This window comes from Burkholderia sp. AW33-5 (assembly GCF_053427615.1).
On sequence record NZ_JBSAXA010000010.1, the window covers coordinates 55,626 to 167,750 of the forward strand.

Annotated in this window: 108 protein-coding genes, 2 tRNA genes and 1 pseudogene (2 of these 111 running past the window's edge); 52 read left to right on the top strand and 59 right to left on the bottom strand. The window is 67.7% G+C overall.

The annotated features are described in order from the left end of the window. Positions 1-436, bottom strand: partial view of a complex I NDUFA9 subunit family protein gene (locus tag ACV22V_RS17645; protein ID WP_448014860.1) — the 5' end (the start) only. The gene continues 524 nt to the left of window position 1, outside the view; 436 of the gene's 960 nt are visible here — the first part of the coding sequence; the start codon lies at positions 434-436; its stop codon lies beyond the left edge, outside the window. 157 nt (positions 437-593) lie between these two features. Then, positions 594-2,546, bottom strand: coding sequence for a lytic transglycosylase domain-containing protein (locus ACV22V_RS17650; protein ID WP_059535065.1), 1,953 nt, complete (start codon positions 2,544-2,546; stop codon positions 594-596). Positions 2,547-2,554: 8 nt separating this feature from the next. On the opposite strand from ACV22V_RS17650, the gene ACV22V_RS17655 reads away from it, so the two are divergent. Continuing rightward, positions 2,555-3,163: a 5-formyltetrahydrofolate cyclo-ligase gene (locus ACV22V_RS17655; protein WP_448014862.1), complete on the top strand. Its 609-nt coding sequence runs from the start codon at positions 2,555-2,557 to the stop codon at positions 3,161-3,163. A 68-nt stretch (positions 3,164-3,231) separates the two neighbouring features. Here the strand turns inward: ACV22V_RS17655 and ACV22V_RS17660 are convergent, their stop codons facing one another. Next, the gene (locus tag ACV22V_RS17660; protein WP_059535061.1) at positions 3,232-3,744 is read right to left on the bottom strand and encodes a winged helix DNA-binding protein; all 513 of its coding nucleotides are present in this window, start codon (positions 3,742-3,744) and stop codon (positions 3,232-3,234) included. Between the two features lie 148 nt (positions 3,745-3,892). Between ACV22V_RS17660 and pxpB the strand changes: the two genes are divergently transcribed. From pxpB to pxpA, 3 genes are read left to right on the top strand one after another with little or no spacing between them, the layout of a single operon-like run. Further along, entirely contained in the window at positions 3,893-4,549 is a 657-nt protein-coding gene (gene pxpB, locus ACV22V_RS17665) for a 5-oxoprolinase subunit PxpB (protein ID WP_448014863.1), read from the top strand. Next, a complete protein-coding gene (locus tag ACV22V_RS17670; protein ID WP_059691956.1) occupies positions 4,546-5,613 on the top strand; it encodes a 5-oxoprolinase subunit C family protein in 1,068 nt (355 codons plus the stop codon). Before pxpB ends, ACV22V_RS17670 begins: the two co-directional genes overlap by 4 nt. Before the next feature lie 55 nt (positions 5,614-5,668). Beyond that, a complete protein-coding gene (pxpA, locus tag ACV22V_RS17675) occupies positions 5,669-6,433 on the top strand; it encodes a 5-oxoprolinase subunit PxpA (protein ID WP_059535055.1) in 765 nt (254 codons plus the stop codon). A 558-nt stretch (positions 6,434-6,991) separates the two neighbouring features. Here pxpA and ACV22V_RS17680 read toward each other — a convergent pair. From ACV22V_RS17680 to ACV22V_RS17725, 10 genes are all read right to left on the bottom strand, one after another. Beyond that, on the bottom strand, positions 6,992-8,137 hold the full coding sequence (locus ACV22V_RS17680; protein ID WP_448014866.1) for a TraB/GumN family protein: 1,146 nt from the start codon (positions 8,135-8,137) through the stop codon (positions 6,992-6,994). After that, the gene (locus ACV22V_RS17685) at positions 8,130-9,146 is read right to left on the bottom strand and encodes a peptide ABC transporter ATP-binding protein (RefSeq protein ID WP_059691954.1); all 1,017 of its coding nucleotides are present in this window, start codon (positions 9,144-9,146) and stop codon (positions 8,130-8,132) included. The genes ACV22V_RS17680 and ACV22V_RS17685 overlap by 8 nt, the downstream gene beginning before the upstream one ends. After that, positions 9,143-10,141, bottom strand: coding sequence for an ABC transporter ATP-binding protein (locus ACV22V_RS17690; protein ID WP_059691953.1), 999 nt, complete (start codon positions 10,139-10,141; stop codon positions 9,143-9,145). The genes ACV22V_RS17685 and ACV22V_RS17690 overlap by 4 nt, the downstream gene beginning before the upstream one ends. 1 nt (position 10,142) lies before the next feature. Next, positions 10,143-11,060 (bottom strand): ABC transporter permease subunit, encoded by a 918-nt coding sequence (locus tag ACV22V_RS17695; protein WP_059535048.1) that lies wholly within the window; start codon positions 11,058-11,060, stop codon positions 10,143-10,145. A 4-nt stretch (positions 11,061-11,064) separates the two neighbouring features. Continuing rightward, positions 11,065-12,075: an ABC transporter permease subunit gene (locus tag ACV22V_RS17700; RefSeq protein ID WP_059691952.1), complete on the bottom strand. Its 1,011-nt coding sequence runs from the start codon at positions 12,073-12,075 to the stop codon at positions 11,065-11,067. Positions 12,076-12,193: 118 nt separating this feature from the next. Then, a complete protein-coding gene (locus ACV22V_RS17705) occupies positions 12,194-13,822 on the bottom strand; it encodes an ABC transporter substrate-binding protein (RefSeq protein ID WP_059535044.1) in 1,629 nt (542 codons plus the stop codon). 312 nt (positions 13,823-14,134) lie between these two features. Beyond that, positions 14,135-15,442, bottom strand: coding sequence for an MFS transporter (locus ACV22V_RS17710; RefSeq protein WP_059535043.1), 1,308 nt, complete (start codon positions 15,440-15,442; stop codon positions 14,135-14,137). A 188-nt stretch (positions 15,443-15,630) separates the two neighbouring features. Further along, entirely contained in the window at positions 15,631-15,942 is a 312-nt protein-coding gene (locus ACV22V_RS17715; RefSeq protein ID WP_059535040.1) for a high-potential iron-sulfur protein, read from the bottom strand. 150 nt (positions 15,943-16,092) lie between these two features. Next, positions 16,093-17,202: an NAD(P)/FAD-dependent oxidoreductase gene (locus ACV22V_RS17720; protein ID WP_059691950.1), complete on the bottom strand. Its 1,110-nt coding sequence runs from the start codon at positions 17,200-17,202 to the stop codon at positions 16,093-16,095. A 153-nt stretch (positions 17,203-17,355) separates the two neighbouring features. Next, a complete protein-coding gene (locus tag ACV22V_RS17725) occupies positions 17,356-18,336 on the bottom strand; it encodes an AAA family ATPase (RefSeq protein ID WP_448014868.1) in 981 nt (326 codons plus the stop codon). A gap of 225 nt (positions 18,337-18,561) precedes the next feature. On the opposite strand from ACV22V_RS17725, the pseudogene ACV22V_RS17730 reads away from it, so the two are divergent. The 8 genes and pseudogenes from ACV22V_RS17730 to ACV22V_RS17765 all read left to right on the top strand — a co-directional run bounded on the left by ACV22V_RS17730 (position 18,562) and on the right by ACV22V_RS17765 (position 26,582). Continuing rightward, positions 18,562-19,274, top strand: a pseudogene (locus tag ACV22V_RS17730) (nitroreductase). 146 nt (positions 19,275-19,420) lie between these two features. Next, the gene (locus ACV22V_RS17735) at positions 19,421-19,909 is read left to right on the top strand and encodes a hypothetical protein (protein WP_059691948.1); all 489 of its coding nucleotides are present in this window, start codon (positions 19,421-19,423) and stop codon (positions 19,907-19,909) included. 5 nt (positions 19,910-19,914) lie between these two features. Next, positions 19,915-20,730: an endonuclease/exonuclease/phosphatase family protein gene (locus ACV22V_RS17740; protein ID WP_059448471.1), complete on the top strand. Its 816-nt coding sequence runs from the start codon at positions 19,915-19,917 to the stop codon at positions 20,728-20,730. A gap of 274 nt (positions 20,731-21,004) precedes the next feature. Next, positions 21,005-21,775 (top strand): ferredoxin--NADP reductase, encoded by a 771-nt coding sequence (locus tag ACV22V_RS17745; RefSeq protein ID WP_059535031.1) that lies wholly within the window; start codon positions 21,005-21,007, stop codon positions 21,773-21,775. A 415-nt stretch (positions 21,776-22,190) separates the two neighbouring features. After that, positions 22,191-23,006, top strand: a complete 816-nt coding sequence (gene rqpS, locus ACV22V_RS17750) for a quorum system sensor histidine kinase RqpS (RefSeq protein WP_448014870.1) — start codon at positions 22,191-22,193, stop codon at positions 23,004-23,006. 7 nt (positions 23,007-23,013) lie between these two features. Further along, complete coding sequence (gene rqpR, locus ACV22V_RS17755; protein ID WP_448014872.1) at positions 23,014-23,670, top strand: response regulator transcription factor RqpR; 657 nt, start codon at positions 23,014-23,016, stop codon at positions 23,668-23,670. Positions 23,671-23,868: 198 nt separating this feature from the next. Further along, complete coding sequence (locus tag ACV22V_RS17760; protein WP_059535024.1) at positions 23,869-25,275, top strand: amino acid permease; 1,407 nt, start codon at positions 23,869-23,871, stop codon at positions 25,273-25,275. A 281-nt stretch (positions 25,276-25,556) separates the two neighbouring features. After that, on the top strand, positions 25,557-26,582 hold the full coding sequence (locus tag ACV22V_RS17765; protein WP_059607548.1) for an XdhC family protein: 1,026 nt from the start codon (positions 25,557-25,559) through the stop codon (positions 26,580-26,582). An 81-nt stretch (positions 26,583-26,663) separates the two neighbouring features. Here ACV22V_RS17765 and ACV22V_RS17770 read toward each other — a convergent pair whose 3' ends face one another. The 6 genes from ACV22V_RS17770 to fliE form a co-directional block, all read right to left on the bottom strand. Then, complete coding sequence (locus tag ACV22V_RS17770; RefSeq protein ID WP_059819928.1) at positions 26,664-27,398, bottom strand: PepSY-associated TM helix domain-containing protein; 735 nt, start codon at positions 27,396-27,398, stop codon at positions 26,664-26,666. A gap of 266 nt (positions 27,399-27,664) precedes the next feature. Next, a complete protein-coding gene (locus ACV22V_RS17775) occupies positions 27,665-27,985 on the bottom strand; it encodes an EscU/YscU/HrcU family type III secretion system export apparatus switch protein (protein WP_059535017.1) in 321 nt (106 codons plus the stop codon). Beyond that, a complete protein-coding gene (gene fliK / locus ACV22V_RS17780; protein WP_448014874.1) occupies positions 27,982-29,328 on the bottom strand; it encodes a flagellar hook-length control protein FliK in 1,347 nt (448 codons plus the stop codon). The genes ACV22V_RS17775 and fliK overlap by 4 nt, the downstream gene beginning before the upstream one ends. Positions 29,329-29,403: 75 nt before the next feature. Next, positions 29,404-29,736: a flagellar protein FliT gene (locus ACV22V_RS17785; RefSeq protein WP_059535015.1), complete on the bottom strand. Its 333-nt coding sequence runs from the start codon at positions 29,734-29,736 to the stop codon at positions 29,404-29,406. Next, on the bottom strand, positions 29,733-30,167 hold the full coding sequence (gene fliS, locus ACV22V_RS17790; RefSeq protein ID WP_059535013.1) for a flagellar export chaperone FliS: 435 nt from the start codon (positions 30,165-30,167) through the stop codon (positions 29,733-29,735). Before fliS ends, ACV22V_RS17785 begins: the two co-directional genes overlap by 4 nt. A gap of 175 nt (positions 30,168-30,342) precedes the next feature. Then, a complete protein-coding gene (fliE, locus tag ACV22V_RS17795) occupies positions 30,343-30,687 on the bottom strand; it encodes a flagellar hook-basal body complex protein FliE (protein ID WP_059448462.1) in 345 nt (114 codons plus the stop codon). Between the two features lie 250 nt (positions 30,688-30,937). Between fliE and fliF the strand changes: the two genes are divergently transcribed. Genes fliF through ACV22V_RS17825 form a run of 6 tightly spaced genes read left to right on the top strand, consistent with a single transcriptional unit; the run spans position 30,938 to position 37,760 of the window. Next, positions 30,938-32,701: a flagellar basal-body MS-ring/collar protein FliF gene (gene fliF, locus ACV22V_RS17800; protein ID WP_059819932.1), complete on the top strand. Its 1,764-nt coding sequence runs from the start codon at positions 30,938-30,940 to the stop codon at positions 32,699-32,701. Continuing rightward, on the top strand, positions 32,691-33,686 hold the full coding sequence (gene fliG / locus ACV22V_RS17805) for a flagellar motor switch protein FliG (RefSeq protein ID WP_059535009.1): 996 nt from the start codon (positions 32,691-32,693) through the stop codon (positions 33,684-33,686). Before fliF ends, fliG begins: the two co-directional genes overlap by 11 nt. Next, a complete protein-coding gene (gene fliH / locus ACV22V_RS17810) occupies positions 33,679-34,362 on the top strand; it encodes a flagellar assembly protein FliH (RefSeq protein ID WP_059703157.1) in 684 nt (227 codons plus the stop codon). Before fliG ends, fliH begins: the two co-directional genes overlap by 8 nt. After that, on the top strand, positions 34,356-35,897 hold the full coding sequence (gene fliI / locus ACV22V_RS17815; RefSeq protein WP_059535005.1) for a flagellar protein export ATPase FliI: 1,542 nt from the start codon (positions 34,356-34,358) through the stop codon (positions 35,895-35,897). Before fliH ends, fliI begins: the two co-directional genes overlap by 7 nt. 5 nt (positions 35,898-35,902) lie before the next feature. Beyond that, complete coding sequence (gene fliJ, locus ACV22V_RS17820; protein WP_059535003.1) at positions 35,903-36,361, top strand: flagellar export protein FliJ; 459 nt, start codon at positions 35,903-35,905, stop codon at positions 36,359-36,361. A 31-nt stretch (positions 36,362-36,392) separates the two neighbouring features. Continuing rightward, a complete protein-coding gene (locus ACV22V_RS17825) occupies positions 36,393-37,760 on the top strand; it encodes a flagellar hook-length control protein FliK (RefSeq protein ID WP_448014878.1) in 1,368 nt (455 codons plus the stop codon). A gap of 33 nt (positions 37,761-37,793) precedes the next feature. Here ACV22V_RS17825 and ACV22V_RS17830 read toward each other — a convergent pair whose 3' ends face one another. Then, on the bottom strand, positions 37,794-39,437 hold the full coding sequence (locus ACV22V_RS17830; RefSeq protein WP_448014880.1) for a GMC family oxidoreductase: 1,644 nt from the start codon (positions 39,435-39,437) through the stop codon (positions 37,794-37,796). Between the two features lie 720 nt (positions 39,438-40,157). Between ACV22V_RS17830 and ACV22V_RS17835 the strand changes: the two genes are divergently transcribed. Further along, a complete protein-coding gene (locus ACV22V_RS17835) occupies positions 40,158-41,600 on the top strand; it encodes a coniferyl aldehyde dehydrogenase (RefSeq protein WP_059534997.1) in 1,443 nt (480 codons plus the stop codon). Positions 41,601-41,672: 72 nt separating this feature from the next. On the opposite strand, the gene ACV22V_RS17840 is transcribed toward ACV22V_RS17835, so the two are convergent. Together ACV22V_RS17840 and ACV22V_RS17845 are read right to left on the bottom strand one after the other, a co-directional pair. Beyond that, the gene (locus ACV22V_RS17840) at positions 41,673-42,695 is read right to left on the bottom strand and encodes a serine/threonine protein kinase (RefSeq protein ID WP_374109555.1); all 1,023 of its coding nucleotides are present in this window, start codon (positions 42,693-42,695) and stop codon (positions 41,673-41,675) included. 58 nt (positions 42,696-42,753) lie between these two features. Further along, on the bottom strand, positions 42,754-42,966 hold the full coding sequence (locus ACV22V_RS17845) for a hypothetical protein (RefSeq protein WP_011886311.1): 213 nt from the start codon (positions 42,964-42,966) through the stop codon (positions 42,754-42,756). Between the two features lie 619 nt (positions 42,967-43,585). Here ACV22V_RS17845 and ACV22V_RS17850 point away from each other — a divergent pair. Both ACV22V_RS17850 and ACV22V_RS17855 read left to right on the top strand, forming a co-directional pair. Then, entirely contained in the window at positions 43,586-44,467 is an 882-nt protein-coding gene (locus tag ACV22V_RS17850) for a DMT family transporter (RefSeq protein ID WP_059691978.1), read from the top strand. A 302-nt stretch (positions 44,468-44,769) separates the two neighbouring features. Then, entirely contained in the window at positions 44,770-44,955 is a 186-nt protein-coding gene (locus ACV22V_RS17855; protein WP_014895742.1) for a hypothetical protein, read from the top strand. Between the two features lie 119 nt (positions 44,956-45,074). On the opposite strand, the gene mgrA is transcribed toward ACV22V_RS17855, so the two are convergent. Beyond that, positions 45,075-46,118, bottom strand: coding sequence for an L-glyceraldehyde 3-phosphate reductase (gene mgrA / locus ACV22V_RS17860; RefSeq protein WP_059691935.1), 1,044 nt, complete (start codon positions 46,116-46,118; stop codon positions 45,075-45,077). Positions 46,119-46,302: 184 nt separating this feature from the next. Here mgrA and ACV22V_RS17865 point away from each other — a divergent pair, with 184 nt between their 5' ends. Continuing rightward, entirely contained in the window at positions 46,303-46,509 is a 207-nt protein-coding gene (locus ACV22V_RS17865; RefSeq protein WP_059534988.1) for a DUF3185 family protein, read from the top strand. Positions 46,510-46,666: 157 nt separating this feature from the next. Here the strand turns inward: ACV22V_RS17865 and ACV22V_RS17870 are convergent, their stop codons facing one another. Continuing rightward, positions 46,667-47,440 (bottom strand): phytanoyl-CoA dioxygenase family protein, encoded by a 774-nt coding sequence (locus ACV22V_RS17870; protein WP_448014884.1) that lies wholly within the window; start codon positions 47,438-47,440, stop codon positions 46,667-46,669. A 353-nt stretch (positions 47,441-47,793) separates the two neighbouring features. On the opposite strand from ACV22V_RS17870, the gene ACV22V_RS17875 reads away from it, so the two are divergent. Next, positions 47,794-48,135 carry a hypothetical protein gene (locus ACV22V_RS17875; protein WP_059534984.1) on the top strand — a complete coding sequence of 114 codons (342 nt, stop codon included), beginning with the start codon at positions 47,794-47,796 and terminating at the stop codon, positions 48,133-48,135. Positions 48,136-48,253: 118 nt separating this feature from the next. Here the strand turns inward: ACV22V_RS17875 and metK are convergent, their stop codons facing one another. Beyond that, on the bottom strand, positions 48,254-49,441 hold the full coding sequence (gene metK, locus ACV22V_RS17880; protein ID WP_043184698.1) for a methionine adenosyltransferase: 1,188 nt from the start codon (positions 49,439-49,441) through the stop codon (positions 48,254-48,256). A 265-nt stretch (positions 49,442-49,706) separates the two neighbouring features. Between metK and lpxL the strand changes: the two genes are divergently transcribed. From lpxL to hslU, 9 genes are all read left to right on the top strand, one after another. Continuing rightward, on the top strand, positions 49,707-50,591 hold the full coding sequence (gene lpxL, locus ACV22V_RS17885) for a lauroyl acyltransferase LpxL (protein ID WP_059534982.1): 885 nt from the start codon (positions 49,707-49,709) through the stop codon (positions 50,589-50,591). 283 nt (positions 50,592-50,874) lie between these two features. Next, a complete protein-coding gene (dapF, locus tag ACV22V_RS17890) occupies positions 50,875-51,744 on the top strand; it encodes a diaminopimelate epimerase (RefSeq protein ID WP_059691933.1) in 870 nt (289 codons plus the stop codon). Positions 51,745-51,780: 36 nt separating this feature from the next. Continuing rightward, the gene (locus tag ACV22V_RS17895) at positions 51,781-52,506 is read left to right on the top strand and encodes a DUF484 family protein (protein WP_059534978.1); all 726 of its coding nucleotides are present in this window, start codon (positions 51,781-51,783) and stop codon (positions 52,504-52,506) included. A gap of 10 nt (positions 52,507-52,516) precedes the next feature. Continuing rightward, entirely contained in the window at positions 52,517-53,437 is a 921-nt protein-coding gene (gene xerC / locus ACV22V_RS17900; RefSeq protein WP_059534976.1) for a tyrosine recombinase XerC, read from the top strand. A 77-nt stretch (positions 53,438-53,514) separates the two neighbouring features. Further along, positions 53,515-54,729: a class I SAM-dependent rRNA methyltransferase gene (locus tag ACV22V_RS17905; RefSeq protein WP_448014888.1), complete on the top strand. Its 1,215-nt coding sequence runs from the start codon at positions 53,515-53,517 to the stop codon at positions 54,727-54,729. A 198-nt stretch (positions 54,730-54,927) separates the two neighbouring features. Beyond that, positions 54,928-56,001: a CobW family GTP-binding protein gene (locus ACV22V_RS17910; protein ID WP_059691931.1), complete on the top strand. Its 1,074-nt coding sequence runs from the start codon at positions 54,928-54,930 to the stop codon at positions 55,999-56,001. Positions 56,002-56,496: 495 nt separating this feature from the next. Next, positions 56,497-56,913, top strand: a complete 417-nt coding sequence (dksA, locus tag ACV22V_RS17915) for an RNA polymerase-binding protein DksA (protein ID WP_006477498.1) — start codon at positions 56,497-56,499, stop codon at positions 56,911-56,913. A 237-nt stretch (positions 56,914-57,150) separates the two neighbouring features. After that, on the top strand, positions 57,151-57,687 hold the full coding sequence (gene hslV, locus ACV22V_RS17920) for an ATP-dependent protease subunit HslV (RefSeq protein ID WP_006760749.1): 537 nt from the start codon (positions 57,151-57,153) through the stop codon (positions 57,685-57,687). Between the two features lie 10 nt (positions 57,688-57,697). After that, positions 57,698-59,041, top strand: coding sequence for an ATP-dependent protease ATPase subunit HslU (gene hslU, locus ACV22V_RS17925; RefSeq protein ID WP_059703136.1), 1,344 nt, complete (start codon positions 57,698-57,700; stop codon positions 59,039-59,041). Positions 59,042-59,125: 84 nt separating this feature from the next. Here the strand turns inward: hslU and ACV22V_RS17930 are convergent, their stop codons facing one another. From ACV22V_RS17930 to ACV22V_RS17940, 3 genes are all read right to left on the bottom strand, one after another. Next, positions 59,126-59,668, bottom strand: coding sequence for a response regulator transcription factor (locus tag ACV22V_RS17930; protein ID WP_044847841.1), 543 nt, complete (start codon positions 59,666-59,668; stop codon positions 59,126-59,128). A 13-nt stretch (positions 59,669-59,681) separates the two neighbouring features. After that, the gene (locus tag ACV22V_RS17935; protein WP_059703134.1) at positions 59,682-61,088 is read right to left on the bottom strand and encodes an ATP-binding protein; all 1,407 of its coding nucleotides are present in this window, start codon (positions 61,086-61,088) and stop codon (positions 59,682-59,684) included. Positions 61,089-61,200: 112 nt separating this feature from the next. Beyond that, entirely contained in the window at positions 61,201-61,425 is a 225-nt protein-coding gene (locus ACV22V_RS17940; protein WP_059691929.1) for a cysteine-rich CWC family protein, read from the bottom strand. Between the two features lie 295 nt (positions 61,426-61,720). On the opposite strand from ACV22V_RS17940, the gene argB reads away from it, so the two are divergent. The 7 genes from argB to ACV22V_RS17975 all read left to right on the top strand — a co-directional run bounded on the left by argB (position 61,721) and on the right by ACV22V_RS17975 (position 68,592). Continuing rightward, positions 61,721-62,620, top strand: coding sequence for an acetylglutamate kinase (gene argB, locus ACV22V_RS17945; RefSeq protein ID WP_059534964.1), 900 nt, complete (start codon positions 61,721-61,723; stop codon positions 62,618-62,620). After that, entirely contained in the window at positions 62,617-63,408 is a 792-nt protein-coding gene (locus ACV22V_RS17950; protein WP_448014889.1) for a pyrimidine 5'-nucleotidase, read from the top strand. Before argB ends, ACV22V_RS17950 begins: the two co-directional genes overlap by 4 nt. After that, the gene (slmA, locus tag ACV22V_RS17955) at positions 63,375-64,037 is read left to right on the top strand and encodes a nucleoid occlusion factor SlmA (RefSeq protein WP_059534962.1); all 663 of its coding nucleotides are present in this window, start codon (positions 63,375-63,377) and stop codon (positions 64,035-64,037) included. Before ACV22V_RS17950 ends, slmA begins: the two co-directional genes overlap by 34 nt. 254 nt (positions 64,038-64,291) lie before the next feature. After that, complete coding sequence (gene metX, locus ACV22V_RS17960) at positions 64,292-65,437, top strand: homoserine O-succinyltransferase MetX (protein WP_059534960.1); 1,146 nt, start codon at positions 64,292-64,294, stop codon at positions 65,435-65,437. After that, on the top strand, positions 65,434-66,042 hold the full coding sequence (gene metW, locus ACV22V_RS17965; RefSeq protein WP_044847830.1) for a methionine biosynthesis protein MetW: 609 nt from the start codon (positions 65,434-65,436) through the stop codon (positions 66,040-66,042). The genes metX and metW overlap by 4 nt, the downstream gene beginning before the upstream one ends. Positions 66,043-66,158: 116 nt before the next feature. Beyond that, a complete protein-coding gene (locus ACV22V_RS17970; protein WP_059691928.1) occupies positions 66,159-67,580 on the top strand; it encodes an AmpG family muropeptide MFS transporter in 1,422 nt (473 codons plus the stop codon). Continuing rightward, a complete protein-coding gene (locus ACV22V_RS17975) occupies positions 67,570-68,592 on the top strand; it encodes a M48 family metallopeptidase (protein WP_448014892.1) in 1,023 nt (340 codons plus the stop codon). Before ACV22V_RS17970 ends, ACV22V_RS17975 begins: the two co-directional genes overlap by 11 nt. A 54-nt stretch (positions 68,593-68,646) precedes the next feature. Here the strand turns inward: ACV22V_RS17975 and ACV22V_RS17980 are convergent, their stop codons facing one another. Then, entirely contained in the window at positions 68,647-69,591 is a 945-nt protein-coding gene (locus ACV22V_RS17980) for an AraC family transcriptional regulator (protein WP_059691977.1), read from the bottom strand. 227 nt (positions 69,592-69,818) lie between these two features. On the opposite strand from ACV22V_RS17980, the gene ACV22V_RS17985 reads away from it, so the two are divergent. Next, positions 69,819-70,871: an NAD(P)-dependent alcohol dehydrogenase gene (locus ACV22V_RS17985; RefSeq protein ID WP_448014893.1), complete on the top strand. Its 1,053-nt coding sequence runs from the start codon at positions 69,819-69,821 to the stop codon at positions 70,869-70,871. Positions 70,872-70,956: 85 nt separating this feature from the next. On the opposite strand, the gene ACV22V_RS17990 is transcribed toward ACV22V_RS17985, so the two are convergent. From ACV22V_RS17990 to gatC, 9 genes are all read right to left on the bottom strand, one after another. Next, positions 70,957-71,679 (bottom strand): hypothetical protein, encoded by a 723-nt coding sequence (locus ACV22V_RS17990; RefSeq protein WP_448014895.1) that lies wholly within the window; start codon positions 71,677-71,679, stop codon positions 70,957-70,959. Continuing rightward, a complete protein-coding gene (locus ACV22V_RS17995) occupies positions 71,676-72,290 on the bottom strand; it encodes a hypothetical protein (RefSeq protein WP_448014897.1) in 615 nt (204 codons plus the stop codon). The genes ACV22V_RS17990 and ACV22V_RS17995 overlap by 4 nt, the downstream gene beginning before the upstream one ends. Next, positions 72,287-72,859: a PAAR domain-containing protein gene (locus ACV22V_RS18000; RefSeq protein WP_448014898.1), complete on the bottom strand. Its 573-nt coding sequence runs from the start codon at positions 72,857-72,859 to the stop codon at positions 72,287-72,289. The genes ACV22V_RS17995 and ACV22V_RS18000 overlap by 4 nt, the downstream gene beginning before the upstream one ends. Continuing rightward, positions 72,828-73,214 carry a PAAR domain-containing protein gene (locus ACV22V_RS18005; RefSeq protein ID WP_223962835.1) on the bottom strand — a complete coding sequence of 129 codons (387 nt, stop codon included), beginning with the start codon at positions 73,212-73,214 and terminating at the stop codon, positions 72,828-72,830. Before ACV22V_RS18005 ends, ACV22V_RS18000 begins: the two co-directional genes overlap by 32 nt. Before the next feature lie 342 nt (positions 73,215-73,556). Next, the gene (locus ACV22V_RS18010; RefSeq protein WP_059534945.1) at positions 73,557-74,330 is read right to left on the bottom strand and encodes an exodeoxyribonuclease III; all 774 of its coding nucleotides are present in this window, start codon (positions 74,328-74,330) and stop codon (positions 73,557-73,559) included. A 49-nt stretch (positions 74,331-74,379) separates the two neighbouring features. Then, positions 74,380-75,219: a polyphosphate kinase 2 family protein gene (locus ACV22V_RS18015; protein ID WP_059534943.1), complete on the bottom strand. Its 840-nt coding sequence runs from the start codon at positions 75,217-75,219 to the stop codon at positions 74,380-74,382. Between the two features lie 126 nt (positions 75,220-75,345). Then, complete coding sequence (gene gatB / locus ACV22V_RS18020; protein ID WP_059534941.1) at positions 75,346-76,818, bottom strand: Asp-tRNA(Asn)/Glu-tRNA(Gln) amidotransferase subunit GatB; 1,473 nt, start codon at positions 76,816-76,818, stop codon at positions 75,346-75,348. 4 nt (positions 76,819-76,822) lie between these two features. Beyond that, a complete protein-coding gene (gene gatA, locus ACV22V_RS18025; RefSeq protein ID WP_059691924.1) occupies positions 76,823-78,313 on the bottom strand; it encodes an Asp-tRNA(Asn)/Glu-tRNA(Gln) amidotransferase subunit GatA in 1,491 nt (496 codons plus the stop codon). Positions 78,314-78,379: 66 nt separating this feature from the next. Next, positions 78,380-78,679: an Asp-tRNA(Asn)/Glu-tRNA(Gln) amidotransferase subunit GatC gene (gene gatC, locus ACV22V_RS18030; RefSeq protein ID WP_006407213.1), complete on the bottom strand. Its 300-nt coding sequence runs from the start codon at positions 78,677-78,679 to the stop codon at positions 78,380-78,382. Between the two features lie 367 nt (positions 78,680-79,046). On the opposite strand from gatC, the gene ACV22V_RS18035 reads away from it, so the two are divergent. From ACV22V_RS18035 to rodA, 5 genes are all read left to right on the top strand, one after another. Beyond that, entirely contained in the window at positions 79,047-80,090 is a 1,044-nt protein-coding gene (locus ACV22V_RS18035) for a rod shape-determining protein (protein ID WP_004189550.1), read from the top strand. A 127-nt stretch (positions 80,091-80,217) separates the two neighbouring features. Beyond that, on the top strand, positions 80,218-81,285 hold the full coding sequence (gene mreC, locus ACV22V_RS18040; protein ID WP_448014900.1) for a rod shape-determining protein MreC: 1,068 nt from the start codon (positions 80,218-80,220) through the stop codon (positions 81,283-81,285). Further along, entirely contained in the window at positions 81,282-81,794 is a 513-nt protein-coding gene (gene mreD, locus ACV22V_RS18045; RefSeq protein WP_009687274.1) for a rod shape-determining protein MreD, read from the top strand. Before mreC ends, mreD begins: the two co-directional genes overlap by 4 nt. A 109-nt stretch (positions 81,795-81,903) precedes the next feature. Further along, positions 81,904-84,189: a penicillin-binding protein 2 gene (gene mrdA, locus ACV22V_RS18050; protein WP_448014901.1), complete on the top strand. Its 2,286-nt coding sequence runs from the start codon at positions 81,904-81,906 to the stop codon at positions 84,187-84,189. A gap of 11 nt (positions 84,190-84,200) precedes the next feature. After that, entirely contained in the window at positions 84,201-85,349 is a 1,149-nt protein-coding gene (gene rodA / locus ACV22V_RS18055; RefSeq protein WP_059819957.1) for a rod shape-determining protein RodA, read from the top strand. A 108-nt stretch (positions 85,350-85,457) separates the two neighbouring features. Here the strand turns inward: rodA and ACV22V_RS18060 are convergent, their stop codons facing one another. The 14 genes from ACV22V_RS18060 to def form a co-directional block, all read right to left on the bottom strand. Continuing rightward, positions 85,458-86,234, bottom strand: a complete 777-nt coding sequence (locus tag ACV22V_RS18060; protein ID WP_448014903.1) for a tetratricopeptide repeat protein — start codon at positions 86,232-86,234, stop codon at positions 85,458-85,460. Continuing rightward, a complete protein-coding gene (locus tag ACV22V_RS18065; RefSeq protein WP_448014905.1) occupies positions 86,231-87,016 on the bottom strand; it encodes an HpcH/HpaI aldolase family protein in 786 nt (261 codons plus the stop codon). Before ACV22V_RS18065 ends, ACV22V_RS18060 begins: the two co-directional genes overlap by 4 nt. A gap of 277 nt (positions 87,017-87,293) precedes the next feature. Continuing rightward, entirely contained in the window at positions 87,294-87,746 is a 453-nt protein-coding gene (gene queD, locus ACV22V_RS18070; protein WP_044847357.1) for a 6-carboxytetrahydropterin synthase QueD, read from the bottom strand. Positions 87,747-87,764: 18 nt separating this feature from the next. After that, a complete protein-coding gene (queE, locus tag ACV22V_RS18075) occupies positions 87,765-88,397 on the bottom strand; it encodes a 7-carboxy-7-deazaguanine synthase (protein ID WP_059468636.1) in 633 nt (210 codons plus the stop codon). 75 nt (positions 88,398-88,472) lie between these two features. After that, the gene (gene queC, locus ACV22V_RS18080) at positions 88,473-89,207 is read right to left on the bottom strand and encodes a 7-cyano-7-deazaguanine synthase QueC (protein WP_059534927.1); all 735 of its coding nucleotides are present in this window, start codon (positions 89,205-89,207) and stop codon (positions 88,473-88,475) included. Between the two features lie 350 nt (positions 89,208-89,557). Continuing rightward, positions 89,558-89,633, bottom strand: a tRNA-Phe gene (locus tag ACV22V_RS18085). Between the two features lie 61 nt (positions 89,634-89,694). After that, entirely contained in the window at positions 89,695-90,396 is a 702-nt protein-coding gene (esaR, locus tag ACV22V_RS18090; RefSeq protein ID WP_059534925.1) for a response regulator transcription factor EsaR, read from the bottom strand. Further along, positions 90,397-92,811 carry a sensor histidine kinase EsaS gene (gene esaS, locus ACV22V_RS18095; RefSeq protein WP_448014907.1) on the bottom strand — a complete coding sequence of 805 codons (2,415 nt, stop codon included), beginning with the start codon at positions 92,809-92,811 and terminating at the stop codon, positions 90,397-90,399. Then, positions 92,801-93,391 carry a DUF4390 domain-containing protein gene (locus ACV22V_RS18100; protein ID WP_448014909.1) on the bottom strand — a complete coding sequence of 197 codons (591 nt, stop codon included), beginning with the start codon at positions 93,389-93,391 and terminating at the stop codon, positions 92,801-92,803. The genes esaS and ACV22V_RS18100 overlap by 11 nt, the downstream gene beginning before the upstream one ends. After that, positions 93,388-94,776, bottom strand: a complete 1,389-nt coding sequence (gene rsmB, locus ACV22V_RS18105; protein ID WP_448014911.1) for a 16S rRNA (cytosine(967)-C(5))-methyltransferase RsmB — start codon at positions 94,774-94,776, stop codon at positions 93,388-93,390. The genes ACV22V_RS18100 and rsmB overlap by 4 nt, the downstream gene beginning before the upstream one ends. A gap of 175 nt (positions 94,777-94,951) precedes the next feature. Beyond that, complete coding sequence (gene htpX, locus ACV22V_RS18110; protein ID WP_006485774.1) at positions 94,952-95,809, bottom strand: zinc metalloprotease HtpX; 858 nt, start codon at positions 95,807-95,809, stop codon at positions 94,952-94,954. A gap of 100 nt (positions 95,810-95,909) precedes the next feature. Then, positions 95,910-96,551: a LysE family translocator gene (locus tag ACV22V_RS18115; RefSeq protein WP_448014913.1), complete on the bottom strand. Its 642-nt coding sequence runs from the start codon at positions 96,549-96,551 to the stop codon at positions 95,910-95,912. Between the two features lie 110 nt (positions 96,552-96,661). Continuing rightward, positions 96,662-97,657 (bottom strand): methionyl-tRNA formyltransferase, encoded by a 996-nt coding sequence (gene fmt, locus ACV22V_RS18120; RefSeq protein WP_448014914.1) that lies wholly within the window; start codon positions 97,655-97,657, stop codon positions 96,662-96,664. Positions 97,658-97,691: 34 nt separating this feature from the next. Then, positions 97,692-98,195: a peptide deformylase gene (gene def, locus ACV22V_RS18125; protein ID WP_059607517.1), complete on the bottom strand. Its 504-nt coding sequence runs from the start codon at positions 98,193-98,195 to the stop codon at positions 97,692-97,694. 184 nt (positions 98,196-98,379) lie between these two features. Between def and dprA the strand changes: the two genes are divergently transcribed. The 3 genes from dprA (at position 98,380) to ACV22V_RS18140 (ending at position 102,908) form a co-directional block, all read left to right on the top strand. Further along, on the top strand, positions 98,380-99,699 hold the full coding sequence (dprA, locus tag ACV22V_RS18130) for a DNA-processing protein DprA (RefSeq protein WP_448014916.1): 1,320 nt from the start codon (positions 98,380-98,382) through the stop codon (positions 99,697-99,699). Between the two features lie 37 nt (positions 99,700-99,736). After that, the gene (locus ACV22V_RS18135) at positions 99,737-100,117 is read left to right on the top strand and encodes a thioredoxin family protein (RefSeq protein ID WP_448014918.1); all 381 of its coding nucleotides are present in this window, start codon (positions 99,737-99,739) and stop codon (positions 100,115-100,117) included. A 193-nt stretch (positions 100,118-100,310) separates the two neighbouring features. After that, on the top strand, positions 100,311-102,908 hold the full coding sequence (locus tag ACV22V_RS18140) for a DNA topoisomerase III (RefSeq protein ID WP_059691915.1): 2,598 nt from the start codon (positions 100,311-100,313) through the stop codon (positions 102,906-102,908). A gap of 142 nt (positions 102,909-103,050) precedes the next feature. Here ACV22V_RS18140 and ACV22V_RS18145 read toward each other — a convergent pair whose 3' ends face one another. Beyond that, positions 103,051-104,100: a LysR family transcriptional regulator gene (locus ACV22V_RS18145; protein WP_059534907.1), complete on the bottom strand. Its 1,050-nt coding sequence runs from the start codon at positions 104,098-104,100 to the stop codon at positions 103,051-103,053. 426 nt (positions 104,101-104,526) lie between these two features. Between ACV22V_RS18145 and ACV22V_RS18150 the strand changes: the two genes are divergently transcribed. Beyond that, entirely contained in the window at positions 104,527-105,540 is a 1,014-nt protein-coding gene (locus ACV22V_RS18150; protein ID WP_057924643.1) for a D-2-hydroxyacid dehydrogenase family protein, read from the top strand. A gap of 49 nt (positions 105,541-105,589) precedes the next feature. Here ACV22V_RS18150 and ACV22V_RS18155 read toward each other — a convergent pair whose 3' ends face one another. Further along, entirely contained in the window at positions 105,590-106,456 is an 867-nt protein-coding gene (locus ACV22V_RS18155; RefSeq protein ID WP_448014920.1) for a patatin-like phospholipase family protein, read from the bottom strand. Between the two features lie 8 nt (positions 106,457-106,464). After that, entirely contained in the window at positions 106,465-106,869 is a 405-nt protein-coding gene (locus ACV22V_RS18160; RefSeq protein WP_059534903.1) for a PaaI family thioesterase, read from the bottom strand. Positions 106,870-107,060: 191 nt separating this feature from the next. Between ACV22V_RS18160 and ACV22V_RS18165 the strand changes: the two genes are divergently transcribed. Together ACV22V_RS18165 and ACV22V_RS18170 are read left to right on the top strand one after the other, a co-directional pair. Beyond that, positions 107,061-107,136, top strand: a tRNA-Lys gene (locus ACV22V_RS18165). 201 nt (positions 107,137-107,337) lie between these two features. Beyond that, positions 107,338-108,387 (top strand): DUF3592 domain-containing protein, encoded by a 1,050-nt coding sequence (locus ACV22V_RS18170; RefSeq protein ID WP_448014922.1) that lies wholly within the window; start codon positions 107,338-107,340, stop codon positions 108,385-108,387. A gap of 42 nt (positions 108,388-108,429) precedes the next feature. Here ACV22V_RS18170 and ACV22V_RS18175 read toward each other — a convergent pair whose 3' ends face one another. Then, complete coding sequence (locus tag ACV22V_RS18175) at positions 108,430-109,044, bottom strand: CGNR zinc finger domain-containing protein (protein ID WP_448014923.1); 615 nt, start codon at positions 109,042-109,044, stop codon at positions 108,430-108,432. A gap of 81 nt (positions 109,045-109,125) precedes the next feature. On the opposite strand from ACV22V_RS18175, the gene ACV22V_RS18180 reads away from it, so the two are divergent. Continuing rightward, positions 109,126-109,941: an alpha/beta fold hydrolase gene (locus ACV22V_RS18180; RefSeq protein ID WP_059691911.1), complete on the top strand. Its 816-nt coding sequence runs from the start codon at positions 109,126-109,128 to the stop codon at positions 109,939-109,941. Between the two features lie 29 nt (positions 109,942-109,970). Here the strand turns inward: ACV22V_RS18180 and ACV22V_RS18185 are convergent, their stop codons facing one another. The 3 genes in view from ACV22V_RS18185 to ACV22V_RS18195 are tightly spaced (at most 14 nt apart) and all read right to left on the bottom strand, a layout consistent with a single transcriptional unit that may run on beyond the window. Beyond that, entirely contained in the window at positions 109,971-110,729 is a 759-nt protein-coding gene (locus tag ACV22V_RS18185; RefSeq protein WP_448014925.1) for an amino acid ABC transporter ATP-binding protein, read from the bottom strand. Further along, a complete protein-coding gene (locus tag ACV22V_RS18190; RefSeq protein ID WP_059534893.1) occupies positions 110,726-111,406 on the bottom strand; it encodes an amino acid ABC transporter permease in 681 nt (226 codons plus the stop codon). The genes ACV22V_RS18185 and ACV22V_RS18190 overlap by 4 nt, the downstream gene beginning before the upstream one ends. 14 nt (positions 111,407-111,420) lie before the next feature. Further along, positions 111,421-112,125: the 3' portion of an amino acid ABC transporter substrate-binding protein gene (locus tag ACV22V_RS18195; protein ID WP_059819971.1), read on the bottom strand. The gene runs 78 nt beyond the window's last position; only the last 705 of its 783 coding nucleotides appear in the window; its start codon lies beyond the right edge, outside the window; its stop codon occupies positions 111,421-111,423.

Here is a 112,125-nt window from a genome sequence, read left to right on the forward strand (position 1 = left end):
TCGCCGCGACCGCATGCAGCGCGGCCTCGCCGTCGCCCTTCGAGCGCTGGTACATGCTCGGGCCGTGCGAATCGGCGCCGAGCGCGCTCATGTGCAGCACGCGCCTCACGCCGACTTCGACGCACGCGGCGGCCAGCGCGGCCGGCAGCGCGACGTGCGCGCGCTCGAACCCGGGCCCGTACGGCGTGCCGCGGCCGCCGTGCAGCACGCCGACGAGGTTGACGGCCGCATGCGCGCCGGCGACGAACCGCGCCAGCGTGCGCGGATCGAACGTGTCGAGCTCGACGATCTCGACCGGCAGCATCTGCAGGTGGCGTGCATGGTCGCGCCGCCGCGTGCCGATCCGTACCTGCTTGCCGGCGTCGATCAGCGCATTGACGAGCCGGCTGCCGATGAAGCCGGTGCCGCCCAGCAGCGCGACGGTCTGGCGATCCATGTTCGAGACCTCCAAGGAGCTGTTCACGCCAATAACGGGCTTGCACTGGCGGCCAGCCCCACAAATGACTTTTCCAGTCAGGGGAACAAGCCCGGTATCAGCGTGAACAGCCCCTTGCATACTGCCGCGTCTCGCGCGGCAGTATGAAGATTGCGGATCAGGGCGAGATCATGCCCAGGCGTTTCTTCAACGACTGCGGTTTGCCCTCGAAGAGCGCCGCGTAGTAGACGGTATTCGACAGCACGTTCTTCACGTAGTCGCGCGTCTCGTTGAACGGAATCGTCTCCGCGAAGATCGCGCCTTCGACCGGCTGCGTCAACACCTGGCGCCACTGGCGCGGCCGGCCCGGGCCCGCGTTGTAGCCGGCCGTCGCCAGCACCGGCGAGCTGTCGAAGTTGTTGTAGATGTCCGACAGGTACCAGGTGCCGAGCTGGATGTTCGTATTGATGTCGTGCATCTGCGCACGCGTGATCGTGCCCATCCCGAGCTTCTTCGCGACGAGCTGCGCGGTGGCCGGCATCAGCTGCATCAGCCCGCCCGCGCCGACCGACGAACGCGCGTTCGTGATGAAGCGCGATTCCTGGCGGATCAGCCCGTACGCCCATTCGATGTCGAGGCCGGTCGACTGCGCGTAGCGCTCGACGATGTCGCGATACGGCGACGGGTAGCGCAGCGTGAAGTCGTGCTCGGCCTTCGTGCGGTCGGCCGTATTGACCGTGCGGTCGAGCAGGTCGATACGCTTGCCGTATTCGGCGGCCGCGAGCAGTTGGCGATCGGTCATCCCGCGCAGCGGCCAGTTCCATTCGCGGTTGCCTTCGAGGCGCAGGTTCAGCCCATAGAAGCGTTGCGCGAGCGCGAATCCGGGGATCTTGCTCATCGCGTCGACGTCGGCGTCGCTCACCTTCGTGCGCGGCGGGACCGACGTGCGCTGGCCGAGCTCCTCGCCGGCGAGCTGCCCGTAGAAGTTGAACTGGCCCGCGACCTGCTCGAATTCCTGGTTCGCCTGCAGCGTGTCGCCGCTCTGCTTGAGCGCGCGTGCATGCCAGTAGATCCACGCCGGATCGCTGCGCAGCGACGGCGGCATCTGTTCGATCGACCAGCGCACCATCGGCCAGTTGCCGACGAGCAACGCGGCGCGCGTGCGCCATTCGTAACCCGGGTTCGACAGCGGCGCGTTCGCGGATTTCGCATACCAGACCGACGCGAGCGCCGAGCGCTTGATCGCCCCCTGGTAGCCGATCGCGCCCCATGCGATCGCCTGCTCCTGCTTCGTCAGCGAGCCGGCGATGGACGTCAGCATTCCCGCCGCGGCGTCCGGGTCGTTGCGCGCCATGCGGCCGAGCGCGATCAGCGCGAGCTGGTGCGATGCCGCGTCGGGGCCGACGCCGCGCGCGAGGTACAGCGGCGGCGCGCTGGTCGCCTGATCGAAGCCGACCGGCCGCGCGCCGAGCGCGTCGACGATCTTCCCGCCGAGCGTCGTGTAGTTCTGCTCGTACGCGAGGCGTGCCTGCTGCCACACGTCGTCGCTCGTGAACTGCTGGTTGACGGTGAGCGCCGTAATCAGGTCGACACAGGCGTCGCCGTAGTATTTCGGCTCGACGAGCAGCGCGCGCGCCGCCTCGGCGACGTTCTCGCCGCGCGCCGCGCGCGATTCGAGCGCGTAGCACTTGACCTGCGTGTCGTCGTCGAGCACGAAGCGCTTGTACTGCTCGTCGAAGCTGCGCCAGTCGTGGCGCGCGCCGAGCACGAGCAGGTAGTCGTTGCGCAGGCGGTCGGCGATCGCCTGGCCGTCGTAGCGCTGCAGGAACGACTGCACGGGGGCGTCGGGTGCGTCGACACGTGCGCGGCCCGTCGAATCGAACAGCTGCGGCTTGATCTGGAAATACTCGACGTAGGACGGGACCGGATAGTTCGGAATCATCGCCGCGAGCTGCGCGGCCTTCGCGGCGTCGTTGCGGCGCGCGGCTTCGCGCAGCTGCACGAAGATCTGGTCGTCCCCGGCGAGCGTGTCGTCGTTCGGTGCGGCGCACGCGGCCGTGCCCGCGACGAGCGCGGCGGCAGAAAGCGCGAGCGCGACCGCGCGATATACTCGGAAAAGGCTGTTCGACATCGTTTTGAATGGAGCACGAAGTGAGCGAAAGCATAGCATGCAACCCTGTGCCGAACCCGAAGGTTGCACTGCGCAAAACGCTGTCCGGCGCGCGTCGCGACGCCGCGTCGCAGCCCGCCGCGAACGCCGCGCTCGACGCGCGGCTGCGCCTGTTGCTCGAGCGGCTCGCGCCGCGCACGGTCGGCTTCTACTGGCCGCTGCCGGGCGAATTCGACGCACGCGACGCGGTGCTCGCGTGGTCCGCGGCAGGCCCGGGTCGCCGCGCCGCGCTGCCGGTGATCGGCGAGAAGCACACGCCGCTCGCGTTCCATGCGTGGGATGCGCACACGCCGATGCGCGAAGGGCATCACCGGATTCCGGAGCCGGCGTCGGGGGTCGTCGTCGTGCCCGATCTGTTGCTGATTCCGTGTGTGGGATTCGATCTGCAGCGCTACCGGCTCGGCTATGGCGGCGGCTATTACGACCGCACGCTCGCGGTGTGGTCGGGCGACACGCTGCCGGTGACGGTCGGCATCGCGTATGAAGCGTGCCGCGTGGACGCGCTGCCGGCCGAAGCGCACGATCTCGCGATGCGCTGGATCGTGACCGACGGCGCGCTGTACCCGGCCGCCGGATGACGGGGCGCGCGACGCGAAGTCTGCGGCATGCCGCGCGTCACCGCGTCGACCGTCCCGTCCGCAATCGTTTACAGCGACGCCGCCGCGCGCGCGGCCGTGTCGTAGAGGCCCGATGCGTGGCGCAGCAGCTGCGCCGCGTCGCCGATCTGCTCGTTGGTGAGGCCGCTGTCCTTCAGCGTCTCGATCAGGCAATGCTCGCGCACCTCCCGATACTTCATGCACAGCTCGCGGCCCGCGTCGGTCGCGAAGAAGAACACTTCCTTGCCGCTCTTCTCGCTCTTCACATAGCCGCGCGCGATCAGTTTTTTCAGCGCATAGGTCGCGACGTGCGTATCCTCGATATTGAGCACGAAGCAGATGTCGGCGAGCTTCTTCTTGCGTTCGCGATGGCTGACGTGATGCAGCAGCGACACCTCGACCGCCGTCATGTCCTTCGCGCCCGCGGCCGACATGCAGCGCACCATCCAGCGATTGAACGCATTGCCGGCCATGATGAGCCCGTATTCGAGTTCCGACAGCTCCGCGCTCGAATCGGAAACGAGGTGTTCGGATGACACGATCTTGGTCGCAGGACGCTTCATGGAAAGGCGGCGCAAGCCGGATGACAGGGTGTGCCGAGTGTACGCCAGAAGCCCGGACATACGGGCTAGGCGAAAACGCTTATTGGGAAGTTGTCGATATTTTATTGACAATGTGCGCTAACATTGCCGTCCAAACCGTGCCAGTCCGATGACGCAACCCCGCATTTATCCGCTCGGCGACGCCGCCCTCGTCTGCGAGGTGCCGCCGCCCGCCACGCTCGATTGCCAGCGCCGCGTCTGGGCCGTCGCCGAGGTCGCGCGCGCGTGGCCCGACGTGATCGACGTCGTGCCGGGCATGAACAACCTGACGATCGTGTTCGACGCGCTCGCCGCGACGGCCGAGTCGCTCACGCCCGCGCTGCGCGACGCGTGGGAAACCGCCGACGTCGAGCATGTGGACGGCCGGGAAATCGACATCCCGGTCGAATACGGCGGTGCGGCCGGCCCCGACCTGACCGCCGTCGCCGCACACACCGGGCTGCCGGCCGACGAAGTCGTCGCGCGTCATGCGGCCGGCGAATACGTCGTGTTCTTCGTCGGCTTCCAGCCGGGCTTCGCCTATCTCGGCGGCCTCGATGCGTCGCTGCACACGCCGCGCCGCGCGGCGCCGCGCCTGGAAGTGCCGGCCGGCTCGGTCGGCATCGGCGGGGCGCAGACGGGCATCTACCCGGCCACGTCGCCCGGCGGCTGGCAGCTGATCGGCCGCACGTCGCACGTGCTGTTCGACCCGGCGCGGCCGCAGCCGGCGCTGCTGCTGCCCGGCGACCGCGTGCGCTTCACCATTGCCGGAGTCGACGCGACATGACCCAGAATACCGCACCGGGCACGATCGAGGTGGTCCGCGCCGGTCCGTTGTCGACCGTGCAGGATCTCGGCCGCCGCGGCATGCGCCATCTCGGCGTCGCGCAGGGCGGCGCGCTCGACGGCCTCGCGCTCGAAGTCGGCAACCGGCTGGTCGGCAATCGCCCCGACGCGGCGGCCGTCGAAATCACGATCGGCCCGGCCGCGTTCCGCTTCACGCGCGCGACGCGCATCGCGATCACCGGCACCGAATTCGGTGCGACGCTCGACGGCAAGCCCGTGTATTCCTGGTGGAGCCTGCCGGTCGACGCCGGGCAAACGCTCGTGCTGCCGGCCGCGAAACGCGGGATGCGCGGCTATCTGTGCATCGCCGGCGGCATCGACGTGCTGCCGATGCTCGGCTCGCGCAGCACCGATCTCGCATCGCGCTTCGGCGGCCTCGGCGGCCGCGCGCTGCGCGACGGCGATCGGCTTCCGGTCGGTGTGCCGCCGGCCGGCGCCGGCTGCCTCGCGGCCGATGCGCCCGAATTCGGCGTGAAAGCGCCCGCGTGGTGCGCGTTCGTGCGCGTCGACGAACCGCCGCGCCGCCACCGGCCCGCGCATGCGCCGTGGGCGATGCCCGTGCGCGTGCTGCCGGGCCCCGACTACGCGTCGTTCGCGGCCGATTCGCAGCAGGCGTTCTGGGACGAGGAATGGCTCGTCACCGCGAACAGCAACCGGATGGGCTATCGGCTCGCCGGCGCCGAGCTGGTGCGCGAGCGGCCGGTCGAGCTGCTGTCGCACGCGGTGCTGCCCGGCACGATCCAGGTGCCGCCGAACGGCCAGCCGATCGTGCTGATGCACGACGCGCAAACCACCGGCGGCTATCCGAAGATCGGCACGGTGATCCGCGCGGATCTCTGGAAACTCGCACAGGCGCGGCTCAACCTGCCGATCCGCTTCGTGCGCACGACACCCGACGCCGCGCGCGCCGCGCTGACCGCGGAACGTGCCTATCTGCGTCAGATCGACGTCGCGATCGAGATGCGCGAGGAGACCCGCCGCCGCGCGCAATCGCGCGCGGCGTGACAATGGCGGAAGCAGGACGAAGGACGCGCCACGCCATCAGTGGACGAGGAACATCATGGAAATCGATCTGAATGCCGATCTCGGCGAAGGATGCGGATCGGACGAGGCGCTGCTCGACCTCGTCACGTCGGCGAACATCGCGTGCGGCTGGCATGCAGGCGGCGCCAATGCGATGCGCGACTGCGTGCGCTGGGCCGTGCAGAAAGGCGTGTCGATCGGCGCGCACCCGAGCTTTCACGACCCGGAGAATTTCGGCCGCAAGGAAATGCAGCTGCCGGCCGGCGACATCTATGCCGGCGTGCTGTACCAGCTCGGCGCGCTGTCGGCGATCGCGCAGGCCGAGGGCGGCCGCATCGCGCACGTGAAGCCGCACGGCGCGCTGTACAACCAGGCCGCGCGCGACCCGATGATCGCCGACGCGGTGGTGTCCGCGATCCACGACTTCGATCCGTCGCTGGCGGTGTTCGGGCTCGCGAACAGCGTGTTCGTCGCGGCCGCGCGCCACGCGGGGCTCGCCGCGGTGGAGGAAGTGTTCGCCGATCGCGGCTACCGCGCGGACGGCTCGCTCGTGCCGCGCAGCCAGCCCGGCGCGCTGATCGATGACGAGGACGCGGTGCTCGCCCGCACGCTCGACATGGTGCGCGATCGGCGGGTGCAGTCGGTGAGCGGCGAGTGGGTGCCGCTCAATGCGCAGACGGTCTGCCTGCACGGCGACGGCCCGCATGCGCTCGCGTTCGCGAAGCGGATCCGCGCGGCGCTCGAAGCGGCCGGCATCGATGTCGTCGCCCCGGGCGCGCTGGAAGCCGACGAAGGCGCCTGACCGGCGCGCAAGCCGCGCCGCCGCCCGACGAAAACCGCCGCACCAAAGAAAAAAAGCGCCCTCGTGGCGCTTTTCTGTTGGCGCAATCGCCGCGGACTTCGCCGTCTGTCGACTCGCCCCCCGAAACCGTCTGTCGACGGTGACCGGAATAATGCTCCGGATTAAAAAACGTCCGCCGCCGCCCGATTGCTGCTTCCCCCGGTCGGACGACGGAACGTCGCTTATCCGCAAGTCTGTCGCATGCATTTGTTGTCCCGACGATGTTGGCCCCGCCGTGCATGCAGACACTCCGCGGCCGGCACGATCATCACGTGCCGGCTACGCTAACCCCGCGCTTTGTTTTCTGCTACCCCGTAGAACTTTTTCTATTCTTTTCAATTTTTCAACTTGTGGGATGAAGAATAGAGATCGGCAGAACCGGATGTCAATCGTTTTAAACGCTATTTCCTGAGGATTCGAGGGTTTTCCTTATCGAATCGCGCGGCCGCACAGGCGCCTCGCCGCGCGTGCGTATCGTCGATCAAACAGGGGAGGATCGGTGCGCGGCGCCCCGCGCGATCAGTTCGCGTCGACCTGATACCCTTGCTGGCGCAACAATTCGAGCACGCCGCGCGGGCCGCCCAGATGCAGCGCGCCGATGGCGACGAATACCGGCCGGTTCGGCGCGGCGATTGCCGTCATCCGTGCAACGAAGCGCCGGTTGCGTTCGTACAGGATCTTGTTGTCGATCGACGCCGACAGCGCCTTCGAACGGGCCAGCCGCTCGCTCTTCGCGACCGCCCACGCCGAGATCGCATCGGCGTCGCCGATTTGCCACAGCCGGTGCAGCGCCTTGATGTCGTCGGCGTTCTGCGCCGGCGTCTGCACCATGTCCTGCGCGAGCATCTCGCGCTGCTCCGCGAGCGTCAGCCCGGTGAATGCGCGCATCTGCTCGGCGAGCGTCTCGAGCCCGATCACGCGGCCGCCCTTCTTCTTCAGGAATACGTTCTGAAGTTGCGCCTCGGTGCCGTATTCCGTCTGCAGGCCGGCCGCCAGCGAGTCATAGGTTTCGACGACCAGCGCCGCGAGCCACGGCCGCATCCGGCGAATCTCCGCGAGCGCGGCCGGATTGCCGCGCAGGCGCCCCGCGAGGCGCTGCCACAGCGGCTCGGGCAACAGGCGCTGCAGGCACGGGGAGCGGCACACGCCGTACTTCGACACGTCGTCCTGCGATTCGAGCAGATCGTCCGGCGACAGCTCGAGCGCGAGCGTCGGCGACGCCGCGAGCGCCCCGAGGATGCGCGGCCGGAACGGCTGAGCGGGCGGATAGTCGGACGGGTCGCCCGTGTGCAGCGTGCCGAGCACGTACAGCGTGAGCTTGCCCCGGGTGGCGACATAGAACGGCATGCGTGCGGGCTGCACGCGCACCGTGCCGCGCGCGACCGTGCCGTTCGACACGGACGGCGCGTGGAAGCCCGGCAGGCTCATGCCGGGCGGCGGAACCTGCGACGTATGGATCGGCGAACTGGCCGGCGCGCGCCCTTCGGCGCGCGCCGACTCGACGGGAACGACGAGGCTGGCCGCCACGCACGCGCCGGCCAGCGCCGCGCCCGTGACCGTGCGCACGCTCCAGCGCCGTGCGTTGCGGCACGCGCGCATCACGCGCGCGCTGCCGGCCCCCGAACGGCGCACGCCGGACGCGCGCGCCGCCAAACCATCAGGCATTCGCCTCCCCCACCTCCTCGGCGCGATGGCAGGCCACGCGGCGTCCGTCGACGTCGCGCAGCTGCGGTTCCTCGACACGGCAACGCTCGACCGCGTACGGGCAGCGCTGGTGAAACGCGCAGCCCGACGGCGGATTGAGCGGCGACGGCAGCTCGCCCTGCAGCTTGATCTGCACGCGGCGGTCTTCCTCGAAGATCGCCGGCGTCGCCGACATCAGCGCGCGCGTGTACGGATGGCGCGGCCGCGCGTAGATCGTCGCCTTGTCGCCGAGCTCGGCGACGCTGCCGAAGTACATCACCATCACGTCGTCGGCGACGTGCTCGACCACCGACAGGTTGTGCGAGATGAAGACGTAGCTCGTCTTGAACTGCTCCTGCAGATCCATGAACAGGTTCAGGATCTGCGCCTGGATCGACACGTCGAGCGCGGACACCGGCTCGTCGGCGACGACGATCCGCGGATCGAGGATCATCGCGCGCGCGATCGCGACCCGCTGGCGCTGGCCGCCCGAGAACATGTGCGGATAGCGCTTCGCGTGCTCGGGCCGCAGGCCGACCGTGCGCATGATCTGCGCGATGCGCGCCGCGCGCTCGGCGGCCGTCAGGTTCGCATTGATCTCGAGCGGTTCGGAGAGCGTCTGCTCGACCGTCTTGCGCGGGTTCAGCGACGCGAACGGATTCTGGAACACCATCTGCACGCGGCGGCGCAGGTCGGCGACCGTCTCGCGGCTCGCGCCGGCCACGTCCTTGCCGTCGATCGTCAGATGGCCCGAGGTGGGCGTCTCGATCATCGTGAGCTGGCGCGCGAGCGTCGATTTCCCGCAGCCCGATTCGCCGACGACGGCGAGCGTCTTGCCGCGCCTGAGCGTGAACGACACGCCGTTCAGCGCCTTCACCGTGCCTTGCCCGAACATCCCGCGCTTGACCGTGTAGTGCTTCGCGAGCTGGTCGGCGACCAGCACCGCTTCTTCGTCGTGCGGCACGCGAGGCGTTTCTTGGACAGCATTCATCGTGCGCCTCCCGTGAGGTCGAGGTTGGAAACATTGAGCGGCTTGATGCAGCGCGCACGCATCGCATCGTTGGCCGGCACCAGCGTATCGAGCGCCGGACGCGCCTTGCGGCAATCGTCGACGACGTACTTGCAGCGCGGCGCGAACAGGCACCCGGACGGGCGATCATCGCGGCCGGGCACCATGCCCGGCAATGCGGCAAGGCGACGCGCCCCCTGATTGTGCTCGGGAATCGCCGCGAGCAGCGCTTCGGTGTACGGATGATGCGGCGCACGGAAGATGTCCGGCACGCGATTGGTCTCGATGACCTCGCCCGCATACATCACCGCGACGCGCTGCGCGACTTCCGACACCACGGCCAGGTCGTGCGAGATCAGCACGAGCGCCATCCCGCGCTCCTTCTGCAGCTTCACGAGCAGATCCATGATCTGCGCCTGGATCGTCACGTCGAGCGCGGTGGTCGGCTCGTCGGCGATCAGCAGCTTCGGGTTGCACGCGACCGCCATCGCGATCATCACGCGCTGGTTCATCCCGCCCGACATCTGGTGCGGGAACGCCGCGATGCGGTTCTTCGCGTCGGGAATGCCGACCTGGTCGAGCAGTTCGAGCGCGCGCCGGTGCAGCGCGTCGCCGCGCAGGCCTTCGTGCAGCTTCAGCACCTCCTTGATCTGGTAGCCGACCGTGTAGCTCGGATTCAGGCTCGTCAGCGCGTCCTGGAACACCATCGCGATGTCCTTGCCGACGATCTTGCGGCGCGCCTTCGGCGACGCCTTCAGCAGGTCCACGCCGTTGAACGTGACCTCGTCGGCCGTCACCTTGCCGGGCGCGTCGATCAGGCCCATCAGCGCCATCATCGTCACGCTCTTGCCCGAGCCCGATTCGCCGACGACGCCCACCACCTCGCCCGGCGCGATCGACAGGTTGATCCGGTCGACAGCGGGCAGGCCGTTGAAGTTCACCGCGAGATTGCGGATGGTCAGAAGATTCTGGGTCATGTCAGGCCATCCGCTTCAGTTTGGGATCGAGCGCGTCGCGCAGCCCGTCGCCGAGCAGGTTGATCGCGAGCACCGAAATCAGGATCGACAGGCCGGGCATCGTCACGATCCACCATGCGTTGTCGATGTAGTCGCGCGCGGACGCGAGCATCGCGCCCCATTCCGCGGTCGGCGGCTGCACGCCGAGGCCGAGGAAGCCGAGCGCGGCCGCGTCGAGGATGGCCGACGAAAAGCCGAGCGTCGCCTGCACGATCAGCGGCGCCGTGCAGTTCGGCAGCACCTGGGAGAACATCAGGCGCAGCGTGCCGGCACCGGCCACGCGCGACGCCGTCACGTACTCCTTCTGCAGTTCGCCGAGCGCCGACGCACGCGTGAGACGCACGTAGGCCGGCAGCGCGACGATCGCGATCGCGAACATCGTGTTGGTGAGGCCCGGGCCGATGATCGCGACGACCGCGACCGCGAGCAGCAGCGACGGCAGCGCGAGCAGCACGTCCATGATGCGCATCACCGGCGTGTCGGCCCATTTCTGGAAGAACGCGGCGACCAGCCCGAGCACGATGCCCGGGATCAGCGCGAGCACGACCGATACGAAGCCGATCCAGAACGACATGCGCGCGCCGAACATCAGGCGCGAAAGGATGTCGCGGCCCGCTTCGTCGGTGCCGAGGATGAATTGCCAGTTGCCGCCGGCGAGCCATGCGGGCGGGATCTTCACGTAGTCGCGGTATTGCTCGACCGGGCTGTGCGGCGCGATCAGCGGCGCGAGGAGCGCGACCAGGATCAGCATCAGCACGACGATGCCTGCGCCGACGGCGCCGCGGTTGCGCGAGAAGTTGGCCCAGAACTCGCGCAGCGCGAGCGCACGGCCGCCGGCCGGCGCGGATTCGCTCGGCAGGGTGTTTTGCAGATTGCTCATGGAATTACCTCGTGTGGCGGATGCGCGGATTCAGCACGCCGTACAGCAGGTCGACGACCAGGTTCACGACGATCACGAGCGTCGCGATCAGCAGGATGCCGCCCTGGACGACCGGATAGTCGCGGCGGCCGATCGCATCGATCAGCCACTTGCCGACACCGGGCCACGAAAAGAGCGTCTCGGTCAGCACGGCGCCGGCCAGCAGCGTGCCGATCTGCAGGCCGATCACCGTGACGACGGGGATCAGCGCATTGCGCAGCGCATGCACGACGACCACGCGCGCGGGCGACAGCCCCTTCGCACGGGCGGTGCGGATGTAGTCCTCGCGCAGCACTTCGAGCATCGACGAGCGCGTCATCCGCGCGATCACCGCGAGCGGGATCGTGCCGAGCACGATCGCGGGCAGGATCAGGTGGCTGACCGCCGACTTGAACGAGCCTTCGTCCGGCGCGAGCAGCGCGTCGATCAGCATGAAGCCGGTCGGATGCGGGAAGTCGTATTCGACCGCGATGCGCCCGGACACGGGCGTCCAGCCGAGGTACGACGAAAACACCATGATGAGGATCAGCCCCCACCAGAAGATCGGCATCGAGTAGCCGGTGAGCGCGGTGCCCATCACGCCGTGATCGACGACCGAGCCGCGCCGCAGCGCGGCGATCACGCCGGCCGGCAGCCCGACGGCGAGCGCGAACACGAGCGCGCACAGCGACAGCTCGACGGTCGCCGGGAAGCGCGCGAAGAATTCGCCCGCGACGCTGGTGTTGGTGATGATCGACGTGCCGAGGTCGCCATGCAGCGCCCGGCCGATGTAGTGGACGTACTGCAGGGGCAGCGGCTGGTCGAGCCCGAGGCGTTTCATTGCCTCCGCATGCATCGCGGGATCGACGCCGCGCTCGCCCATCATCACTTCGATGGGGTCGCCCGGTATCAGGTGAATCAGCGCAAACGCCAGGATGGTGATGCCGATGAAGGTCGGGATCACCATCCCCACGCGGCGCAACACGAATGTGAACATGATGCGTCTCGTATTTTCTTGTGGGAAATGTGCGACCGGCGACGAGGGGCTTTTGGCCCCTCGCCGCCGGATGATTTCAAGCCGGTCTTCTCAATGACGACAGCTTAGGCCAGGTCGGTTACTTCACGCTGACACCGTCGAAACGCGCATAGCCGAGCGGCTCGATGCGCATGTCGACCACGTTCTTGCGCACCGGCTGGTAGACCGTCGAGTTCGCGATCGGCGAGAACGGCAGCTGCTGCGCGAAGATCTGCTGGGCCTGCATGTAGATCTTCGTGCGCGCGTCCTGGCCGGTCGTCGTGCGACCCTTCTGGATCAGCTCGTCGAACGGCTTGTAGCACCAGTGCGAGAAGTTGTTGCCCTTGATCGCCTCGCAGCCGAGCAGCGTGCCGAGCCAGTTGTCGGGGTCGCCGTTGTCGCCCGTCCAGCCGATCAGCATCGTGTCCTGCTCGCCCGTGTGCGCGCGCTTGATGTACTCGCCCCACTCGTACGTGACGATCTTCGCCTTCACGCCGATCTTCGCCCAGTCGGCCTGGATCATCTCGGCCATCAGGCGGGCGTTCGGGTTGTACGCGCGCTGCACCGGCATCGCCCACAGCGTGATGTCGAAACCGTTCGGATAGCCGGCCTTCGCGAGCAGCGCCTTCGCCTTCGCGGTGTCGTTCGGCGCCATCTTCAGGTTCTTGTCGTACGACCATTGGGTCGGCGGCATCGGTGCGCTGGCGGCCTGGCCCGCACCCTGATAGACGGATTCGAGGATCGCCTTCTTGTTGATCGCCATGTCGAGCGCCTGACGCACTTCGAGCTTGTCGACCGGCTTGTGCTCGACGTTGTACGCGAGGTAGCCGAGGTTGAAGCCCGGCTGCGACGGCATGTCGATGCCCGAGTCGGCCTTCAGCGTCGCGATGTCGGCCGGACGCGGATAGCTCATCACCTGGCATTCGTTGCGCTTGATCTTCTGCACGCGCACGCCCGGGTCGGGCGTGATCGAGAAGATCAGCTTCGACAGCTTCACGGCGCCCTTCTTCCAGTAATCAGGATTCCCGTCGAAACGGATCGTCGCGTCCTTCGTGTAGCTGCGGAAGATGAACGGGCCCGTGCCGACCGGCTTCTGGTTGATGTCGGCGGCCTTGCCTGCCTTCATCAGCTGATCGCCGTATTCGGCCGACAGGATCGACGCGAATTCCATCGCCATGTTCTGGATGAACGGCGCGTTCGGCTCGGCCAACGTGAACTTTACGGTGTACGGATCGACCTTCTCGACCTTCGTGATCAGCTTGTCGAGGCCCATGTCGGTGAAGTACGGGAACGACACCGGGTAGGCCTTGCGGAACGCCTGGTTCGGATCGAGCATGCGCTCGAACGAGAACACGACGTCGTCCGCGTTGAATTCACGCGTCGGCTTGAAGAAGTCGGTCGTGTGGAACTTCACGCCATGGCGCAGGTGGAACGTGTACACCTTGCCGTCGGACGAGACGTCCCACTTCTCGGCGAGGCCCGGCTCGACCTTGGTGCCGCCGCGCTCGAATTCGACGAGGCGGTTGTAGACGGTGAACGTGGCGGCGGTGAAATCGACGCCGGTCGTGAATTGCGCGGAATCGAAACCCGCCGGGCTGCCTTCTGAGCAGTAGACGAGCGTTTTGTTCGGGATCTGTGCGAATGCAGAACCCGCGACGCCGAGCGATGCCGCTGCCACGCCTGCAATGGCGGTAACACGCAGGGTGTGCAACAGACGGTTGTATTCCATGTTTCCTCCAGGTCTCCAGATCGGAACCGGTCCCCCCTGGGGCCGGGTACGCGGATATTACTTGAGCTAGCGATTTTGCAACAAGCTGGAGAAAAAACTCTTCTAGACGCATTTGCGCGGGTTTTTGCGGATGTCTCGCGCACGCAAAAAGTGCGTCTGCGCGCGCGAACGGCGAATTCGTTCATCCCGCGCGTGTTTCCTTCGACAACTAAACAATTCGTACGCGGGCGCGAACGATCGCCGCGCCGATTTCGGGGCCAGGGCCCGCATCGTTGCGGATTTCGAAATGATGGTCGCGCTGCAATGCGGCCGTCAGGCCGGCGCGTCGAGATCCGCGCTGCGCGCGGGCACGAACGCGACCGCGACGATCGACAGCGCGAGCCCCGCCATCACGTAATAGGTCGGCGCGAGCGGCGTGCCCGTCACCTTGATCAGCCACGTGACGATGAACTGCCCGAAACCGCCGAACAGCATCACCGCGACGTTGTATGCGATCGACAGCCCCGTCGAGCGCACGTTGGCCGGGAACAGTTCGGCGATCATCGCGCCGAACGGCCCGTAGTAGCCGGCGAGCGTCACCGACAGCACGGCCTGCACCGCGATCAGCCGTCCGATGCTCGGCGCCGCGTCGAGCCACGCGAACAACGGATACATCAACGCGAGCGTCAGCACGAGCGACCACAGCGACAGCCCCTTGCGGCCGATGCGATCCGACCACGCGCCCGCGACCGGCGACAGCACCATCAACAGCAGGTTGCCGACGATCACCGCATAGAACGATTCCGCATACGGCAGCTTCAGCTGCTTCACCGCGAAGGTCGGCAGATAGCTGATCAGCACGTAGATCGTCACCGTCAGCGCGATCACCGAGCCGAGCCCGCACAGCACCTCGCGCGGATGGCGCGTGAACACTTCGCCGAGCGTCGCGCGGCGGGCGCTTTGCTGCGCGTGCAGGAATGCTTCGGAATCCGCGAGATGACGGCGGATGTAGAAGCCGATCGGGCCGATCATGAGCCCGAGGATGAACGGCACGCGCCAGCCCCAGCTGCGCAGCGCGTCGTGCGACAGCCCGCGCGTGACGGCCGCGCCGACGAGCGCGCCGATCAGCAGCGCGGCCGCCTGGCTCGCCATCTGCCAGCTGCCGTAGAAACCGCGTTTCGAGAACGGCGCGGCTTCGATCAGGAGCGCGGTCGCGCTGCCGAATTCGCCGCCCGCCGAGAAACCCTGCAGCAGGCGGCCGAGCACGATCAGGATCGGGCCGCCGATGCCGATCGCCGCATAGGGCGGTGCGATCGCGAGCAGGAAGATGCCGGCCGTCATCAGCAGGATCACGAGCGACAACGCGGCCTTGCGGCCCGCGCGGTCGGCGTACAGGCCGAACACGATGCCGCCGATCGGACGCATGAAGAACGCGACGCCGAACGTCGCGGTGGTCAGCAGCAGCGACGAGTATTCGCTGGTCGTCGGAAAGAACAGTTCGGCGATCACGACGGTCATGAAGCCGAACACCGTGAAGTCGTACCACTCGAGCGCGTTGCCGATCACGGCCGCCGCGACGGCCCGCCGGTTCAGCGCACGCTCGGGCCGGATCGTTTTCGTTGAATTCGCAATCGTCGCCATGCGTGCCTCGTCCTCGTGAATTCGCCATCGGGTGGCGCGGCGCACGGGGGGCCGCGGCGCGCTGGTTTGCAGCGAGTGTAGAAAGCGACGGAACCGTTTTCAAGCATAAAAAACGCCCGCCATCGTCCGATGGCGGGCGTTTTGCGGTTTTCGCCACATTGCGGCATCGCACGATGCCGCCGCGGACGTCAGCCCATCTTCGTGAATGCGCTGCACCAGCCCTTCGCCGATACCTGCTTGCCGGGGAATGCGCCGCACGGGCCCGAGGCCGAGCCCTTCTTGCCCTGATACAGCATGCAGGCCGCGCAATCCTGGCCTGCTGCGTATTTCGGATACTTCGTCTTGTCGACCTTCGTGGCATCGGCCTTGTAGCCGAGCGCCACCGCGGCCGGATCCGTTTCCGACAGCATCGGCGCGTCGGCCAGCGCTTCGCGCGACAGCGCCAGCGCGGACACGGCACCAATGCTCGTAATCAGGAAACTCCGACGGGATGTTTTCATGGGGGACTCGCTCCAACGTTATCGGTTTGAAAGCCGTTCTGGCGACGGCCGTTCGACAGAATAACGCTCAAGCGAATGAATGTGCGCGCCGAAATGCCGGAAATAAGGGATTTCACACGGCCGGCCCCGCACGAATGCGGGCCGCGTGCGTCACGCATGTGACGTCATGTCGCCGACGCGCTGCGCGAGCGCGAGCGACGCGGTCAGCCCCGGCGACTCGATGCCGAACAGGTTCACGAGCCCGCGCACGCCGTGCTGCGCCGCACCCTGCACGATGAAGTCGGCCGGCGGCTCGCCGGGCCCCGCGAGCTTCGGCCGGATTCCCGCGTAGGCCGGCTGCAGTGCGTCGTCGGGTAGCCCCGGCCAGTATGTGCGGATCGACGCGTAGAACGCCGGTGCGCGCGCGGGATCGACTTCGTAGCGCAATGCATCGACCCACTCGACGTCCGGGCCGAAACGCGCCTGTCCGGCCAGGTCGAGCGTCAGGTGCACGCCGAGCCCTGCGCGGTCGGGCATCGGATAGACGAGGTGCGAGAACGGCGCGCGCCCGGACAGGCTGAAGTAGTTGCCGCGCGCGAGATAGAGCGGCGGCACCCAGCGCGGATCGAGCCCGCGCGTGCGGCGCGCGAGCGCCTGCGCGCCGAGGCCCGCGCTGTTGATCACGCACGCGGCCTCGATTTCGGTCGGCGCGTCGCCGCCGGTACGCACCACGAAGCGGCCGCCGCGCAGCACGTCGATCGACTCGACCGGGGATTTCAGCGCGCACATCGCGCCGTCGCGCTCGGCGTCACCGAGCAGCGCGAGCATCAGCTGGTGACTGTCGACGATACCGGTGCTCGGCGAGAACAGCGCTTCCGCGCATTCGAGCGCGGGCTCGAGCGTCTGCGCCTCGGCACGCGTGAGCGGCATCAGGTCGAGCACGCCGTTTTCCGCCGCGCGCGCGGCGATCGCCTTCAACTGCTTCACCTGCGCGGCGCTCGTCGCGACGAGCAGCTTACCCACGCGCCGGTGCGGCACGTGGCGGGTCTCGCAGAACTCGTACAACAAGTCGCGCCCGTGCACGCACGACATCGCCTTGAGCGAACCGCGCGGGTAGTAAAGCCCCGCGTGAATCACCTCGCTGTTGCGCGAGCTCGTGCCCGTGCCGATCGCGTCGGCCGCCTCGAGCACGACGGTTTCGCGCCCGCGCGCGGCCAGTTCCCGCGCAATCGCAAGACCGACGACACCCGCGCCGATCACCACACAATCCATCTGCTCCATGACGTTTCGCGTCGCTTGCGCATCAAGGGGAGAGAAGAGAATTGTACGTCCCGGTTCGCACGCTTGCCGGACGCGTCCGTATCGGCCCGTACGCGTCGCGCGGCGAGGCTCGGCGCGACGCGTGCAGGTCGCGGCGAAGCGCGCGCCGCCGGCTCAGAATCCGATCGGCCGGCGCCTCGCCGCGCCCTCGTCGGCGCGGATGTCGGACGGTGCGATCACGTCGCGGCCGTCGAGCCGCGCGGCGCCGAACGCATGCAGCAGCGCACGGCGCATCGTGCGCGGCGGCGTCGCGGCCAGCACGTCGAGCGCGTCGTCGTCGAGCGTGTCGGGGAAGCGCCGCCCCCACGCGTGCGACGTGCGGATCTCGTCGTAGATCGTCTGCGCGATCCGGCGCGCGCCGGCCGCGTCCGGCGGCGCGATCTCGTACACGTTCATCCGGTTCAGCAGCGGCTCCGGAATCGCCTGCGCATCGTTCGCGGTCGCGACCCAGATCACGTTGCCCGCATCGATCGGCACTTCGGCGAATTCGTCGACGAACGCGCGCGCGGTATCGTGTTCGAGCAACGCGTACAGCGCGCCGAGCGGATCGTATTGCGCGTCGCTGCCGGCCTTGTCGATCTCGTCGACCGCGATCACCGGGTTCGCATAGCTGCCGTTGACGAGCGCATCGAACACCTTGCCGGGCTTCGCGTTCTTCCATTGCGACGACGCGCCCGACAGGATCCAGCCGGCCGTCAGCGAACTCATCGGCACGTAGTGATACGCGGTGCCGAGCAGATGCGCGAGCGCCTTCGCGAAATGCGTCTTGCCGATGCCGGGCGGCCCGAGCAGCAGGATCGGCATCAGTTCGAGCCGGTCGTCCGTCTCGAGGCACAGCGCGACCTGCTTGCGCACGTCGTCGAGCGGCTCGGTGAAATTGGGCAGCGCGTCGCCGAGTTCGTCGAACGACGGCATCCGGTTCGGCTTCACGCAAAAGCGCAGATTGCCGGTCTTGAGCATCCGCTCGTAGGTGGCGCGCAGTGCGTCGCTCGCGCTCTCGTTCAGGTCGTTCAACGCGGTCTCGACCTGCTCGAGGTCGTACACCGTGCTGAAGGACGCCACCGCCAGTTCCTGTTTCACCATCGCCGTCGTCATACCAACCTCGCTACCGCTACCGTCACATGACCATCAGACCCTTACGATTTCAGTGTAGCGATCCCGCATCGGCGTGCAAGCAAGCAGCCGCCCCGGTCTGCTGCTAACACCGCGCGCGCTGCAGCGCAGCGCCGCGCGGCGTATGATCGAACGTTCACCGGCCGCCGCGCCGGCCTCGCCACGGCGCCCGCGCGGCGCCGTGCGCTTCGTCTCGAAGGGTTGCCGATGTCCATCCCCGCTGCCGTCCCGCGCGTCGACGCCGATGCGATCCACGCCGTCGACGCCGCGCTCAAGTCGCGCCGCGCGATTCGCGCGTTCCTGCCGACGCCCGTGCCGCGCGACACGCTCGAGGCGATCCTCGAAGCCGCGAGCCGTCGGGCACCAACATCCAGCCTTGGCGCGTGTACGTCGCGACCGGCGCGACCCGCGACGCACTCTCCGCGGCCCTCACCGCCGCGTACGACGATCCGGCGCGCGACGAGAAATACGTCGCCGAATACGACTACTATCCGCGCGAATGGGTGTCGCCGTATATCGACCGGCGCCGCAAGGTCGGCTGGGACCTGTATGGTCTGTTGAACATCGGCCGCGACGAAAAGGCCCGCATGCACGCGCAGCACGCGCGCAACTTCCGCTTCTTCGATGCGCCGGTCGCGCTGTTCTTCACGCTCGACCGCGTGATGACGCACGGTGCATGGCTCGACTGCGGCATGTTCCTGCAGGGCGTGATGACGGCCGCGCGCGCACGCGGCCTCGACACCTGCCCGCAGGCCGCGTTCGTGCCGTTCCACCGGATCGTCGCCGAGCACCTCGGCGTGCCGGCCAACGAGCAGCTCGTCTGCGGGATGTCGCTCGGCCATGCCGACCCGGACGCGATCGAGAACCGCCTCGTCACCGAGCGCGCGAGCGTCGCCGAATTCGCGCGCTTTTTTGCTTGAAAACGCGTGACGCGTACCTACCTTTTGATCAGGACCGGATCGTGCTGCGAACCTGCGGCGATGCGTCCTGTCACACCACCGTCCAAATCGATCGGGCGTAAGATGTGCGTCCGTTCCCCGCTACCCCGCGTTTCCGGAGAAGTTTCATGCTGAAACACGGCCTGGCCGTCCTGCTCGCGAGCGCCGCGCTCGCGGCCCATGCGCAGAGCCCCGCCCCAGCCGTCGTCGCGTGGGAGATCCAGGTGGTGCGCGACGGTCAGACGATCGACACGTTCCAGCAACGCACCACCGTGGGTCAATCCCGTACCGACACCCATCGCTATCCGTCCGCCGTGCCCGTCGGCTGCGGCAATGCCGCGCGCGTCGTGCCGACCGAGCGCTCGCGCTCTGTGACGGTCGCGCCGCTCGCCGTCGATGACGCCGCGCACACGGTATCGCTCGCGCTCGACGTGCAGGAAACCCTCGACGACGAAAACGCGACGCGCAGCGATCCGTGCCTGCCCGCGTCGCCGCGGCAGATCGTCGCGAGCCATCCGGGGCTGTCGGTCGGCGGCGATGCGTGGACCGACTGGACGCTCGTCGAGCAGCGCCCGCATCTCGTCTACCGCGTGCGCGCGCACGTCGCGAAGGACTGAGCGCCATGTCCGCCGACGCCCTGTCCTTGCCGTTCGCCGAACCGCACGCCGCGCCCGACGAAATCACCGCGGTCAGCTGGAACCTGCACAAGGGCCGCTCGCCGCTCGGCTTCACCGCATGGAACGCGATGCGCAACTGGATGCAGTCGACGCACGCCGACGTGTATTTCCTGCAGGAGGCGATGGCGCGCCGCATGCCGCGCCCGATGCTCGCCCCCGGCTTCGGCGCGCCGATGGACGACGCGGTCGACGACGTGTGGCATTGCCAGGCCACCGAGATCGCGCAGGCGCTCGACTGGCAGATCGCGCTCGGACCGAACGTGTTCAAGCCGTCGTGGCGGCACGGCAACGCGATCCTGTCGCCGCATCCGCTCGACCTCGGCGGCCGCTGGGACATCTCCGCGCACCGCTTCGAGCGGCGCGGGCTGCTGGTCGCGCGCGCGACGCTCGCGGGCGCACGGCCCGTCACGCTGCTGTGCGCGCACCTCGCGCTCACGCGCGCGGCGCGGCTGCGCCAGATGCACTGGATCGCGCACTGGATCGTGCGCAACGCGGGCGACGACCCGCTCGTGCTCGCCGGCGACTTCAACGACTGGCGCAACGATTCGGTCGCGCTGTTCGGCGAGATCGGGCTGTCCGAGGTCGCGACGCTGCTCGGCCAGTCGGGCCGCACGTTCCCCGCGTTCTCCCCGGCGCTCGCGCTCGACAAGATGTTCGTGCGCGGGCTGACGCCGCTCGAATGGCAGGCGCCGTCCGGCGAAACCGCGTGGCTGTCGGATCACCTGCCGTATATCGCGCGGCTGCGCCTCGATCCGCAGTGATGCGGTGGCGCGGCGCGCCATGCGCGAAGCTCGCGGCCGGTCGCTGAAAGCCGGTTGCAAGATTTCGTTGCGCCAAATCCGCGCAGCCGCGCGGGTCAAGCCCGCATCTGCCCCAAGCAGGGTAAAATAACGAGTTCCTCAATCGTCTGTCATCGAGAAGGCGCGTGTCCGACGCGCCGGCCGGCCGATCCGCGATCGGGCCGACGCACTCGGTTTTTTTGCCCGTTTTTGGGCCCGTTACACGCGTCCGCTACGCGCGTCCGTTTTCAAAGCCATGAGCAAATACGACACCGCCACCGTCCAATCCGTCCATCACTGGACCGACACGCTTTTCAGCTTCACCTGCACCCGTGAGCCGAGCCTGCGCTTCAACAACGGCGAATTCACGATGGTCGGCCTCGAGGTCGACGGCAAGCCGCTCGCGCGTGCCTACTCGATCGTCAGCCCGAACTACGAAGAGCACCTCGAATTCTTCAGCATCAAGGTCCAGAACGGCCCGCTGACGTCGCGCCTGCAGCACCTGAAGGTGGGCGACTCGGTGCTGATCGGCAAGAAGCCGACCGGCACGCTCGTCGCCGACAACCTGCTGCCCGGCAAGACGCTGTGGATGCTGTCGACCGGCACGGGCCTCGCACCATTCATGTCGATCATCCGCGACCCGGACATCTACGAACGCTTCGACAAGGTCATCCTGACGCACACCTGCCGCCTGAAGGGCGAGCTGGCGTACATGGACTACATCAAGCACGACCTGCCGGGCCACGAGTATCTCGGCGACATCATCAAGGAAAAGCTCGTCTACTACCCGACGGTCACGCGCGAGGCGTTCGACAACGAGGGCCGGATCACCGACCTGATCGCGACGGGCAAGCTGTTCACGGACCTCGGCGTGCCGGCGTTCTCGCCGGAAAACGACCGCGTGATGCTGTGCGGCAGCACCGCGATGCTGAAGGACACGACGGACCTGCTGAAGCAGGCCGGCCTGGTCGAAGGCAAGAACAGCGCGCCGGGTCACTATGTGATCGAACGCGCATTCGTGGACTGATCGAACCCCGAATTTGTGCCACATCAAGAACCGGAGCAAAAGCTCCGGTTTTTTTTCGTCCCTACTTGGCGAATTCGTAACAAGCCACGATCATTTCATGTCAAATCGTTACATTTGGATACGGGCGATCCGTGTGCTTTCGCGTCAGTGTTTTTCCTACAACAGCTTCACTCGGATTATTCACATTTACCCTTAAATGTCCGCCCAGCATGACGTTTTCCAAATTTTTGAGATATTATTCGCCCCGCGTGGTCGCCGATCGGGCGACCATTGGAGGGTCGGACTCAAGCGTTACAAGATGTAACTTTTGTTACCTCGGCACGGGGCGATCCTCTGGCGGCGGCCGTCATCGAAACGGCAGCCGATCCACGCAGCCAGCCGGTGTCTGAACCGCTTTCTGACAGCAGGGAGAGTCATGGATACGTCGCTCAACGCGCCCACGGGCGCTCATGCCCCGTTCCCGTCGCAGCCGCTCGTGCACGGCTGCGACGCGGCCGCGCCCGTGGCCGAAGCCCTGCCCCAACGCGACACGTCCGCCGCACGGATCGCGGCGCTGTCCCTCCAGTTGATGGTTGCCGACGAGGCGGCCCGCCGCCATCTCGCCGGCGAACTGCATGACGGACTCGGCGCCGAACTCACCGCCGCACGTTTCGCGCTCGCAAACGTTCAAACGTGGCTGCCGGCCAATGCGCCGGACGGCTGCCTGCGCGCGCTCGAGCTGGCGCAGCAGGCGCTCGACTCCGCCACCGACGCCAACCGCCGGCTGATCGACGAGCGCGACACGCCGGCACTCGACGGCGGCGTCGTCGGCGCCCTGTCGGCGTGGGTCGACAGCCACACGGCCCGCACCGGCCTGCGCACGAGCTTCGTCTGCGCGGCCGACGCACGGCTCACGCAACTCGGCGGCGCCGGCGCGCTCGCGATCTTCCGCGTCGCGCAGGAAGCGCTGTCGAACGTCGCGAAGCATGCGCGCGCGACGTCCGTCGACGTGCGGATCGACACCGACGACTCGCATATGTCCCTGATCGTCACCGACGATGGGACCGGTTTCGCGCGTAGCCGGCGCACCGGCTACGGCCTCGCCGGGATGCGCGCACGCTGCGAGGCGTTCGGCGGCAGCTTCGACGCGAGCGCACCGGAAGCGGGCCACGGCACGCGCGTCACCGCGCGCTTCGCGTGGGACTCGCTGTTCGCGGCGCCGGCGGCCGCGCGCCGCGCGTCGCTTTCGTGAGGCCGTCATGAGCCTGAACATCCTGCTCGTCGACGATCACGCGATCGTCCGTCAAGGGATCTGCCACCTGCTGATCGACCGCGGCATCGCGCGTAACGTGACCGAGGCCGAGACCGGCAGCGATGCGGTGGCGGCCGTCGACCGCGACGCCTTCGACGTGATCCTGCTCGACATCTCGTTGCCGGACACGAATGGCATCGAGGTGCTCAAGCGCATCAAGCGCAAGCTGCCGGGCGCGCCGGTGCTGATGTTCTCGATGTACCGCGAGGACCAGTACGCGGTGCGCGCGCTGAAGGCCGGCGCGGCCGGCTACCTGTCGAAGACGGTGAATGCCGCGCAGATGATCGGCGCGATCCAGCAGGTCGCGGCCGGCCGCAAGTACGTGAGCCCGGCGATGGCCGAGGCGCTCGCCGAATACGTGTCGTTCGAGAACGAACCGCTGCCGCACGAGAAGCTGTCCGACCGCGAATACCAGACGCTCTGCATGCTCGCATCGGGCAAGCGCCTCACCGACATCGCGAACACGCTGTCGCTGTCGGTGAAGACGGTCAGCGTGTACCGGTCGCGGCTGCTCGAGAAGATGCGGCTGTCGAACAATGCGGAACTGACGTTCTACGTGATGAGCAACCGGCTCGTCGACATGGCGCCCGCGTCGGGCGCCTGATTCTTCGTCCTCGCCGCACCCGGCCGGCTCCACGCCGGCCCCGGCGCGCCGCACGCCGCGCACAAGCAATTGTTTTATCGGACGATTCCCGGGCGCACCGCTGCGCCGCAGCGGGTCTTCCACGCCAAATCGGCTAAAATTACGGGTTTTCACTCACTCGGCGCCGCCGCGCTCGCGCGCGCTGGAAACTCATCCGCAATGTCCTTCTTCCGCAAGAAAAACGTCGATCGCATGATCGCCGGCGCGCACGGCGCCGGGCTCAAGAAAGCGCTCGGCGCCATCGACCTCACCTTCCTCGGCATCGGCGCGATCATCGGCACCGGCATCTTCGTGCTGACCGGCACGGGCGCCGTACAGGCCGGCCCCGCGCTGATGCTGTCGTTCGTGATCGCCGCGATCGCGTGCGGCCTCGCGGCGCTGTCGTACGCCGAATTCGCGTCGACGATTCCGGTCGCGGGCTCGATCTACACGTACTCGTACGCGACGCTCGGCGAGCTCGTCGCGTGGATCATCGGCTGGGACCTGATGCTCGAATACGGCCTCGCGGCGTCGGCCGTGTCGGTCGGCTGGTCGGGCTACCTGCAATCGCTGCTGCAGGGCTTCGGGCTCACGCTGCCGACCGTGCTGACGGCCGCGCCCGGCGCGATCCCGGGCGTCGTCACGTGGTTCAACCTGCCGGCGTTCCTCGTGATGCTGGTGATCACGACGCTGCTGTCGATCGGCATCCGCGAGTCGACCCGCATCAACAACGTCATGGTGTTCATCAAGGTGTCGGTCGTGCTGCTCGTGATCGCGGTCGGCATCTTCCACGTCACGCCCGCGAACTGGAAGCCGTTCATGCCGCACGGCTGGAACGGCGTGTTCGGCGCGGCGGCCGTGATGTTCTTCGCGTTCATCGGCTTCGACGCCGTATCGTCGGCGGCCGAGGAAGTGAAGAATCCGAAACGCGACCTGCCGATCGGCATCATCGCGTCGCTCGCGGTGTGCGCGGTGCTGTACGTGACGGTCGCGGCGGTCGCGACCGGCATCGTGCCGTCGGCGCAGTACGCGAACGTGTCGCATCCGATCTCGTATGCGCTGCAGATCGCCGGCGAGAAGTGGGTCGCGGGCTTCATCGATCTCGGCGCGGTGCTCGGCATGCTGACCGTGATCCTCGTGATGAGCTACGGCCAGACGCGGATCATCTTCGCGATGTCGCGCGACGGCCTGCTGCCGGCGGCGCTGTCGCGCGTGCATCCGCGCTACGCGACGCCGTTCCTGACGACCTGGCTCGTCGGCCTGTTCTTCGGGCTGATCGCCGCGCTCGTGCCGCTCAACGTGCTCGCCGAGCTGATCAACATCGGCACGCTCGCCGCGTTCTCGATGGTGTCGATCGCGGTGCTGGTGCTGCGCCGCACGCACCCGGAACTGCCGCGCGCGTTCCGCTGCCCGGGCGTGCCGGTGGTGCCGATCCTCGCGGTCGGCGCGTGCCTGTTCCTGATGCTGAACCTGCAGCCCGTCACGTGGGCCGCGTTCGGCATCTGGCTCGTGATCGGCCTCGTGATCTACTTCCTGTATTCGCGGCATCACTCGAAGCTCGCGCACGGTCAGCACGACGCGCATTGACCGCCGTCGCTGCGCGCGCGCCGCGCGCAGCGGCACGACGCCACGCCGGGCCGTCACCGGCCCCGTGCGCGCCCCCTCCCCGCCCGAACCGGCCCGGCCATCGGCGCCGCCGCGCCCCGCACACGCGCGATCGCTGCCCGATCGTCGCGATTTCTTGCCCGATCGTCCGGATTTGCCCACACGAATTGCACGCTGCCAGCACGCGCGCGCCGAGCGGTTCATAATCCGGCCATCGAACGACGGCCCGGCCCGGCGGGCCGTCCGGCAACAGGAACAGGATGATGGAAAGCGTCGATCTCGATGTACTGAAATCCAGCGCGCGCTGGCTCGACGAAGGGCGCCGCGTGCTGCTCGTCACGGTCGTGAAGACGTGGGGCTCGTCGCCCCGCCCCGAAGGCGCGATGCTCGCAGTGCGCGAGGACGGCCTCGTGGTCGGCTCCGTGTCCGGCGGCTGCATCGAGGACGACCTGATCGCCCGCGTGCACGCAAGCGGCATCGCGGCCGATGCACGCCCGGAAGCCGTCAAGTACGGCGTGACGGCCGAGGAAGCGCACCGCTTCGGGCTGCCCTGCGGCGGCACGATCCAGCTCGTGCTGGAGCCGCTCACGCCCGACAGCGGGATCGCCGCGCTGTGCGCGGAAGTCGAGGCCGGTCGCCTCGTCACGCGCACGATGACGCTCGCGACCGGCCGCGCGTCGCTGTCGCCCGCGCAGGCGACCGACGGGCTCGCGTTCGACGGCGACCGGCTCGTGACGATCCACGGGCCGCGCTACCGGATGCTCGTGATCGGCGCGGGACAGTTGTCGCGCTATCTGTGCCAGATCGCGGTCGGGCTCGATTACCAGGTGACGGTCTGCGATCCGCGCGAGGAGTACACGGATGCGTGGGACGTGACGGGCACGCGCGTCGTGCACACGATGCCCGACGACACGGTGCTCGACATGAAGCTCGACGCGCGTTCGGCCGTGATCGCGCTCACGCATGACCCGAAGCTCGACGATCTCGCGCTGATGGAGGCGCTGAAGACGCCCGCGTTCTACGTGGGCGCGCTCGGCTCGCGACGCAACAACGCGGCCCGGCGCGAGCGGCTGCTCGAATTCGACCTGAGCGAGGCGGAACTGGCGCGGCTGCACGGGCCGGCCGGCATCTACATCGGCAGCCGCACGCCGCCGGAAATCGCGATCTCGATCCTCGCCGAGATCACGGCCGCGAAGAACAACGTGTCGCTGCCGACGATCCTGCAGGTCGAGGGCGCGAAGGCCGCCCGCGAGATCGCGGCAAACAGCGGCGCGACCTGCGGCCTCTGAGGCCGGTCGCCCGCGCGGCGCATGGCCGCGCCGGCGGGCCGTCGTGCGCCGGCGGGAAACCGGCGCGCGTCGAGGGTGACGTCAGGCGAGACCCGCGGCGAGCGCCGCGGCGACGGAGCCGACCACCAGCACGACGCCGACCGTGCGGCGCTTGTTCAGCTCCGTCCACAGCAGCACGCCCGTCAGCGACAACAGGATCAGCGAACCCGCGATCGTGTCCATCAGCAGCACCCAGCCGAGATTCATGCCGACGCCGCGATGCAGGTTGTTCAGCGTCGTCAGGAACGTATTGCCGGTGCGCTTCACCGATACGTAGCCGTTGCCGACCCAATATTCGGCCTGCAGGTTCTGGTGCGGACCGAACAGGCCCATCTGCCAGTGCTCCGGCTGCATCACGCGCTTGTCGCCCCAGGCGACCGGCTGCGCGGGCTCCGTGCGTACGCGGCCCGGCCGGCCGTCGAAGCGCAGTTCGTGCTGCAGCCACTTCGTCATCGCGGCCGGCGACTTCGGCGCCGGGTCCGGCAATGCGATCTGCATCTGCTCGACCTGCGGCTCGCCGGTCGGGATCTTCAGCGGCGGCGCACGGTGGTTGAGCAGCACGCCCGTCACGCCGAACAGCAGCCCGAGCACCGCGCCCCAGAGCCCGACCCAGCCATGCACCTTGCGCAGCCATTTGATGAAGGTCGCGCGCCGCGAGCGCTGGCGGCGCGCCGCCAGTTCGGCGTCGCTCAGGGGCCGTGCGGCCGGATGCAGCACGGTGACGCCCGCGATGGGCCTGCCCGCCTGCGGCGGGGCGATCGTTTCGGGCGCGTTCACGCGAGAGTGTCCATTCGTTCAAAGCAACGGGCGGCGCACGGAAAACATGCGCCGCCCGGATAACATGAAAATGAGAATGGATATCATTACACAAATGATGCGACCGCTCAATCCGCCGGCGCACGTCGGGCCGACAAGCAAATCCGACGATAACCGACGAAGCGCGCAGATTGCACGCCGATCCATGTCGATAGAAGAGAAATGCCGGTGAAATGATCGCGAAAGTCCGGGACAGCATTTCGCAAGAAAAACGGCCCGGCGAACGCTCAGCGGCGCAGCGGCGGTAGCGGAAAATGCGGCGCGGCGTCGCCCGGCCCGGGCTCGGTCCGATCGAGCGCGTACAGCCATGCCAGCAGATCGGCGACGGCCTGGTAAAGCTGCGGCGGAATCCGGTCGTCGAGATCGACCTGCATCAGCAGCGACACCATCTCCGGCGCGGTATGCACGTACAGCCCGGCATCCCGCGCACGGGCGACGATCATCTCGGCGAGCAGGCCGTACCCCTTCGCGACCACACGCGGCGCGGTATCGCCTCCCTTCGGATCGTAGACGAGCGCGGCCGCGCGTTTGCGGGACGTCATGCTCATCGCGGCACCTCGTCGTCGGCGCCCGGCGTGCCGCCGGCCGCGCTGCGCGCATATGCGGCGGCGGCGGCCTGCGCGACGAGCGGGTCGAAGCCGTCCGGTTCGTCGCCGACCGCGCGAATCGACAGTCCGCCGAGCTGCAGCCCCGATCCCTCGAACCGCTGCCGCAGCGCGGCCTCGTTCCGCGTGAGCCGGTCGGCGCCGGCCGAATTCGCGCGCAGTCGCGCGACGAGCTGCGCGCCGTTCAGCACCAGCTCCGCGTCGACCGTGCCGAGCGACGGCAACGTGAGCGTCAGCCGCGTGCGCCATGCGATACCGTCGCCGGCGTCGTCGCCGCCGCGCGACGCGTGGCCGCCCGGATCGTCGGGCTCGATCGTCCAGTCGAGCCGCGCGCCGGGCCATGCCTCGCCTGCCCAGCGGAATTGATCGGTCGCGAGCGCATCGAGCTGCTGCCGGACGATCGGCACGGCGGCAGGATGCACGGGAGCCGGCGTCTGCGTCTGCGGATCGGCCGACGCGGCGGCCAGTTCGGCGCGCGCGGGCGTCCAGCGCGTGTCGGGGCGATCGCCGAGCGGGTCGGTCGTCGCGGCCGCGGCCGACGCCGCACCTTGCCGAGCGGCGGCAGCCGCGTTCTGTGCAAGCTCGCGCGGCACCGCACCGCCCGACGCGGGCTGCGTGGCCGTTCGCGCTGGCGTCGGCAGCGGCAGCCGCTGCGCGAGCAGTTCGTCGAGCACGTCGGGCGCGTCGTGCTGCGCGGCATCCGGGGCTGGCTGCACCGGCGCGGTCGTGAGCCGCGCCTGCGGTTCGCGCATCAGCGCGGCGAGCGGGCGCTGGCCGGCCAGCCACTGCGCGAGATGGGATTCGTAAAAGAGGCCGCTTTCGCTGACGGCCTGCGCGAGCGCCGCACGCAGCGCCGCGACGGGCGGCGCGGCCGCCGCATCGCGCGCGGCCGCGACGTCGGACGCGGGCGTTGCGGTGGAAGGCGCGGCGGCGGACGCAGCCGGACCGGCGGTCGGCTGCCCGTCCGGCGGCACGGACGCCGCCGTGCTCAGCAACACGGCGGGATCGGCCAGCAGCGGCGTGCGCCCGGCGATCACGGGCGTCGCGACGCCGCCCGAGCGCGAAATCGCGTCGAGCACGAGCGCGACATCGGACAACGCGGTCTGCGCGGATGCCGGCGGCGGCGCCGGCGGGGCCACGGTCGAAGACGGCGACGACGCGCCGGCGCCCGGCGTGCCGACCTGCGCGGTCGCGCCGCCGCCGGCGGGCGCGATCACGGGGCCGGTCAGCAGGCTGTCGAGGCGACTCGCCAGCAGGGCGGCCGCAACGGAGTCGATACCGGTCATGATCGGAGCCTGCTCACCTCAGCGACATCGTTGCGAAGCCGGGCATGCGGCAACCGCCGCCCCGGCAAACGGGCACTACCCGCGAGCGCGGTAGAGATCGGTCAATACCTGGGTCGAGCGCCGCGCCTCGAACAGCGCGGACAGCCGTGCGACGTCCGGGCTGGCGAGGTCGCGGATCGCGGCGTCGTCGGCGAGGATCCGGCGAATCAGCTCGAGCTTGCGGCCGAGGTCCGCCTGGTCGAGCGCGACGCCCGGATGGGCCTCCTTCAGCCCGTCGACGAGACGCAGGAATTCGGCCTGCAACTCCGGCAGCGCGCTCCAGTCCGCGCCGCGCGCCGCGGACAGCATGCGGCCCGACACGGCCGCCAGCGCCTCGTAGCGAGCGAAGTATTCGGCCTTGAGATTCATCGTGCCGCGCCCGCCGCCTGTTGCGCGGCCATGCGCGCGACTTCCGGAGCGATGCCCGTCCACGCTTCCTCGAGCGTCGCGAGCAACCCGTCGACCTCGACCAGCATCGCGTCGCTGGCATGCATGTTGGCTTCCAGCAGGCGCCGGCCGATATACGTATACAGCGCGTCGAGGCGCCCGGCGATCTGGCCGCCCGCGTCGCGGTTCAGCGACGCCTGCAGGCCGCTCTCGACGATCCCGATCGCCTTGCCGATCGCTTCGCCGCGCGCGGGCACGTTGCCCTGCTGCAGGTGCATGCGCGCGAGCGCGATGGCCTGGCGCGCGCCCTGGTACAGCATCGCGATCAGCCGGTGCGGGGAGGCGCCCATCACCCCCGTCTCGACGCCGACACGCGCGTATGCACTGGCTCCAGCGTGTCCTGGGGAAAACATGCGCTTCTCCTTGTGATGCGTTGGCTATGCGGTGGCCGCCGCCGTGCAATGCATGACGCGGCCTTGTTCCAGAGTTATCGGAAGGGAATTGAAAAGCTTTAGGCGCACGGCCCGCCGCCGGTCGGCCGCCCGCGGATGCCCGTCGGCGGCTGGCCGTCCCCGGTTGCCGGTCGCGTCACACGGACATCTGCATGATGTCGTTGTACGCGCTCACGAGCTTGTTGCGGACCTGAAGCCCGAACTGGAAACCGATGTTGGCCTTCTGCATGTCGACCATCACGTCGTTCAGCGACACGTTCGCCGCGCCGACCTCGAACGCCTGCGCCTCGCCGAGCGCGTGCTTCTGGTCGCCGCTGATCTTGTCGAGCGACGCCTTCATCGCGCTCGCGAACGTGCCGGCCGTCGCCGCGCCCGAACCGGCGAGCGCCGCCGTCGGGCTCGCGACGCCGCCGCTCGCCTGCGCGGCCATCGCCTGCATCTGTTGCAACACCGAACCGATTCCGCTGACGTTGGCAGCCATGCTGTCCCCAGACATATGAGAGAAGAGACCCGGACGCACCGGGCGGTCCGGCGGCGCCGCACGATGCGCACCATGCCGGATCGCGAAAAAGGATAGCAGCGCGGCGCGCGCCAAAGCCGCGAAAGTACGGGGGAAACCCCGCTCTTTTCGGTCGATCGGAGTCGGGCTTCGGTCCCGATAATCGCATCGTGTCATTGTCCGTCCGCTCGTCCGAGCGGCTCAGTCGTCCCGCTCCGGAGAAATTCCACGCATGGATTCGCAGGCCAACTCGCTGATCAACCCCGACGCCCGCACGGGCCTCGCCAGCCCGGTGCCAGGCGCCACCGCGGCCGCCGCGTTGCCGGGAGCAGGCGGCGCCGGCGCGGACTTCGGGTTCGGCGGCTTCGCGGAACGCATCCCCGGCATCACGCGGATGAAGGGCAACCCGAAACTGCCGTTCGTGATCGCCGTCGCGCTCGCCATCGCCGCGATCACCGCGCTCGTGCTGTGGAGCCGCACGCCCGACTATCGCGTGCTGTACAGCAACCTGTCGGACCGCGACGGCGGCGCGATCATCACCGCGCTCCAGCAGGCAAACGTTCCCTACAAGTTCGCCGACGCCGGCGGCGCGATCCTCGTGCCGTCGAACCAGGTGCACGAAACGCGCCTGAAGCTCGCCGCGATGGGCCTGCCCAAGGGCGGCTCGGTCGGCTTCGAGCTGATGGACAACCAGAAATTCGGCATCAGCCAGTTCGCCGAGCAGGTGAACTACCAGCGCGCGCTCGAAGGCGAGCTGCAACGCACGATCGAGTCGATCAACGCCGTGAAGACGGCGCGCGTGCATCTGGCGATCCCGAAGCCGTCGGTGTTCGTGCGCGACAAGGAAGCGCCGAGCGCGTCGGTGTTCGTCGATCTCTACCCGGGCCGCGTGCTCGACGAGGGCCAGGTGCAGGCGATCACGCGGATGGTGTCGTCCGGCGTGCCCGACATGCCGGCCAAAAACGTGACGATCGTCGACCAGGACGGCAACCTGCTGACCCAGACCGCGTCGGCCACCGGCCTCGACGCGAGCCAGCTCAAGTACGTGCAGCAGGTCGAGCACAACACGCAGAAGCGCATCGACGCGATCCTCGCGCCGATCTTCGGCACCGGCAACGCGCGCTCGCAAGTCAGCGCGGACATCGATTTCTCGAAGCTCGAGCAGACCTCGGAAAGCTACGGCCCGAACGGCTCGCCGCAGCAGACCGCGATCCGCAGCCAGCAGACCAGCAGCGCGACCGAACTCGCGCAGGGCGGCGCATCGGGCGTGCCGGGCGCGCTGTCGAACACGCCGCCGCAGCCGGCCTCCGCGCCGATCGTCGCCGGCAACGGCCAGAACGGGCCGCAGTCGACGCCCGTCAGCGACCGCAAGGACCAGACGACCAACTACGAGCTCGACAAGACGATCCGCCACGTCGAGCAGCCGATGGGCAACGTGAAGCGGCTGTCGGTGGCCGTCGTGGTCAACTACCAGCCGGTCGCCGACGCGAAGGGCCACGTGACGATGCAGCCGCTGCCGCCCGCGAAGCTCGCGCAGATCGAGCAGCTCGTGAAGGACGCGATGGGCTACGACGAGAAGCGCGGCGACTCGGTGAACGTCGTGAACAGCGCGTTCTCGACCGTCAACGATCCGTACGCCGACCTGCCGTGGTGGCGCCAGCCGGACATGATCGCGATGGCGAAGGAAGCCGCGAAGTGGCTCGGCATCGCGGCGGCCGCGGCGGCGCTCTATTTCATGTTCGTGCGCCCGGCGATGCGCCGCGCATTCCCGCCGCCCGAGCCGGCCGCGCCGGCCCTCGCGGCGCCGGAGGATCCGGTCGCGCTCGACGGCCTGCCCGCGCTGGAACAGCCGGACGAGCCCGATCCGCTGCTGCTCGGCTTCGAGAACGAAAAGAACCGCTACGAACGCAACCTCGACTACGCGCGCACGATCGCCCGCCAGGATCCGAAGATCGTCGCCACCGTCGTGAAGAACTGGGTGTCCGATGAACGCTGAAGGCCTGACCAAGAGCGCGCTGCTGCTGATGTCGATCGGCGAGGAAGAGGCCGCTGAAGTATTCAAGTTCCTCGCGCCGCGCGAGGTGCAGAAGATCGGCGCCGCGATGGCCGCGCTGAAGAACGTCACGCGCGAGCAGGTCGAGGACGTGCTGCACGAATTCGCGAAGGAAGCCGAGCAGCACACCGCGCTGTCGCTCGATTCGAGCGAGTACATCCGCTCGGTGCTGACCAAGGCGCTCGGCGAGGACAAGGCCGGCGTGCTGATCGACCGGATCCTGCAGGGCAGCGACACGAGCGGCATCGAGGGCCTGAAGTGGATGGACTCGGCCGCCGTCGCGGAACTGATCAAGAACGAGCATCCGCAGATCATCGCGACGATCCTCGTGCACCTCGACCGCGACCAGGCGTCCGAGATCGCGTCGTGCTTCACCGAGCGCCTGCGCAACGACGTGCTGCTGCGGATCGCGACGCTCGACGGCATCCAGCCGGCCGCGCTGCGCGAGCTCGACGACGTGCTGACGGGCCTGCTGTCCGGCAGCGACAACCTGAAGCGCAGCCCGATGGGCGGCATCCGCACCGCGGCCGAGATCCTGAACTTCATGACGAGCAATCACGAGGAAGGCGTGCTCGAAAGCGTGCGCCAGTACGACGCCGACCTCGCGCAGAAGATCGTCGACCAGATGTTCGTGTTCGAGAACCTGCTCGACCTCGAGGATCGCGCGATCCAGATGGTGCTGAAGGAAGTCGAGTCGGAAACGCTGATCATCGCGCTGAAGGGCGCGCCGCCCGCGCTGCGCCAGAAATTCCTCGCGAACATGTCGCAACGCGCGGCCGAACTGCTCGCCGAGGATCTCGACGCGCGCGGCCCGGTGCGCGTGTCCGAAGTCGAGACGCAGCAGCGCCGCATCCTGCAGATCGTGCGCAACCTCGCCGAGAGCGGTCAGATCGTGATCGGCGGCAAGGCGGAAGACGCCTATGTCTGATTCCGCGCGCGACCGCGCCGGCACCCTCACCGCGTACCAGCGGTGGGAGATGGCGTCGTTCGATCCGCCGCCGCCCCCGCCGCCGCCCGACGACGCGGCTGCGGCCGCCGCCGCGCTCGCCGAGGAATTGCAGCGCGTGCGCGACGCCGCGCATGCCGAAGGCCACGCGGCCGGTCACGTCGAAGGCCAGGCACTGGGTTATCAGGCCGGTTTCGACCAGGGCCGCGAGCAGGGTTTCGAGGCCGGCCAGGCCGAAGCCCGCGAACAGGCCGCGCAGCTCGCGGCGCTCGCCGCGTCGTTCCGCGAAGCCGTGTCGAGCGCCGAGCACGACCTCGCGTCCGACCTCGCGCAACTCGCGCTCGACATCGCGCAGCAAGTCGTGCGCCAGCACGTGAAGCACGATCCCGCCGCGCTCGTCGCGGCCGTGCGCGACGTGCTCGCCGCCGAACCGGCGTTGTCCGGTGCGCCGCATCTCGCGGTGAACCCGGCCGACCTGCCCGTCGTCGAGGCCTATCTGCAGGACGATCTCGACACGCTCGGCTGGAACGTGCGCACCGACGCGTCGATCGAGCGCGGCGGCTGCCGCGCGCACGCCGCGACGGGCGAAGTCGACGCGACGCTGCCCACCCGCTGGCAGCGCGTCGCCGCCGCGATCGGCAAGGTGAGCGCATGGTGACGCCCACGCCCGAATCGATCCTGTACGACGGAATGACGCCGCTCGAGCGCGAACTCGCGCTCGCGTCGTTCGGCCCGGAGAGTCCGCACGGCACCGCGCACGGCGCGCCGGCGCACGCAACGGACGCCGCGGCCGACACGCCGCGCGCGCCGCACAATCCGCATCTCGCGCACTGGCGCACGCACCTGAACGGCCTCGCGACCCGCAGCCACCGCGCGCTGCCGCTGCGGCCGTGCGGGCGCCTCACGCGCGCCGCGGGCCTCGTGCTCGAGGCGATCGGCCTGCGCCTGTCGGTCGGTGCCGAATGCACGATCGAATTGCCGCCCGGCAGCACGCTGCCGCATGCGGAAGCGGAAGTCGTCGGGTTCTCCGGCGATCGCCTGTTCCTGATGCCGACCACCGACGTCGCGGGCGTCTTGCCCGGCGCGCGCGTGTGGCCGCTGGAGGCCGCGCCCGTCGCCGATCCGCTCGCGGGCGCGAAACGGCTGCCGGTCGGCTGGGAAATGCTCGGGCGCGTCGTCGACGCGTCGGGCCGCCCGCTCGACGGCCTCGGCCCGCTCGCGTCGAAGGTCGACGCGCCGCTGTCAGCCCCGTCGATCAACCCGCTCGATCGCGAGCCGATCCACCACGTGCTCGACGTCGGCGTGCGCGCGATCAACGCGCTGCTCACCGTCGGCCGCGGGCAGCGGATGGGCCTGTTCGCGGGCTCCGGCGTCGGCAAGTCGGTGCTGCTCGGCACGATGGCGCGCTATACCAGCGCGGAAGTGATCGTGATCGGACTGATCGGCGAACGCGGCCGCGAAGTGAAGGAATTCATCGAACAGATCCTCGGCGAGGACGGGCTCGCGCGCTCCGTCGTCGTCGCGGCGCCGGCCGACGTGTCGCCGCTGCTGCGGATGCAGGGCGCCGCGTATGCGACGTCGCTCGCCGAATATTTCCGCGATCAGGGCAAGCACGTGCTGCTGCTGATGGATTCGCTGACGCGCTACGCGATGGCCCAGCGCGAGATCGCGCTCGCGATCGGCGAGCCGCCCGCGACCAAGGGCTATCCGCCGTCGGTGTTCGCGAAGCTGCCCGCGCTCGTCGAGCGCACCGGCAACGGGCCCGAAGGCGGCGGCTCGATCACCGCGTTCTACACGGTGCTGACCGAAGGCGACGACCAGCAGGACCCGATCGCCGATTCGGCGCGCGCGATCCTCGACGGCCACATCGTGCTGTCGCGCGCGCTCGCCGAAGCCGGTCACTATCCGGCGATCGACATCGAGGCGTCGATCAGCCGCGCGATGACCGCGCTGATCGACGAAACGCATCTCGACCGCGTGCGGCAGTTCAAGCAGATGCTGTCGCGCTACCAGCGCAATCGCGACCTGATCGCGGTCGGCGCCTATGCGCCCGGCCGCGACGCGCAGCTCGACCGCGCGATCGCGCTCTACCCGCGCATCGAATCGTTCCTGCAACAGGGCTTTCGCGAATGCGCGCCGTTCGCGTCGAGCCTCGGCGCGCTCGATGCGCTGTTCGACGTACACGGAGGCTGACCCCGATGGCACACGGCTTTCCCCTTCAACTGCTGCTCGACCGCGCGCAGGAAGATCTCGACACGGCCGCGAAGCAGCTCGGCACCGCGCAGCGCGACCGCACCGCGGCCGCCGACCAGCTCGATGCGTTGCTGCGCTATCGCGATGAGTATCACGCGCGCTTCGCGCAGTCCGCGCAACACGGGATGCCGGCCGGCAACTGGCGCAACTTCCAGGCGTTCATCGATACGCTCGACGCGGCGATCATGCAGCAGCGCAACGTGCTGGCCGCGGCCGAAGTCCGCATCGACGAGGCGCGTCCCAACTGGCAACAGAAGAAACGCACCGTCGGTTCATACGAAATCCTGCAGGCGCGCGGCGTCGCGCAGGAAGCCCAGCGTACGGCGAAGCGCGAACAGCGCGACGCCGACGAACACGCCGCGAAGATCCTGCGCATGCGGGCCGATGCGGCCCGTTCGGCGTAACCGCTCACCGCTTTCGAACGAGAGAATCGTCATGCCTCCCCTGCCCCTGCTCGGCGTGCTGCTCGACACCGCCGGCACCGCACTCAAGGCGATCCGCGACGCGGGTTCGTCCGCCTCCGCCAAGTCCGCCGGCAACGATGCCGCAAGCGGCCCGGCCGCCATGCCGTTCGCGCAGACGCTGAAGCAAAGCGTCGTCACGCGGCACGACGCGGCAACCGCCGACCAGCCGGACGCCTCGACGAAACAGGCGTCGTCGACATCCGCCGCCGGCACGAAGTCCGCCGACCGCGACGACGACCCGTCGACCGAAGACGCCAGCGCGACACTCAATCCCGACGCAGCCGCGCTCGCCGCGGCAGCCGCCGTGCAGGCGCAACTGCAGGCACGCGCGAACGACGCGGCGCCGGCCAATGCCGATACCGCCGCCACCTCCACCGCCACGACAGCGACGGCCGTGTCCGGCCAGCCCGACGCCAGGGCCGCGCTGACGAATCACGCAAGCAAGGATGCGGCCGCCGAACCTGCCGTGCCGGTGTCGGGTCGCGACACGCTGCAGGCGGCACTCCAGAAGCTGACCGGCGGCGCGGGCGCCATCGCGATGCCCGCGTCGGGCACGGCCGCGACGACAGCGACAGCGCCCGCGGCGACGACGTCCGCATCGGCCACCGCCGCACAGCCGACGCCGAAAGTCCCGACCTTCGACCGCACGCTCGCCGACGCAAAAGGCGCGCTCGCGACGCAGCAGGCGCCCGCGCAGGCCACCGCGCCGGCGCTGCAGGCCGGCGCAACGGCCCAACCCGCCGCGCAGCATGCGTTCGCGACCGCCGAAGAAACCGCCGGCCCGGCCGTCGACGCGACAGTCGCCGCCGCCGCGACCGCTGCGGCAGCCGCACAGGCGAACCTCCAGGCATCGCCCGCCGCCAGCTCGATCGCCGCGGCCAACGCACACGTGCTGGCGCCGCACGTCGGCACCGCCGACTGGACCGATGCGCTGAGCCAGAAGGTCGTGTTCCTGTCGAATGCGCACCAGCAGAGCGCCGAGCTGACGCTGAACCCGCCGGACCTCGGCCCGCTGCAGGTCGTGCTGCGCGTCGCGGACAACCACGCGCACGCGCTGTTCGTGTCGCAGCACGCGCAGGTGCGCGACGCGGTGGAAGCCGCGCTGCCGAAACTGCGTGAAGCGATGGAAGCGGGCGGGCTCGGCCTGGGCAGCGCGAGCGTCAGCGATGGCGGCTTCGCGTCGCAGCAGCAGAACCCGCAGCAAAGCTTCGCCGGCGGCCGGCCGTCGCCGCGCGCGCGCGCCGGATTGTCAGCCGTCGACGCACCGGTCGACGCCGCGCAATCCGCAGCGGCCGGCGCGACCGTGAGCCGCGCGGGCCTCGTCGATACGTTCGCCTGAGCATCGCGTCGGTCGTGTGCCGGTGCGTGCCGCTCAGCGGCCGTGCGCCGCCGCGGCCGCCTCGTTGCGCGGCACGCCGCCGCCCCGGCGCGTCGCGACGATGAAGTCCGCCGCGCGCTCGCCGATCATCACCGACGGCGCATTCGTGTTGCCGCCGATCAGCGTCGGCATCACCGACGCATCCACCACCCGCAGCCCTTCGACGCCCCGCACGCGCAGCTGCGGATCCACGACCGCGCGCGCATCCGAGCCCATCCGGCAGGTGCCGACCGGGTGATAGATCGTGTCGGCATGCGCGACGATCGTCGCGCGCAGCTCGGCTTCGCTCTGATCCGCCCGCGTATACAGCTCGCGCCCGCCCTGCGACGCGAGCGGCGCCTGCGACAGGATCCGGCGCATCGCCTGCGCGCCGCGCACGAGCAGGTCGAGATCGCGCGAATCGCTGAAGAAGCGCGGATCGATCAGCGGCGCGTCGCGCGCATCGCCGCTCGCGAGCGCGACCGTGCCGCGGCTGAACGGGCGCAGCGCGCACACGTGCAGCGAATAGCCGAAGCCCCAGTGCATCTTGCGGTTGTGATCGTCGACGAGCGCCGTGCAGAAATGCAGCTGCAGGTCCGGACGTTCGAGCGACGGGTCGCTCTTGATGAAGCCGCCGGCCTCCGCGACGTTGCTCGTCATCATCCCCGTGCGGCTCGAGAAGTAGCGCGCGAGCGCCGGCGTCATCTTCGCGATCCCGCGCAGGCAGACGCCGACCAGCTCCGACGAATTCACGCGCGTGTTGATGATGAAGTCGATATGGTCGATCAGGTTGGCGCCGACGTCCGGCGCGTCCTGCACGACGGCGATCCCGTGGCGGCGCAGCTGTTCCGCCGGACCGATCCCCGAGCACATCAGCAGTTGCGGCGAATTGAACGCGCCGGCCGACAGGATCACTTCCGCGCGTGCACCGAGCGTCTCGACGCGTCCGTCGCGCGACACCGCGACCCCGACCGCGCGCTTGCCGTCGAAGCCCACGCGCAACACCGTCGCATCCGTGATCACGTGCAGGTTCGGCCGGTCGCGGTCGTAGATGTACGCGCGCGCGACGCTGCAGCGCGCGCCGTCGCGATGCGTGACCTGATAGAAGCCGACGCCTTCCTGCGTCGCGCCGTTGAAGTCGTTGTTGAGCGGGTAGCCGGCCGCGTGCGCCGCCTGGATGAATCGTTCGGAGAACGGATTGCGAAAGCGCAGATCGGACACCGTCAGCGGGCCGTCCGCGCCGTGCCATGCATCGGCGCCGCGCGCGTTGCCTTCCGCGCGGCGGAAATACGGCAGCACGTCCCGCCAGCCCCAGCCCGTCGCGCCGAGTTGCGCCCATTCGTCGTAATCGCCCGGGTGGCCGCGCGTGTAGATCATCGCGTTGATCGCGCTCGAGCCGCCCATTCCGCGCCCGCGCGGCTGATAGCCGCGGCGGCCGCCGAGCCCCGGCTGCGGCACCGTCTCGTAACCGTAGTTCGTGCCGAGCTTGAACGGCACGAGCGCCGCGATTCCCACCGGCATGTTGACGAGCAGGTTGCGCTCCGTGTGCGAGCCGGCCTCGATCAACGCGATCGTCGCGTCGGGGCATGCATCGGCGAGGCGGCTGGCGAGGCTCGAGCCGCCCGACCCTCCGCCGACGATGATGTAGTCGTATTGCATGTCACGTCTCCTTCGTGTCATGAACGGCGCCCGGCGCGGCCGGCTCCCGCTTGTAATGTTCGGGCATTGTAGGAATGGCCGTCGCGCGCGCGGCACGCCGATTCAAGAGCGATTCCTCTAAACGCCCGCGTGAACTAAATTTAAGATGTATCGATTGATGCGACGCGATGCATCGGCCGCCAGACGCCGCGCCGTCGCGAAACTGGGGAGACGACGATGCAGCGCGACGTTCTGCAGGCCGCGTGCCGACCGGGTTGTCCGGACGCACCGCGCGCGGCCCGCATTTCATTTCAAACGGATGCCCGGACGGTGACGTGCAACACCGTGCGCGCGGCCGGTCGAAATCGAACGACGCCACGTATCGCCGACCGTTTGGACGGCTCGTCGCATGCGCCGCACGACCTGCCGATGCGTGCGTCGCCGCGCGCATCGCACTGCCCTGCTTCGGTGCGCCGGCAAGTACCCGCCGCGCGCGATCGCACACCGGTTGGACATCGCATCCGGCCGTACGCGCTCGCCGTGCAATCCCGTTTTCGGACACGACCACCGTCGCGCGGATGCGACGCTTGCCGCACGCTGCACCCTGTTTTCGCCCGTGCCTCGCATCCGGCCCCGTGCCGCGCGACGCGCGCCATCCCGACCCGCCCCGCCACGCTCGCCGAGCGGGCACGTGCGGCCTGACTGCTGGCCGACGTGCCACGCCCAACTGGAGGAGACGACATGAAGAACGATTTGCCCGAACTGGCCCCGCAAGCGCTGCCGTCGGTCGATGCCTTGACGTCGCTGCTGCGCGACCAGCGCGCGGCCTACCTGCGCGCGCCGTACCCGGAGTGGGACACCCGCGCGCAGCACCTGCGCGCGTTGCGCACGATGCTGATCGATCACGCGGATGCGCTCGCCGATGCGATCAGCGCCGACTTCGGGCATCGCGCGAAGCAGGAAGTGCTGCTGTCGGAAATCTGGATGGCGAAGGAAGAGATCGACGACGCGCTCAGGCACGGCAAGCGCTGGATGAAGCCGATCCGCAAGCCGATGAACAAGTGGCTGCGGCCGGCGCGCGCGAAGGTGCTGCCGCAACCGCTCGGCGTGGTCGGCATCGTCGTGCCGTGGAACTATCCGATCCTGCTCGCGGCCGGCCCGCTGATCTGCGCGCTCGCGGCCGGCAACCGCGCGATCGTCAAGATGTCCGAACTGACGCCGCGCACGTCGGCGCTGTTCGAACAGCTGATCGCGAAGACCTTCTCGCGCGACCACGTCGCGGTCGTGAACGGCGATGCGGAGGTCGGCGCCGCGTTCAGCGCGCTGCCGTTCGATCACCTGCTGTTCACCGGCTCGACGCACGTCGGCCGCCACGTGATGCGCGCCGCGGCCGACAATCTCACGCCCGTCACGCTCGAGCTCGGCGGCAAGTCGCCGGCGATCGTCGGCCCGAATGCACGCTTCGACGCGGCCGTCGACGCGATCATCGGCGGCAAGACGCTGAACGCGGGCCAGACCTGCATCGCGCCCGACTACGTGCTGCTGCCGCGCGGAATGGAAGCCGCGTTCATCGAGCGCGCACGCGCGCGCTTCGCGAAGCTGTATCCGGACCTGTCGACCAACGGCGACTACACGACGATCGTGTCGCCGCGCCATTACGCCCGGCTGCAACAGCTCGCGACCGACGCGCAGGCCGCCGGCGCGCAACTGCATCCGCTGTCGGACGCGCCGTCCGATCCCGCGTCGCGTCGCTTCGTGCCGTGCGCGGTCACGCACGTGCCGGCCGCGTCGCAGTTGATGCAGGAGGAAATCTTCGGGCCGCTGCTGCCGCTCGTGCCGTACGAGCGGCTCGACGAAGCGATCGCGTACGTGAACGCGCGCCCGCGACCGCTCGCGCTGTATCTGTTCGACGAGGATGGCGGCACGGTCGACCGCGTGATGCGCGAAACGATCTCCGGCGGCGTGACGGTCAACGATGCGTTGCTGCACATCGCGTGCGGCAGTTTGCCGTTCGGCGGCGTCGGCGCGAGCGGGATGGGCGCGTATCACGGCTACGACGGCTTCGTGACGTTCTCGAAGATGAAGCCCGTGCTCACGCAGGCGCGCCTGAATACCCGCGGGCTGATCGCGCCGCCTTACGGCAAGCGCTTCGCCGCGGTGATCAGGATGATGTTGAAGTTCTGAGCGGCGCGGGCCGCGCGCGTTGCGCGTCGGTCCGCCCGAACCTGCCGCGCGGCAACGTTGCCGCGCGCGCCGTCACACGGGCCAGAGCGGCCCTTCCTGCATCGCGCCGATCTGCTCGCGCAGCTCGAGCACGCGTGCTTCCCAGTAGCGATGCGTGTTGAACCACGGGAACGCGGCCGGAAACGCCGGATCGTCCCAGCGGCGCGCGAGCCATGCCGCGTAGTGGATCAAGCGCAGCGTGCGCAGCGCTTCGACCAGATGCAGTTCGCGCGGCTCGAATTCGCAGAAGTCCTCATAACCGGCGAGCAGATCCGCGAGCGCGCGCGACGCGCCTTCGCGATCGCCGGGCAGCAGCAGCCACAGATCCTGGACCGCGGGCGCCATCCGGCTGTCGTCGAAGTCGACGAAATGCGGGCCCGCGTCGGTCCACAGCACGTTGCTCGGATGACAGTCGCCGTGCGTGCGCAGCAGACGGATCTCGCCCGCCCGCTCGAACGCGGCCTCGACGCCTTCCAGCGCGAGCGTCACCGCCGTCTCGTAGGCGGGCCGTACGTCGTCGGGAAGAAAATCGTGAGCGAGCAGATAGTCGCGCGGCTCGTAGCCGAACGTGCGGATGTCGAGCACGGGACGCGCGACATAGGGCTGCGTCGCGCCGACCGCGTGAATCCGGCCGATGAAGCGGCCGAGCCATTCGAGCGTGTCGCTGCGGTCGAGGTCGGGCGCGCGGCCGCCGCGCCGCTCGAAGATCGAGAAGCGGAAGCCGTCGAACGCGTGCAGCGTGCGGCCGTCGATGACGCGCGCGGGCACCGCCGGAATCTCGCGCGCGGCGAGCTCGGCGACGAACGCGTGCTCTTCCAGGATCGCTTCGTCCGACCAGCGCGCGGGCCGGTAGAACTTCGCGACGACGGGCGGGCCGTCCTCGATGCCGACCTGGTAGACGCGGTTTTCGTAGCTGTTGAGGGCGAGCAGGCGCCCGTCGGTGCGCAGCCCGGTCGGCATCAACACGCTGTCGAGCGCGTCGAGCACGCACTCGGGCGTGAGGCCGGCGAACGGCGGGCCGGCGGGAGCTGCGGGAGCGGAAGTGACGTCTTTCATGCCCCGCATTGTGCCGTCAGCCGCGCCGAAACACGAGCGTCCGGTGCGGCACGCGCGCTCAGTGGATCGCGGCGCCGGCCGGCAGCACGGATTCGCCGGTGTCGATCAGGTCCTCGAGAAAGAACGGCTCGGTGTTGAGTTCCTTCGACTCGCCCGGCACGCCCGCGTACCAGGTCACCATGGCCATGTCGCCCAGAACACGCTGAACGATGCCGCGCGCGCCCTTCGGCACCGCGATATGGGTAGTGCAGACAATCGACCCGACATGCATGATGGTTCCCCACTCTTGAAACTTGAAACCCGGCTCGCTGGCGAGCCGGCAAATGCACGATCCGCGCCGCCCTCGTCGGGGTGTTGCGCGTGATCCCATTGTTCACGGTTTATCGAAGCGCGAAAAGAAGAAGAAGCAGGCGAAGTGCCGCGAATTCGTCGAATGTCTCCAATCAACCACTGCGCCGCGCGTGCGCTTGCACGGGCGGATACCCCCATCATACCCTGTCGAATGTGACCGTCCGCCGAATCCGGCCACACACGCGGCACCGGCCTCCCGCCGACCGTGGTTGCATCAGGCGGCCGCCCTGCGTTACCTTTGACGTTCATTCGCGTTCAAGCGCATTTCGACACGATGCAACCGCTCACGTCCGCTCTCGCAAATTCCCGGCCGCAGTTCGACTCGCGGCCGCAGGCGTGCGCGCATCCGTCGGTCCTCCCTCCTCCTGTCGCACCGCCGCTCGTCGGCGCCGCGCCGCCCCCGCCGGCGGCACGCGTCGGCTGACCAGCCGGTTTCCGGTTTCCCCTTCGCCCGTTTGCGGCCGTTCGTGCGCCATGACGCACGGCGCGTGCCCGCGCGCGACGTGGAACGTTTCGATCCGTTCGACAGGTGAATTCACATGGTTTCGTTCAAACGCGCGCTCGCCGCGCATGGCGTGACGTCGCTCTTCGTCTTGCTGTGGAGCAGCGGCGCGATCTTCGCTGAACTCGGTCTGCGTCACGCCTCCGCGTTCGTCTTTCTCACCGCACGCTTCGCGCTCGCGTCACTCGTGCTGCTCGTGCCGGCCGTCATGCGCGGACGCTGGCTGCCGCCACGCGGCGAGCGGCGCATGGCCGCGCTGACCGGCCTGCTGATGATGGGCGGCTATTCGATCTTCTATCTGCTCGCGCTCGAGCGCGGGATCGCGCCGGGCGTGCTGGCGACGATCCTCGGCGTGCAGCCGATCCTCACGCTCGCGATCGTCGAGCGGCGCTGGCAACCGATGCGCGTCGCGGGGCTCGGGCTGTCGCTGGCCGGTCTCGCGCTCGTCGTGTGTCGCGGCGTGGGCGGTGCAGGCCTGCCGATCATGGGCGTCGCCTGCGCGCTCACGGCGCTCGTCGCGCTGACCGCCGGCTCGCTGCTGCAAAAGCGCGTGCGCGCGGCGCCCGCCGACGTGTTGCCGCTGCAGAACGCGATCGGCCTCGCGCTGTGCGTGGCGATCCTGCCGTTCCGGCCGATCTCGGTCGAGGTCGGCTGGGCGTTCATCGTCCCGCTGCTGTGGCTCGGCATCGTGATCTCGGTGATCGCGCAGTTGCTGTTCTACCGGTTGATGCAACGCGGCGATCTCGTCAACGTGACGAGCCTGTTCTATCTCGTGCCCGTCGTCACCACGCTGATGGACGCGGTCTGGCTCGGCAACCGGCCCGAACCGCTCGCGCTCGCCGGCATGGGCGCGATCGTCGCGGGGCTCGCGCTCGTGTTCCGCACGCCGGCCGTTCGCGCTCGACCCGATCGCGCGTAGGCGGACGGGCCGCCGCGCCTGCGGGTGCGGCGGCCCGTATCGAACATGTCCGACGATTCAGCGCGAACCGAAAGGAGCGGGAAAGAATGGTGCAAGGCATTCGTCCGACTCGCCGGAAAAGTGCGGAATCCCCGGGGTTTTCCGCATACTTTTAATGGTTCGGATAGCGAAAAACGCAGCGCGGTTGCCTATACTCGAACTGCCGGCCCCGTTCGCAATGGGGCCGGCCCAATACGAGAAATGCCCGGCATGGGGGCTGGAAGACGCGTGTGCGCCTGTTCCGGCCGGCTATGGAGACACGCATGACGACCTACTTCACGATCGGCGACTTCATCCTGTTGATTCCGATGGCGCTGGCCGGCGCGCTATTTCTCGGCGCGGTGCCGTGCGCAACCGAATTCCGTCACAACCTGCTGCGCGTGCTCGGCGTCATCCTCGGCGTCGGCGTGGCGGTATTGCTCGTCGAAGGCCTGCCCGCGCTACTCTAGCGACGCGTTGGCGTGCGCCGGTCACGCCGCTGCATCGCAGCGACGTAACCGCTTGTGTGCGTGCGCAGCGATACGGCATGCGATGATTCGCATCCCGTATCGACTTTCCTTGATACCGATCAGATTGCCTGATCGGTGGACGGTTTTTCCCACAGATTGATGCCGCCCTCGGTCGCGTAGCGATCGATCTCCGCGAGTTCGTCGGCCGAGAATTCGAGATTCTTCAGCGCGCCGACGTTTTCACGCACCTGCTCCGCACGGCTCGCGCCGATCAGCGCGGACGTCACGCGGCCATTGCGCAACACCCATGCGAGCGCCATCTGCGCGAGGCTCTGCCCGCGCCGCTCCGCGATGCCGTTGAGCTTGCGCACATGCTCGAGGTTGTCCGCGCTCAGGTGATCCTGCTTCAGCGAGCCGCCGCCCGGCTTGTTCACGCGCGCATCGGCAGGCACGCCGTTCAGGTATTTCGACGTCAGCAGCCCCTGCGCGAGCGGCGTGAACGCGATGCTGCCCGTGCCGATGTCGTCGAGCGTGCCGAGCAGATCCTGCTCGACCCAGCGGTTCAGCAGGTTGTACGACGGCTGGTGGATCAGCAGCGGCACCTTGTATTGCGCGAGCAGTTCGGCCATCTCGCGCGTCTTCGCGGCCGAGTACGACGAAATGCCGATGTACAGCGCCTTGCCCTGCTGCACGGCCGATGCGAGTGCGCCGGCGGTTTCCTCGAGCGGCGTGTGCGCGTCGAAGCGGTGCGAATAGAAGATGTCGACGTAGTCGAGCCCCATCCGCTGCAGGCTCTGGTCGAGGCTCGCGAGCACGTACTTGCGCGACCCGCCGCCGCTGCCGTACGGCCCCGGCCACATGTCCCAGCCGGCCTTCGTCGAGATCAGCAGCTCGTCACGGTACGGCCGGAAGTCTTCCTTCAGCAGCCGGCCGAAGTTGGTTTCGGCGCTGCCGTACGGCGGCCCGTAGTTGTTCGCGAGGTCGAAGTGATTGATGCCGAGGTCGAACGCGGTGCGCAGGATGTCGCGCTGCGTCGCGATCGGTGTCGAGTCGCCGAAGTTGTGCCACAGGCCGAGCGACAGGGCGGGCAGTTTGAGCCCGGATTTGCCGCAGGTGCGGTATTGCATGTCGGCATAACGTTCGGAAGCTGCTTCGTAGGCCATGAGTCGGTTCCGTGAAGACGTCGGGGATGGGACGCGCGTCGCGCGCGAACATCGCGCGCCGGCGGCGAGGGAAACGTACGACGGTTATGGTATCGAACGTGGCCGAAGCGCGCACGGCCATGGACGCGACCGCGTGCGTCGCCTACACTGCGGCGTCTCGAATCACCGTTACAGCGAGGTTGGTATGTCCCGGGTCATCTCGGTTGCGCTGCTCGTCGGCGGCGTCGTGCTGCTGTATTTCGGCGGCCAGTCGTTCCATTCGATCAACGACAACGTGTCGCGCTTCTTCACCGGCTCGCCCGCCACGAAGACGATCCTGCTGATCGCCGGCGGCGCCGTCGCATCGCTGATCGGCCTGATCGGCCTCGCGATGCCGGGCAACAAGCGCTGATCGCGCGGCCGCGCGACGCACGCCGGCGGCCCGCATCGCACGAGCGGGCTGCACGAAACGCAACGGGCGGCCCAGGCCGCCCGTTTGTTCATCCGCCCGCGCGGCCGCAGCGCCGCATCGGACAACCGGCGCGGCTGCGTCGCCGCCCGAACCGCCGTTAGAACTGCACTTCCGGCTTCGCCGCCGAACGCGTGCCCGGCATCGGCCGGTTGCTCACGCCGTGGTACGTATAGACGAGCGAGAACTTCACCTGGTCGGAGCGGTTCTGCCCCGCCGAATGCAGCGTGTTGCAGTGGAAGAACACGACGTCGCCCGTCTGGAGCGACGGGCAGGTTGCCGCGTCGATCATCTTGCGGTTTTCCGGCAGGTCGCTGCGGAAGAATTTCGCGTCGCCGAACGCTTCCGGCCCGAATTCGGCCGTATGCGAACCCGGCACGAGCCAGAGCGCACCGTTTTCATTCGTTTCCGGCCCGAGCGCGAGCCACACCGACACCATGTCCGCGCGTTCGAACGACCAATAGCGGAAGTCGCGATGCCAGCCCGTCAGGCTGCCGTACGCGGGGTGCTTCGTCATCATGCAGTTGTGATGCGCGCGCGACAGCACCGGCTGCTCGCCGAAGTACTCGCGCATCCACGCGCCGATTTCGGGCGCGATCGCGCGCGCGGCGAACGCCGGATCGCGCGTGTAGGCATCCAGCAGCCGCCGCACCGTATGCCCGCCCGGCGCATGCTTCGACTCGGGCGCGCCCGGGTAGCGCAAATCCGCCTCGAACTCGATCGGCTCCGCCGCTTCCTGCAACTGGCGCACCGCGATTTGCTTGAGCGCCGCGCACTGCGCCTCGTCGACGAGGCCGCGCGCGACGACGAAGCCGCGTTCGCGCAATTCCGCGACTTGCGCGCGGATCGATTCCGACTGCAATGAAGACGACATGGGATGCCAGACGTTTATCGTGTGAATGTGACGATTGTAAATCGGCGCCGGATGCCGCGAACAGCGCCATTGTCGTACGCAGGGGCATGCCAATCGTCGATTTGATCTGGCGCAAGGGAACTGTGCGACGCGGCGCGAGCCTCAGCGACAGGCGGTATGCAGCCACACGCTTGCGGCACAAGGGTTTATCGCGACTTTTGCACGTCATGAATCCCTTGTAGCCTGTCGCGGCCTGTCAATTCTGGCGGGCGCGGCGCGCAACGACTTTCGATAAGATCCGTTGCGCCTTCCGAGGCCGTTCATACCAGTGCGCTTTTCAAGGGCGCCATTCATACAAGCGAAGCATCGTTCACATGCCATTCCGTCTGACTTCCCGTCTCAACCGCACCGCGAAACGCGTCGCGCCGTCCGCTCCCGCCCGCCCGCTGCGCCATCACCGCGCACGCACGCAGGCGCTCGCGGAGCGCACGCACGCGCACAGCCGGCTGGACGGCATCCGTGCCTGGTTCCACGCGTTCTTCTCGATGATGAGCGCGCAGGCGTTCGCACGCCGCGCCGGCCTGCGCTCGCTGCTGCAGAAACCGTCGTCGCTGCGCGCGCTCGCGCTGCGCCGCACGCTGGGCCCGCAGCGCCGCATCAACCGCCCGCGCCGCCTCGCGGCCAGCAACGGCTGGTTCGGCTTCAGCGCGCGCTGAAGCCGCGCCGGCGGGCAGCCGCCCGCCACGATCGCCGCGACGCCGTCATCCCGACGGCGATCGACGCGCATAAAAAAACCCCGGCATGCCGGGGTTTTTCGTTTCGGGCGGACGACGCTTACGCGACGCGTGCCGTCGGCTCGACGCCGGCCGCTTCGGCCAGTGCGAGCGCCTTGTCGGTCGCTTCCCACGAGAATTCCGGCTCTTCGCGGCCGAAGTGGCCGTAAGCTGCCGTCTTCTCGTAGATCGGGCGCAGCAGGTCGAGCATCTTGATGATGCCCTTCGGACGCAGGTCGAAATGCTCGCGCACGAGCTTCGTGATCACCGCATCCGACACGCGGCCCGTGCCGAACGTGTTGACCATCACCGAGGTCGGCTCGGCGACGCCGATCGCGTACGACACCTGGATCAGCGCGCGCGATGCGAGGCCTGCCGCGACGATGTTCTTCGCGACGTAACGGCCGGCATACGCTGCCGAACGGTCGACCTTCGACGGATCCTTGCCCGAGAACGCGCCGCCGCCGTGCGGTGCGGCACCGCCGTAGGTATCGACGATGATCTTGCGGCCCGTCAGGCCGCAATCGCCCTGCGGACCGCCGATCACGAACCGGCCGGTCGGGTTCACCAGGAACTTGATGTCGCCCTTGATCAGGTCGGCCGGCAGCGTCGGCTTGATGATTTCCTCGATCACGGCTTCGCGCAGCGCCGGCAGTTCGATGTCCGGTGCGTGCTGCGTCGACAGCACGACGGTGTCGATCGAATCGGGCTTGCCGTCGACGTAGCGGATCGTCACCTGCGACTTCGCGTCCGGGCGCAGCCACTGCAGGCGGCCGTCGCGGCGCAGGCTCGCCTGGCGCTCGACGAGACGGTGCGACAGGTGGATCGGCAGCGGCATCAGTTCCGGCGTTTCGTCGCATGCGTAACCGAACATCAGGCCCTGGTCGCCCGCGCCTTGATCGAGGTTGTCGTCATGCGCGCGGTCGACGCCCTGCGCGATGTCCGGCGACTGCTTGTCGTACGCGACGAGCACCGCGCAACCCTTGTAGTCGATGCCGTAGTCGGTGTTGTCGTAGCCGATGCGCTTGATGGTGTCGCGCGCGATCTGGATGTAGTCGATGTTGGCCGTCGTGGTGATTTCACCGGCCAGGACGACGAGACCCGTGTTGCACAGCGTTTCGGCTGCAACGCGCGAATATTTGTCCTGCTCGAGGATGGCGTCGAGAATCGCGTCCGAGATTTGGTCCGCGACCTTGTCCGGATGGCCTTCGGAGACGGATTCGGACGTGAAGAGATAATCGTTTGCCACTTTTTCAGGCTCCTGTGCGGTTACGGTTGGTTTCACGTAGCCAGCTTCGTTGGGCCTGAAGCGGCGACGCTTTAGCGGATTACCAGGACCGGGCAGCGCGCTTCGCGCCAGCCGGCTTCGCCCCGCAAGTTGTCAGTTAACTCGGCGAAGCCCGTATTATAGCGGCTTTCGTGAATTGTCACAGAGCGCCACCCGTGCTGCATCGTCCGCTGTCCTACCCCCCTGTTCGCAACGTGCCGGCCAGCCGGCCCCACGGAGATTCCGCATGCTAGGCCGCCTCGGCACGCACCTCGCCATCGGCTTGCTGAAGCTGCTCGCCCTGCTGCCGTACGGCTTGACCGCACGGTTCGGCGACGGCCTCGGCTGGCTGCTGTACCAGATTCCCAGCCGGCGAAAGCGCATCGTACATACCAATCTGAAACTCTGCTTCCCCGACTGGAGCGACGAACGGCGCGAGGAAGTGGCGGGCCAGCACTTCCGCCACGCGATCCGCAGCTACGTCGAGCGCAGCGTCCAGTGGTTCGGCTCCGAGCGCAAGCTCGCGAAGCTGATCCAGGTCGACAGCGCGGTCGATCTCACCGATCCGGATCTGCCCCCGACGCTGTTCCTGGGCCTGCATTTCGTCGGCATCGAAGCCGGCTCGATCTGGCTGAACCGTTCGCTGCAGCGCCGCTGCGGGTCGCTGTACCAGCCGTTCTCGAATGCCGTGCTCGAGGAAGAGGCGAAGCAGGCCCGCGGGCGTTTCGACGCCGAGATGGTCGGCCGCGCGGACAGCGCGCGTGTCGTGCTGCGCTGGCTACGCGACCGCAAGCCGGTGATGCTCGGCGCCGACATGGACTATGGCCTGCGCAATTCCACGTTCGTACCCTTCTTCGGCGTGCCGGCGTGCACGTTGACGGCCGTCGGCCGGCTCGCGAAGACGGGCCGCGCGCAGGTCGTGCCGTTCATCGGCGAGGTGCTGCCGAACTACAAGGGATACCGGCTGAAGGTGTTCAAGCCGTGGGACAACTACCCGACCGGCGACGACGATCTCGACGCGCGGCGGATGAACGAATTCCTCGAGGAACAGATTCCGCTGATGCCGGAGCAGTATTACTGGGTGCACAAGCGCTTCAAGACGCGCCCGCCCGGCGAGCCGAGCCTCTACTGAGCCGAACCCGCGGGCGCGCCGTCGGATGCGCGCCCGCACCCGTGCCGCCTTCGGCGCGCCTGCCAGAAAATCGTGAGCCGACTGCTGCGCGAGCCACGGATCCGCCGTCCCGCCGTTTTCCTCGCCCGGCCATCCGAATGACGCCCCGCCCGCGCAGGACGCCCCTGTCGGCTGCATGTATCATTTGCGGTTGAGATCAGCACGACGAACGACGCCGCCCGCCCTGGCGGCACGCCGCGTCCGCCGTGCCGACCGCCCTGTTCGCCATGGAATTCCGGACCCAGTGAAACTCTCGTTCACCAAGATGCACGGCGCGGGCAACGACTTCGTCGTGCTCGACAGCTATTCGCGCGCGCTGCCGCCGCTCACCGAGGCGCAGGTGCGCGCGCTCGCCAACCGACACTTCGGCATCGGCGCCGACCAGTTGCTGCTCGTCGAGAAACCGACCGTCGACGGCGCGGACTTCAAGTACCGGATCTTCAATTGCGACGGCGGCGAAGTCGAACATTGCGGCAACGGCGCGCGCTGCTTCGTGAAGTTCGTCAGCGACCGCGGCCTGACCGACAAGCGCAGCGTGCGCGTGCAGGTGATGAAGGGCCTGATCACGCTGACGATGCAGGACGACGGCGAAGTCGTCGTCGACATGGGCGCGCCCGTGTTCGCACCGGCGCAGGTGCCGTTCGACGCCTCGGGGCTCGACGGCCGGACCGAAGGCAACGACACGCTGTGGCCGCTCGACGTCGGCGGCCACACGCGCTGGATCTCGACGGTGTCGATGGGCAACCCGCACGCGGTGCAGGTCGTCGACGACGCCGAAGCGTATCCGGTGCTCGACGAAGGCCCGTTGATCGAGCTTCACGCCCGCTTTCCGCAGCGCGTGAACGCCGGCTTCATGCAGATCGTGTCGCGCAACGAAGTAAAGCTGCGCGTGTACGAGCGCGGCGCGGGCGAGACGCTCGCGTGCGGCACCGGCGCGTGCGCGGCGGTGGCGGCCGGCATCCGGCGCGGCCTGCTCGATTCGCCGGTGACCGTGCACACGCACGGCGGCACGCTGACGATCAGCTGGGACGGCGCGCGCGACGAAACCGCCGCGCTGATGATGGCCGGGCCCGCCGCGACCGTGTTCGAAGGCGAGATCGACCTGAACGTCTGACCCTTCAACGTCCTGATAACTGAACGCTCCAGCCACATGAACGATCGCGAAGTCGCCGACTACCTGCTCGCCAATCCCGAATTCTTCGCGCAACACGCGGAACTGCTCGCGACGATCCGTCTCGCGAACCCGCACGGCAAGGCCGCGATCTCGCTGCAGGAGCGGCAGATGGAGATGCTGCGCGACAAGAACAAGCATCTCGAGCGGCGGCTCGCCGAGCTCGTGCGCTACGGCCACGAGAACGACAGCCTGTCCGCGAAGTTCAGCCGCTGGACCGCGCGCGTGATCGCGGAACGCGATCCGTACGCGCTGCCGCGCACGATCGCCGAAGGCATCGCCGACGTGTTCGACGTGCCGCAGACCGCGCTGCGCGTGTGGGACGTCGCCGACACTTACGCGCAAGCCGATTTCGCGCGCCAGGTCGGCGAGGAAGTGCGCCTGTTCACGAACGGGCTGTCGACGCCGTACTGCGGCGCGAACACCGGATTCGAAGCGGCCCAGTGGCTCGCGCCCGCGCTCGCGGCGCCGGCCGTGAATGCGGCGGAAGGCGCCGAAGCCGCGCCGGCCGGCGACGGCGCGGCCACGTCGGTCGCGCTGCTCGCGCTGCGCGCGCCGCTCGGCGGCACCGACGCCCCCGCGTTCGGCCTGCTGGTGCTCGGCTCGCCCGATCCGCGCCGCTTCCACGACGGGATGGCGACCGACTTCCTCGCGCAGATCGCGACGCTCGCGAGCGCCGCGCTCACGCGCCTGCTGCCGCACTGATCCCGCGCCCATGACCGACGATCCGATCGCCGCCTACCTGTCGAACCTGAAGCACGTCAGGCAGCTGTCGGAACACACGCTGCGCGCGTACACGCACGAACTCGACGAACTGAAGAAGCTCGCCGCCGGCCGCCCGCTCGACGCGCTGACGGCCGCCGACATGCGCGGCGCGGTCGCGCGCGCGCATGCGGGCGGGCTGTCCGCGCGCTCGATCGCGCACCGGCTGTCCGCATGGCGTGCGTTCTACCGCTGGCTCGCGCAGCGCATCGAGATGCCCGCGAACCCCGTCGCCGCGGTGCGTGCGCCGAAGCGACCGAAGACCCTGCCGAAGGCGCTGTCGGTCGACGACGCATCGGCATTGATGGACGCGCCGCTCGCCGGCACGACCGAAGGCATCCGCGATCACGCGATCCTCGAGCTGTTCTATTCGTCCGGGCTGCGCCTCGCCGAACTGGTCGGCCTCGACGTCATGTACACGCAGGCGGACGGCTACCGCTCAGCCGGCTGGCTCGATCTCGCCGAAGCCGAAGTCACCGTGCGCGGCAAGGGCAACAAGGAACGCAAGGTGCCGGTCGGCCGCAAGGCGATCGAGGCGCTGAACGCGTGGCTCGCGGTGCGCGGCGAATTCGTGAAGCACGATCCGCATCCGCTGTTCGTGTCCGTGCGCGGCAACCGGATGGCGCCGGGCGTCGTGCGCGACCGCGTGAAGCGCGCGGCGCTGGCCGCGGGCATCCCCGCCAACGTCCACCCGCACGTGCTGCGCCATTCGTTCGCGACGCACGTGCTGCAGTCGAGCGGCGACCTGCGCGCGGTGCAGGAACTGCTGGGCCACGCGAGCGTCGCCGCGACGCAGGTCTACACGTCGCTCGACTTCCAGCATCTCGCGAAAATTTACGACAGCGCACATCCGCGCGCGAAGAAGCGCGACTGACGCGCGCCCCCGCCCTCCCCGCCGCGCATGGCGGCCGGCCACGGCCGGCGCCGTCCGCGGCTCCTTTCGATCCGATCATGCAAACCGTCACACTCAGACCGTCCAAGGAAAAATCGCTGCTGCGCCGGCATCCGTGGATCTATGCCAATGCGATCGACCGCGTCGACGGCACGCCCGCGCCCGGCGCGACCGTGATCGTGCGTGCGCACGACGGCCGCTTCCTCGCGCGCGGCGCGTACAGCCCGCAGTCGCAGATCCGCGTGCGCGTGTGGAGCTTCGACGAGAACGAACCGATCGATCACGCGTTCTTCAAGCGCCGCGTGCAGCGCGCGGTCGCGCACCGCACGACGATGGTGTCGGGCACGGGCGCGGTGCGGCTCGTGTTCGGCGAAGCCGACGGGCTGCCGGGGCTGATCGTCGACTACTACGTCGCGGACACGGCCGAGCCGGGCGCCGCGCCGCGTGGCCAGCTCGTGTGCCAGTTCATGGCCGCGGGCGTCGAGGCGTGGAAGGACGCGATCGTCGCGGCGCTCAGCGGCGCGACCGGCTGCCCGAACGTGTACGAACGCTCGGACGTGTCGATCCGCGGCAAGGAAGGGCTCGCGCAGACGACCGGCGTGCTCGCCGGCGACGCGCCGCCCGCGACGCTGATCGCGAACGAAAACGGCGTGCGTTATCACGTCGACGTGCCGAACGGCCACAAGACAGGCTTCTACGTCGACCAGCGCGACAACCGCGCGCTCGTCGCGCAATACGCGGCCGGCCGCGACGTGCTCAACTGTTTCTGCTACACGGGCGGCTTCTCGCTCGCGGCGCTCAAGGGCGGCGCGAACCGTGTCGTGTCGATCGACTCGTCGGGCGACGCGCTCGCGCTCGCGCAGCAGAACGTCGTCGCGAACGGCTTCGATGCCGGGCGCGCGACCTGGCTCGACGCGGATGCGTTCAAGACGCTGCGCCGCCTCGTCGACGAAGGCGAGCGCTTCGACCTGATCGTGCTCGATCCGCCGAAGTTCGCGCCCACCCGCGACAGCGTCGACCGCGCCTCACGCGCCTACAAGGACATCAACCTGAGCGGCTTCAGGCTGCTGCGCCCGGGCGGCCTGCTGTTCACGTATTCGTGCTCGGGCGCGATCGACATGGACCTGTTCCAGAAGATCGTCGCGGGCGCGGCCGCCGACGCGAAGGTCGACGCGCGGATCCTGAAGCGGCTCGGCGCGGGCGTCGATCACCCGCTGCTCGCCGCGTTCCCGGAAGGCGAATATCTGAAGGGCCTGCTGTTGCAAATCGTGTGACCGCCCCGATCTACGCGCACACCCGCGTCCGCCCGGCCGCCCCGCTGGCGGCTCCGCGCTCGAGCCTGTCGTCCGGACGACGGGCGAGGGCTTGACTGGTATGTTTCAATGGATGGTTGTGCGCCCCGGCTCGCGAGTCGACGGCGCGACGCACACATCCTGGTTTTGACCCCGATTCACGAACCACAGGCGACCGACATGGCCACTCCCGTCACCATCCTCACCGGCTTCCTCGGCAGCGGCAAGACGACGCTGCTCAAGCGCATCCTGAACGAACAGCACGGCATGAAGATCGCCGTGATCGAGAACGAGTTCGGCGAAGAGAACATCGACAACGAGATCCTCGTCCAGGACACGAACGAGCAGATCATCCAGATGAGCAACGGCTGCATCTGCTGCACGATCCGCGGCGACCTCGCGCGCGCACTCGGCGATCTGGCCGCGAAGAAGCGCGAAGGCAAGCTCGACTTCGACCGCATCGTGATCGAGACGACCGGCCTCGCGAACCCGGGCCCCGTCGCGCAGACCTTCTTCATCGACAGCGAGATCGCCGACGATTTCCTGCTCGACGCGGTCATCACGCTGGTCGACGCGAAGCATGCGGACGCACAGCTCGACGAACACGAAGTGGTGCAGCGCCAGGTCGGCTTCGCCGATCGCCTGTTCGTCACGAAGTCGGACCTGGTCGACGACCAGACCGTCGCGGCGCTCAAGCACCGCCTGATGCACATGAACCCGAAGGCGACGATCAAGATCGTGAACTTCGGCGATGCCGACATCAAGGAAATCTTCGACCTGCGCGGCTTCAACCTGAACGCGAAGCTCGAGATCGACCCGGACTTCCTCGCCGAGGACGACCACGCGCACCATCACCACGATCACGACCATGATCACGATCACGCGCATTGCGACCACGATCACGGTCAATGCGCGCACGATCACGACCACGGCCATCACCACCACGCGCATCACGACGACAAGATCAAGTCGTTCGTGTATCGCAACGACCGCCCGTTCGACCCGAACAAGCTGGAAGACTTCCTCGGCGGCATCCTGCAGATCTACGGCGAACGGATGCTGCGCTACAAGGGCGTGCTGTACATGAAGGGCGTCGACCGCAAGGTCGTGTTCCAGGGCGTGCATCAGATGATGGGCAGCGACCTCGCCGCGAAGTGGCTGCCGGTCGAGAAGAAGACCAACAAGATGGTGTTCATCGGCGTCGACCTGCCGCAGGACCTGATCACCGACGGCCTCGACGCCTGCCTCGCCTGAGCCTTCGGGCCGGCGTTGCGCGCCTTCCATGCGGCCGCCTTCCGGGGCGGCCGCGGCGCTTGCGCGGTGCCTTTTCCGGGCAGGGTTTCGCCGTCATCGCTTTTTCGCGATTTGCGCGTTATATTTTCTAGATATTGGCGCAGCCGACGGGGATCGACCCGATACGGCGCCCGCTTGCGATTCAGTTACAATACGTGCCCGCTGGAGTACGGCAACAAACAGGCCCGGTTCTTGCTGAACCAGTTTTCCGGGCATCGCAACCGCGCCGGATCGCCAATCCGCCTCTCGGCCGCGGCCGATGCAATGTGCCGCGCAGCACACCGGTTCGCAGCGCGCGCAACTCCGCGCCAGGCCTATCCTGGTATTTGAGAACCGGTTTTCCAGAGGCTTTCGGCCCCGCGGCGGCAAATCGCAAATGATTGCAAGCGCAGTTGCGGGTAATCCCAAAGTGCAGGCACTATCTCCTGATTTGCCGCACATTGAAGAAGCAAGCAGATGACGAAGAAACTCTTGACCGAAGCCGAAATCCTGAAGATGAGCGACAAGGATTACATGAATGAGGATCAGCTCGCCTTCTTCAAAAATCGGCTCGAACAGTTGCAGGCGGACATCCTCAAGAACGCAGGCCAGACGACCGAGAACCTGCGCGAGACGGTGATCGTCCCCGATCCCGCCGATCGCGCGACGATCGAGGAAGAGCACGCGCTCGAGCTGCGCACGCGCGATCGCGAACGCAAGCTCCTCAAGAAGGTTCAGCAGTCGCTCGCCCGCATCGATTCCGGCGATTACGGCTGGTGCGAGGAAACCGGCGAGCCGATCGGCATCCCGCGCCTGCTCGCGCGCCCGACGGCCACGCTGTCGCTCGAGGCGCAAGAGCGCCGCGAGCTCCGCCAGAAGCTGTTCGGCGACTGATCGAGCGGCGTTCCGCTCCGACACGCTGCTTCCCGAAAGCGCGCGGCCTGCCGCGCGCTTTTTGTTTTTCCGGCACCGGTTCCCGGCCCGCCGGCCGATTTGCCTCCCCCTCTTGATATCCCGGCGCCCGCCCTAAAATGAAACGGACGCGCGCCGGGCCGCTCCCCGGCGCACTGCGATTCAAGCGGCGGCGCCCCGCGCCGCCCGACTCTTCCCCGTTTTTCTCAAGGAACGCAGATGGAGCAATTTCACGGCACGACCATCGTTTCGGTCCGGCGCGGCGACAAGGTCGCGCTCGGCGGCGACGGCCAGGTAACCCTCGGCAACATCGTCATGAAGGGTGGCGCGCGGAAAGTGCGGCGGATCTACAACAACCAGGTACTGGTCGGATTCGCGGGCGGCACCGCCGATGCGTTCTCGCTGCTCGATCGCTTCGAGGCGAAGCTCGAGAAGCACCAGGGCAACCTGACCCGCGCGGCCGTCGAGCTCGCGAAGGACTGGCGCACCGACCGGATGCTGCGCCGCCTCGAGGCGATGCTGATCACGGCCGATGCGACCACCACGCTCGTGATCACCGGCAACGGCGACGTGCTCGACCCGGAAGGCGGCATCTGCGCGATCGGCTCGGGCGGCGCCTATGCGCAGGCCGCGGCCCGCGCGCTCGCGGAGAACACCGAGCTGTCCCCGCGCGAGATCGTCGAGAAATCGCTCGAGATCGCCGGCGACATGTGCATCTACACGAACCACAACCGCATCATCGAAACGATCGAGTAAGGACAGCACCATGAGCACCATGACCCCTGCCGAGATCGTCTCGGAACTCGACAAGCACATCATCGGCCAGGACAAGGCGAAGAAGGCGGTGGCCGTCGCGCTGCGCAACCGCTGGCGCCGCCAGCAGGTCGCCGACCCGCTGCGCCAGGAAATCACGCCGAAGAACATTTTGATGATCGGGCCGACGGGCGTCGGCAAGACCGAAATCGCGCGCCGCCTCGCGAAGCTCGCCGACGCGCCGTTCATCAAGATCGAAGCGACCAAGTTCACCGAAGTCGGCTACGTCGGCCGCGACGTCGACAGCATCGTGCGCGACCTGATCGAGATCTCGGTCAAGCAGACGCGTGAATCCGAGATGCGCAAGGTGCGCAGCAAGGCGACCGACCAGGCGGAAGACCGCATCCTCGACATCCTGCTGCCGCAACCGCGCGCGGTGGGCTTCGGCGGCAACGCGGATAACGCGAACGACGACAACAACGCCACGCGCCAGACCTTCCGCAAGCGCCTGCGCGAAGGCCAGCTCGACGACAAGGAAGTCGAGCTCGACCTCGAGCAGCCGTCGGCCGGCATGGACATCATGGCGCCGCCGGGGATGGAAGAGATGACCGAGCAGATCCGCTCGATGTTCTCGAACCTCGGCAGCGGCAAGAAGCAGCGCCGCAAGGTGAAGATCAAGGAAGCGCTGAAGCTGCTGACCGACGAGGAAGCGGCGAAGATGCTCAACGACGAGGAAGTGAAGACGAAGGCCGTGCAGAACGTCGAGCAGAACGGCATCGTGTTCCTCGACGAGATCGACAAGATCACGTCGCGCAACAACGAAGGCAGCGGCGGCGAAGTGTCGCGCCAGGGCGTGCAGCGCGACCTGCTGCCGCTCGTCGAGGGCACGACGGTCAACACGAAGTACGGGATGGTGAAGACCGATCACATCCTGTTCATCGCGAGCGGCGCGTTCCATCTCGCGAAGCCGAGCGACCTGATTCCCGAACTGCAGGGCCGCTTTCCGATCCGCGTGGAGCTCGACTCGCTGTCGGTGAAGGATTTCGAGGCGATCCTCGTCGCGACCGACGCGAGCCTCGTCAAGCAGTACCAGGCGCTGCTCGCCACCGAAGACGTGCAGCTCGAGTTCGCCGAAGACGGCATCCGCCGCCTCGCCGAGATCGCGTACGCGGTCAACGAGAAGACCGAGAACATCGGTGCGCGCCGGCTGTACACGGTGATCGAGAAGCTGCTCGAGGAAGTGTCGTTCTCGGCCGGCAACCACGCCGGCGAGCGCGTGACGATCGACGCGAAGTACGTCGATCGCGCGCTCGGCGAAGTGTCGCAGGACGAAGACCTGTCGCGCTACGTGCTGTAACGCGCGCGGCGTCGAATGCGAAACGGGCGGCCCGGCGGGCCGCCCGTTTTCGTTGGTGCGTCCGGCCGATGCCGCCGCGCCCCTTTACTGCCGCACCGGCTTCTTCGCGAGCTTGCGCTGCAGGGTGCGGCGGTGCATGTTCAGCGCGCGCGCGGTCGCCGAGATGTTGTTGTTGTTCTCCGCCAGCACGCGCTGGATGTGCTCCCATTCGAGCCGGTCGACCGACAGCACGACCGGATTCTCGAGCGCCTCGTCGGCCTGCACTTCGCTCGCGTTGGTCTGCAGCGCGGCCAGGATCGACTCGATGTTCGCCGGCTTCGCCAGATAGTTGTCGGCGCCTTCCTTCACCGCCTGCACGGCGGTCGCGATGCTCGCGTAGCCGGTCAGCACGAGAATCCGCGCGTCGGGCTGCAGGTCGCACAGCGGCGCGATCAGGCTCAGGCCCGAATCGTCGCCGAGATGCAGGTCGACGGTGATGAACTGGAACTTGCCGCCGGCCGCCAGCCGCAGCGCCGCCTCCTTGTCGTGCGCCTGCTGGACCGCGTAGCCGCGGCGCTCGAGGCCGCGCGCGAGCGTGCCCGCGAACACCTCGTTGTCGTCGATCACCAGGAAATTGTTCTCGCTCATGTGGTTTCTCCGTCTACGTGTTGGTTGAGGCGGCCGGCACCGCGATTCGCGCCACCGGCAGGCGCAGCACCGCGCGCGTGCCGCGGCCGGGGGTGCCGGCCGGGCGCCCGTCCGGCGGGGTCGCCGCTCGTTCGGTCGCGCGCTGGCCCGACGCAGCTGCCGCGTGCCCGTTCGCGCCGCCACCGGCGCGCCCGTTGCCGCCCGTCGCGCGCGGTGTGACATCGGACAGCTCGATCTCGCCGCCGAGACGCACGGCCGCGCTGAACGCAAGGTACAGGCCGACCCCGTGCCCGCCCTGCGTGCTGTCGACCGGCATCGAGCCGAGCGATTCGCGCAACGCGGCCGGAATGCCGGGGCCGTCGTCGCATACCTCGAATTCGATCTGGTCCGCAGCCCGCTCGTGGTGCGCGAGCTTCGCGGCCAGCGTCACGCGGTGCGGGCTCGCCCGCGCGGCGTTGTCGAGCAGGATCGTCAGGATCTGGCCGGCCGCGACGGTGTCGTCGAGTCCGACGCCCGACGGGCGCGCGCCGAGCAGTTCGAACTGCACGTGCGGATGCCGCAGGCGCCAGTGCTCGACGAACGTGTCGAGCCAGTCGTCCACCGGCTGGCGGCTCGCCGGCGCGCTCGCCCGGCTGCGCAGGCGCGCAAGCGCCGACGTGCAGAGCGTCATCTGTTCTTCCAGCACCTTCAGGTCGGCCTCGTAGCGCGCGAGCCCCGGATCGGCGCGGGCCGCGTCGCGCAACTCCTCCGCGAGCATCGCGATCGTCGACAGCGGCGTACCCATCTCGTGCGCGACGGTGGCGGCCTGCACGCCGAGCGCGACCGCCCGCTCGTCGCGCAGCAGGTGCGCCTGCGCTTCGCCGAGCGCCGCATCGCGCTGGCGCAACGCGTTCGACATGCGTGCGACGAACCATGCGATCAGGCCGACGCTGACCATGAAGTTCGCCCACATCCCCGTGCGGTAGTAGTCGAACAGGTTCGCCGGATTGTCCATGTTGAGCGGCACCGAATCGAAGCCGAGCGCCGCGTAGCACGCGACCGCGAACGCCGCGAGCCAGATCATCAGGTGCCACGGCAGCACGGCCGCCGCGATCGCGAGCGACGGCAGATACAGCGACACGAACGGGTTGGTCGTGCCGCCCGACAGGAACAGCAGCGCCGACAACGCGCCGAGGTCGACCCACAGCTGGCCGAGCAGTTCGAAATTGGTCTCGGGCCGCGCGCGCAGCACGCGCACCCAGGTCAGCGCGTTGAAAACGATTTCGAGCGCGATGACCATCAGCATCGCCGGCAACGGCAGATGCACGCCGAAATAGGTCTGCACGACGCCGATCGTCACGAGCTGGCCGATGATCGCGAGATTGCGCAGCCAGAACAGGTGACTGAGGTTGACGCGCCCGGTGGTGGTAATTCGTTGCATCCGAGCAGTTTACCCGTTTAGCGCCCGGCACCTCTACCGGGGGCCGGATCAGTGAGGACGGACGGAGCACCGGGCGAGCCGGCGTCGAGCCGGATTGCACGGGCCTGCGCCGTCAGCCGGCCGCGCGTGCCATGCGCTGGGCGATCTCGTCGGCGAGGCACTCCGGGCAGCGGCAGCGCGTACCGGGCGCCGGCGGCGCGCCGCCGGACAGGGTCGGCATCGACGCGCACCAGCAGTCGAACGGCTGCGTGCGGGCGCCGCAGTCGAAGCCGCGCCCGCAGTGCGGGCAGCGCGCACGGCGCGGAGTCGAACGGGCGTCGGCGGCAGTATCGGTCATGGCGGAAACGCGGAAGCGGGCATGAAGTCACCCTACGCGACAAGCATAGCGCGGCGGGCGGATTTTGCACGTCGGCCGATCGGCCGATGCGGGCCGCCAACGCGGGTCGAGTCGCGCTGTCCACGGCGCCGCCACGGGGCCCCGCGCGGGGTCCGGCACCATGACCGGCGGGCCGCCGCGCGTGGCGACCGGCCCGCGCGATCGGCCGTCCGGCCAGCCCAAAAACCCGATGCTGCGCTGCGCCACTCCTGTACAATTCGCCCTGTTTCAACCGTTCCCAGCCAGAGCCGCCGCCATGTCCGAGCCCATCGACCTCTCGCAGATCGCCCCCACGCTGAAGGCAGAAATCCTCGCCGAGGCGCTGCCGTACATCCGCCGTTACCACGGCAAGACCGTGGTGATCAAATACGGCGGCAACGCGATGACGGAAGAGCGGCTCAAGCAAGGCTTCGCGCGCGACGTGATCCTGCTGAAACTGGTCGGCATCAATCCGGTGATCGTCCACGGCGGCGGGCCGCAGATCGATCACGCGCTGAAGAAGATCGGCAAGGCCGGCACCTTCATCCAGGGCATGCGCGTGACCGACGAAGAGACGATGGAAGTCGTCGAATGGGTGCTGGGCGGCGAAGTCCAGCAGGACATCGTGATGCTGATCAATCACTTCGGCGGCCATGCGGTGGGCCTGACGGGCAAGGACGGCGGCCTGATCCACGCACGCAAGCTGCTGATGCCGGACCGCGACAACCCGGGCCAGTACATCGACATCGGCCAGGTCGGCGAAGTCGAGGCGATCAACCCGGCGGTCGTGAAGGCGCTGCAGGACGACGCGTTCATCCCGGTGATCTCGCCGATCGGTTTCGGCGAGGACGGCCTGTCGTACAACATCAACGCGGACCTCGTCGCGGGCAAGCTCGCGACGGTGCTGAACGCCGAGAAGCTGTTGATGATGACCAACATCCCCGGCGTGATGGACAAGGACGGCAACCTGCTGACCGACCTGTCGGCGCGCGAGATCGACGCGCTGTTCGCGGACGGCACGATCTCGGGCGGCATGCTGCCGAAGATCTCGTCGGCGCTCGACGCCGCGAAGAGCGGCGTGAAGTCGGTGCACATCGTCGACGGCCGCATCGAGCACTCGGTGCTGCTCGAAATCCTGACCGAGCAGCCGTTCGGCACGATGATCCGCTCGCATTGAGCGCGCGCCGCACAACCACCGGCCCCGACCTGCCGGCGTCGCTGCGACGCCGGCGCATCTCCCGCAGCCGGCCGCACGCCGGCGCGCCCGTCTGGCTGTTCGATCTCGACAACACGCTCCATCACGCATCGCACGCGATCTTTCCGGAGATCAACCGCGCGATGACGCAGTACATCGTCGACACGCTCCACGTCGGGCGTGCCGAAGCCGACCGGCTGCGCACCGGCTACACGCAGCGCTACGGCGCCGCGCTCCTCGGCCTCGCGCGCCATCACCCGATCGATCCGCACGACTTCCTGCGCGTCGTCCACACGTTTTCCGACCTGCCCGCGATGCTGCGCGCCGAGCGCGGCCTCGCGCGCATCGTCGCCGCGCTGCCGGGCCGCAAGTTCGTGCTGACCAACGCGCCCGAGAACTACGCGCGCGCGGTGCTGCGCGAGTTGCGCATCGAGCGGCTGTTCGAGCGCGTGATCGCGATCGAGCACATGCGCGACCGTCGCACATGGCGCGCGAAGCCCGACCACACGATGCTGCGCCGGATTTTGCGCGCCGCGCATGCGCGGTTCGAAGACGCGATCCTCGTCGAAGATACCCGCAGCCACCTGAAGCGCTACAAGCGCCTCGGCATCGGCACGGTGTGGATCACCGGGCACCTGCCGGGCCATCTGCCGAACATCGGCCGCCCCCAATATGTCGACCAGCGCATTCGTTCGTTAAAATCGCTCCGACTGGGCACACGATCGGGGCGACAGAAATGCAGCCGACTTACCCGCAGGACCAAGCCGTAACGGAAGACCGGGCCACACCGTCCCGCGCGCGCCCGAAACCGGGCGAGCGCCGCGTGATGATCCTGCAGACGCTCGCCGCGATGCTCGAGGCGCCGAAGCCCGAAAAGATCACGACGGCTGCGCTCGCGGCCCGCCTCGACGTGTCGGAAGCCGCGCTGTACCGGCATTTCACCAGCAAGGCGAAGATGTACGAAGGCCTGATCGAGTTCATCGAGCAGGCGCTGTTCGGGCTCGTCAACCAGATCGTCGCAAAGGAGCCGAACGGCGTGCAGCAGGCGCGCACGATCGCGCTGACGATGCTCAATTTCGCCGCGAAGAATCCGGGCATGACGCGCGTGCTGACGGGCGAGGCGCTGGTCGGCGAGGACGAGCGGCTCACCGAGCGCGTGAACCAGTTGCTCGACCGGATCGAGGCGACCGTCAAGCAGTGCCTGCGGGTCGCGCGTACCGAGGCGCAGGCGCCCGATGGCGCCGCGCCGTTCGTACTGCCGGCCGATTACGATCCCGCCGCGCGCGCGAGCCTGCTCGTCAGCTACGTGATCGGCAAGTGGCACCGGTTCGCGAAAGGCGGGTTCCAGAGGCCGCCCGGCGAACAGGCCGATGCGCATTTGCGTCTGATCCTGCAGTAGCCGGGGCAGCCGGCCCGCGAAATCCGCGCTCCGCGGAATTCCGCTATACTCCTCCGACCTGCCGCCTCCTTGGCGGCAGGTCGGAAGCGCGCCGATTTGCTGACTCGATTGCGGGCGCGCGAACCGACCAGGGCCTTGATGCGTCTTCGTCCCGGCGGTTCACTATAAATGCGGCTAAAGAGGTCGTCAGCCGCGCACCTTCGCCTCCGCGCATCGCCGACACCGTTTAGCCGCCCAGTCATAAGGCGGAACGAATGGAATCGATCGGCATCGTCGCTCCACAGACCATGCACTTCGCCGAACCGCTGCGCTTGCAAAGCGGCAGCGTGATCGGCAACTATCAGCTCGTCGTCGAGACGTACGGCGAGCTCAACGCCGCGCGCTCGAACGCGGTGCTCGTCTGCCACGCGCTCAACGCGTCGCACCACGTCGCCGGCATCTACGCGGACGACCCGCGCAGCACCGGCTGGTGGGACAACATGGTCGGCCCGGGCAAGCCGCTCGACACCAACCGCTTCTTCGTGATCGGCGTGAACAACCTCGGCTCGTGCTTCGGCTCGACCGGCCCGATGAGCATCGATCCGTCGTCCGGCAAGCCGTATGGCGCGCGCTTTCCGGTCGTCACCGTCGAGGACTGGGTGCATGCGCAGGCGCGCGTCGCCGACGCGTTCGGCATCGAGCGCTTCGCCGCCGTGATGGGCGGCAGCCTCGGCGGGATGCAGGCGCTCGCATGGAGCCTGATGTATCCGGACCGCGTCGCGCACTGTATCGACATCGCATCGACGCCGAAGCTGTCCGCGCAGAACATCGCGTTCAACGAGGTCGCGCGCTCGGCGATCCTGTCCGATCCCGACTTCCACGGCGGCGACTACTACGCGCACGGCGTGAAGCCGAAACGGGGCCTGCGCGTCGCGCGGATGATCGGCCACATCACGTATCTCTCCGACGACGACATGGCCGAGAAATTCGGCCGTGCGCTGCGCCGCGCGGACGGCGCGCTCGACGCGTACAACTTCAGCTTCGACGTGGAATTCGAGGTCGAGTCGTACCTGCGCTACCAGGGCGACAAGTTCGCCGATTACTTCGACGCGAACACCTACCTGCTGATCACGCGCGCGCTCGACTACTTCGACCCGGCGAAGGCGTTCGACGGCAACCTGACGGCCGCGCTCGCGCACACGCAGGCGAAGTACCTGATCGCGAGCTTCTCGACCGACTGGCGCTTCGCGCCCGCGCGGTCGCGCGAGATCGTGAAGGCGCTGCTCGACAACAAGCGCACGGTCAGCTACGCGGAGATCGACGCGCCGCACGGCCACGACGCGTTCCTGCTCGACGACGCGCGCTATCACAATCTGCTCCGCGCGTATTACGAACGAATCGCCAACGAGGTGGGTGCATGAACCAGCAAGCGCTGAACTCCCTGTCCGCACGCGCGGACTTCCGTGCGATCGCCCGCTGGGTCGAACCGCGCGCGACCGTGCTCGATCTCGGCTGCGGCGACGGCTCGCTGCTGTCGCTGCTGTCCGAGGAACTGGACGTGTCCGGCTACGGGATCGAACTGAACGACGCCGGCGTGCTCGCGAGCGCGAAGAACGGGATCAACGTGATCCAGCAGAACCTCGAGGACGGCCTGCGCCTGTTCGAGGATCACAGCTTCGATTTCGCGATCCTGTCGCAAACGCTGCAGACGATCCACCAGACGGCCGCGATCCTGCGCGAAACCGCGCGTGTCGGACGCGAATGCATCGTGTCGTTCCCGAATTTCGGCTACTGGGCGCACCGGCTGTCGGTGCTGCGCGGACGGATGCCGGTGTCGAAGTCGCTGCCTTACCAGTGGCACAACACGCCGAACGTCCGGGTGCTGACGATCAAGGATTTCGAGGCGCTCGCGCCCGAAGTCGGCGTCACGATCCTCGACCGCATCGTGCTGCACGAAGGCCAGCCGATTCGATGGGGAGCGAACTGGCGTGGTAGTCTTGCTGTCTACCGCGTCAAGCGCAGCTGAGCCGGGGAGCCGTTGACGGATGATCCGGCCCGCACCCGCGTGCGGCCGCCCCTCCTGCGCCGCCCGCGCCGCCTGCGCTGCCGCCGCAATCAGTCAACGCTACCCGGTTTCCGTCCATGTCCAAAACGCCACACGAGGCGCCCGCACTCACCGCTCACGAGGATCATCCCGGCTGGCGCGCCTATCTGAACACGCACATGCTGATCTGCGTGTTCCTCGGCTTCACGTCGGGGCTGCCCCTGTTCACGCTCGTCTACCTCGTGCAGGCATGGCTGCGCTCCGAAGGCGTGAACCTGAAGGAAATCGGCCTGTTCGCGCTGATCCAGTTCCCGTATACGTGGAAGTTCCTGTGGGCGCCGCTGATGGACCGCTTCATCCCGCGCCTGCCCGGCTGGCGGCCCGGCCGCCGGCGCGGCTGGATGCTGCTCACGCAGGTGCTGGTCGCCGGCGCGATCGCCGCGCTCGGCTTCGTGTCGCCGCGCGACTCGATCTGGACGGTCGCCGCGCTCACGACGCTCGTCGCGTTCTTCGGCGCAAGCTCCGACATCGTGATCGACGCGTATCGCCGCGAACTGCTGCGCGACACCGAGCAGGGCCTCGGCAACGCCGTGCACGTGAACGCGTACAAGCTCGCCGCGCTGATCCCCGGCTCGCTGGCGCTGATCCTGTCCGACCACATGCCGTGGGACGTCGTGTTCGCGATCACCGGCGCATTCATGCTGCCGGGCATCCTGATGACGCTGCTCGTACGCGAGCCCGAGGTGGTCGGCGCGCCGCCGCGCAACCTGCGCGACGCGATCGTGCTGCCGTTCCGCGAATTCATCCAGCGCGACGGCTGGAGCGGCGCGCTGCTCGTCATCGCGTTCATCTTCCTGTTCAAGATCGGCGACACGATGGCGACCACGCTGTCGACGTCGTTCTTCCTCGACATCGGCTTCTCGCGCACCGAAATCGGCATCGTCGCGAAAACCACCGCGCTCGTCGCGAGCGTCGCCGGCGGCATCATCGGCGGCATCTGGCTCGTGAAGATCGGCATCGGCCGCGGGCTGTGGATCTTCGGCGCGCTGCAGATGGTGTCGACGCTCGGCTTCGCGTGGCTTGCACAGGTCGGCCCCGCCTCGCCGGTGCTCGCGGTGATTTACGACTTCACGGTCGCGGCAAGTCACGCGCTCGCGTCGTTCCTGTCGATCTTCGGCTTCGAGGTCACGCCGCATCTGAGCCCGATGACGGTCGCGCTCGCGCTCGTCTACGCCGCCGAAACGTTCACCACCGGCCTGACGATGGCCGCGTTCGTCGCGTATATCGCGAGCACGACCGACCCGCGCTACACGGCCACGCAGTTCGCGCTGTTCACGAGCCTCGCGTCCGTGCCGCGCACGCTCGCCTCGGCCGCGAGCGGCTTCATCGTCGCGAAGATCGGCTGGTTCGACTACTTCATCGTGTGCACCGCGCTCGCGATCCCCGGCATGCTGCTGCTGTTCAAGATCGCGCCGTGGAACGGCACCGCGCGCAACGGCGAGGCCAGCCGTGCGCAATGATCGACTGCATCGCGCAGCACGCGTCGCCGCCGCGCTGAGCGTCGGCATCGCGGCGCTCGGCGCGGCGGCAAGCGCGCAGGCAGCCGACACGAGTGCGACCGCGCCGGCTGCACCGTCCACGCCCGCCGCTGCCGGTGCACAATCCGCCGCCGAAGCTGCGCAGCCGACCGGCGCCGCCGTGCCCGCGAAGGCCTATGCGCCGACGTCGCAGCAGGTGCGCTACGGCAACGCGATCGCGTTCCGCACGCTGATCCCGTCGCCGCTGCTCGAACAACTCACCGCGAGCGAATACGCGCAGATCGTGCAGGCTGCCGCCGACAGCGACCGCCTGCTGCCCGCGAACCAGCCGCGCGTGAAGCGGCTGCGCGCGATCGTCACGAAGCTCGCACCGTATTCGGTGAAGTGGAACGATCGCGTGAAGACCTGGACATGGGACGTCAACGCGATCCGCTCGCGCGACATCCGCGTCACATGCCTGCCGGGCGGCAAGGTGCTCGTGTACGGCGGGCTGCTCGATCGCGTCCGCCTGAACGACGACGAGTTCGGCGTGCTGCTCGCGCACGGCATCGCGCATGCGCTGCGCGAACACGCACGCAGCAATTTCAGCACGACGTCGCAAACGTCGCTGCGCGCGGCGTCGCTGCCGCCGCTGTTCGGCGTCGGCGATCCGCTGCCGCAGGCGCTGAATCTCGGCGCGCGTCTGCAGACGCTGCGCTACGACCCGACCGACGAAACCGAAGCCGACGTGATCGGCGGCGACATTGCCGCCCGCGCGGGCTTCGATCCGCGCGCGGCGATCACGCTGTGGGACAAGCTCGCGGCGGCGACGCGCGCGAACAGGACGTCGGGCTTCATCTACACGCACCCGTACAGCGCCACGCGGCGGCAGGACCTGCTGAACCGCCTGCCGGACCTGATGCCGCTGTATGCGAAGGCAGTCGGCAAACGGGTCGATACGCTGCCCGACTACGCGGGCATCAGCGCGCAGCGGCGCAAGATCGTGCGGCGCTGAGCGCGGCATCCGGCAGTTTCCCCGGCGCGCATCGCCGGCACATGAGCCCTGGCGCTACGCGCCGACTTCCGACTCGACGGGCCTGGTGCCGCTTTCGCGCATCCAGCGCACGTCGTCTCCCGGGCTGCGGCCGAACAACCGCTTGAACTCGCGGCTGAACTGCGACGCGCTCGCATAGCCGACCCGCGCCGCGGCGGCACCGGCCCCGAGGCCGTCCTGCACCATCATCAACCGCGCCTGGTGCAGGCGCGCGGCCTTCACGTACTGCATCGGCGATGTCGCCGTCACGTGCTTGAACTGCGCGTGGAACACCGCGAGGCTCATCCCGGCCTCGCGCGCGAGCGTCTCGACGTCGAGATCGGCCTTCAGGTCCGCATGAATGCGCCGCAGCGCCTTCGCGATGCGGCCGAAATGATGTTGCTGGACGAGCGCCGCGCGAATCGCGTCGCCCTGCGCGCCCGTCAGCACGCGGTACGCGATCTCGCGCATGATCGCCGGCCCGAGCACGCACGTGTCGTGCGGCGACGCGAGCGCTTCGAGCAGCCGCACCACCGCGTCGGCGAGCGGCGCATCGAGCGGCGTCGAATAGACGCCGTGCGGCTCGCTGACCGCCGCACCGAGCGTCTCGTCGAGCAGGATCGCGAGCTCGGCGATCACCGCGAGATCGACGCGGATCGAGATCGCGAGAAACGGCTCGTCGATGCTCGCGAAGGTCTCGCATTCGAACGGCAGCGGCACCGACAGCACGAGATACTGCTGCGCGTCGTAGACGAACGAGCGGTCGCCGAGATAGCCGAGCTTGCGGCCCTGGCACACGACGATGATGCTCGGCTCGTACAGCACCGGCATGCGCGGCACGGGGCGGCTCACGCGGAAGAAACGCACGCCGTCGAGCGCCGCCTGCGTATCGCCGTCGTTCGGCGCGAGACGCGCATGCAGCTCGATCATGCGGCGCCGCACACGGTCACCCGCGTCGTCGAAAAGGGGCTGGAAGCTCATCGGCGTCGTCCTGTCCGGCAAGAGAATCAGGCTTGCAATGTAGCACCTTGAAAGCATTTTGACGGCCGTTCGCGCGCAATTCGAGAGGAATAGGCAAATCTTCGAGACCTTCGTGTATTTCGCCAACGCGGCTCGCTCCTTACGATGGGCACCTGTCTCGCCGCGTCGCCACATGATGCGGTGGCAGTCTGATTCGCCGGACGTTTTCCCGGACAAGGAGCCTCTGCATGAGCACAACCTACGCTTACGCGGCGACCGACGCGCAGTCGCCGCTCGCCCCGTTCGAATTCCAGCGCCGCGCGCTGCGCGACCTCGACGTCCAGATCGAGGTGCTCTACTGCGGCGTCTGCCACTCGGACCTGCATCAGGCCCGCAACGAATGGCGCAACACGATCTACCCGGTCGTGCCGGGCCATGAAATCGTCGGCCGCGTGACCGCGACCGGCCCGCAGGTGTCGCGCTTCAAGGTCGGCGAGCTGGTCGGCGTCGGCTGTCTCGTCGATTCGTGCCGCACCTGCCCGAGCTGCGCGGAAGGCCTCGAGCAGTATTGCGAGAACGGCTTCGTCGGCACGTACAACGGCCAGGACCGCGTGACCGGCGACGTCACGTATGGCGGCTATTCGACGCAACTCGTCGTCGACGAGGCATTCGTGCTGCGCGTGCCCGAGACGCTCGACCCGGCCGGCGCCGCGCCGCTGCTGTGCGCGGGGATCACGACCTATTCGCCGCTGCGCCAGTGGAACGTCGGCCCCGGCAAGAAGGTCGGGATCGTCGGCCTCGGCGGGCTTGGCCACATGGGCGTGAAGCTCGCGCGCGCGATGGGCGCGCACGTCGTGCTGTTCACGACGTCGCCGTCGAAGGTCGAGGACGGCAAGCGCGTCGGCGCGCATGAAGTGGTGATCTCGAAGGACGAGGCGCAGATGAACGCGCACCTGAACAGCTTCGACTTCATCCTGAACACGGTCGCCGCGCAGCACGACCTGAACCCGTTCCTGCACCTGCTGAAGCGCGACGGCACGATGACGCTCGTCGGCGCGCCGGAGCACGACCATCCGTCGCCGCAGGTGTTCAACCTGATCTTCAAGCGCCGCCGCCTCGCGGGTTCGCTGATCGGCGGGATCGCGGAGACGCAGGAAATGCTCGACTTCTGCGCGAAGCACGGCATCACGTCGGATATCGAAACGATTCCGATGCAGCAGATCAATGCCGCTTACGAGCGGATGCTGAAGAGCGACGTGAAGTACCGGTTCGTGATCGACATGGCGTCGATCAAGCAGTAAGCGTTGCCTTAGGCCCGCGAACGCGCCTCCGAATCGATATCGTGGGCACGACACTTCGGTAGTGTCCGCGATATCAACGGAAACGTCAGTCGCTGTCCTGCAGCGAGAATTGAAACGGATTCTCCGGCGTATTGAATCCGAGCCGAAGCGTATCGCTGGTTCGAGCAAAGCGTCGCCCGTCGAACGTGTAGTACTCGACCAGCAATCCAGTCCGCGCCGCGTGCGCAGCATCTAACAGATAGCTATTCTTCGGAAATACGAGCTTCCCGTCGCTCGTCACAGCAACAGCACGGCATGACGAAAGCAGACCGGGCAATTGCAGAAACGTTGGCTTACGCGCCAACGGATTCATCACCAGGAAGACTTGCCGGTATCGGCTGGCGGCCTCTCCCGACGCGCTGCCGCTACCTTCCACACAAATCAGCGGTGGGTGGGCACCGGCTCGCTCGACGACGTACACGTCGGCCGAGCCCGGATGTATGTCGGTCGCACGCTCGCCCGGGAATGCCGTCGCACGCGCGAACCGATAGGCTCGGCCGTTGACGACGATGCGGTCCTGCCAGACTTCAAGATCGAGTGCTTGTCGTCCCAACTCGGCGTGCAGCGCCGCGAATTGGCCCGGCTTTCCAGGGAAAGCATAGAGCACATGCGCACCAGGCGTGTTCAGGTCAACCTCTCGCTCAACCGGGGAGTGAAATACCGAGCCTGGCCGTGCGTCGTAGAACGCGTCGTAACTGTCATACGATTCAGCCATGGCGTCGTGCGACAAGACAACCACTGCTGCCACCAGTATCGATATGATTTTCATCTGTATGCCTTCGCTCCCGTCGCCCTCAGAAAATCGGGATTGTATTTCCAGAAAATTGTGCTTCCATGGGCCGCGGTTGACACCCATACCGAATCGTAGCGGCCTCGTTCAGTGCCATCGACTGTTTTTCCAGTCTTCTTGTTTACCACTCTCCATCGCGTGACGAACGTCCCAGGATTCTCCCGTACTCCGAAAATGTTGTGCGACGGTGCCCCCCACTTGAATGTATCTCTGACTTTCGGGTGTGATGCGTACGCGGTCATGAAGTCACGACCATCCCACCAAAATGCACCATTCGATGGGTCAGGACCTTCATTTTCGAGCGCTTTGCGCGCCCACTCGACAGCCAGCCTCATCCCCGAGTCGGCATCGAGTTTGTCGTCTGGGGTAGACATCAGCTTGTTGAACCGTTGATTGGTGCCATTCCACGCATAGGCATAGTTCCGGTCCGTTGCACGCAGTTGGGATACGCTCTTCCCACCCCATGCCCGACATCGGTTTGCGACAGCAAAGGCGATTCCTCCGATTTCGTCCGAATCGTTTGCGACAGACGCTTCACCGTATGCGATCGCAGCAAGCAATCGCAGATCCTCGTTAATCGCATCACTCATCGGACATTCCCTGTACGCCACACTATGACAGTGAGATCAGGGTATGTTTTCATCGGGAACGAGCGCGTTCTGCCGTGGGCAAGAGGCACGTCGTTAACGAGCGTGCATCCGTTGCTCAGCACTTTGTAGCTCATGCCTTCGACAGGTTTTCCAGAGATTGCATCGACAATCTCGAAAAAATGCTCGATATCGTCGTCAGGGGCATCCGACATCAGTGCCGAACTCGGATCCGCCGCGTGCGCAACGGTCAGTGTGCCGTCATCGATATATGAATTCAGGAATATTCCCGGATTGCCGCCGACGAGGACTCGATTCGCTTTGCACGGACAGAGTACGAGGTCGCCTTCGACAACTACAACCCGACCTTTTTCCGATATCCCTTTACCGGTTCCGAATATTTTGAATGTCCCATTACAGTTGCCGCACGTCGCTTCGTCGCCGCTCAGCGCCACGTGCCTTCCATCGTCATAAATCGTGGACGAATAAGCGATCACGGTTCCACACGTCGTTGTAGGGTCGCCATGCCGAATCGCCGCCTTACGCACCGCCGCCTCCCGTACGAACAACATCGGCCAAAATCGGCGAATACGCCGGTTCAAACAGCCGGGGAATCTCCTCGCCATCTCGAACCGTAATGTTGTCGCACGCGTCCCGCGCAGCGGTCACGATACGATCACCATTACTCAAATGGGATCCGGTGACTGTCATCACCGGCCTGCCGTGCCACATGACGGCAAAGCCGGCCCCATCTACGATAATGGCCTCTGTTCCTTCCTCGTATGCAACGATATCGCCGACTACGGCCAATCCCAGATTGTCGATCGTCGCATTGGTGGACACGCGCGTAACCCTCCCACCGCGCTCGGTTCCCGCGCCGATAGTGGTGAAAAGGTACGTCGTTTCGTTGATTGCTTGTTCCGACACGCAAAGTTCTCCTCACTGAATGGACCATCGCGGCCTGAGGACGGCCGTGATGAATGATTCGCGCTTTCGGAAAACACGCGAGTATCCGTCGAGCAGTCTCCACAAAACGAGGGGGCCTTGAATATCGGATGAGTCTGAAAATGCGTGTGCTGCATGAACGAATCAGAGCCGCGTACAAGCGGCATTCGCTAAACATTGGGACGAATAGCCGTCGCCCGGCGGCATGATCACCGCACCGAAACAAAAACGAAACGGGCCGCATGTTCGACATGCGGCCCGTTTTCACATCCGGCGACCGGACGGCTCGACGGCGACGCGCGCGGCGTCGCGTCGCGCCGACGCTCACTTCTTGTAGTCGTAATCCACCGTCAGCGGCGCGTGATCGCTGAACTTGATGTCCTTGAAGATCGACGTGCGCTTCGCGGTGCCGGCCACGCCCGGCGTCGCGATCTGGTAATCGATCCGCCACCCGACGTTCTTCGCGTACGCCTGGCCGCGGTTGCTCCACCACGTGTACTGCTCGGGGCGCGGGTCGAGCGTGCGGAACACGTCGACGTAGCCGACATCGTCGAACAGCTGCGTGAGCCACGCCCGCTCTTCCGGCAGGCAGCCCGAGTTCTTCTGGTTGCTCTTCCAGTTCTTGATGTCGATTTCCTTGTGCACGATGTTCACGTCGCCGCACAGGATCACCTCGCGCTTCTTCTTCAGCTCGGCGAGGTGCGGCATGAACTCGTCCATGAAGCGGTACTTCGCCTGCTGCCGCTCTTCGCCGCTCGAGCCGGACGGCACATACACCGACACGACCGACAGCTTGCCGTAGCGCGCCTCGACGTAGCGCCCCTCGGCGTCGAATTCGCTGCTGCCAAAGCCGATGATCACGTCATCGGGCTCGTGGCGGCTGTACACGCCCGCACCGCTGTAGCCCTTTTTCTCGGCGTGGTGGAAGTAGCTCCTGAAGCCGTGCGGCTCGACGAATTCGGCCGGCAGGTCGTCGGCCGATACCTTGATTTCCTGCACGCACACGCAATCGGCGTTCTGTTCGCCGAGCCATTCGAAGAAGCCCTTCTTCGCGGCGGAGCGGATGCCGTTCAGGTTGGCGGTAATCACTCGCATCATGTCGGGTTCCGTTGTTCAGTTCAGTTCGATGTTGTTACAGGATCGCAGCCTAGCGGATCTTCACGCCCTCGAGCTCCGGCTTCGGCGGCGGGAATTCGAGCTTCATGTCGGTCATCGTGCGCAGCAGCAGCTCGGCGATCATCACGTTGCGATGCGTCTTCGAGTTCGCCGGGATCACGTACCACGGCGCATGCTCGGCCGACGTCGCGGCGAGCGCGTCGCGGTACGCCGACTGGTACGCGTCCCAGTGCTTGCGCGCGTCGAGATCGGCGATGTCGAACTTCCAGTGCTTGGTCGGATCGTCGATGCGCGCCTGCAACCGCTCGCGCTGCTCGTCCTTCGAGATGTGCAGGAAGCACTTGATGATCGTCGTGCCGTTCTCGAACAGCATCGTCTCGAAATCGCGAATCTGCCGGTAGCGGCGCTCGCATTCCTTGCTGTCGATCGCGTCGAGCACGCGCGGCACGAGCACGTCTTCGTAGTGGCTGCGATTGAAGATCGCGAGCTCGCCCGCGGCCGGCGCCTGCAGATGCACGCGCCACAGGAAGTCGTGCACGGCCTCGATCGGCGTCGGCGCCTTGAACGACACGACGCGCAGGCCGAGCGGGTCGACCTCGCGGAACACCGCGCGCACGGTGCCGTCCTTGCCGCTGGTATCCATCCCCTGCAGCACGAGCAGCACACGCTTCTTCTGCTGCGTGTGCAGGCGCTCCTGCTGTACGTCAAGCTCGGTCGACACGGCCGACAGCCGTTCGCGGTCGGCATCCTTCGACCCCGACGAGAACGGCTTCGCGGCCGGATCGAACGCATCGAGCGTGAATGCGGCGGCTTCCTTCTCGCGCGTGCTGTACGGCACGCGGAAATCGTCGAGCGACGGTTGTTTCGCCATTCGTTCCTCCGTTGGACGGTGCGATGCACACGCCCACACGATAACGCATGCACCAAAACGACGGGCCGCCCCGAACAGTTTCGGCGGCGGCCCGTCGTCAGGCGCGGTTCAGGCGCGCGGCCATGCTCAGCCGAGCTTCTTCTTCAGCAACTCGTTGACCTGCTGCGGATTGGCCTTGCCCTTGGTCGCCTTCATCGCCTGGCCGATCAGCGCGTTGAACGCCTTTTCCTTGCCGGCGCGGAACTCCTCGACCGACTTCGCGTTCGCCGCCAGCACCTCGTCGATGATCGCTTCCAGCGCGCCGGTGTCGGAGATCTGCTTCAGGCCCTTCGCGTCGATGATGCGGTCGGCCGCGCCTTCGTCGGTCGCCTTCTCGTCCCAGATCGTCGCGAAGATTTCCTTCGCGATCTTGTTCGAGATCGTGCCGTCGGCGATGCGCTGCAGCACCAGCGCGAGTTGCGCGGCCGAGACGGGAATCGCGTCGATCTCGATGCCGTCGCGGTTCAGCTGCGACGACACGTCGCCCATCAGCCAGTTCGCGGCGATCTTCGCGTTCGCCGCGCCGGCCTTCGCGACCACGGCCTCGAAGTACGCGGCCATCGCCTTGCTCGACGTCAGCACGCCCGCGTCGTACGCGGACACGCCGTACTGCTCGACGAAACGCTGCTGCATCGCGGCCGGCAGCTCGGGCATCCCGGCCTGCACGCGCTCGACCCAGTCGCGGCCGATCACGAGCGGCATCAGGTCGGGGTCGGGGAAGTAGCGGTAGTCGTGCGCGTCTTCCTTGCTGCGCATCGAACGCGTCTCGCGCTTGTCCGGATCGTAGAGGCGCGTTTCCTGCACGACCTCGCCGCCGTCCTCGATCAGCTCGATCTGGCGGCGCACTTCGTAGTTGATCGCTTCCTCGAGGAACCGGAACGAGTTCAGGTTCTTGATCTCGGCGCGCGTGCCGAACTTCTCCTGGCCGACCGGCCGCACCGACACGTTCGCGTCGCAGCGGAACGAGCCTTCCTGCATGTTGCCGTCGCAGATGCCGAGCCACACGACGAGCGCGTGCAGCGCCTTCGCGTAGGCCACGGCCTCGGCTGCGCTGCGCATTTCCGGCTCGGTGACGATCTCGAGCAGCGGCGTGCCCGCGCGGTTCAGGTCGATCCCCGTCATCCCGGCGAAGTCTTCATGCAGCGACTTGCCCGCGTCTTCCTCGAGGTGCGCGCGGGTCAGGTTGACCGTCTTCTCGTACGCTTCCTTGCCGGCCTTTTCGTTGGCGGGCACCTGGATCGTGATCTGGCCGCCCTGCACGACCGGAATCTCGTACTGGCTGATCTGATAGCCCTTCGGCAGATCGGGGTAGAAATAATTCTTGCGCGCGAAGATGCTGCGCGGCGCGATGGTCGAACCGATCGCGAGGCCGAAGCGGATCGCGCGTTCGACCGCGCCGCGGTTCAGCACCGGCAGCACGCCCGGCAGCGCCAGGTCGACCGGGCAGGCCTGCGTGTTCGGCTCGGCGCCGAACTGCGTCGACGCGCCGGAGAAAATCTTCGAGACGGTCGACAGTTGCGCGTGCGTCTCGAGACCGATGACGACTTCCCATTGAGTCATATGCTTACACCCCCGCCGGAACTTGCTTGTGCCAGTCGGTCGCGCGCTGGAACGCGTCGGCGACCTGCAGCATCCGGGCTTCGTTGAAATAGTTGCCGATGATCTGCAGACCGACCGGGCGCTTCGCGTTCGCGCCGGCGCCGAAGCCGCACGGCACGCTCATGCCGGGGAGGCCTGCGAGGCTCACCGAAAGCGTGTAGATATCCGCGAGATACATCTGCACCGGATCGTCGCCCTTCGCGCCGAGATCCCATGCGACCGTCGGCGACGCCGGGCCCATGATCACGTCGCAGGACTTGAACGCTTCCTGGAAATCGTTCGCGATGATGCGGCGGATTTTCTGCGCCTGCAGGTAGTACGCGTCGTAGTAGCCGTGCGACAGCACGTAGGTGCCGACGAGAATACGGCGCTTCACCTCGGGGCCGAAGCCTTCGGCGCGCGACTTCTTGTACATGTCGAGCAGGTCGCCGTACTGCGCGGCGCGGTGGCCGAAGCGCACGCCGTCGAAACGCGACAGGTTCGACGACGCCTCGGCCGGCGCGATCACGTAATACACGGGGATCGACAGTTCCGTCTTCGGCAGCGATACCGGCACGAGCGTCGCGCCGAGCGCCTCGTATTGCTTGAGCGCCGCGTCGATCGACGCGCGCACGTCGTCGGCGAGGCCGTCGCCGAAATATTCGTTCGGCAGGCCGATGCGCAGGCCCGCGAGCGGCTTGCCCGCATCGTTGCCCGGCGCCCACGGCTGGCCGATGTGGCGCGTGAAATCTTCGTCGTCGCGCTCGAGGCTCGTCGAGTCGCGCTCGTCGAAGCCGGCCATCGCGTTCAGGAGCAGCGCGCAGTCGGACGCGCTTTGCGCCATCGGGCCGCCCTGGTCGAGCGACGACGCGAACGCGATCATCCCGTAGCGCGACACGCGGCCGTAGGTCGGCTTGATGCCCGTCACGCCCGCGAACGACGCGGGCTGGCGGATCGAGCCGCCGGTGTCGGTGCCGGTCGCGGCCGGCGCGAGACGCGCGGCGACGGCCGCCGAGCTGCCGCCCGAGCTGCCGCCCGGCACGGCGTTCGTGTCCCACGGGTTCTTCACGGCGCCGAACGCCGAATTCTCGTTGGACGAGCCCATCGCGAACTCGTCCATGTTGGTCTTGCCGAGCGTGACCATGCCGGCCGCCTGCAGGCGGGCGACGACGGTCGCGTCGAACGGGCTCTCGTAGTTCGCGAGCATCTTCGAGCCGGCGGTCGAGCGCCAGCCGCGCGTGACGAACACGTCCTTGTGCGCGATCGGCAGGCCGGTCAGCGCGCCGCCCGCGCCGCGCGCGAGTTCGGCGTCGGCGGCCTTCGCCTGCGCGAGGGTGAGGTCGGCGTCGACATGGACGAACGCGTTCAGGTCGCGTGCCGCGTCGATCCGTTTCAGGTAGAGCTGCGCGAGCTCGACGGCCGAGCATTCCTTGGCGGCGAGCGCGGCGCGCAGTTCGGTCAGGCTTTTTGCGTGCATTGAGTGGTTTTCCTGGGAATTCTGGGTGGCGCGCGGCGCGAAGGCGGCGCGCTTGTCATCGAATGCTTACTCGATCACCTTCGGCACGAGATAGAGGCCGTCCTGGACGGCCGGCGCCGGACGCTGGTTGTCGTCGCGATTGACGACTTCCGTCACGGCGTCGTCGCGCAGGCGCTGCGCGACTTCCTGGATCTGTTCGATCGGGTGGGCGAGCGGCGCGATGCCGGCGGTGTCGACCGCCTGCATCTGCTCGACGAGGCCGAAGAATTCATTGAGCTGGCCGAGCGTATGCTCGGCGTCGGCGTCGGCCATTTCGAGTCGCGCCAGGTGCGCGATGCGTTTCACATCGGTCAGGGTCAGGGCCATGCGATCACCGGAAAAACAAGGCTGCGCAGCGCATCGAAAACCGCGCTGCGGCGGGGGGTTGGAGGGTGCGATCCCACCCTCAAAAATCGGGGCCGAAGCGGCAAAAATACCGTCCGTTTCGATTCAAATACCGTGAAATTATAAGGTATCATTACGCGTTCGACCCAAACCCGGCAGCCTTTTCCCGCACCGTTTCGCCCCGCTTCGGCAAGCCGTGCGTGCTTCGTGCGATCCCCGGTAGACATCACTCGCAGCTTCGTGCGCCGCGGCGGCCGCTTCCGCCACGCTTCCCGAGGCTGTTATTTTTTCCGCTGCCGCCCTCAGCGTTCGCTATGCAGGGCCGGCCCAGAGCGAAACAGGATTCTGAATGTTCGGTTTTTTGCGCAGCTACTTCTCCAACGATCTGGCGATCGACCTCGGCACCGCAAACACCCTGATCTACATGCGCGGCAAGGGCATCGTGCTCGATGAGCCGTCCGTCGTGTCGATTCGTCAGGAAGGCGGCCCCAACGGCAAGAAGACGATCCAGGCGGTCGGCAAGGAAGCCAAGCAGATGCTCGGCAAGGTGCCGGGCAACATCGAGGCGATCCGCCCGATGAAGGACGGCGTGATCGCCGACTTCACCGTCACCGAGCAGATGATCAAGCAGTTCATCAAGACGGCGCACGAGTCGCGCATGTTCTCGCCGTCGCCGCGCATCATCATCTGCGTGCCGTGCGGCTCGACCCAGGTCGAGCGTCGCGCGATCAAGGAAGCGGCGCATGGCGCCGGCGCGTCGCAGGTCTACCTGATCGAGGAGCCGATGGCGGCCGCGATCGGCGCGGGCCTGCCGGTGTCGGAAGCCACGGGCTCGATGGTCGTCGACATCGGCGGCGGCACGACGGAAGTCGGCGTGATCTCGCTCGGCGGCATCGTCTATAAAGGCTCGGTGCGCGTCGGCGGCGACAAGTTCGACGAGGCGATCGTCAATTACATCCGCCGCAACTACGGGATGCTGATCGGCGAACAGACCGCCGAGGCGATCAAGAAGGAAATCGGCTCCGCGTTCCCGGGCTCCGAAGTCAAGGAAATGGAAGTGAAGGGCCGCAACCTGTCGGAAGGCATTCCGCGCAGCTTCACGATCTCCAGCAACGAAATCCTCGAAGCGCTGACCGATCCGCTGAACCAGATCGTGTCGTCGGTGAAGATCGCCCTCGAGCAGACGCCGCCGGAGCTCGGCGCCGACATCGCCGAGCGCGGGATGATGCTGACGGGCGGCGGCGCGCTGCTGCGCGACCTCGATCGCCTGCTCGCGGAAGAAACCGGCCTGCCGGTGCTCGTCGCCGAAGATCCGCTCACCTGCGTCGTACGTGGTTCGGGCATGGCGCTCGAGCGCATGGACAAGCTGGGCAGCATCTTCTCGTACGAGTGATCGCCTAAGCAGTCCCGCTTGATATGACGCACCCGCGGCGTGGCCGGATCGCTCGTTCAGAACGAACCGCCGCGCCGTTTGCGCGTCTGAGCATTATTTAACCGATCACACGCGCCCGGCGCCGACCATGGAATACAGTCCGCCGCCCCTCTTCAAGCAAGGTCCGCCCGCGCTCGCGCGGCTCATCTTCTTCGTCGCCCTCGCCATCGCGCTCCTCGTGTCGGACGCGCGCTTCAGCACGCTCGAAATCGTCCGCGGCGTGCTCGGCACCGTGCTTTACCCGCTGCAGCGCGCGGCGCTCGTGCCGCGTGACCTGTTCATGGGCGCGGCCGACATCGCCGTCACGGGTTCATCGCTGCGCCACGAGAACGACGCGCTGCGCAAGCGCAACCTGCAATTGTCCACGCAGGCCAACCAGGCCGCGGTGCTCACGCAGGAAAACATGCACCTGCGCGCGGTGCTCGAGCTGCGCCAGCACATCGCGACGCAATCGACGCCCGTCGAAATCCAGTACGACACCAGCGACCCGTTCACGCAGAAGATCGTGATCGGGCAAGGTTCGCAGCAGGGCATCCAGAACGGCGCGCCGGTCGTCAGCGAGGACGGCGTGATCGGCCAGATCACGCGCGTGTTCCCGCTGCAGGCCGAAGTCACGCTGATCACCGACCGCGATCTCGCGATTCCCGTGCAGGTGCTGCGCACCGGCCTGCGCAGCGTGATCTACGGCACGCCGAAGGGCGACTCGCTCGACCTGCGCTTCGTGCCGACGAGCTCGGACCTCGTCGCCGGCGACGAACTCGTCACGAGCGGCCTCGACGGCGTGTACCCGCCGGGCCTGCCGGTCGCGAAGGTCGTGCGCGTCGACAAGCTCGCCGATACCGCGTTCGCGCGCGTGACCTGCGCGCCGGTCGCCGCCGTGCGCGGCGCGCGCCAGATGCTCGTGCTGCACTACCAGAACGACGTCCCGCCGCGCCCGGCCGAGCCCGATCCGGCCGCCGAGAAGAACGCGAAGGGCAAGAAGGGCGCCAAGGCCGCCGCGAAGGGCGACAAGGCCGAAAAGGCCGACGCGAATGCGAAGGCGGCCGCCGCGGCAGCGCCCGGCGCGAAACCCGTGCCGTCGGCACCCGTCGCTCCGGCCAAGCCCGCCGTCGCGCCCGCAAAGCCCGCGGCCGGGCAACCAGGAGCCCAGCGATGAACCGCCCGCAATACATCCTGCAGCCGGTCAACCCGTACTTCATCGTCTTCAGCCTCGCCGCCGCATTCCTGCTGAACCTGATGCCGTGGGGCCGCCTGCCCGGCGTGCCCGATTTCGTCGCGCTCGTGCTGCTGTTCTGGAACATCCACCAGCCGCGCAAGGTCGGGATGGGCGTCGCGTTCGCGCTCGGCATCCTGATGGACGTGCATGACGCGGGGCTGCTCGGCGAGCACGCGCTTGCCTATACGCTGCTGTCGTACGGCGCGATCACGATCCACCGCCGCGTGCTGTGGATGCCGATCGGCGTGCAGGTGCTGTACGTCACGCCGCTGCTCGTCGTCGCGCAGCTGGTGCCGTTCGTGATCCGCCTCGTGATGGGCGCCGCGTTTCCCGGCTGGCGCTATCTGGTGGACGGCTTCGTCGAGGCCGCGCTGTGGCCGATCGCGAGCCACCTGCTGCTGATGCCGCAACGCCGCCCGGTCGATCCGGACGATACGCGCCCCATCTGAGCCGGACCGACCTTGAATACCCGCCGCCCCCACGCCCGCGCGCCGCGCTCCGGGGCGGCGCCTCGCCCGCGCGCGCTCGCCGCGCACGGGCCAGACCGATCGTAACCGCATGACCGAATTCAACGACACCCAACAGCAGCTCTCGAAGTTCCGCCTGCGCGTCGCGGCGGCGGGCGTGTTCGTGTTCGTCTGCTTCGGGCTGCTCGCGAGCCGCTTCTTCTACCTGCAGTTGATGCAGCACGGCAAATACGCGCTGCAGGCCGAGGAAAACCGCATTTCGGTCGCGCCGATCGTGCCGAACCGCGGGATCATCACCGATCGCAACGGCGTGGTCCTCGCGAAGAACTATTCGGCATACACGCTCGAGATCACGCCGTCGAAGCTCGACGACACGCTCGACAACACGATCGACAAGCTGTCCGCGATCATCCCGATCGACGCGCGCGACCGCCGCCGCTTCAAGAAGCTGCAGGAAGACTCGAAGAACTTCGAGAGCCTGCCGATCCGCACGCGCCTCACCGACGCGGAAGTCGCGCGCTTCACCGCGCAGCGCTTCCGCTTCCCCGGCGTCGACGTGCGCGCGCGCCTGTTCCGCCAATACCCGCTCGGCACGACGGCCGCGCACGTGATCGGCTACATCGGCCGCATCTCGAAGCGCGATCAGGATCGCATCGACGCGATCAGCGACGACAACGACAGCGACCAGGAACACTACGATCCGCGTCGCGACGCGAACAACTACAAGGGCACCGACTACATCGGCAAGATCGGCGTCGAGCAGAGCTACGAAACCGAGCTGCATGGCCTCACCGGCTTCGAGGAAGTCGAGGTGACGGCCGGTGGCCGGCCCGTGCGCACGCTGTCGCGCACGCAGGCGACGCCCGGCAACAACCTCGTGCTGTCGCTCGACATCGGGCTGCAGCAGGTCGCCGAGCAGGCGTTTGCCGGCAAGCGCGGCGCGCTCGTCGCGATCGAGCCGAAGTCGGGCGACGTGCTGGCGTTCGTGTCGTCGCCGAGCTTCGACCCGAACTCGTTCGTCGACGGCATCGACCAGCAGACCTGGGACGAGCTGAACAACTCCACCGACAAGCCGCTTCTGAACCGCCCGCTGCACGGCACCTACCCGCCCGGCTCGACGTACAAGCCGTTCATGGCGCTGGCCGGCCTGACGCTCGGCAAGCGCTCGCCGGGCTGGGGCTTCCAGGATCCCGGCTACTTCACGTTCGGCGGCCACACGTTCCGCAACGACGTGCGCTCGGGCCAGGGCTGGGTCGACATGAACAAGGCGATCATGGTGTCGAACGACACCTACTTCTACATGCTCGCGCGCGACCTCGGCGTGAACGCGATCGCGAACTTCATGAAGCCGTTCGGTTTCGGCCAGATCACCGGCATCGACATCCAGGGCGAAGCGCGCGGGATCCTGCCGTCGACCGACTGGAAGAAGAAAGCGTTCAAGAAGGCCGCGCAGCAGAAGTGGTTCGACGGCGAGACGATCAGCCTCGGGATCGGCCAGGGCTACAACTCGTTCACGATCCTGCAGCTCGCGCACGCCACCGCGACGCTCGCGAACAACGGCGTCGTGATGAAGCCCCACCTCGTGAAGGAAGTCGAAGATCCCATCACGCGCGGGCGCCATCTGACCGTGCCGAAGGAAAGCGAAACGATTCCGCTCAAGCAGGCCGACATCGACGTCGTGAAGCGCGGGATGGAGAACGTGATCGAAAACCCGTCCGGCACCGCGTACAAGGTGTTCCGCGGCGCGCCGTACCTCGCGGCCGGCAAGACCGGCACCGCGCAGGTGTTCTCGCTGCAGGGCTCGAACTACAAGGGCCACCTGCTCGCCGAGCACTTGCGCGACCACGCGCTGTTCATCGCGTACGCGCCGGTCGACCATCCGCAGATCGCCATCGCGCTGGTCGTCGAGAACGGCGGTTGGGGCGCGCAGGCCGCGGGCCCGATCGCACGCCGCGTGCTCGATTTCTACCTCGTCGATCGCCAGAAACCGGAGAACGAGGCGGCCGCCGTCGCCGCCGCTGCGTCGGCGACCGAGCCGATCAACGCACCGGTGATCGGCGATGCCTCGAAGACCGTGTCCGTCGCGGCCGGCTTCAAGGCGCTTGCGCAGCCCGTCGTGCCGACCGCGGCCAGCGCGGCGGATGCGGCATCGGCCGCGTCGGCGCCCGCTGCATCGGGTGCGGCCGGGGCAAGCGCGGCGCAACCGGCCGTCGCGAGCGCGGCAGCGCCGATGCCCGCGAGCCTGCCGCCGATCCGGCGCCCGCACCGGCCGCGCCGGCCCGCCAGCGACGCGCAGCCGCTCGCCACCGCGCCGCGCGACGACAACTCCCGTGCCCTGGCCGCCGCGAAAGCGGCGAACGCCGGCACCGCTCATTAACGGAGAAAGGCATGCAATTCGACAAGCGCGCCTGGCTCGACAAGATCAAGCAGATGTTCGCGGGCTTCGACCGCCCGCTCGCCCTCATCGTGTTCCTGCTGCTGTGCGTCGGCATCGTCACGCTGTACAGCGCGTCGATCGACATGCCAGGCCGCGTCGAGGACCAATTGCGCAACATCCTGCTGACGTTCGTGCTGATGTGGGTGATCGCCAACATTCCGCCGACGACGCTGATGCGCTTCGCGGTCCCGCTGTATTCGTTCGGGGTCGCGCTGCTGATCGCGGTCGCGCTGTTCGGGATGACCAAGAAGGGCGCGAAGCGCTGGCTGAACGTCGGCGTCGTGATCCAGCCGTCGGAAATCCTCAAGATCGCGACACCGCTGATGCTCGCGTGGTATTACCAGCGCCGCGAAGGCGGGCTGCGCTGGTACGACTTCGTCGCCGCGTTCGGGATCCTGATGGTGCCGGTCGGGTTGATCGCCAAGCAGCCCGACCTCGGCACGGGCCTGCTCGTGTTCGCGGCCGGCTTCTTCGTGATCTACCTCGCCGGCCTGTCGTTCAAGCTGATCGTGCCGGTGCTCGTCGCGGGCGTGATCGCGGTCGGCTCGATCGCCGTGTTCGAAGAGCGCATCTGCCAGCCCGAAGTGCAGTGGCCGCTGATGCACGACTACCAGAAGCACCGCGTGTGCACGCTGCTCGATCCGACTTCCGACCCGCTCGGCAAGGGCTTCCACACGATCCAGGCCGTGATCGCGATCGGCTCGGGCGGCGTGCTCGGCAAGGGCTATCTGAAGGGCACGCAGGCCCACCTCGAGTTCATTCCGGAGAAACACACCGACTTCATCTTCGCGGTGTTCTCGGAGGAATGGGGGCTCGCAGGCGGCCTCGTGCTGCTGACGCTCTACATGGCGCTGATCGCGCGCGGGCTCTACATCGCCGCGCAGGGGGCGACGCTGTTCGGCCGGCTGCTCGCGGGCTCGCTCACGCTCGCGTTCTTCGTCTATGCTTTCGTCAACATCGGGATGGTGAGCGGCGTGCTGCCCGTCGTCGGCGTGCCTTTGCCGTTCATGAGCTACGGCGGCACCGCGCTCACGACGCTCGGCATCGCGATCGGGATGATCATGAGCGTCGGGCGACAGCGGCGGCTGATGAAGAGCTGACGCCGCGGCACGGCACGCGGTCGCCACCAGAGCAGTCTGCGGCAAAGAAAACGGCGCTTCGTGCGCCGTTTTTCCTTGGGCAGATCGAATGCGGTGCGTGCCGCCCGCTCACTGCGGCGTCGCGCGCGGGCTCCCGTGGTCCGCGCCGGCGCCCGATGCCGGCTCCGGCGTCTTCAGGCGCGCGCTCAGCTCCTTGAATTTCAGCCCGGCCGTCTCGTCGCCCTGCGCGGCCGCGGCCGCGTAATACGCGCGCGCGATGTTCAGGTTCTGCGTGACGCCGTCGCCGCCGCGCTCGTAGAACGATGCGGTCACGTACTGCGCGGTCGGCTCGCCCGCGTCGGCTGCCTGCTTGTACCACGCGAACGCCTGCCGGTTGTCGCGCGGCGTGCCGCGCCCGTCGAGAAACTGGTTCGCGAGCGACAGCTCGGCCTGCACGTGCCCCTGCTTCGCCGCACGCAGAAACCAGCGGTGCGCTTCGGCCGGATTGCGCGCGACGAACTCGCCGTCGTCGAACATCCGCCCGTACACGTACTGCGCATGCGACATGTTCGCGTCGGCCGCCCGCTTCAGCCAGCGCAGCCCCTCGTCGACGTTCGCGGTCACGCCGACGCCGGTGAGCAGCATCATCGCGTAGTTGAACTGCGCGAGCCGGTCGCCGCGTTCGGCCGCGTCGTGAAACTGCACCAGCGCCGCGCGATAGTCGCCGGCGTTGTAGTCGGCCACCGCGGATTGCGTCTCGCGCGCCGGGTCCGGCTTCGCGTGCGGCGCATTCTGCGCGACCGCCGCAACGCACACGGCCCACAGCCCGAGCATCGTGCCGATCCGCGTGCGTACGCCGGCCGTACGCCGCGCGCGGCCGGGCCTCGCGCCGTCGCCGCCGTTCATGACCGCACCTCCTGCAGCGCCTGGCGCGTCGCGCGCAGCAGCCAGCTCACGTCGGCCGACAGCGTGATCATCCGGTAGCCGGCCTCGCAATACTGACGCGCGGTCGCGGTATCGTTCGCGAAGATGCCGACCGCGACGCCGGCCTGCTTGCCGGCCGCGAGCACACGCGCCATCGCGGTTTCGACGTCCGGGTGGCGGCTGTCGCCGAGATGCCCGAGGCTCGCCGCCAGATCGGCCGGGCCGACGAACAGGCAGTCGACGCCCGGCGTCGCGGCGATCCGCTCGACTTCATCGATACCGCGCGCCGATTCGATCTGCACGATCACCGCGACCTGCGCGTTCGCCGTCTGCAGGTAATCGCGGCGCATGCCGAACGCCGCCGCACGCACCATGCCGGCCACGCCGCGCAGCCCGTCGGGGGAATCCGGCGACGGGAAGCGCGTGAGCCGCACTGCGTGCGCGGCCTCGTCGGGCGTCTCGATGCACGGGAACATCAGCGTGCGCGCGCCGGCGTCGAGCGCGCGCTTCACGAGCCACGGCTCGCGCCCCGGCACGCGCACGACGGGCTCGCTCGGCAGGTGCGCGGCGGCCAGCGCGCGCAGTTGCGACGCGACGTCGCGGCTGTCGTTCGGCGCATGCTCCATGTCGATGCAGAGCCAGTCGTAGCCGGCGTGCGCGAGCGCTTCCGCGGCCGTTTCGCAGCCGAGCGACAGCCACAGGCCGTACAGCGGCTCGTCGCCGTCGTGCAGACGTTGTTTGAGGGAATTGGTGAGCGTGCTCATCGATACGGCCTCCGGGACGGAACGGCAATCGAACGGGACAAGCAACAAGCGAAGCGGGCGCAACACGGGGCCCTGGAACGTCAGTCGGCCGTGGGCGGCCAATCTGACAACGCGGGCCGCGCGCTGGCGCACGGATGCGTTTTTCCGGTGCCACGCAGCGATCATAGCGCGGCGTTACGCGGAATGTGGGAACAGGCGGGGAGCGGCGCCGGACGAGGCCGCACGGCGCGGTGGCAGGCAGCCCGCGCCGGTTGGCGAGGCTGCCGAAACGGCAGGATCAGCGGCCGGGCTGGCGTTCGACGTCGGCCCAGCAGTTCGGCGTTTCGTACAGACGCACGCGTTCCAGGCGCAGGTTCACGCCGTAGTGCGCGTCGTACACGTTCGCGAGGATGTCGAATGCAATCGCCGCGAGGTTCTCGACGGTCGGGATCCGGTCGAGCACGACGGTCTTGTGGTCGGCCATCTGCTCGAGGAACGAGCGCACGACTTCGTCGCGCGCGTAGACCAGGAACGCGTGATCCCACTTGTTGACGAGGTGCTCGACCGCGAGCGCCTTCACGTCGGCGAAATCCATCACCATGCCGCGATCGGGCGCCCCCTCGGTATCGACGAGATCGCCGCGCAGCGTGACTTCGAGCACGTAGCGATGGCCGTGCAGGTTCCGGCACTGGCTGCGGTGATCGGGAATGCGGTGGCCCGCGTCGAATTCGAGTTTTCGGGTAATCAGCACGATGTCAAAAGCCGTGGCTCAGGGAATGTTCAGATATTTGTGGGTCTGCATCGACAGCCGCCACTGCGGATGCCGCTTGCACCAGTCGATCGCGAGCTTCGTATTGAGATCGCGCGACGGGCCGTCCATCGGCTGTACGAGAAAATACTCGAAATCGAGCTTCGCGTAGTCGGCAAGCCGCTGGTTGTCCTGCGGGATCACGACCTTCAGTTCGTTGCCCTTCGTGACGACGAGCGGCGCGTCGGCCTTCGGGCTCACGCAGATCCAGTCGATCGTCTCGAGCACGGGCAGCGAGCCGTTGGTCTCGATCGCGATCTCGAAGCCCGCCGCATGCAGCGCGTCGACGAGCGGCTGGTCGAGCTGCAGCATCGGCTCGCCGCCCGTGCAGACGACGAAGCGATGCGCTTCGCCGTCCGGCCACAGGCCGGCGATCGTCGCGACGAGTGCTTCGGCATCCTTGAACTTGCCGCCGTTCTCGCCGTCGGTGCCGACGAAGTCCGTATCGCAGAAACGGCACACGGCGTCCGCACGATCCTCTTCGCGGCCCGACCACAGATTGCAGCCGGCGAACCGGCAGAACACGGCCGGACGGCCCGCGTTCGCGCCCTCGCCCTGCAACGTGTAGAAAATTTCCTTGACCGCGTAAGTCATCGTGCTTCGTCCGGCTCGCGCCGCTCGTTGTCGATCAGAATCCGTTATTCATCCGGCGCTGCCGCCGCACCCGCGTCACAGCGGTGCTTCGGTCACCCGCTCGCCCTTCAGGTAGGCCTCGTAGCCGCGCTTGCGCAGCTTGCAGGCCGGGCATTCGCCGCAGCCGAAACCCCAGTCGTGCAGCTCCGCGCGCTCGCCCACGTAGCACGTGTGCGTCTCGACGCGGATCAGCTCGACGAGTGCCTCGCCGCCGAGTTGCTCGGCGAGTTGCCACGTCTGCGCCTTGTCCAGCCACATCAGCGGAGTTTCGAGCACGACGCGCGTATCCATCCCGAGGTTCAGCGCGACCTGCAGCGCCTTCATCGTGTCGTCGCGGCAGTCCGGGTAGCCCGAGAAATCGGTCTCGCACATCCCGCCGACCAGCACGCGCAGACCGCGGCGATAGGCGATCGCAGCCGCGATCGTCATGAACAGCAGGTTGCGGCCCGGCACGAACGTGTTCGGCAATCCGTTCGCCGCGGTCTCGATCTCGATCGTGCGCGTCATCGCCGTATCGCTGATCGCGCCGAGCACCGACAGATCGATCATGTGATCGTCGCCGAGGCGGCCCGCCCATGCGGGAAACCGGTGCTTCAGCGCATCGCGCACGCCTTCGCGACATTCGAGTTCGACGCGATGGCGCTGGCCGTAATCGAAGCCGAGCGTCTCGACCGTCTGATAGCGTTCCAGGGCCCAGGCCACGCACGTGGCCGAGTCCTGCCCGCCGGAAAACAACACGAGCGCGCCGTCTTTAGCGTCTGTCCGAATCACCGTGATACTCCGTGAATGTGTAGGCTCGCGTCGCGCTGCGCCCCGGGGCCGACTGCCGCCGGACGGCCCGACGCGTGCCGGCCTGTGCCGGCTCGACCAGTATAGGCAGCGCGGTCGGCCGCGAACGCGGCGGCGCGCTTATACCGCCCATCGCGCGGCATCGTTGCCGCGCGTCACGGCGGCGCCTGCGGGCTGCCCTGCCGTGCGCATGAAGCGATGCGCTAAGTCATTGAGCGGGCACGGATTTTATCACGCCCCGGCGAATGCTGCCGGGCGCGCCGCCGATGCCGCGCAAACCCACCACAAACGAAAAACCCCAAGAACCTTCCGATTCTTGGGGTTGGAACTGCTGGTGGCCTGGGACGGAATCGAACCATCGACACGCGGATTTTCAATCCGCTGCTCTACCAACTGAGCTACCGGGCCAACGAAGAAGAGAAAGTATATCCAGCCCTCATCACTTGCGCAAGTGTTTTCGCGAAATATTTTATGCGGCGCCTTCGGACGGCTTCTTGCCGAGCTCGACGCCGAGCTGCTTGAGCTTGCGATAAAGGTGCGTGCGCTCGAGGCCCGTCTTCTCCGCGACGCGCGTCATGCTGCCGTTCTCGCGCGCGAGGTGATATTCGAAGTACGCGCGCTCGAATGCGTCGCGCGCTTCGCGCAACGGGATGTCGAACGGAATCGCGGCCGTCTGGCCCGCGAGGCCGAGCGCCGTGACCATGTCGTCGCCGAGCGTCGGCAGCGCGGCCGCGGACGCGACGGCCGCCGGCCCCGATGCTTGCCCGATACCGGCTTTCGCCGCCGCGTTGACGGACACCGGTGCCGCGCCGCGCGCGAGACCGTGCTCGACGGACTTCAGCAGCTTCTGCAGCGCGATCGGCTTCTCGAGGAAATCGAGCGCGCCGATCTTCGTCGCCTCGACGGCCGTGTCGATCGTCGCGTGCCCGGACATCATGATCACGGGCATCGTCAACAGGCCCTGCGCCGCCCATTCCTTGAGCAGCGTGACGCCGTCGGTATCGGGCATCCAGATATCGAGCAGCACGAGATCGGGCGCCTGATTCAGGCGGTATTCCCGCGCGGCTTGCGCGTTCTCCGCCGCCTCGACGACATGTCCTTCATCGCTGAGGATCTCCGAGAGCAATTCCCGGATGCCCATTTCATCATCTACCACCAGGATGGTTGCCATTTACGCTGCCTTTGTCTGCACACTTGCTTTTGTCTTGGCGGGAGCCGCCCCGCCCTGCGCGCCGGATTCGGCGCCTGGCGTATCGCTCGCCATCTGCAGGAACAGGATCGACACCTGCGCACCCTCGACGGTCTCGCCGTGCATGCGATTGCGCAGATCGATCCGCGCACCGTGCTCGTCGACGATTTTCTTGACCGTGGCCAGCCCGAGCCCCGTGCCCTTCGCCTTCGTCGTCACGTACGGCTCGAACGCACGGGTCAGGATGCGTGCCGGAAAACCGGGCCCGTTGTCGGACACGGTAAGACGTACCGCGACGCGCGTTTTGCCCTCGGCGTCGGGATCGCCATATTCTACTGTCTTGGTTTCGATCAACACACGCGGATGCGCGACTTCCGCGACCGAATCCTGCGCGTTCTGCAGCAGGTTGTGAATCACCTGGCGCAGTTGCGTCGCGTCGCCGCGAATCACCGGCAGCGACGGTGCGAGTTCGGCGACGATCGCGCTCTTGCCTTCGCCGACACCATACAGCCCGAGCACCTCGCTCGCCAGTTCGTTCAGCTGCAGGTTCGCGAGCACCGCCGGCGGCGTGCGCGCATATTCGCGGAAGTCGTCGACCATCCGCTTCATCGCGGCCACCTGGTTGACGATCATCGTCGCGCCGCGCTTGAGCACGTCCGCATCGGGCGGCGCGAGCTTGTCGGACAGCTTCATCTGCAGCCGCTCGGCCGACAGCTGGATCGGCGTCAGCGGGTTCTTGATCTCGTGCGCGAGCCGTCGCGCGACCTCGCCCCATGCGACCGAACGCTGCGCGGAAATCACGTCGGAGATGTCGTCGAACACGACGACGTAGCCGGACGTCTGCGGATCGTCGGCCTCGCCCTCGACCGTCGACACGAGTCGCGTGCCGCGCACGAGCAAGGTCAGCGGATCGGCTTCGCCCGGCACCTCGATCGCGAACTGCTGCTGCCAGTGGCCGCGATCGCCGCTGCCGCCGTCCGAAGCGGCTTCGCGATCGGCGAACGCCTTGCGCACCATCGCACCGAATTCCGCGACGACGCCGATCCGGTCGAGCGCCGTGCCGATCATCGAGCTGAACGGCTGCCGGAAGATCCGCTCGGCGCCGCGGTTTGCAGTCGTCAGCCGGAACTGGCGATCGAGCACGAACACGCCGGCCGTCAGGTTCGCGAGGATGCTCTCGAGATACGTCTTCGAATGCTCGAGCGCGATGCGGTTCTTCTCGACCGCCTGCCGCGCCTCCGACAACTGGCGCGTCATCGCATTGAACGACTGCGTGAGGAAGCCGAGCTCGTCGCGCGACTTGATCTCGCGCTTCGGCGTGTAGTCGCCTTCCGTCACCTCCTTCGTGCCCTGCGCGAGCAGGAACAGCGGCCGCGCGAGCTGCTGGCCGAGCGCGAGCGCGAGCATCATCGCGATGAAGGTCGCGAGGAACAGCGCGAGCGTCAGCGTGCCGATGTACATCTTGCGCAGCCCGGTGCGGCCGAGCGATTTTTCCTGATATTCGCGATACGCGCGCTGCACCGCGTCGGCGTTGTGCGCAAGCGTGGGCGGCACCGGCTGCGTGAGCTGCAGGAATCGCTCCGCCGGTTGCAGCAGCGACGTCGTCGCATCGGGAATCGGCCGCACGACGCGCAGCCGCAGCGCGCCCTTCGCGCCGTGCGCGCGCGGGTCGCCGTCGACCTCGCCCTCGATCGCCGCATACGCGCCGTGTTCGCGCGCCTGACTCAGCATCAGCGGCGTCGGCAGGTCGTCCGGAATCAGCGCGGCGAAATTGCCCGACGCCTGCGCGACGATGTGCAGTTCGGGCGCCGCGCCGGAGCCGCCGCGGCTCGGCTCGACGATCGTCGCATCCTGCACGCCGAACTGGTCGCGCAGGCGCAGGAGCGTGAGCGTCGTGCCGTTCGTGTTCGCATCGACGCTCGCGAGCTGGTCCGACATCAGCCGCGCCTTCGTCTGCAGGTCGGACAGCGACGCGTCGAGCATCCCGCGGCCGAGGTTCAGGCCGGCCGTCAGCGCGGTCTCGACGTTCACGTCGAACCACGACTCGATACTGCGCGACACGAACTGATACGACACGATGTAGATGATCCCGCCCGGCACCACGCCGACGAGCGCGAAGAACACCGCGAGCTTCGCGAGCAGCCGCGTGCCGAACTTGCCCTTCCTCAGGCGCACGACGATCATCCCGATCAGACCGAGCACCACCAGCAGGAACACGAGCGCGACGATGATGTTCATCGCGTACAGCCACGAGTAGTAGCGATCGAAGAATTCCGTGTTCGCGCTCGCGGCCGCGAGCAGCACGAGCAGCAGCAGCGCCGTGAGCGCGACGGTCGAGACGATCACGCGAACGAGGAGGCTCTTCCCGCTGGCCGCGCGGCGCACTTTATTTAGCACGTTCGGTCACCGTGAAAGTGAAGCGCTTCCAGTCCGACCCGAGCGTCCAGTCGCGGTTGTTCACCGCGTCGACCTGGAACGGCTTCGGCATCAGCGCCGTATCGAGCTGCATCCGCACCGAGGCGGTGTAGGTTTCGCCGGCGCGCACCTGGTTGCGGTCGATCACGTGCCACGACGTGATGTGCCGGACGACCGCGAGCGCGTCCTTCAGCGACGGGAAGCCGAGTTGCAGCCCGCCCGTCGACACGCGGTACTCGCGCGTGAGCGGCTGGAACGACAGGCGGATCGTCTGCGACACCGACACCGGCTGCTCGTCGAACCAGTACCAGCGCGCGCGGCCCAGTTCGAAGTCGGTCGTGAAGTAAAGCGGGATGCCCTTGTTGACCGCATCCTCGAGGTTCGGATTCAGCTCGAAATCGAAGCGGGCATCGAGGCTCCAGCCGCTTCCGTCAGCCTGCAGCGATGCGCGCTGCACGGCGATCGACTCAGCGCGCGCCTGCCGAACGACAGCCAGGCACAGCGTCAACGCGACCAGCAGGACGCCCGCGAGCCGAAGTGGAAAAAGGTGTTTGATCGTCACCGTTTCTGAAACCGCGCGTAGAAAAATCCGTCGTGATCGGTGTTCTGGTCGAGTGCGCCGGCCGCCCCGCCGTGCACGCCGCCCGGCAGCAGTTGGCCGGGCGCGTCCAATCGTACCGCATCTTCACAGGCCGCTTCAAACCAGCGAGCCTGCAACTCACCTTCCTCGGGGAAGATCGAACAGGTCACGTAGAGCAGTTCGCCGCCCGGCTTCACGAGCGGCCACAACGCCGTCAGGATGCGGCGCTGCTCCGCGACGAGCGCGGCGATGTCGGCTTCGCGACGCAGCCAGCGAATATCGGGATGACGGCGCACGATGCCGGACGCCGAGCACGGCACGTCGGCGAGGATGCGGTCGAACGGCCGGCCGTCGTACCACGCGTCCGGCGCGCCCGCATCGCCGACGCGCACGTCCGCCGTGAGCGACAGGCGTGCGAGGTTCTCGCCGATGCGCGCCGCGCGGGTCGCGTCGCTTTCGAGCGCAACGACTTCGGCGTCGGCCAGTTCGAGGATATGCCCGGTCTTGCCGCCCGGTGCCGCGCACGCGTCGAGCACGCGCATGCCGTCGCGCGCACCGAGCCATTCGGCCGCGAGCTGCGCACCGGCATCCTGCACCGACACGACGCCGTCGGCGAAGCCCGGAATGCGGTCGACCGGCAGCGCCGACGCGAGCCGCACCGCATGGCGGCCGATCGCGGTCGCGTCGATTCCGCTCGCGCGCAGCGTGTCGAGATACGCATCGACGGTCGCGCGGCGCGCGTTCACGCGCAGCGTCAGCGGCCCCTGGCGCTCGCCGGCCGCAAGAATCGCCTGCCAGGCGTCCGGCCACGCACGCTTCACCGCATCGACCCACCAGGTGCGGTAATTCCAGCGTGCGACGGGATCATCCTGCATCGCCGCGACGAGCGCGTCGCGCTCACGCTGGAAACGCCGCAGCACAGCGTTGACCAGCCCCTTCGCGAACGCAAATTCGCGCCGTGAGCCGATCACGGTCACGGCCTGGTCGACGATCGTGAATGCCGGATATGCGGCCGCTTCCTCCGGATCGAGCAGCAGCGCGAGCGCACCGGCGAGCACCGCATGCACATGCGCGGGCGGCGCCTTGCTGACGAGCCGGCCGATCAGCCAGTCCGCACTGCCGAGACGACGCATCGTCCGGTACGCGACGTCCTGCGTCGCGCCGCGCGCCAGCGCCTGCGCGCCGGCCGGCATCTGCGCGAACACCGCGGCCAGTGCCGCCGGCAGCGCGGTGCCGCGCCGCACCGCATCGACGGCCTGCGCGGCCGCGTCGAGTGCGAAGCCCAGCGAATCGGGCGCGAGATGCAGCGCGGACAGGCGCGCGGCGCGGCCGGAGGAAGACTGAGCGGAGGAGCGGGTTCGTGTCATCGGAGCAAAATCGGCAAACGGGCGCCGCGAGCGGCGGGAACCCCGCGGCCGCGTGGCCGCCGCGATTCCAAACCGCGCATTGTAGCGTGAGGTCATGCGTCCCCTTTACGGGGCGCACAAATGAAACACCCCGCAGCGCAGGGCATGCGGGGTGACGTGTCGAGCGCGACGCGGCTTAGTCGAAGCGGCCGGTACGCGCCATCTCCATCAGACGCGCGATGCGCTCCTCGGTCGCCGGGTGCGTGGAGAACAGATTCTGAAGACCACCGCCGTGAAGCGGGTTCATGATCATCATCTGCGCGGTGGCCGGATGCGCTTCGGCCGCCTGGAACGGGATGCCGGCCGCATAGCGATGGATCTTGTCGAGCGCGGTGGCGAGCGACTGCGGATCGCCGGAGATTTGCGCGCCGCCGCGGTCGGCCTCGAACTCGCGCGCGCGCGAGATGGCCATCTGGATCAGCGCACCGGCGATCGGTGCGAGCAACGCGACCGCGATCCCCGCGATCGGGTTGGCCGGACGGCCATTTTCGTCGCGACCGCCGAAGAACATCGCGAAGTTGGCCAGCGCCGAAATCGCGCCCGCCATCGTCGCGGTGATCGTCGAAATCAGGATGTCGCGATGCTTCACGTGCGCGAGCTCATGCGCCATCACGCCGCGCATCTCGCGCTCGGACAGCACACGCAGGATGCCCGTCGTCGCGGCGACCGCCGCGTGCTCGGGGTTGCGACCCGTGGCGAACGCGTTCGGCGCGTCCTCGTTGATCAGATAGACGCGCGGCATCGGCAGGTTCGCGCGCGTGGCGAGTTCGCGCACCATCCGGTAGAACTGCGGCGCCGTGTTCTCGTCGACTTCCTGCGCGTTGTACATGCGCAGCACCATCTTGTCGGAGAACCAGTACGAGAAGAAATTCATGCCGAGCGCGAACAGCAGCGCGATCGTCATGCCGCGCGAGCCGCCGATCATGCCGCCGATCACGATGAACAGGGCCGTGATCGCGGCCATCAGCATCGCCGTTTTGACCCAATTGAACATACCCACTCCTTATCCGTCAGGGGACCCGCCGCACATCACGATGCACGGCGGAAAATTGTAAGTGATTTGTTAGATAAGGTCTTGCCGGAAAAATTCAATTTCAGCGTTGCGTCGCCGCGAGCCGCAGCCCGAGGCCGACGAAGGCGCTGCCCACCGTGCGGTCAAGCCACTTCCTGACGCCCGGCTTGCCGGAAAAGCGCTGCGTGACGCTGCCCGCGACCCACGCGACGATGCAGGTCCAGACCGTGCTCATCGCGACGAACACCGAACCGAGCGCCAGGAACGCCAGCGCCTTGTGCGGGCTGTCGGTCGACACGAACTGCGGGAAGAACGACACGAAGAACAGCACGACCTTCGGGTTCAGCACGTTGGTCCAGAAACCCTGCATGAACAGCTGTCGCAGCGGCCGCGCCGCCGAGGCCCGCGCCGCCTCGGCGCCTGCCGGCGCGGCGGCCTGCTTCGCGAGGATCATGCGCACGCCGAGGTAGATCAGGTAAGCGGCACCGATCAGCTTGATCACCGTGAACGCGGTGGCCGACGCCGCGAGCAGCGCGGTCAGGCCGAACGCGCACGCAAGCGCGTGCACGCAGCAGCCGGCGGAGATGCCGAGCGCGGACATCAGCCCCGCGCCACGGCCCTGCGCGACGCTGCGGCCGACGATGTACGCCGTATCGGGGCCGGGCGTGACGTTCAACAGGAAAACCGCGAGCACGAAAAAGCCGAAATGGGTGATGCCAAGCATGAGAACCTCGAAACCGGAAAGCGCAGGGAAATTCTACGCGCGCCTGCCGCGCCGCGCGACTCGGCCATTCGGCCGATTGCGCATGACCGGCATGTCGGGTCGAATGACGCTCAAAGCCCGTCGGGCAACGCGAAGCGCTGGCCCGCAGCGAGCGGCGAGCCGGCCAGGAATTCGCGCGCGGGCAGCCGCTTGCCGCCCGGCTTCTGCAGTTGCGTGACGCGCAGCGCGCCACCACCGCCGCATGCGACGACCACGCCTTCCGGCGCAGCCTCGACGATCGTGCCAGGCGCCGTGTCGACAAGCGCGCCGCGCGCCGCCACCGGCTCGGCCGCCCACAGCTTGATTGCCGCGCCGTCGAGCATCGCGACGCCGCCCGGGAACGGGTCGAACGCGCGCACCTGGCGCGCGAGCACGTCGGCCGGCTTGCGCCAGTCAAGCGCCGCTTCGTGCTTGCCGATCTTTTCCGCGTAGGTCACGCCGTCGACCGGCTGCGGAGTGGCGGGCAGCGCGCCGTCGCGCTCGAGCCGCACGAGCGCGTCGACGATCAGGCGCGCACCGTCGGCGGCCAGCCGGTCGTGAAGCGACGCGGTCGTATCGTCGGGCGCGATCGTGAGGCGCGCTTCCTCGATCATCGCGCCGGTGTCGAGGCCGACGTCCATCTGCATCAGCGTGACGCCCGTTTCGGCGTCACCGGCCTCGATCGCGCGATGGATCGGCGCGGCGCCGCGCCAGCGCGGCAGCAGCGACGCGTGGATGTTGATGCAGCCGGCGCGCGGAATATCGAGCACTTCCTGCGGCAGCAGCAAGCCGTATGCGGCGACCACCATCACGTCGTGCGGTGTCGCGCGCAGCAGCTCGATCGCGTCGGCCGCTTCCTCCGGGTACTTGCCCGCGCGGCGCAGCGAAGTCGGCTGCGCGACGGGCATCCCGTGCTCGACGGCATAGCGCTTCACGGCGCTCGCCTGCAGTTTCATCCCGCGCCCGGCGGGGCGGTCGGGCTGGGTGAGCACGAGCGGCACCGGGAAACCGGCCTCGTGGATCGCGGCGAGTGCGGCCGCGGCGAATTCCGGCGTGCCGGCAAAAATCACGCGCAACGTATGGGTCATGACAGCGTTCGGGATCGGGCTGGGCAAACGCGCGTCACATCGCGCGTTCGAGTTTCTTCATCTTCGTCTTGATACGGGTCTGCTTCAGCGGAGACAGGTATTCGACGAACACGCGACCCATCAGGTGATCCATCTCGTGCTGCACGCACACGGCGAGAAGGCCCTCGCAGTCGAGCTCGAAGGTTTCGCCCTGCTCGTTGAGCGCACGCACGCGCACGTGGTCGGGACGCTCGACTTCGTCGTAGATCCCGGGCACCGACAGGCAGCCCTCCTCATAGATCTGTTTCACGTCGCTCGACCAGATGATCTCGGGGTTGATGAACGCGCGCAGCTCGTTCTTTTCCTCGGAGACGTCGATCACGATCACGCGCTCGTGCACGTCGACCTGCGTCGCCGCGAGGCCGATGCCCGGCGCGGCGTACATGGTTTCGGCCATGTCGGCGACGAGCTTGCGGATCCGGTCGTCGACCTTGTCGACGGGCTTGGCGACCTTGTGCAGCCGCTTGTCGGGGTAATGAAGAATGTTCAGCAAAGCCATGGTGTTCGGTATTCGGTGGAGCGGCGCGCCGCATCGGCCATCCGGCCGGCTGGCGCCGCCGCCGGGATGCAATGAAGATGAGGCGGACGCGCGGCATATCAATGCCGCGGGTCTGCCTCCTGCAATTGGCCGGACGCTCGTGCGCGCGGCCCTGTCGAGTATTTCGGATGATGAAAATTTTATCATGGCGCCACGCTGTTCGCTGGCCGTCGCATTCGAGGGGAACCTCATGTCGCCGCAAGCGCTGACGACCTCCGCGTTGCGTGCGTGGCTGCAGCTCGCGCATGCACCGGGACTCCCGCCCGCCGTGCTGCGTGCGCTGCTCGATGCATTCGGCTCGCCGACGGCGCTGCTGCGCGCATCCGACCAGGCCATCGGTGCGGCGAGCAGCGCCGCCGCCGCGCGGGCGGTGCGCACCAGCCAGCGGAACGACCTCGACGCCCGCACCGACGCCGCACTGGCATGGCTCGACGCACCGGGCAACGCGCTCGTCACGCTCAACGATCCCGCCTATCCGCCGCGGCTGCGCGACCTGCACGATCCGCCGCCGCTGCTATATGTAAAGGGCAGGCTCGACTTGCTGCATGCGCGCGGGCTCGCTGTGGTCGGCAGCCGACATGCGACGCCGCAGGGGCTCGCGGACGCCACACGCTTCTCGCACACGCTATCCGATGCGGGCCTCGTGATCGTCTCCGGTCTCGCGCTCGGCATCGACGGCGCCGCACATCGCGGCGGGCTCGACGGCCGCGCCGGCACGGTCGCGGTGATCGCGACGGGCGCCGATCTCGTCTACCCGGCTCGGCACCGCCCCCTTGCGCACGAAATTGCCGCACGCGGCGCGATCGTTTCCGAATGGCCGCTCGGCACACCCGCGCGGGCGGCGCATTTCCCGCAGCGCAACCGGTTGATCGCTGCGCTCGCGCTCGGCGCGCTCGTCGTCGAAGCCGCGCCGCGCTCCGGCTCGCTGATCACCGCGCGGCTCGCGAACGAGCTGGGCCGCGACGTGTTCGCGATGCCGGGCTCGATCCACGCGCCGCTCGCGCAGGGCTGCCACGCACTGATCCGCGACGGCGCGAAGCTCACCACGACCCCGCTCGACGTGCTCGAGGAATACGGGTTGGGCGAACCGGCTGTTCACGCCGGCCGCGCGGAGAATTCGCGCTCGCGCCCCGATAACAGTGGAACAACTGACACCGCCGCGCGGTGCGCGGGCGAGCACATCGAGAAAACAGGTTCCGCCATTCCGGTCGCCACACCCGCCGAGATCGACGGCATGCCACCCGACAACCCGGCCGAACAGTCCGTGCTCGCCGCACTGGGATACGGCCCCGTTACTTACGAGTGGCTTGCCGAGCACACCGGCCTGTCCGACGACGCGCTGCACCGCGCGCTACTCGGGCTCGAACTGGCCGGCCGCGTTGCGAGCATGCCCGGCGGACGCTTCGCGCGGCTTGACGCAACGCCCACCCCGCCCGCGTCCGGCGTGCTACAGTCCCCCGCATAGAGGCGGCCGTGCCGCCGACGCAACCCCGAGGAATTCCATGCCCGCGCTGAATCTCGACACCGATGCCGATCGGATCGCCGAGCGCCTCGCCGATCCCGACACGCTGCTGGTCGCCTGCCTGTGCGCCGAATGGTGCGGCACCTGCCGTGACTACCGAACGGCCTTCGACCAGCTCGCCGACGCCCATCCCGACGCCTGCTTCGCATGGATCGACGTCGAAACCCATGCCGACCTGCTCGACGATCTCGACGTCGAGAATTTTCCGACGATCCTGATCGAGGACGCGAACACCGCGCGCTTTTTCGGCACGGTGCTGCCGCACGCGGTGATCGTCGAACGGATGCTGTCCGACCTGAGCGCCGTGCCCGGCGCGCCGCACGCACCGAAATTGCGCAACATCCTGAATGTCGAGGCGTAAGCCGCGCACCGGCACGGCAGCCTTTTCCGCGCCGTTGCGCGTGCCGCCGCGCCGGGCGCTTGCCGCCGTTGCGGCCCCCCACTATGATGAGCCGCTTTTTGCACGCCGCGCCGCCGTCGCCGCGGCGTGTGCTATAAAGCCGTCGTAAAAGGGACCCACGCCGGCGAACCCGGTCTACCAACACATATCTGTCATGTCCAAAGCACTGATCATTGCGGAAAAGCCTTCTGTCGCGAACGACATCGCGCGCGCTTTGGGCGGCTTTACCAAGCATGACGAATACTTCGAGAGCGACGAATTCGTCCTGTCGTCCGCGGTCGGCCACCTGCTGGAAATCGCCGCCCCGGAAGAGTACGAGGTCAAGCGCGGGAAATGGAGCTTCGCTCATCTGCCCGTCATCCCCCCGCATTTCGACCTGAACCCGATCGCAAAAAGCGAGTCGCGCCTGAAAGTCCTGACCAAGCTCATGAAGCGCAAGGACGTCGATCGCCTGATCAACGCATGTGACGCGGGGCGCGAGGGCGAGCTGATTTTCCGCCTGATCGTGCAGCACGCGAAGGCGAAACAGCCGGTCCAGCGCCTCTGGCTGCAGTCGATGACGCCGCAGGCGATCCGCGACGGTTTTGCGCACCTGCGCAGCGACACGGACATGCAGCCGCTCGCCGACGCCGCACGCTGCCGCTCGGAAGCCGACTGGCTCGTCGGGATCAACGGCACGCGGGCGATGACCGCGTTCAACAGCAAGGGCGGCGGCTTCTTCCTGACGACCGTCGGCCGCGTTCAGACGCCAACGTTGTCGATCGTCGTCGAACGTGAAGAGAAAATCCGCCGTTTCATCCCGCGCGACTACTGGGAAGTGAAGGCCGAGTTCGCGTGCGCGGGCGGCTTCTACGAAGGCAAGTGGTTCGACCCGAAATTCAAGCGCGACGAATTCGATCCTGAAAAGCGCGACTCCCGCCTGTGGAGCCTGCCGGCCGCCGAGACGATCGTCGCCGCGTGCCGCGACCAGGTCGGCACGGTATCCGAGGAATCGAAGCCGTCGACCCAGCTGTCGCCGCTGCTGTTCGACCTGACGAGCCTGCAGCGCGAAGCGAACAGCCGCTTCGGCTTCTCCGCGAAGAACACGCTCGGTCTCGCGCAGGCGCTGTATGAAAAGCACAAGGTGCTGACCTACCCGCGTACCGATGCGCGCGCGCTGCCGGAAGACTACCTCTCGACGGTGCAGTCCACGCTCGAGATGCTCAAGGAGAGCCACAACTACCTGCCGCACGCGAAGCAGGTGCTCGACAAGGGCTGGGTGAAGCCGAACAAGCGGATCTTCGACAACTCGAAGATCAGCGACCACTTTGCAATCATCCCGACGCTGCAGGCGCCGAAGTCGCTGTCCGAGCCGGAGCAGAAGCTGTACGACATGGTCGTGAAGCGCTTCCTCGCGGTGTTCTTCCCGGCGGCCGAATTCCGCGTCACGACGCGGATCACCGAAGTCGCCGGTCATCACTTCAAGACCGAAGGCAAGGTGCTCGTCGAGCCGGGCTGGCTGCAGGTGTACGGCCGCGACGCCGAAGGCGCGGACGCGAACCTCGTGCCGGTGCAGAAGGACGAGAAGGTGAAGACGGACGAGATCGCCGCGGTCGCGCTCGTGACGAAACCGCCCGCACGCTACTCGGAAGCGACGCTGCTGTCGGCGATGGAAGGCGCGGGCAAGCTCGTCGAGGACGACGAACTGCGCGAGGCGATGGCCGCGAAGGGCCTCGGCACGCCGGCGACGCGCGCGGCGATCATCGAAGGCCTGCTCGGCGAGAAATATCTCGTGCGCGAAGGCCGCGAACTGATCCCGACCGCGAAGGCATTCCAGCTGATGACGCTGCTGCGCGGGCTCGGCGTGAAGGAGCTGACCGCGCCCGAGCTCACCGGCGAATGGGAATACAAGCTGTCGCAGATGGAGCGCGGCAACCTCGGGCGCGACGCGTTCATGCAGGAAATCGCCCGCATGACGCAGCAGATCGTCAAGCGCGCGAAGGAATACGATTCCGACACGATCCCCGGCGATTACGCGACGCTCGAGACGCCATGCCCGAACTGCGGCGGCCAGGTGAAGGAAAACTACCGCCGCTTCGCGTGCACGAAGTGCGAGTTCTCGATCTCGAAGATTCCGGGTAGCCGGCAGTTCGAGATCGCGGAAGTCGAGGAGCTGCTGCAGCAGAAGACGATCGGTCCGCTGTCCGGCTTCCGCAGCAAGATGGGCCGTCCGTTCTCGGCGATCCTGAAGCTCTCGTTCGACGACGAGACGAAGAACTACAAGCTCGAGTTCGACTTCGGCCAGGACCAGGGCGGTGAGGAAGGCGAGGCGCCCGACTTCTCCGCGCAGGAACCGGTCGGCGCGTGCCCGAAGTGCAAGGGCCGTGTGTTCGAGCACGGGATGAGCTATGTGTGCGAGCACTCGGTCGCGAATCCGAAAACCTGCGACTTCCGTTCGGGCAAGGTGATCCTGCAGCAGGAAATCACGCGCGAGCAGATGGCGAAGCTGCTGGCCGACGGCCGCACGGATCTGCTGCCGAACTTCAAGTCGTCGCGCACGGGCCGCAACTTCAAGGCCTTCCTCGTGAAGCAGCCGGACGGCAAGATCGGTTTCGAGTTCGAGAAGAAGGAGCCGAAGGCTGCCGCCGCGAAGAAGACGGCAAAATCGGCGACGAAGGACGCCGAAACCGTCACGGAAGGCGCCGACGAGAAGCCGGCACCGGCCCGCAAGACCGCCGCCCGCAAGACGACGGCGCGCAAGACCGGCTCGTAATGCTCCGGCTGCCGGGGGCTCCCCCGGCGCGTCGCACGTCGGACGCACGGCCATGCAAGCGGCAATAAAAAAAACGCGGATCGATCGCTCGATCCGCGTTTTTTCTTGATGCTGGCCGGGTCGGTGCGCGGCCGCCGCGACGTTACAGCGGCGATGGCACCGCGACCCGCGCGCGCGGCGAACGCGCGAGGCGCGGCTGCAGGTTCGGGCCGGTCGATTCGGGCGGCTCGGCACGCGTCTCGACGCCGATCGGCGCAGGCGCAGCACCCTGTGCGGCCCACTGTTCGCCCATCGTCGCGTCGGTCGAGTGGCTGAAATACTCGACGAGGTGGTCGATGAACGTGCGCACCTTCGCAGGCAGATGGCGCCGGCTCGGATATGCGATGTTGATCTCGACCTGCGGCAGCCGGAAGTCCGGCAGCAGCCGCACCAGCGCACCGCGCGCGATGTCGCTGCCGATCAGGTAGCTCGGCAGGATCGCGACACCCATCCCGAGCAGCGCGAACTGGCGCAGCATCGCGGTGTTGTTCGCGACGATCACGTTGGTCGGGCGCACGCGCACTTCGCCGTCCGGCCCCGTGAACACGCGCTCGTCGCCCCAGTATTCGGTCGGCAAGCTCAGCGCCGGGTGTTCGGCGAGATGTTCCGGGTGGGTCGGCACGCCGTGCTTTTCCAGGTAGCTCGGCGTCGCGCACACGGTCATGCAGCCCGTGGTCAGCCGACGCGTGACGATGCTCGCGCTGCGCATCTGACGCGTGACGACGATGCCGACGTCGAAACCTTCCTCGACGAGATCGACCTGGCGATCGACCAGCGTCAGATCCGGCACCACTTTCGGGAAATTCTCGGTGTACGACTGCAGGACGGGCGCAAGGTTGTGCAGGCCGAACACGACCGGCGCGACGATGCGCAGCGTGCCGACCGGCTCGTGATTGCGCGCGACGACCATCTGTTCGACATCCTCGAGCTCATCGAGAATCTGGCGCGCCCGCTCCAGGTAGACCTGGCCCGACTCCGTCAGCGAAAGGCTGCGCGTGGTGCGGTTCAGCAGACGCGTGCCGAGCCGGCCTTCCAGATCGGCGACGTGACGCGTCGCGACCGCGTTGGAGATATCCATTGCACTCGCGGCCCGCGCGAAACTGCCGAGATCCGCAACCTTGACGAACACGCGCATCGACTGCAAATGATCCATAAACGACTCCTGCCGCTGTTACAACTTCAAAAAGTTGAAGCATATGCGTAATTCTCCTACGACAGCGGAAATGATGCAGAGTTGCTCAACAAGGCCTGCGTTGACGATAAAAATAGTCAAAAATCCTCACTCACCGCGAATGGATGATCCAATTATTCTGATTGAAGCAACAATTGGGTGAACCTCGTCCGGTAAGCGGCCGAATCAGGAAGGACGTGTCTGATGCGACACAACATCGCACCCCGCCGCAGCCGACGGGAGCGGCGCCGGGTCTGGCCGGCGCCGATTGCGGCGGAGCGTAACAACCTGTTAAAAAGACACCACGACGTCCGCCGACGTAGCATCATGTCGGCCCCGGCCGGGCGGGACGGGTGCGCGACGTGCGCCGCCGCCACTGCCGCTTTCAACGCGCGACTCCCGCTGATCATGAAAATTGCCATCCTCGACGACTACCAGGACGCCGTCCGCAAGCTGAACTGCTTCGAGATGCTCGCCGAGCACGACGTGAAGGTCTTCAACAACACGGTACGCGGCCTGGGGCAACTCGCGAGCCGCCTGGCGGAAGTCGAGGCGCTCGTGCTGATTCGCGAGCGCACGCCGATTTCGTCGCAATTGCTCGCCAAGCTGCCGAACCTGCGCATGATCAGCCAGACCGGCCGCATCTCGAGCCACATCGACCTCGAAGCGTGTACCGATCGCGGCATCGCGGTGCTCGAAGGCACGGGTTCGCCGGTCGCGCCCGCCGAACTGACCTGGGCGCTCGTGATGGCCGCCCAGCGCCGCATTCCGCAATACGTCGCGAACCTGAAACAGGGTGCCTGGCAGCAGTCGGGCCTGAAGACGTCGGCGCTGCCGCCGAACTTCGGTCTCGGCCAGGTGCTGCGCGGCCAGACGCTCGGCATCTGGGGCTACGGCAAGATCGGCCGGCTGGTCGCCGGCTACGGCAAGGCGTTCGGGATGAACGTGCTGATCTGGGGCCGCGAGCATTCGCTCGAGGCCGCACGCGCCGACGGCTACACCGCCGCCGAGAGCCGCGAAGCGCTGTTCGAGCAGAGTGACGTGCTGTCGCTGCACCTGCGCATGCACGACGACACGCGCGGGATCGTGAAGCAGGAAGACCTGATGCGGATGAAGCCGACGTCGCTGCTCGTCAACACGAGCCGCGCGGAACTGCTCGAGGAAAACGCGCTCGTCAACGCGCTGTCGCACAACCGTCCGGGAATGGTCGCGATCGACGTGTTCGAGAGCGAGCCGATCCTGCAGGGCTACAGCCTGCTGCGGATGGAAAACGTGATCTGCACGCCACACATCGGCTACGTCGAGCGCGAAAGCTACGAGCTCTACTTCAGCGCGGCGTTCCGGAACATCCTCGCGTTCGACCAGGGTGACCTGTCGAGCGTCGTCAATCCGGAAGCGCTGACGCCGCGCCGCGTGCGCTGACCGGCGCGAGCCGCGTTCGCCGCGCGGCTCCGTTTCTCCGTTCCCGCCTTCAGGCGGCCACGCGGCCGCCCGTCATCGCGTCGACGCGCGTGAGGAAATGCTCGCCGTCGCGCCGTCCGAGGTCGTATGCATGCCGCATCTGCGACGGACTCGTGTAATCCCAGCTCGAAATCGGCACCTTGCTCGACGGCTGCACATAGAGCCGCCGCTGGTCGCCATGCGCGACCGTGAACATCTGCGGGTGCGGATACAGCCGCGTGACGAGCACCAGCACGTCGCCCGGCGATGCGTCGAGCGCGTCGACCGGCACGTTGTCGACCATGCCGCCGTCGAGCACCGGCCGGCCGCCGCGGCGCAGCACCGGCGTGAACGGCGGCGTGCACGACGACTGCAGGATCAGGTCGGCGAGTTCTTCGACGCTCGCGCATGCCTGCGCGCGCACGAACTCGGGCCGGAAGCCGAGCGTGCGCCCGAGCGTCGGGTGCAGCGTCTTGCGCACGTACTTTTCGATGTTGTATGCAACGAGGCCCGCCGCGACCGCGCTGCGCGCGCCGAGCCAGCGCGGCACGTGCGACACGCCGATGCGGATCTCCGGCGCGTCGGCAAGTTGCGGGAACGGCTCGCCGTAGATGTCGAGCAGCGCCTGACGGTAGATCCGGTAATGCGGAAACACCGGCTCTCGCCCGAACAGGTTGCCCCAGTACGCGTTCTTGCGGTTGTGGCGCAGCGCCTCCTCGTAATAGCGCATCACCCACGCGGCGTCGCGCGTATACAGCATGCAGGCGGTCGCCGCGCCGGCCGAGATGCCGGCGATCACGCGCGGACGCAAGCCGAGCGCCGGCTGGGCAACGTCCCAGAAGCCCGCCTGCCACCAGCAGCGATTGCCGCCGCCCGCGAAAACGATCTGGTCGAACATCGCGCCGCTCAGCCGACGAGCGCGTAGGTCGACGTTGCGTGAACGGCCATCTTGCCGTCCTCGTCGAACAGCTCGACTTCGCCGAACACCAGGTTGCGGCCCATCCGCAGCACGCGCGCGGTGACGAGCACGTCGCCCTTGCGCACCGGACGCATGAAATTCGTGTTCAGCGACACGGTGGTCATCGGCCGGAACTCGCCGAGCGCGACCGAGATCGCGACCACCATCGCGGTGTCGGCGGCGGCCGTGAACACCTGCCCGCAGATGATGCCGCCCGAATGACGGAATTCGCCGGAAAACGGCAGGCGCATCGTGACGCTGTCGTCGCCGATCGATACGGGGACCAGACCGAGCGAGCGGACCCACGGGGCCAGCAGGCGGTCCAACAATTCGCGGACTGCGTTTTCGTCCATCTTCGAATGTCCAGAAAATGTTGCGCGACCGCCGCGCAACAGGTGTGGACGTCATCATACCGGGAGCGCGCCAACTGCGATCGCTCGTGACCGCGCAGGGAACCGCCGCGGCCGTGACGAAGTATTTTCAGGAAATTTGCAGAAAGCGCTTGCCAAGGCCGAAATACCCGTGCATAATCTTTCTTCTGTTGGGGGCGTTAGCTCAGTTGGTAGAGCAGCGGACTCTTAATCCGTAGGTCGAGTGTTCGAGTCACTCACGCCCCACCAGGAATTCAGAAGGCCGGTCAGCGCAAGCTGACCGGCCTTTTTCCGTTCCGGCGACCGATTCAGGCGCCCGCCTGACTCCCCCGCATCACGGCATGCAATTACATACATGCCTCGCCCCGCGCACTTTCCGCTAGAATCGTCCGACAAAATATCACACGACCGGGACGGCGATCGCCATATCGCCGCCGGCACTGAGAGAGCATGGGACGTCAGACATGGAATCATGTGAGCGAGACGCGACCATTCAGAGGGCATGGTCACGCCGACAGCGGCGCGCGCGTCGAGTCGCGCCATCCCCCCGATCGCATCCGGCCCCGTCGCGCGACGCGCACCGCGAATCCGGCCATGCCACGTAAGGAAGCGCTCGTCGCACTCGCGCTCGGCGTTGCACTGCTCGTGGTCGCAGCGATGCTGGCCGTCATCGCGAGCCATGCGGTGGGTGATCTGGTCCGCACGCCGGGCACGGTCGTGCGCATCGTGCAGGACAGCGACGCGATGCGTGGATACCGCCCGATCGTCGCCTATCTCGCGAACGACGGCCATCGCCGTGAAGTCGCCGGCAATACCGCATCGGTGGTCCCGGCGTACGACATCGGCGAAAGCGTGGACGTCCTGGTCGATCCGGCCCATCCGAACCGTCCCGCGCTGATCGACGATTTCACGCAACGCTGGTTTCCCGTCGCGGTGCCGACTCTGCTCGCGGTCGCGTCGCTTGCGATCGGCAGCCTGCTGTACAGGAGCGAGCGCCGCAGCCGGCACGCCGACGCGCTTGCCGCACCGGCCGCCGGCAAGTCGGCCCGGCGCCGCTGGAACATCGCGATCGTGCTGATGCCGATCGCGATCGGCACCGGCTTCCTGGCCGGCGCCGGCGCCGCCGGGCTGAGACAATGGCAGATCGCCCGCCATTACGCGCACTCGACCGGCCACGTCGTCGAGATCACCGAATCCGCCCAATCGTCCCGCACACGCACGTCGCTCTATTCGGCGACCATTGCGTTCACGACGGACAGCGGCCGCCCGGTCACGTTCGCGCAAGGCTCGGCTTCATCGCGCCCCGGGCTGTACGAAGGCGAGGTGGTCAACGTGCTGTACGACCCCGTCATACCCGAGCGCGCGGTCATCGACCGGTTCTGGGACCGGTGGGGACTCACGGCGATCCTGTTCGCGATCGGCGCGCCGTTCCTCGTCGCCGGATTGTTCGTCACCGGTGCGCTGTGGCCCGACCATCGGCCGCACGAACTCACGGAATGACGAACGCGGAGCAGCCGGGCCGTCGACACCACGGCCCTCGCCTCACCGCTCCCTGAACGCCTCCACCTTCGCGCGATTCCCGCACGTGCGCATGTCGCACCAGCGTCGCCCGACGCCGCGGCCGCGATCGACGAAGAACCACGTACAGCGGCCGCACTGCCGCACGCGCGCGAAGTCGTCGCCGCGCAGCAGATGCTCGAACCCGAGTGCGGCCGCGTCGACCCAGCGCGACGCCGCACGCGCATCGGGCCGCCATGCGAAGCGGCCATCGACCGCGTCGAACGTGCTGCGCCCGATCGCATCGCGAATCGCCTCCGCGAGCCGATGCGCCGCCCGCGCGCCGGCGCTGCCGCCGCCACCGCTCGTCAGGTGCGCGAGCGCCACGTATGCATCCTCGCGAAAACCGTGCAGCGCAGCGAGTTCGTCCGCGCCGTCCTGCCGGGGATAACGCAGAAACCGTGTCAGGTCGGCCCGGGCCAGCAAGCCCGACTTCTCCGCCCACGCGCGCACGGCCGCCCAGTCGACGAGTTTGTCCTCGTCGCGCGTCTTGCCCGTGTCGGCCACCGTGTTCAGGAAATCGAGCGCCGGATGGCCGCCGACGAAATCGGCCGCGGTCCATGCGTGCGCCTGTCGCGCAGGTTCATGTCGAGTAACCATTTATTTCCACCTATCGGTTTCATATCCGGATGAACAGGCGTAACCTGTTATCAACCCAAACAGGTTAGCACGGAGGCACCGATGCTCGATCTCGCCAATCGCTTCGTTTTCGACGGTCACCGGATCGCATGGGGCACGCTCGGTGAAGGGCCGCCGCTCGTGCTCGTGCACGGCACGCCGTTTTCATCGCAGGTGTGGCGCCGGATCGCGCCATGGCTCGCGCGACGCCATCGCGTGTTCTTCTACGACCTGCTCGGCTACGGCCAGTCGGACATGCCCGACGCGGACGTCTCGCTCGGCCGGCAGAACGTGCTGTTCGGCGCCCTGCTCGACGAATGGAAAATTTCGCGCCCGCGCGTGCTTGCGCACGATTACGGCGGCGCGACCGTGCTGCGCGCGCACTTCCTCGACGGCATCGCGTATTCGGACCTGACGCTCGTGAACCCGGTCGCGATCGCGCCGCAAGGCTCGCCGTTCGTGCGGCATGTCGCGCAGCACGAAGCCGCGTTCACCGGGCTGCCGGCGTATGCGCACCATGCGCTCGTGTCGGCCTATATCGGCCATGCCGTCGCGCGACCGCTGAGCGACGACGTGCTGTCGATCTATCGCTCGCCATGGCTCACGCCGACCGGCCAGCCGGCGTTCTATCGACAGATCGCCCAAATGCGCCAGCGTTACATCGAGGAAGCCGAGGCACGCTATGCGCCGCCGGACTTTCCGGTGCGCATCGTGTGGGGTGAGGACGACGCGTGGATTCCGCTCGAACAGGGGCAGGCCCTCGCCGATCGCATCGCGGGCGGCAAGCTGATCCGCGTGCCGTGTGCGGGGCACCTGGTCCAGGAGGATGCGCCCGAGGCGATCGTCGCCGCGGTGCTCGACGCACACGGACAGGAATGATCGACCACGCAACCGCGTGACGCAGCAAATCAGAAGGCCGGCACGTCCTGCGCGAGCGTCGCGACGAACTTCGCGGTGCGCGGATCGCGCGGCCGCCCGAACAGTTCGCGCGATGCGCCGGCCTCGACCACCCGGCCATCCGCGAGAAACACCGCATCGTGCGCGACCGACGCCGCCAGGCGCAGGTCGTGCGTGGCCATCAGCATCGTCGTGCCTTCCCGCGCGAGCTGGCGCAGCACTTCGACGACTTCGACGGACAATTCAGGATCGAGCGCGGACGTCGGCTCGTCGCACAGCAGCACCTGCGGCGACGGTGCGAGCGCGCGGGCGATGGCCACGCGCTGCTGCTGGCCGCCCGACAGCGTCGCGGGCCATGCGTCGGCCTTGTCGGCGATACCGACCTTGTCCAGCAACGCGAGCGCCCGTTCGCGCGCCTGCTCGCGCGGCCAGCGCTGCACGGTCACGAGCCCTTCCATCACGTTCTGCACGACGCTCAGATGCGGAAACAACTGGAAGTTCTGGAACACCATGCCGGTCTGACGGCGCACCGCGAACACGTGATCGCGCGACGGGCGACGCCCCGCCGCGAAGTCGATGCGGGCATCGCCGACCGTGAGCACGCCCGCCTCCGGCACTTCGAGCAGGTTCACGCAGCGCAGCAGCGTGCTCTTGCCGCTGCCGGACGGCCCGATCAACGCGGTCACGCTGCCGGGCTGCAACGCGAGGTCGATGCCGGTCAGCACGCGCTGCGCGCCGAACGATTTGTCGATGCGTTCGAGACGGATCATCGCAACTCCGCGTGGAACAACGCATGGCGCCCGAAGCGGAGCTCGAGCCGACGTTGCAGCGACGAGAGCACCGAGCTGAACAGCAGATAGATCAGCGCGGCTTCCGTATAGAGGATCAGCGGCTCGTAGGTGACGGCCGCGATGCGCTGCGCGGCCTGGAAGATCTCGGGCACGGTCAGCACGGCCGCGAGCGACGTGTCCTTCACCAGCGAGATGAACGAGTTCGACAGCGCGGGCAGCGCGACACGCGCGGCCTGCGGCAGGATCGCGCGGCGTAGCGCCTGCGCGCGCGTCATCGCCATCGAGTACGCAGCTTCCCACTGCCCCTTCGGGATCGACTCGATCACGCCGCGGATCACCTCGGCGTTGTACGCGCCGACGTTCAGCGAGAAGCCGATCACGGCGGCGGTCAGCGGATCGAGCACGATACCGACGTTCGGCAATCCGTAGAAGATCACGAACAGCTGCACGAGCAGCGGCGAGCCGCGAAACAACCAGATGTAGAAACGCACGCCGGCCTGCGCCCAGCGCGGCCCGAACAGACGCGCGAGCGCCGCGCCGAACGCGAGCAGCAGGCCGATCGCGAACGACGCGAGCGTGAGCGGAACCGTGAACACGAGCCCCGCCACCAGCAGGGGCCGCAGCGATTCCGCCATCAGGTGCAGCCAGGGCGGCATCGGTCAGCCTCGCGTCACGGCTGCGACACGTCGCGGCCGAAGTACTTCTGCGAGATCTTCGCGTAGGTGCCGTCGGCCTTGATGTCCGCGAGCGCCTTGTCGATCGCCGCCACCAGCGCGGGACTGCCCTTGCGCAGCAGCACGCCCGATGCATCGCCGGCGCCGCTCGTGTCGGTCGCCGCGACCTTCAGTTTCGCGTCGGGCTTGTGCTTGCGGAAATCGAGGTACGACAGCGAATCGTTGATCGTCGCGTCGACGCGCCCCGCGCTCAGCAGGTCGATCGATTCGTTGAAGCCCTGCACGGGCACCACGTCCGCGCCGTGCGCGGCCGCGAGCTTGCCGAAATTGCTGGTCAGCGTGTTCGCGGATTTCTTGCCCTTCAGGTCGTCGAACGAGCGGATCGACGTGTTGTCCGCGCGCACGATCAGCACCGCGTGGGACGTGATGTACGGCGTCGAGAAATCGTATTTCGCCTTGCGCGCATCGGTGATCGACACTTCGTTGACGACCGCGTCGTATCGGTTCACGTCGAGGCCCGCGATCAGCCCGTCCCACTTGCCTTCGACGAACTCCGCCTTCACGCCGAGCCGTTGCGCGATCGCGGTCGCGATGTCGACGTCGAAGCCGGTCAGCTTGCCCGACGCATCGTGATACGTGAACGGTGCATAAGTGCCTTCGGTGCCGACCCGGAACACGCCGGCCGACTTGATCTGCGCGAG

Excerpts from the sequence above, each read along its gene's own strand:
- xerC (WP_059534976.1), top strand. The coding sequence starts at position 52,517 with ATGACCGACGATCCGATCGCCGCCTACCTGTCGAACCTGAAGCACGTC.
- ACV22V_RS18140 (WP_059691915.1), top strand. The coding sequence starts at position 100,311 with ATGTCCAAAGCACTGATCATTGCGGAAAAGCCTTCTGTCGCGAACGAC.
- ACV22V_RS17705 (WP_059535044.1), bottom strand. The coding sequence starts at position 13,822 with ATGGAATACAACCGTCTGTTGCACACCCTGCGTGTTACCGCCATTGCA.
- ACV22V_RS18115 (WP_448014913.1), bottom strand. The coding sequence starts at position 96,551 with ATGCTTGGCATCACCCATTTCGGCTTTTTCGTGCTCGCGGTTTTCCTG.
- ACV22V_RS17680 (WP_448014866.1), bottom strand. The coding sequence starts at position 8,137 with ATGCCTGATGGTTTGGCGGCGCGCGCGTCCGGCGTGCGCCGTTCGGGG.
- lpxL (WP_059534982.1), top strand. The coding sequence starts at position 49,707 with ATGCTAGGCCGCCTCGGCACGCACCTCGCCATCGGCTTGCTGAAGCTG.
- ACV22V_RS17990 (WP_448014895.1), bottom strand. The coding sequence starts at position 71,679 with ATGAAAATCATATCGATACTGGTGGCAGCAGTGGTTGTCTTGTCGCAC.
- ACV22V_RS17940 (WP_059691929.1), bottom strand. The coding sequence starts at position 61,425 with ATGACCGATACTGCCGCCGACGCCCGTTCGACTCCGCGCCGTGCGCGC.
- ACV22V_RS17720 (WP_059691950.1), bottom strand. The coding sequence starts at position 17,202 with ATGGAGCAGATGGATTGTGTGGTGATCGGCGCGGGTGTCGTCGGTCTT.
- ACV22V_RS17765 (WP_059607548.1), top strand. The coding sequence starts at position 25,557 with ATGGAAAGCGTCGATCTCGATGTACTGAAATCCAGCGCGCGCTGGCTC.
- mreD (WP_009687274.1), top strand. The coding sequence starts at position 81,282 with ATGAACCGCCCGCAATACATCCTGCAGCCGGTCAACCCGTACTTCATC.
- ACV22V_RS18135 (WP_448014918.1), top strand. The coding sequence starts at position 99,737 with ATGCCCGCGCTGAATCTCGACACCGATGCCGATCGGATCGCCGAGCGC.
- rqpR (WP_448014872.1), top strand. The coding sequence starts at position 23,014 with ATGAGCCTGAACATCCTGCTCGTCGACGATCACGCGATCGTCCGTCAA.
- fliG (WP_059535009.1), top strand. The coding sequence starts at position 32,691 with ATGAACGCTGAAGGCCTGACCAAGAGCGCGCTGCTGCTGATGTCGATC.
- ACV22V_RS17840 (WP_374109555.1), bottom strand. The coding sequence starts at position 42,695 with ATGAAAGACGTCACTTCCGCTCCCGCAGCTCCCGCCGGCCCGCCGTTC.
- metW (WP_044847830.1), top strand. The coding sequence starts at position 65,434 with ATGAACCAGCAAGCGCTGAACTCCCTGTCCGCACGCGCGGACTTCCGT.
- ACV22V_RS17785 (WP_059535015.1), bottom strand. The coding sequence starts at position 29,736 with ATGAATCTCAAGGCCGAATACTTCGCTCGCTACGAGGCGCTGGCGGCC.
- ACV22V_RS17980 (WP_059691977.1), bottom strand. The coding sequence starts at position 69,591 with ATGAGCTTCCAGCCCCTTTTCGACGACGCGGGTGACCGTGTGCGGCGC.
- gatC (WP_006407213.1), bottom strand. The coding sequence starts at position 78,679 with ATGGCCCTGACCCTGACCGATGTGAAACGCATCGCGCACCTGGCGCGA.
- ACV22V_RS17845 (WP_011886311.1), bottom strand. The coding sequence starts at position 42,966 with ATGCATGTCGGGTCGATTGTCTGCACTACCCATATCGCGGTGCCGAAG.
- ACV22V_RS17735 (WP_059691948.1), top strand. The coding sequence starts at position 19,421 with ATGCTGAAACACGGCCTGGCCGTCCTGCTCGCGAGCGCCGCGCTCGCG.
- ACV22V_RS17690 (WP_059691953.1), bottom strand. The coding sequence starts at position 10,141 with ATGACCCAGAATCTTCTGACCATCCGCAATCTCGCGGTGAACTTCAAC.
- ACV22V_RS17930 (WP_044847841.1), bottom strand. The coding sequence starts at position 59,668 with ATGAGCGAGAACAATTTCCTGGTGATCGACGACAACGAGGTGTTCGCG.
- argB (WP_059534964.1), top strand. The coding sequence starts at position 61,721 with ATGTCCGAGCCCATCGACCTCTCGCAGATCGCCCCCACGCTGAAGGCA.
- ACV22V_RS18170 (WP_448014922.1), top strand. The coding sequence starts at position 107,338 with ATGGGACGTCAGACATGGAATCATGTGAGCGAGACGCGACCATTCAGA.
- rqpS (WP_448014870.1), top strand. The coding sequence starts at position 22,191 with ATGGATACGTCGCTCAACGCGCCCACGGGCGCTCATGCCCCGTTCCCG.
- htpX (WP_006485774.1), bottom strand. The coding sequence starts at position 95,809 with ATGTTCAATTGGGTCAAAACGGCGATGCTGATGGCCGCGATCACGGCC.
- ACV22V_RS17775 (WP_059535017.1), bottom strand. The coding sequence starts at position 27,985 with ATGAGCATGACGTCCCGCAAACGCGCGGCCGCGCTCGTCTACGATCCG.
- ACV22V_RS17985 (WP_448014893.1), top strand. The coding sequence starts at position 69,819 with ATGAGCACAACCTACGCTTACGCGGCGACCGACGCGCAGTCGCCGCTC.
- ACV22V_RS18060 (WP_448014903.1), bottom strand. The coding sequence starts at position 86,234 with ATGAACGGCGGCGACGGCGCGAGGCCCGGCCGCGCGCGGCGTACGGCC.
- ACV22V_RS17850 (WP_059691978.1), top strand. The coding sequence starts at position 43,586 with ATGGTTTCGTTCAAACGCGCGCTCGCCGCGCATGGCGTGACGTCGCTC.
- ACV22V_RS18015 (WP_059534943.1), bottom strand. The coding sequence starts at position 75,219 with ATGGCGAAACAACCGTCGCTCGACGATTTCCGCGTGCCGTACAGCACG.
- fliS (WP_059535013.1), bottom strand. The coding sequence starts at position 30,167 with ATGTTTTCCCCAGGACACGCTGGAGCCAGTGCATACGCGCGTGTCGGC.
- fmt (WP_448014914.1), bottom strand. The coding sequence starts at position 97,657 with ATGACCCATACGTTGCGCGTGATTTTTGCCGGCACGCCGGAATTCGCC.
- ACV22V_RS17935 (WP_059703134.1), bottom strand. The coding sequence starts at position 61,088 with ATGCAACGAATTACCACCACCGGGCGCGTCAACCTCAGTCACCTGTTC.
- ACV22V_RS17835 (WP_059534997.1), top strand. The coding sequence starts at position 40,158 with ATGAAGAACGATTTGCCCGAACTGGCCCCGCAAGCGCTGCCGTCGGTC.
- ACV22V_RS17895 (WP_059534978.1), top strand. The coding sequence starts at position 51,781 with ATGAACGATCGCGAAGTCGCCGACTACCTGCTCGCCAATCCCGAATTC.
- ACV22V_RS17695 (WP_059535048.1), bottom strand. The coding sequence starts at position 11,060 with ATGAGCAATCTGCAAAACACCCTGCCGAGCGAATCCGCGCCGGCCGGC.
- rsmB (WP_448014911.1), bottom strand. The coding sequence starts at position 94,776 with ATGACACGAACCCGCTCCTCCGCTCAGTCTTCCTCCGGCCGCGCCGCG.
- fliI (WP_059535005.1), top strand. The coding sequence starts at position 34,356 with ATGGTGACGCCCACGCCCGAATCGATCCTGTACGACGGAATGACGCCG.
- gatB (WP_059534941.1), bottom strand. The coding sequence starts at position 76,818 with ATGACTCAATGGGAAGTCGTCATCGGTCTCGAGACGCACGCGCAACTG.
- ACV22V_RS17725 (WP_448014868.1), bottom strand. The coding sequence starts at position 18,336 with ATGACGACGGCGATGGTGAAACAGGAACTGGCGGTGGCGTCCTTCAGC.
- ACV22V_RS17760 (WP_059535024.1), top strand. The coding sequence starts at position 23,869 with ATGTCCTTCTTCCGCAAGAAAAACGTCGATCGCATGATCGCCGGCGCG.
- ACV22V_RS17650 (WP_059535065.1), bottom strand. The coding sequence starts at position 2,546 with ATGTCGAACAGCCTTTTCCGAGTATATCGCGCGGTCGCGCTCGCGCTT.
- fliE (WP_059448462.1), bottom strand. The coding sequence starts at position 30,687 with ATGGCTGCCAACGTCAGCGGAATCGGTTCGGTGTTGCAACAGATGCAG.
- ACV22V_RS18185 (WP_448014925.1), bottom strand. The coding sequence starts at position 110,729 with ATGATCCGTCTCGAACGCATCGACAAATCGTTCGGCGCGCAGCGCGTG.
- ACV22V_RS18000 (WP_448014898.1), bottom strand. The coding sequence starts at position 72,859 with ATGTTGTTCGTACGGGAGGCGGCGGTGCGTAAGGCGGCGATTCGGCAT.
- ACV22V_RS17855 (WP_014895742.1), top strand. The coding sequence starts at position 44,770 with ATGACGACCTACTTCACGATCGGCGACTTCATCCTGTTGATTCCGATG.
- ACV22V_RS18145 (WP_059534907.1), bottom strand. The coding sequence starts at position 104,100 with ATGGATCATTTGCAGTCGATGCGCGTGTTCGTCAAGGTTGCGGATCTC.
- ACV22V_RS18035 (WP_004189550.1), top strand. The coding sequence starts at position 79,047 with ATGTTCGGTTTTTTGCGCAGCTACTTCTCCAACGATCTGGCGATCGAC.
- hslU (WP_059703136.1), top strand. The coding sequence starts at position 57,698 with ATGAGCACCATGACCCCTGCCGAGATCGTCTCGGAACTCGACAAGCAC.
- pxpA (WP_059535055.1), top strand. The coding sequence starts at position 5,669 with ATGGAAATCGATCTGAATGCCGATCTCGGCGAAGGATGCGGATCGGAC.
- ACV22V_RS17700 (WP_059691952.1), bottom strand. The coding sequence starts at position 12,075 with ATGTTCACATTCGTGTTGCGCCGCGTGGGGATGGTGATCCCGACCTTC.
- esaR (WP_059534925.1), bottom strand. The coding sequence starts at position 90,396 with ATGGCAACCATCCTGGTGGTAGATGATGAAATGGGCATCCGGGAATTG.
- fliF (WP_059819932.1), top strand. The coding sequence starts at position 30,938 with ATGGATTCGCAGGCCAACTCGCTGATCAACCCCGACGCCCGCACGGGC.
- mgrA (WP_059691935.1), bottom strand. The coding sequence starts at position 46,118 with ATGGCCTACGAAGCAGCTTCCGAACGTTATGCCGACATGCAATACCGC.
- ACV22V_RS17655 (WP_448014862.1), top strand. The coding sequence starts at position 2,555 with ATGGAGCACGAAGTGAGCGAAAGCATAGCATGCAACCCTGTGCCGAAC.
- ACV22V_RS18175 (WP_448014923.1), bottom strand. The coding sequence starts at position 109,044 with ATGGTTACTCGACATGAACCTGCGCGACAGGCGCACGCATGGACCGCG.
- pxpB (WP_448014863.1), top strand. The coding sequence starts at position 3,893 with ATGACGCAACCCCGCATTTATCCGCTCGGCGACGCCGCCCTCGTCTGC.
- ACV22V_RS17660 (WP_059535061.1), bottom strand. The coding sequence starts at position 3,744 with ATGAAGCGTCCTGCGACCAAGATCGTGTCATCCGAACACCTCGTTTCC.
- ACV22V_RS17710 (WP_059535043.1), bottom strand. The coding sequence starts at position 15,442 with ATGGCGACGATTGCGAATTCAACGAAAACGATCCGGCCCGAGCGTGCG.
- fliK (WP_448014874.1), bottom strand. The coding sequence starts at position 29,328 with ATGACCGGTATCGACTCCGTTGCGGCCGCCCTGCTGGCGAGTCGCCTC.
- ACV22V_RS17825 (WP_448014878.1), top strand. The coding sequence starts at position 36,393 with ATGCCTCCCCTGCCCCTGCTCGGCGTGCTGCTCGACACCGCCGGCACC.
- fliJ (WP_059535003.1), top strand. The coding sequence starts at position 35,903 with ATGGCACACGGCTTTCCCCTTCAACTGCTGCTCGACCGCGCGCAGGAA.
- slmA (WP_059534962.1), top strand. The coding sequence starts at position 63,375 with ATGCAGCCGACTTACCCGCAGGACCAAGCCGTAACGGAAGACCGGGCC.
- ACV22V_RS17685 (WP_059691954.1), bottom strand. The coding sequence starts at position 9,146 with ATGAATGCTGTCCAAGAAACGCCTCGCGTGCCGCACGACGAAGAAGCG.
- ACV22V_RS17995 (WP_448014897.1), bottom strand. The coding sequence starts at position 72,290 with ATGAGTGATGCGATTAACGAGGATCTGCGATTGCTTGCTGCGATCGCA.
- ACV22V_RS18010 (WP_059534945.1), bottom strand. The coding sequence starts at position 74,330 with ATGATGCGAGTGATTACCGCCAACCTGAACGGCATCCGCTCCGCCGCG.
- ACV22V_RS18150 (WP_057924643.1), top strand. The coding sequence starts at position 104,527 with ATGAAAATTGCCATCCTCGACGACTACCAGGACGCCGTCCGCAAGCTG.
- ACV22V_RS17870 (WP_448014884.1), bottom strand. The coding sequence starts at position 47,440 with ATGTCGTCTTCATTGCAGTCGGAATCGATCCGCGCGCAAGTCGCGGAA.
- ACV22V_RS17715 (WP_059535040.1), bottom strand. The coding sequence starts at position 15,942 with ATGAAAACATCCCGTCGGAGTTTCCTGATTACGAGCATTGGTGCCGTG.
- ACV22V_RS17745 (WP_059535031.1), top strand. The coding sequence starts at position 21,005 with ATGAGCAAATACGACACCGCCACCGTCCAATCCGTCCATCACTGGACC.
- mrdA (WP_448014901.1), top strand. The coding sequence starts at position 81,904 with ATGACCGAATTCAACGACACCCAACAGCAGCTCTCGAAGTTCCGCCTG.
- ACV22V_RS17875 (WP_059534984.1), top strand. The coding sequence starts at position 47,794 with ATGCCATTCCGTCTGACTTCCCGTCTCAACCGCACCGCGAAACGCGTC.
- ACV22V_RS18190 (WP_059534893.1), bottom strand. The coding sequence starts at position 111,406 with ATGCCGCCCTGGCTGCACCTGATGGCGGAATCGCTGCGGCCCCTGCTG.
- queE (WP_059468636.1), bottom strand. The coding sequence starts at position 88,397 with ATGACTTACGCGGTCAAGGAAATTTTCTACACGTTGCAGGGCGAGGGC.
- mreC (WP_448014900.1), top strand. The coding sequence starts at position 80,218 with ATGGAATACAGTCCGCCGCCCCTCTTCAAGCAAGGTCCGCCCGCGCTC.
- ACV22V_RS18160 (WP_059534903.1), bottom strand. The coding sequence starts at position 106,869 with ATGGACGAAAACGCAGTCCGCGAATTGTTGGACCGCCTGCTGGCCCCG.
- ACV22V_RS18180 (WP_059691911.1), top strand. The coding sequence starts at position 109,126 with ATGCTCGATCTCGCCAATCGCTTCGTTTTCGACGGTCACCGGATCGCA.
- rodA (WP_059819957.1), top strand. The coding sequence starts at position 84,201 with ATGCAATTCGACAAGCGCGCCTGGCTCGACAAGATCAAGCAGATGTTC.
- ACV22V_RS17740 (WP_059448471.1), top strand. The coding sequence starts at position 19,915 with ATGTCCGCCGACGCCCTGTCCTTGCCGTTCGCCGAACCGCACGCCGCG.
- ACV22V_RS18065 (WP_448014905.1), bottom strand. The coding sequence starts at position 87,016 with ATGAGCACGCTCACCAATTCCCTCAAACAACGTCTGCACGACGGCGAC.
- fliH (WP_059703157.1), top strand. The coding sequence starts at position 33,679 with ATGTCTGATTCCGCGCGCGACCGCGCCGGCACCCTCACCGCGTACCAG.
- dksA (WP_006477498.1), top strand. The coding sequence starts at position 56,497 with ATGACGAAGAAACTCTTGACCGAAGCCGAAATCCTGAAGATGAGCGAC.
- metX (WP_059534960.1), top strand. The coding sequence starts at position 64,292 with ATGGAATCGATCGGCATCGTCGCTCCACAGACCATGCACTTCGCCGAA.
- gatA (WP_059691924.1), bottom strand. The coding sequence starts at position 78,313 with ATGCACGCAAAAAGCCTGACCGAACTGCGCGCCGCGCTCGCCGCCAAG.
- ACV22V_RS17670 (WP_059691956.1), top strand. The coding sequence starts at position 4,546 with ATGACCCAGAATACCGCACCGGGCACGATCGAGGTGGTCCGCGCCGGT.
- ACV22V_RS17865 (WP_059534988.1), top strand. The coding sequence starts at position 46,303 with ATGTCCCGGGTCATCTCGGTTGCGCTGCTCGTCGGCGGCGTCGTGCTG.
- def (WP_059607517.1), bottom strand. The coding sequence starts at position 98,195 with ATGGCTTTGCTGAACATTCTTCATTACCCCGACAAGCGGCTGCACAAG.
- ACV22V_RS17910 (WP_059691931.1), top strand. The coding sequence starts at position 54,928 with ATGGCCACTCCCGTCACCATCCTCACCGGCTTCCTCGGCAGCGGCAAG.
- ACV22V_RS18155 (WP_448014920.1), bottom strand. The coding sequence starts at position 106,456 with ATGTTCGACCAGATCGTTTTCGCGGGCGGCGGCAATCGCTGCTGGTGG.
- ACV22V_RS17905 (WP_448014888.1), top strand. The coding sequence starts at position 53,515 with ATGCAAACCGTCACACTCAGACCGTCCAAGGAAAAATCGCTGCTGCGC.
- dprA (WP_448014916.1), top strand. The coding sequence starts at position 98,380 with ATGGCGCCACGCTGTTCGCTGGCCGTCGCATTCGAGGGGAACCTCATG.
- ACV22V_RS17830 (WP_448014880.1), bottom strand. The coding sequence starts at position 39,437 with ATGCAATACGACTACATCATCGTCGGCGGAGGGTCGGGCGGCTCGAGC.
- ACV22V_RS17970 (WP_059691928.1), top strand. The coding sequence starts at position 66,159 with ATGTCCAAAACGCCACACGAGGCGCCCGCACTCACCGCTCACGAGGAT.
- hslV (WP_006760749.1), top strand. The coding sequence starts at position 57,151 with ATGGAGCAATTTCACGGCACGACCATCGTTTCGGTCCGGCGCGGCGAC.